Genomic DNA, 114,235 nt, shown 5'->3' on the forward strand with positions numbered 1-114,235 from the left:
ACCACCAAAAGGGGTGAACGGTCGTAACTTTCCCGTGCGGTTGGCGTTCCGTCGCGCTAGGAGATCATTCGCGCACGCATAGTTGCGAACACCAGTTTGGTCACGCCGGGGTCAACTCCTGTCGGGCGACGCGGCGCCGGGCCGCGACCGCCGGGTCGAGAGCGGGTGCGGCGGCCAGCAACTGCCGGGTGTACGGGTCGCGCGGATTGTCGTACACCTCGTCGGCGGGGCCCGACTCGACGATGCGCCCCCGCCGCATCACCGCGACGCGGTCGCTGACCTGGCGTACGACGGCGAGATCGTGAGCGACGAACACCAGCGCGAGGCCGAGTTCGCGCTGCAACTCGCCGAGCAGGGCGACCACCTGTGCCTGGGTCGTGACGTCGAGCGCCGAGCCGGGCTCGTCGCAGACGATGACGCGCGGCTCGGCGGCCAGCGCCCGTGCGATGCCCACACGTTGGCGTTGGCCGCCGCTGAACTCGTGCGGATAGCGGTCGAAGTGTGCCGGGTCGAGCCCCACGCGCTCCAGCAGCTCCCCCACGCGCCCGCGGACGCGCCCCTCGTCACTCTCGCCGCGCGCCCGCAGCGGGTCGGCGATCGACTCGCCCACACTGCGGCGGGGATTGAGGGAGGAAACCGGGTCCTGGAAGACCATCTGCACGGCCGGGCCGGCCCCGGACCGCGCACGCCCCTCGTAGCGCACCTCGCCGGCCGTCGGCTCCAGCAGCCCGACCAGCATCCGCCCGAGCGTCGTCTTGCCGCTGCCGCTCTCGCCGACGATCCCGAGGGTTTCGCCCCTGCGCACGGTCAGCGACACGTCGTCCACGGCCGCGAACGCCCGCTTCCCGCGCCCGAACTCGCGCCGCAGGCCGACGGCCTCCAGCACGACCTTCGCGGAGCCGGCGGCGTCCCCGGGGACCCGCCTGGCGTCCACGCGCGCTACCGCGGCGAGCAGGGCGCGGGTGTACGCCCGGGCGGGTGCCCCCAGGACGGCGACGACCGGGCCGCGCTCGACGGCCCGCCCGTGCCGCATCACCAGCACGTCGTCGACGCTCTCCGCCGCGACACCCACGTCGTGCGTGACGAGCAGCAGGCCCATGCCGGTATCCCCGCGCAGGGTGTGCAGCAGGTCGAGGATCTGGGCCTGGACGGTCACGTCGAGCGCGGTCGTCGGCTCGTCGGCGATCAGCAGGTCGGGCTCACAGGCGAGCGCCATGGCGATCAGAGCGCGCTGGCGCATCCCTCCGCTGAACTCGTGCGGCCGGAACCGGGACCGCCGTACCGCGTCCGGAATTCCGACGCGGTCCAGTACGTCGACGGCACGCGCGCGTGCGGCTCGCCGGGACGCCCTGGTGTGCACCCGGTACACCTCGGCGATCTGGTCGCCGACCGCGTAGTACGGGTCCAGGGAGGACAGCGGGTCCTGGAAGACCATCGCCGCCTTCGCCCCGCGCAGCCGCCGCAGCCCTGACTCGGACGCCTGCTGTACGTCGGTTCCGGCGACCCTGATCGTGTCGCCGACCTCCGCTCCCGTACCGCGGTGCAGCCCCAGCAGGGCGGACGCGACCGTGGACTTGCCCGAGCCGGACTCGCCGACCAGGCCCAGCGCGGCGCCCTTCGCGAGCCGGAACGACAGCCCGTCCACGGCCCGCAGCGAGCCGAAGGCGACCGTCAGGCCGTCGACCTCCACCAGCGCCCTGCTCTCCACGCTCTCCACGCTCTCCACGCTCTCCACAGGAACCTCGTTTGAGGCCTTGTCCAAGCTCATATGAGCACCACCCGTCGATCGGCCACCGCGTACAGCACGTCCGCGACGGCGTTGGCGATGACCACGAAGAAACCGGTGACCAGGACCATGCCGACGACCACCGCCAGGTCGACCGCCTTGACCGCCTCGACGAGTTCCTGTCCGAGACCTGGCAGTCCGAAGAGCGTCTCGGTGAGCACCGCGCCGCCGAACATCGACCCGAAGTCCGTGGCGGTCAGGGCGATCAGGGGCGCCACCGCACCCCGCAGCGCGTGTCGCCCGATGATGGACCGCTCCCCGACGCCGTACGCGCGGAAGGTGCGTACGTGCTCCTCGGCGAGCGTCTCCAGCATCGACGCCCTGGTCAGGCGGGCGTACTTGGCGGATTCGACGAGGGCCAGCGACAGCCAGGGCAGCAGCAGGTTCCAGGCCCACTGCTCGGGATCGTCGGCGAAGGGCACGTAGTGCGGGAACGGCAGCAGCTCCAGCTGGCCGCAGACGACGATCATCAGGATCAGGCCGATGACGAAGACGGGCGTGGCCGTGCTGGCCAGTGTGAGGCCGGTCAGGAGGCGTTCGGTGGGCCGGCCGCGCCGCCAGGCGGAGAGCACTCCGGTGCCGACGCCGATGAGCAGCCACAGCGCCATCGCGCCGAGCGCGAGCGAGCCGGTGACCGGCAGTTTGGCCAGGATCAGCTCGGTGACCTGCCAGGCGCCCCGGCCGCCCCGCCCGTCAACTTCCCGGGTACGGCCAGGGGTTGGCCCGGCAGTGGATTCCTTCGTGGTCGAGGAACTTGGTCTGCTGCTGCATGACGGGGGCGAGGTCGTCGTCCTTGTCGCAGGTCACGTGCCCGTAGCCGAGGCGATGGCCGACCTCGTGGTTGATGAGCATCTGCCGGTACGCGTAGATCTTGTCGCCGTAGGTCACGGACCCCTGCGCCCATCGATAGGCGTTGATCATCACGCGGTCGGTGGCCGCCGAGTCGCAGGACACGTTGTCCTCGGTGGTGTCGAGACCGGACTTGGCGCACCAGAAGGCGGTGGTGCCGGGGCTGGCCAGCGTGATCACGAAGTCGGGCTTGCCGGAGGAGATCCGCTCGAACGTACGGCCGCCGTTGTGGGCCCAGCTCCGCTTGTCGTTGAGCGTCTTCTGCACGGCCTGCGCGAACAACCCCCCGTCGAGTCCGAGGCCCTGCTCGACGTCCACCCGGTACGTGTACTTCTGCCCCGGCCCCGGCGCCTTGGCGAACCCGCGGATCGCGTCGAACTTCCCCGAGCCCTTGAGGGCCGCCCCTAGCGCGTACGTCCTGGCCATCTTCTGGTCGTACGTCGGTGTCGTCACCGCGGCCGGCGCGTCGGACGCGGAGGGGAGGCTGTCACTGCGCGCCGCGGAGTCCCCCGAGCCCTGGACGTCCTGACCCGAGCCGATCGCGGTCTGCGTCCGCACACCGCCGCCGCCGTCCTCGCCGCTGGTGACCTGCCCGGCCACGACGACCGCCAGCACGGTGGTGACGGCGGCCGCCGCGATCCCGGTGAACGCACGCCCCTTGCCGCCCTTGCCCGTGACCGCCACCTCGGCGGGCGGGGCGTACGGGTCGGCGGGGCGCGGTGTCCGGACGCGGTGCGGGAAGCGGTCGACGTCCTCGACGGCGGTGCCGGGCAGGCCGACTCCGTCGAAGGCGTCGACGTACGACTGCCGGGGGCCGGCAGCGTTCGCCGGAGGCGCGGGACGCTGACGCGGTATGGCGGGACCGACTCCGGCCCGCCCGCCGAAGTCGCCCCAGCCGCCGCCGGATTCACGCTGCTCGGGATGCCCCGCTCCCCGGACACGCGGAAAGCCGTGCGCGGGCGTGCCCTCAGGGAGACGTGGGAACCCATGAGCGGGCGTGCCGTCGGGAACGGTGAAACGGGGCCCGCCTTGCCCCTGTTGCCCCTGGCTCCAGCCCTGTTGAGGTTGCTTCCCCTGTGGAACCACAGGGATGTTCGCCTTGTCGCCCGTACTGGCGCTGCCGCCGGATCGCCCGCGGCGGCTGTGACGTCCCACCTCGCGTCTCAGCTCCCCGCGTTCGCGGCGTCGGCCCGGCTGCCGACCGTCCTCGCTGCCACAGTACCGGCATCCGTCTGCAACTCACCTGCGTCCTCGAGCAGTTCACGGAACGCCGCCGCGACCGTCTCCGGGTACTCCATCATCGCCACGTGCCCGGCATCGGGCAGCGAGAGCAGCCGCGAGTCGCGGAAGGTGCGTGCCGCGCGCTGGGCCATGCGGTAGGAGACGAGCTGGTCCCGGCCGCCGTAGACGAGGAGCGTCGGCGCGAGCACGCGCTCGGCCTGGCGCCACAGCCCGTGCTGACCGCCGAGCGTGTACGCGTTCACGATCCCGCGCGCGGAACGCGCCATCGCATCCCAGAAGTACGGCAGTTGCAGCCGCCTCTCCATCTCTTCGACCGCGTTGCGGAATCCCTCGGGCGTCACCTGCCCAGGATCCCCGTAACAGAGTGCCGTGACCCCGCGGACGCGCTGTTCGGCACTCCACTCCGCGGTCAACCGGGTGAACAGGCGGGCCACGCCGGGCAGGGCGAGCAGCCCGGTCGGCACCGCGTTGCGCTGCACGCGGATCTCCGGCAGCGCGGGCGAGACGAGCGTGAGCGTCCTGACGAGGTCGGGCCGCACCGCCGCGACCCGGGTCGAGACCGCGCCGCCCAGCGAGTTGCCGAACAGGTGCACGGGACCGCGCCCGGAGGCGTCGAGGTACCGGATGACGGCACGCGCGTGCCCGGTGACCGAGTAGTCGCCGTCGTCCGGCGGCGGGGAGTCGCCGAAGCCCGGCAGGTCGAGCGCCTCACTGTCGACGAGCTCGTCGTTCAGCGGCATGAGCGCGGACCAGTTCTGCGAGGAACCGCCCAGGCCATGGACGTACAGCGCGGGCGGCAGTCCCTCGCGCGCGGGGGGCCGCGACCGCACGGTCAGGGTGATCCCCGGCAGACCGACCGAGCGCAGCCGCTCGCCCTCAGCGACCCTGACGGGCGCCACCTTCGGAAGCACATTGGTGGCCGGCACGTAGGGCGGCTCGGTCGAAGACATGCGGCAATGTTACGAGACGATCACGCAAGGGTCCGTGTGTTCGGCATCACAGGGCCGGTGTCCTGCTGCCCGGCGCTCCGATCACCTGGCATCCCGATCCCGTGTCTCCTACGCTCGTAACAGGGCACCCGCAGGAGAACCACACCCCCGGGAAGGGAGCCCAGCATGGCCGTCGAACCCACCGACCCCGAGATCTTCGAGGACATCAAGAACCCCGAGGACTACGAGGGCGAGGACAGCGCCACCGAGTTCGACGTCGAAACCCCCGAGGCCGACGCCGCCGATCAGCGCAGGGACGTCACCCCGCGGCACGACGCCCCGGTGACCGGCGAGAACACCGACCGCGCGAACGAGGCCGACCTCGCGGAACAGGCCCGCGTCGTGACACTGGACGAGGACGACTACCGATAGCCGCCACCGTGCCGCGCACCAAGCACGGGATTTGTTGCCATTTGGACAGATAGCCCGGAACATACAGTCGCTCGGTCGAGGAATTTCTGCGCTCGCACCGCGCACACCACGGTTACCGAAAAGTACGATGGCGGCGCGGCGCACACCGCATGTGACGAAATTGGGAGGCGGCGTGACAGCCATCGAGCAAACTGAGGCGGCACGCCCACGGGGCACGCGGTTGCCGCGTCGCGCCCGACGGAACCAGCTGCTGGGCGCCGCCCAGGAAGTGTTCGTGGCGCAGGGCTACCACTCCGCCGCGATGGACGACATCGCCGAACGGGCCGGCGTCAGCAAGCCGGTGCTCTACCAGCACTTTCCCGGCAAGCTCGACCTCTACCTCGCCCTGCTGGACCAGCACTGCGAGGCACTGATCGAGTCGGTCCGCGCGGCCCTGGCCTCGACCTCGGACAACAAGCAGCGCGTCCGGGCGACGATGGACGCGTACTTCGCGTACGTGGAGGACGACGGCGGCGCCTTCCGCCTGGTCTTCGAGTCGGACCTGACGAACGAGCCCGCAGTGCGCGAGCGCGTCGACAAGGTGACCAACGAGTGCGCGGAGGCGATCTGCGAGGTCATCGCCGAGGACACCGGCCTCTCGCGCCCGGAGTCGATGCTGCTGGCCTCCGGGCTGGGTGGCCTCTCCCAGGTGGTGGCGCGGTCCTGGCTGCACAGCGACCGCAGTGTCCCGCGCGATCAGGCGGTCCAGTTGCTGGCGTCGCTGGCCTGGCGCGGCATCGCCGGTTTCCCGCTGCACGGCACCGAGCACCACTGACCGCCCGTTTGTTCCCGCCGGCTGTTCGCTCCTGGCGTTCCCGGGCGGAACATGTACGTCCCCTCACCGGGCTAATGTGTGCTGGGTACGGCGCGGACGCCCGCGCACTTCACTGACCGTCGGAGGGACATAGCCGTGGAGGTCAAGATCGGCGTGCAGCACGCGCCCCGCGAGATCGTTCTGGAGAGCGGTCAGAGCGCCGAGGAGGTCGAGCGGGCCGTGTCCGAGGCGCTGGCCGGCAAGTCGGCGCTGCTGAGCCTCGTGGACGACCACGGCCGCAAGGTCCTGGTACCGGCCGACCGTCTCGCGTACGTCGAGCTCGGCGAGCCGACGGCCCGCAAGGTGGGCTTCAGCGCGCTGTAGGGCACGTAGGGACACGTAGGTGGGTGGGGCCCGGCGGTTTCGAACCGCCGGGCCCCAGTCATGTCCAAGGACACAGGCCCATTCACAGGTTGACCACACGTCACCCTTACAAGTGGGTTGCCCTGCGCAGGTCACGGGTATGACGGGCTGAGAACGTCACGCGCAGACAGGCTGTGGGAGGGACCTCGACATGTTCTTGGAAGCACTCGGCTCCGCGATCCTCGGCCTCGCCCTGGCATGGGCGGCGGCCCGCCGGCTGCCCGACCGCCTCCCCGCACGCCCGCTGGTCCTGTCGACCGGTGCGGCCGGAGCGCTTTTCGGCGCCCTGATCACGCACAGCGCGCTCAGTTCCGGCCACTTCGTGCTGATCCTGCTGGGCGCGGCGGCGGTCTCCGCCGCCTCCGTCTCCCTGCTGCTGCGCCCTAAGGGAAGCCTGCGCCGCACATCGGCAACGGCGTAGCCGAGCCGATAGGGGCGCGGGGAACTGCGCGACAAGCCCCCCACCGGCGCGCAGATGACGGCGAACCCCAGCAGTGTGCCTATGCGGCGAGCCCCAGCGCAGCCATCCGCTTGGTGTGCGCCTCAGTGATCCGGGAAAACATCCGCCCGACCTCGGCGAGGTCGAACCCGTCCGCGACGCCACCGACGAGCATCATCGACAGCGCGTCCCGGTCCGCCACGACCCGCTGCGACTGTGACAGCGCCTCGCCCATCAGCCGCCGCGCCCACAGCGCGAGCCGCCCGCCCACGCGCGGCTCCGCGTCGATCGCCGCGCGCACCTTCTCGATGGCGAAGCTCGCGTGCCCGGTGTCGTCGAGGACCGCCAGCACCAGCTGGCGGGTGTCCGCGTCGAGGCGGGCGGCGACCTCGCGGTAGAAGTCGCTGGCGATCGAGTCACCGACGTACGCCTTGACGAGTCCCTCCAGCCAGTCGGAGGGTGCCGTCTGCTTGTGGAAACCGTCGAGCGCGGCGACGAACGGCTCCATCGCCTGGGCCGCGTCGGCGCCGATCTCCGTGAGCCGGTCCCTGATCTGCTCGAAGTGGTGGAACTCCGCAGACGCCATCTTCGCCAGTTCCGACTTGTCGAGGAGCGTCGGCGCCAGCTTGGCGTCCTCGGCGAGCCGCTCGAACGCGGCCAGTTCGCCGTACGCGAGCGCGCCGAGGAGGTCCACGACCGCGGCACGGTACTGCGGGTCGGTGGCAGCCTGCGCCCAGTCCTGGGCGGCGATTCCGGTGGGTGCGGGAGCGGCGTCGGCCGCGGTCTCAGCGGGGGTTTCGGGGGTACCGGAGGCGTTGTCAGGCGTCGTCATGAAGCGCACAATAGCCCGCTGGCCGCAAGGCGGGAGTCCCTGCTCAATCAGTGTGACGACCACTACGTGACCGAATCGGCCATCGCATGCGCGCGATTCCAGGGTATGGTGGTAATGCGCCCGCTGAGTTGAAAGACGTATCTCGACGGGCCACACGAATGAGGATGCCCGGTCGGTGGCCCGATCGGCTCCGACCCGACAGCTCTCCTCATCCGTACGGCACGATGCGTACGGAGTTCGGAGGGACCCTCAGCGGTACGAGCGCTCGAGCGTCGGCAGTGGTCCCGTGCCACTCGGCCCGCCCATGAGGCGGCCGATGTTTCCGGCCCGGTCCCGACACGACCCCCCGCGCTCGCCTCGCACCGCGTACACAGAAGAGGCACTGCCCTGACTACGACTTTCCGGGATCTCGGAATTCTGCCCGAGACCGCCGAGGCGCTCGAAGCCGTCGGCATCATCACCCCCTTTCCCATCCAGGAGATGACCCTTCCGGTCGCCCTCAGCGGCTCGGACGTCATCGGCCAGGCCAAGACCGGCACCGGCAAGACGCTCGGCTTCGGTCTCCCGCTCCTTGAGCGCGTGACCGTCCCCGCCGACGTCGAGGCCGGCCGCGCCAAGCCCGAGCAGCTCACCGAGGCCCCGCAGGCCCTCGTCGTCGTCCCGACGCGCGAGCTGTGCCAGCAGGTGACGAACGACCTGCTGACGGCCGGCAAGGTCCGTAACGTGCGCGTTCTCGCCATCTACGGCGGCCGGGCGTACGAGCCGCAGGTCGAGGCCCTCAAGAAGGGCGTCGACGTCGTCGTCGGCACCCCGGGGCGCCTTCTCGACCTCGCCGGCCAGAAGAAGCTGAACCTGAAGCACGTCCGCGCGCTCGTCCTCGACGAGGCCGACGAGATGCTCGACCTGGGCTTCCTGCCCGACGTCGAGAAGATCATGAACATGCTGCCGCCCCGCCGTCAGACGATGCTGTTCTCGGCGACCATGCCGGGCGCGGTCATCGGCCTGGCGCGCCGCTACATGTCGCAGCCCACGCACATCAGCGCCGCCGAGCCGGACGACGCGGGCAAGACGGTCGCGAACACCGCGCAGTACGTCTACCGCGCGCACAACATGGACAAGCCCGAACTGGTGGCGCGGATACTGCAGGCCGACGGCCGGGGACTGGCCATGGTCTTCTGCCGTACGAAGCGCACGGCGGCGGATCTCGCCGACCAGCTCGCGCAGCGCGGTTTCGCCTCCGGCGCCGTCCACGGCGACCTCGGCCAGGGCGCCCGCGAGCAGGCGCTGCGCGCCTTCCGCAACGGCAAGGTCGACGTACTCGTGTGCACGGACGTGGCCGCGCGCGGTATCGACGTCGAGGGCGTCACGCACGTCATCAACTACCAGTCTCCCGAAGAGGAGAAGACGTACCTGCACCGCATCGGCCGTACGGGCCGCGCGGGCGCCAAGGGCATCGCGATCACGCTGGTCGACTGGGACGACATCCCGCGCTGGCAGCTGATCAACAAGGCGCTGGAGCTCAACTTCAACGACCCGCCGGAGACGTACTCCACGTCCCCGCACCTGTTCGAGGAGTTGAGCATCCCGGTCGGCACCAAGGGTGTCCTGCCGCGCGCGGAGCGCACGCGCGCCGGCCTGGGCGCCGAGGAGGTCGAGGATCTCGGCGAGACGGGCGGACGCGGTGGCCCGCGCGGTCGCGGCGGCCGTTCCGGTCCCTCCTCCGGCCCGTCGGCTGCTGCCGCGCCGGCGGCGGAGCGCGAGCGCCCGGCACGTACGCCGCGCAGTCGCCGCCGTACCCGTGGCGGTGCCGGCGCGGACGCGCCGACGACTCCGGTCGCGTCGACCACCCCGGTCACCGAGGCACCCGCCTCGTCCGAGCAGCCCACCGAGCGCCGTACACCGCGCCGCCGTCGCCGTACGCGCGGCGCTGCCGCGGAGCCGGCGGCGGCCCCCACGACGACGTTCGTCGAGCCGTCGGCCGAGGCCGCCGTCGCGCCGGCGCAGGACCCGGCCCCCGAGTCCACGGAGAGGTCGCGCCGCCGCCGTACCCGCAGGACGGGGGAGCCCACGCAGGCCACCCCGGTCGAGGTGGTCCCGGTCGAGACGCCGGCGGCCCCCGAGGCCGAGACGCCGGAGGAGCAGCCGCGCCGTCGCCGTACGCGCAGGACGGCGGAACCGGTCATCGACACCGTCGAGACGCCGGTCGTGGCGGAGACCAAGCCGCGCCGCGCCCCCCGCACGACCACGGCGACGGCGACGGTGACCGCCGAAGCCGCCGTGGACACGGCGGAAGGCGTCGAGGCCAAGCCGACTCGCCGGACGGCCGCCCGCAGGGTGACCGCCGACGCTCCGGCCGCGGAAGCCGCCGTCGACACCGCCGAGGCGACCGAGGCCAAGCCCCGCCGCCGCACCCGCAAGGCCGCCGAGCCCGTAGCGGCCGTGGTCGAGGCCGCTCCGGAGACTCCGGAGCCCGAGGTCACGAAGCCCCGCCGGACGCGCAAGGCAGCGGTGGCCGCCGTGGACACGGCCGAGGCGACCGAGATCAAGCCGCGGCGCGCTACCCGCAAGGCCACGGCAGCGACCGCACCGGCCGCCGAGGCAGTCCTCGACACCGCCGAGGCGGTCGAGGCGAAGCCGCGTCGCCGTGCGACCCGTAAGGCCGCCGAACCGGCGGTCGTGGCGGAGACGGCGAGCATCCCGGCCCAGCCGACCTCGGCCGAGACCCCGGAGCCGAAGCGCCGTACGACGCGCAAGGCGACGGCACCTGCCGCGGAGGCCGCCGCGGACACCGCGGAGGGCGTCGAGGCCAAGCCGACGCGTCGCCGTGCGACCCGCAAGGCCGTCGAGGCCCCGGTCGTCACGGAGCCGGAGGCCACGGAGCCGAAGCCGCGTCGTACGGCCCGTAAGGCGACGACGACGGCCGCGGAGGCGGCTGTCGACACCGTCGAGGCCAAGCCGCGCCGGACCACCGCCCGCAAGGCGACCGCCGCCGCTCCGGCCGCGGAAGCCGCCGTCGACACCGCCGAGGCGACCGAGGCCAAGCCCCGCCGCCGCACAGCACGCAAGGCGGTCGAGGTCGTCGCGGACATCCCCGCCCAGGCGGCGGACGAGGCGGAGGCCAAGCCGACGCGTCGCCGTGCGACCCGCAAGGCCGCCGCACCGGCGGTCGTCGTGGAGGCGGCACCGGAGGCCGCCGAGGCGAAGCCCAGGCGCCGGGCCACCCGTAAGGCCACGGTCAGCGCGCCGACCACGGACTCCGTGGAGGCCTGACCACCCCGGGGCCCCGGCCCTCAGCACCACCGGCCACACCCCGACGGCCCGGCCACCTCATCAAGGTGGCCCGGGCCGTCGGCGTTCTGCTGACAGCCTGCTCCGTCGGAGACCAGGGCCCATGCGCACGCCTGTCGCCCGCTGCGGCAACAACTGCTGTCGCCGTCTCTCTCCGGCGTGCGGCGGTACGCACCGCACCGCACACCCAGCTCCAGGCAGCCGACCGCCGACGTTCTCCCGAGGCCTCCGCCACCATCGCCGCCGCGCTCAACCTGCCCGACCGATTGCTCGGCCAGCCCCTGCACACGCAGGCGAATCGTCCCCGGCCCTCGCCGACCGGCGACACCCCCGCACGCCGTTCCTGCGCCAGCGCCGGGCGCCGGCATCTCCCCCGGCCCGCGACCGCACCCCACCGCACCCCACCGCACCTCACACCCCTCGTCCGTACGCGATGAGACGTTGCCGCTTCCTCCGGCCGAATCCGCCGGACAAGCCCAGCCGCGCCCCCGCACCCCCGCACCCCGTACCCTCGTTCACCCGAGCCGCCGCCCGGTCCTTCAGGTGCGCCGGATAACCTCGGCATATGAGCAGGCCTGCGACCTTCGCCCCGCCCCCCGGTGCCCGTGCGTACGCCCTGCGTACCGCGCGTGGTGAGTTCGCCGTCGTCGATTCCTCCGTGGCGGCCGGCGTCGAGCCGAAGGGGACCGTTCTGCTGCTGCCCGGGTTCACCGGCAGCAAGGAGGACTTCATCTCGACGCACGAGCCGCTGGCCGCGCGCGGGTACCGTACCGTCGCAGTGGACGGGCGCGGGCAGTTCGAGTCACCCGGCCCCCGGGACGACGAATCGGCTTACTCACAGGCCGAGTTGGCACAGGACGTGCTCGCGCAGGCGGCTGCCGTCGGCGCCCCCGTACACCTGGTCGGGCACTCGCTCGGCGGGCAGATCGCCCGGGCCGCGGTCCTCCTGGACCCCTCCCCGTTCCTCTCCCTGACCCTCATCTCCTCGGGCCCCGCCGAGATCTCCGAGGCGCAGCAGCAGCGCGCGAAACTGCTGCGGGACGCGCTCGCCGTGATGAGCATGGCCGCCCTCTGGAAGGCCATCCAGGCCATGGACGATCCACAGGCCGGCGGCGACCTCGACTCGGTGGACGCCGTGGACGCCGGACTTGACGACCGCGAGGACCTGCGCCGCCGCTGGATGGGCAACAGCCCGGCCCAACTCGTCGCCACCGGACGCCAGTTGTGCTCCGAGCCGGACCGGGTGGCAGAACTCGCCGCGGTGCCGCTGCCCTTCCACGTCCTGTCCGGCACCGAGGACGGCACCTGGGCCGTCCCGCTCCTCGACGACATGGCCGTACGACTGCGCGCGCACCGGACCGTCATCGCGGGCGCCGAACACTCCCCCAACACGGACCGCCCCCTGGAGACGGCCCGCGCCCTTGCCGACTTCTGGGACACCCTCGCGTAGTGATGTTGTTCAGTACTGCGTCTGCAGGTGCTCCCAGAAGCCGTCCCGCAGCGCCCGCCGCAGCTCGGCCTGCCCGCGCAGCGAGTACTGGAGCAGCCCCTCCGCCTCCACCAGCAGGTCCTGATCGACGGACCCCGGCAGATACGGATGCCCGGGCAGCAGCTCGACCAGCGCCTCGCGCCCCCGCGCGGCCAGCCACTTCGCCGCGACCTGGGCGCCCACGAACCGCACGTCCTCTCGCGTGGGCCGCGTCCCCGTCGACGACTCGTAGGACGCGACCGTGCGCCGGACCACGTACGGCTTGAAGAAGTCGAGGTCGAACGTGCGCTGGCTGTCGACCTCCCACAGGAGCGGCTCGGCCTGGTTGCGGCCCTCGGGCGCCTCGATGCCCCACAGGTGGACGCGGGCCCCGTACCCCTGCGCGGCCTCGACCGCCGACACCAGGTCCTCGTCGCCGCCGATGAGCGCGGCGTCACTGATCGCGCGATGCCGGGCCAACGACTCCAGGTCGGTGCGGATCAGGGAGTCGACGCCCTTCTGCTGGTTGTTGGCGTTGAGGTTGCCCAGGCGGACCTTCACATCGGGGAGTTCCGCGATGGACTGCTGCTCGATCGTGTGGATGCGGCGCCGGGCACCGTCGTACCAGTAGACCCGCAGCAGCCTGCTGTCCGCGAAGATGGTGCGAGCCTTGTCGATGAGCGCTTCGATGAGACCTTCCGCGTCCAGCTCGACGGAGCGGCGGTCCTCGGTTCCGGCGACGAGCCGTCCCGCCGCCGCGTACAGATATCCCGCGTCGACGAAGATCGCGTGCGTCGAGGGTGTCTTCGCCACCTCGGCGAGCATGCGGTGGAGCAGTTCGTTCGTGCGGTCGATGCGGGCGCTCAGCTCCGCGTGGTCGTCGTTGTTCATATACCTCCATTGTCTCGGCGGTCACGCTTCGAACACAACTGGTCCCGGTCAGTCTCCTGCGGCGTCTTCCGCTCGCCCGCGTTAACGGGGTGGTAGTTAGACGTGCGAAAAATTTCCTTAGCGTAGGGAATGTTTGTAACATGCGGGTAGTTGACTAGATACGTAACCAAGTAGTTCTCCTCAGGAGGATGACCAGACGAAGGGAGAAGCCCATGCGCTTCGAAATCATGCGTCTTGACGACGTCGACGGAACCCCCGTGGACAGTACGGTCGTGGACGCCGCCTCCGTCAACCGGATCGTGCAGCAAGCAGCCTCGATAGGGCAGCGTCTCTGGATCCGCCCGGCCGACACCTCGGCCTCATAACGCGCGGACGACGCTCGCCCACGACGAGCAGACTTCGGAACCCCCGTACGGCATGGATGCCGTACGGGGGTTCTGCTCATGGGCCCCGGCATTAGCTCTGGCAGGAGCTCCGGTGCGAGCCCTGGGTGTGCGCCCTGGGGGGGGCTCCACAGCCGTCAGCTCTGCTGGATCACCTGGGTGATGCCGTTGATGATCTGCTGCACGGCGATAGCGGACAGCATCATCCCCGCGAGCCGGGTCACCAGGACCACCCCACCGTCCTTGATGACACGGATGATCAGCAGCGAGTACCGCATGACCACCCACAGCACGACATGGACGGCCAGGATCGCCGCCCACACCGACACCTGCATGGCCACGCCGTCAGCCTTCTGCACGGCCAGGATGACCGACACGATCGCACCGGGCCCGGCGAGCAGGGGCATGCCGAGCGGCACGAGGGCGACGTTCACGTCCTTGGTCTGCTTGGGCTCGTCCGTCTTGCCGGTGAGCAGGTCGAGGGCGATCAGCAGGAGCAGCAGCCCGCCGGCGATCATCAGCGCGGGCACGGAGACGTGCAGATAGCCCAGGATCTGGTGCCCGAGCAGCCCGAACACGGTGATCACAGCACCGGCCACACAGACAGCCTGGAACGCCATCCGCTTCTGTACGCGGGCGGGCCGGCCTGCGGTGAGCGCGAGGAAGATCGGGGTGATCCCGGGAGGATCCATGATCACGAAGAGGGTGAGAAAGAGCGAGCCGAAGACGGCGACGTCGAACATGGGTGAGCGAGCCTTGCGTAGATGTAGACACGGGGAAGAGGGAGGGTGAGCGGAGAGGGATCCGGGCCGAGGGGGCCGGGCCGAGGCTCAGGCTCCGCCGGTCCCCGGCACCGGGAACGCCCCCGTGGCCCGCCGCGTGATCTCGCCGTACACCTCGGGGTCCGTCGTGTACTCCCCGAGCACGCAGGTCTTGCGGCTGCCGTGGTAGTCGGAGGATCCGGTGCCCAGCAGCCCCAGCTCCGCAGCGAGGCCGCGCAGTCGCGCCCGGGTCGCCGGTTCGTGGTCCATGTGGTCGACCTCGATGCCGTCGAGCCCGGCGGCGGCCAGCTCCGCGATCGCGGACTCCGGAACCGTCCGCCCTCGCTTGCTCGCGGCCGGGTGCGCGAACACGGCCACCCCGCCGGCCCCCTTGATCAGCCGCAGCGCCTCGAAGGGGTCGGTCTCGTGCTTCGGCACGTAGGCCCGGGCCCCGTCAGCCAGCCAGTCACCGGTGAAGGCGTCGTTCACGGTCGGTACGACGCCCAGCTCGACCAGCGCGGTGGCGACATGCGGTCGGCCCACGGATCCGTCACCGGCGATCCGCGCGACCTGCTCCCAGGTGATGGGCACGCCCAGTTCCTGGAGCTTGGCCACCATCCCCTGGGCGCGCGGCACCCGGTCGTCCCGCACCAGCTCGCGCTCGGCGAACAGCGCGGGTTCCTCGGGATCGAACAGGTAGGCCAACATGTGCATGCTGACCCCGTCGAGCCGGCAGGACAGCTCGGCCCCGGTGACCAGTGTGAGCCCGGCGGGCAACGCGGCGATCGCCTCGGCGTACCCACGGGTCGTGTCGTGATCGGTCAGCGCGACGACGTCGAGCCCGGCCGCAGCGGCGTTGCGCACCAGCTCGGCGGGCGTGTCCGTACCGTCGGAGGCGGTGGAGTGGCAGTGCAGATCTATACGCACGGTGCGGACTCCAGGCGACGACGGGGACGGACGAGACGCGCCAAGCATAACGGGCCCGGAGGGCAACCTGTCACACCTGAACCTTGCAATCGCCCCTTACGGGATCGCCCTTGCAGGGACGCGGGGAACTGCACGACAAGCCCCCACCGGCCCGCACACGACAACGAACCCGCGCGCCCCAGAAAATCCGGTGGAGCGCGCTACGGCTGAAGCAACCGGGGCGAGAGCGCCCCACAGGGCACCAGCTCCAGCTCCGCCCCCGCGTCCCGCAGATCCGTGAGCACCAGCTCGTCATACATCAGCAACCCGGACTGCTCGGGCCACACCACCGCCCACAACCACAACCCGAGCGCCTCACCCGCGAACACCGCACGGTCATCGGGTCCGCCCGCGACATGCCACAACGGAGTGGGCCGCCCCGCCGCCAGCACCTTCGCCTCGGCGGGCTTCTCGACGTTCATGTACGGCCCCGGGTCGGGCCCGTCGATGCCCGCGTACCGCGCACCGAGGCCGACACCGAGCTCCTCGGCGACCAGGATCAGCTCACCCATGCCCCCGAGCGGACCGGGACCCGTGCAGGCCACCGCCGTCGCACGGCCGCCGCTGCGATCGTCACCCGCACAGCCCACGCCCGTGAACAGCCAGCCGACCGGCAGCGGCCACGGCATCCACACCGGCACCTGGGTGCGGTGCACCACGACACCGAGGGCCTCGACGCTGGGCGGGATCACGGGCTGCAGCGGATGCACCGTCCCGTGCACATCGCACTGCCAGGAGTCGGCAAAGAGGCCGGGAGCCCTGACCCGGCCACCACACTTCGGGCAACTGGGTTCGCCCCTCATAGAGCCCCACGGTCCTCCCCGTCCTCCCTCACGTCAAGGACGATCACCCGTCCGGAGTGACACGTTTCCGTCCTTTCCCTCAGGTGGGATTAGATGTAGATTGCATTAATTAGCTGCGCTAACTTACTATGTGCCTACACCAACGACCTCTCCGCGGGTGGGGCCCGCGAGTCGTGAAGGAGCAGGCATGCACAGCAGTCGGGGCGGCGGCCGGCGGCAGCGCGGCGGCGATCCTGCTGTACGAATCCGCACTGGGCCTCGGCATGGCGTGCGGCCCCCTGCTGGGCGCCCTGCTGGGCAACGCCAGCTGGCGCTACCCCTTCTTCGGCACCGCGTTCCTGATGGCCGTCGGCTTCCTCTGCATCGCCGTGTTCCTGAAGGAACTGCCGAAGCCGGTCCAGAAGACCTCACTGCTCGACCCGATCAAGGCGCTCGGCCATGGCGGCCTGGCCTCCGCCGCGGTCTCGTCCTTCTTCTACAACTACACGTTCTTCACCGTGCTGGCCTTCACCCCGTTCGTGCTCGACATGACGCCCTACAGGTCCGGCGGCGTGTTCTTCGCGTGGGGTCTGCTGCTGGCCGTCTCGTCGGTGCTCGTGGCCCCGCGTCTCCAGCGGCGGTTCGGCTCGCTGACGGTGCTCGGCGGCTCGCTGGTGCTGCTCGCCGTCGACGTCCTGGTCCTCGGCTACGGCAGCCACACCACCGCCGTCGTCTGCACGATCCTGTCCGGCGCGTTCATCGGCGTGAACAACACGGTCTACACGGAGCTGGCGCTGGGCGTCTCGGACGCGCCGCGCCCGGTGGCGAGCGCCGGCTACAACTTCGTGCGCTGGTTCGCCGCGGCTGCGGCCCCGTTCTTCGCGCCGAGGATCGAGGAGTGGAGCGACATCCACATGCCGTTCGTGGTCGCGGCGGTGAGCGCCGTGCTCGGCGCGGCTGTGGTCGTCGTACGCCGGAAGTCGCTCACCCACGAGGTGGAGGAGCTGGAGGTTCGGCACGCTTCCGAGGACAGTGTGGGCGTCTTCTCGAACTGAACGCTCCGCGGAGGGCGTGGTGATGTGCTCGCCGGCCGGTGAGGACTGGTCGCGCCCCGCGGCGGAGCCGCAGATCCGGCACAGCCCCGCGCCCCTTGCGGGGAGCTGCCCAACTGGCTTCTCCCAGGCGGCCGTTGGTGACTTCGGTCACTCCGGAGTCGGACGCGAGGGTCAGTCCAGCGGGACGGATCTGCGGGCCGGGTCCCGTAGGTCCGTCCCGTTGGTGAGCCAGCGTTCCTGGAGGGCCTGGGCGCCGTGGACGCGCTTCCAGGCGGCCTCGTTCGCGGTCATCGGGAGCAGGGGCAGGAAGCGCACCGGGTCCAGGGGCGCGTCGAGCTCCAGGTCCTCGACCAGGCCACCCGGCTCCGCGACCAGGACCGAGGTGAAGGGCGCCCCGGGCCAGAGCGGCTCCCCGACGTCGAGCGAGGCACCGGGGGCCACGATCACACCCTCGACCTGCGGGGACGCGGCGAGAACCGCGAGCGGGCGCAGCACCTTGTCGGTGTCGGCGAGGCCGGCCCGGACGGAGATGACCAGTTCGGCGCGCGGGCCCTTCACCGGGTCGGCGAGCACCGCCGTGGGGTCCGCCATCGGCAGCGCGGACATGCCGAGGGTGGCGTAGCGGACGATCTCCCCGTCCTGGTCCCGGTCCGGGAATCGCAGCACCTCGACGCGGTCCGTGCCGAGGAAGGTGACCGCGGCACGCGCGTCAGGTTCGCCCAGTGCCGTACGCAGCCGGGCCTCGACCAGAGGAAGAACATCAGACATGCGCCGAGCATAGGACTCGTCGGTAAAGGGCAAACGCGCACCTTGACAGTTCGGTCGGCTGTTACCCTTGGCCGGGTTCGGGCAGCGCGCAGATGGGGTACCACCCAGGCCTTCAGGGCCCTGGGGGAGTCGCGATCGAGTCCCGACACCGCTGAAGTTCCCCCTAGGGGGCTCCCCTTGAAGGGGAATGGATCGTCCCTCACGAGGGACCGGCCGGAGGAGGTGGGGCTGCAATGGATCGAAGTCATCCGTGCAGTAGCACCCGCTCTTCCGCCCGCTGATGTAGTTGCTCCGGCTTCTCCCGGCTGGCTGTCACCTCTCGCACTCGCGTCATCGCGGAAGAGCACTTGGTTTCGTTTTGCCTGATCCATGTGATCTGCGTCAGTTCTGAATCAGTAGCGAAGCTCACCACCGCGACGGTGCGGTGCTCCCCGCTTTGTGGACGTGCCAAACATCCTCAGCCAGGACGTCCCCATTCCGGGCAGTTCCAACCGTTGTCGGCGGTCTTTCGTTGCCTGTAGCGAAGGAACCTGCCAATGTCGATGATCAACAACCTGCGTGCCGCCGTCCGCCCCTCCCGTCCCTCCCTGCGCAAGGACGGCAGCGGCTACGACACCACCCGCGACCCCTCGACGCCCTCCGCCGTCGTCGACTGCGCCGTCTACCGCGACGGCGCCCGGATCGAGACCCCGAAGGCGCTGACTCCGCACGAGGCGATGCGCAAGGTGCGCCGCGACGGCGGCTTCGTGTGGATCGGGCTGCACGAGCCGACGGAGGGCGAGTTCTCCGGTATCGCCAGCGAGTTCGGGCTCCACCCGCTCGCCGTCGAGGACGCGATCCAGGCCCACCAGCGGCCCAAGCTGGAGCGGTACGACGACACGCTCTTCACCGTCTTCAAGACCATCCACTACGTCGACCACACCGAACTCACCGCGAACAGCGAGGTCGTGGAGACCGGCGAGGTGATGTGCTTCACCGGGCGGGACTTCCTCATCACCGTCCGGCACGGCGGCCAGGGCTCCCTGCGGGCACTGCGCCACCGCCTCCAGGACGATCCCGAGCTGCTCGCCAGGGGCCCCTCCGCCGTGCTGCACGCCGTCGCCGACCACGTAGTCGACGGCTATGTGGCGGTCGCGGACGCCATGCAGGACGACATCGACGAGGTCGAGACGGAGGTGTTCTCACCGGGCCGCAAGGGCACCCCGCGCGGTACGGACGCCGGCCGGATCTACCAGCTCAAGCGTGAGGTCCTGGAGTTCAAGCGGGCCGTCTCGCCGCTCCTGCGGCCCATGCAGCTGCTGAGCGAGCGCCCGATGCGGCTGATCGACCCCGACATCCAGAAGTACTTCCGCGACGTCGCCGACCACCTGGCCCGGGTCCAGGAGCAGGTGATCGGCTTCGACGAGCTGCTCAACTCGATCCTCCAGGCCAACCTCGCGCAGGCGTCCGTCGCGCAGAACGAGGACATGCGGAAGATCACGTCCTGGGCGGCGATCATCGCCGTACCGACGATGGTGTGCGGCGTCTACGGCATGAACTTCGACTACATGCCCGAGCTGCACTGGAAGTTCGGCTACCCCGTGGTCATGACGGCCATGGTGGGCCTGTGTGTGGGCATCCACCGCACGCTGAAGCGCAACGGCTGGCTGTGACGGCCGCCGGGGCGGCGGACGCCTCGCTACCCTTCTGCCCATGACTGACACGCTGCTCGACCGGGCCCTCGTCGAGGAGGCCACCAAGAAGTCCGGGCTCATCTGGGTCAAGGGCAACGGTGTGGCCGCGCCGCACGTCGCGGGCCATGGCGTCCCGGCCCGTGCGATGTGGCACGTCTGGCACGAGGGCGCGGCCGTGCTGGTCGGCGACGGGCCCGGTGAGCAGCCGTTGCCCGGCCTGGTCGAGGGGGCCGACGCGGAGGTCACCGTCCGCAGCAAGGACAAGGGCGGCCGGCTCGTCACCTGGCAGGCGACGGTCGTGGAACTGGCCCCGCACTCCCCGGAGTGGGAGGCCGCGGTCGCCGAGCTGAAGGGGAAGCGGCTGAACGCGCCGGACGGGGAGGCGATGACGGATCGGTGGGCGCGAGAATGCCGGGTGGTGCGGTTGGTGCCGCGCGCCGGGGTTGTGCGCCCTCTGCCGGACGGGACGCTGGCGGCGCCGCCGCTGCCGAGCCCGGCGACGACGCGGGAGCCGATCCCTGCGGGGTTGCCGCGGCTGCTGTTCAAGAAGCGGAAGCGCTCCGCGGGGTAGGTGGTTTGTTTGCTGCGGGTCGGTGGGGGCTGGTCGCGCAGTTCCCCGCGCCCCTTAAGGGGCGCTGTGCCGCGCCGGAGTTCACCGGTCCGCTTTCGGGGGCGCTGCCCCCTCAGGACGCCGGCAGCTGTTGCCCGTAGTCGACCGTCTCGTCCTTCGCCGGTTCCTCCAGGGGGAAGTCCTTGCCCCAGTCGCTCAGCAGCAGCGTGCCCGCGCCGCCCGCGCGGACCAGGCGCAGGGGGTACGGGGTTCCCTCCAGCGAGACGTCCAGGGTGCCGCCGGCGCCCTTGTCGCCGGTGATGCGGATCGTGCGGACGCCCGACTGCTTGTGGCGGCCGTCCTTGGCGAGGCTGCCGTGCAGGGTGAGCAGACCGTCCAGGAGAACGTCCTTGTCGGTGAAGCCGCTGAACTTCTTGTACGAGGGGTCGCCCGTCGGGACCTTCACGAAGAGGCCCCCGAGCTTCGCGGCGGCTGCCGCGTCCGACTCTCCGTCGTCGCCCTTGGCGCCGTCCTCGTGGCTCCAGAACGCCGCGTCGGCCTTCAGGAACAGGTGCTCCCCTACCCGCAGCAGCCGGAACGCCGACCCCTTCGCGGTGACCGAGCCGGTGCCGCCGTCGTCCTTGAGGCTCATGTCGAGGGTGTACGTGGTCCCGCTGGTCACCACGGTCCCGGAGAGGCGGACGGCGTCGGCGGACCGGGCTGCCGTACGGGTCTTCGTCTGGATGGTGTCGGCGGACAGCTTGCCGACCCCGTTGGTGCCCTCGTCCGGGTCGGCGGCGCATCCTGTCAGCCCTGTCCCCGTCACGAGCAGTGCGCATATCGCGCTCACCAGTCCGGCGCTGCGGGTACGGCCGCGGGGAATCACAGACACGGGTGAGGCTGCCTCTCGTACGGGTGTCCTGAGGGGTGTGGACGGCAGCGTACCGGTGCCGTCGGCCCCCGGCGGAGCCAGTCCGTCCGGACCCCCCACCAAGGCGCGGCCGAACCGGACGGGCTAGCCTGAAGCGCATCCGAGCAGGCAATTCGGAACCCCCTTACGCAATCCGACGCGCTCCCCGCAGCGCACACCGAAGCAGGAGGCGTGGCATGGCGGCAGCCTCACCCCGTGTCTTCGTCTCGCACCTCGCCGGGATGGCCGTCTTCGATCCGAACGGCGACCAGGTGGGCCGTGTGCGCGACCTGATCGCGATGCTGCGCGTCGGCAACCGTCCGCCCCGGCTGCTCGGCCTCGTCGTCGAACTCACCACCCGGCGCCGCGTCTTCATGCCCATGACCCGCGTCACCGGCATCGAGTCCGGCCAGGTCATCACGACGGGCGTCCTGAACGTCCGGCGCTTCGAGCAGCGCCCCACCGAGCGGCTCGTCCTCGGCGAACTCCTCGACCGGCGCGTCACCCTCGGCGAGACCGGCGAGGAGGTCACCGTCCTGGATGTGGCGGTACGACAGCTGCCGGCCCGCCGCGACTGGGAGATCGAGCGGGTCTTCGTACGGAAGAAGGGCCGCGGCGGTGCCTTCCGGCGCAACACCGGCGAGACGCTGACCGTCGACTGGTCCGCCGTCACCGGCTTCTCCCTGGAGGAGGACGGACAGGGTGCCGAGAGCCTCCTCGCCACCTTCGAACAGCTGCGCCCCGCCGACCTCGCCAACGTCCTGCACCACCTGTCGCCGAAACGGCGCGCCGAAGTGGCCGCCGCCCTCGACGACGACCGGCTGGCCGACGTACTCGAAGAGCTGCCCGAGGACGACCAGATCGAGATCCTCGGCAAGCTCAAGGAGGAGCGCGCCGCCGACGTCCTGGAGGCGATGGACCCGGACGACGCCGCCGACCTGCTCGGTGAGCTGCCCGAGGACGACAAGGAGCGGCTGCTGAGCCTGATGCAGCCCTCCGACGCCGCCGACATGCGCCGGCTGATGGCGTACCGGGAGGACACGGCGGGCGGTCTGATGACGACCGAGCCGATCGTGCTGCGCCCCGACGCGACCGTCGCCGACGCGCTGGCCCGCGTCCGCAACCCCGACCTCTCCCCGGCGCTCGCCGCCCAGGTGTACGTGTGCCGCCCGCCGGACGAGACACCGACCGGCAAGTATCTGGGCGCCGTCCACTTCCAGCGGCTGCTGCGCGACCCCCCGTACACCCTGGTCGGCTCGCTCGTCGACGACGACCTGCAACCCCTCTCCCCGGACGCCGAACTGCCGGTCGTCGCCGGGTTCTTCGCGACGTACGACATGGTGGCGGCACCGGTGGTCGACGAGAGCGGGTCGCTGCTGGGCGCGGTGACCGTGGACGACGTCCTCGACCACATGCTCCCCGAGGACTGGCGGGAGACGGAGTTCCACCTCGCCGAGACCGACGCCGACACCGATGACGATGACGATGACGAGAGCGAGTCCGAGAGAGCGGGTGGCCATGACTCCTGAGCGCGAGACCGGGACCCGTGAGCGCGCGGCGAGCGGCGCCACGGCGGCCTCCCGCCCCCGGGTGCGCCTCGACCAGCCGCGCGCGCCCAGGCGTCGGCTGCTGCCCGAGTACGACCCGGAGGCGTTCGGACGGATGTCCGAACGCATCGCGCGTTTCCTCGGGACCGGGCGGTTCATCGTCTGGATGACGGTCGTCATCATCGTGTGGGTGGTGTGGAACGTTTCCGCGCCGGCCGACCTGCGCTTCGACCACTACCCGTTCATCTTCCTGACCTTCGCGCTGTCGCTCCAGGCCTCCTACGCGGCCCCGCTGATCCTGCTCGCGCAGAACCGGCAGGACGACCGGGACCGCGTCAATCTCGAACAGGACCGCAAACAGAACGAGCGGTCGATCGCCGACACCGAGTATCTGACCCGCGAGATCGCCTCCCTGCGCGCCGGGCTGGGCGAGGTGGCGACCCGGGACTGGATCCGCTCCGAGCTCCAGGACCTGGTCAAGGAGCTGGAGGAGCGGTACGCGGAACGGCACGAGGACGGGCACCACTCCGGCAGAACCGCCACATTCCCGGCAGAACGGCCGCGAGGGCGTGACATAGAAGACCGGTGACGGGCTTTCCGGAGGCCGTGTGCGGCCCCGTACCATCGGGGTCATGGCTACGGAAGACGCGGTGCGTGAAGCACTGGCGACGGTGAACGACCCCGAGATCCAGCGACCCATCACCGAACTGGGGATGGTGAAGTCGGTGGAGATCGGTGCGGACGGAGCGGTCGCGGTCGCCGTGTACCTGACGGTCTCCGGCTGCCCGATGCGCGACACGATCACGAAGAACGTGACGGAGGCGGTCTCGCGGGTCGAGGGCGTCACCCGCGTCGACGTCGAACTGGACGTCATGAGCGACAACCAGCGCAAGGAGCTGGCGTCCGCCCTGCGCGGCGGCCAGGCCGAGCGCGAGGTCCCCTTCGCCAAGCCTGGCTCCCTCACTCGCGTGTACGCGGTCGCGTCCGGCAAGGGCGGCGTCGGCAAGTCGTCGGTGACCGTCAACCTGGCGGCGGCGATGGCGGCCGACGGCCTCAAGGTGGGCGTGGTCGACGCCGACATCTACGGCCACAGCGTGCCGCGCATGCTGGGCGTCGAGGGGCGTCCGACCCAGGTCGAGAACATGATCATGCCGCCGTCCGCGCACGGCGTGAAGGTCATCTCCATCGGCATGTTCACCCCGGGCAACGCCCCGGTCGTCTGGCGCGGCCCGATGCTCCACAGGGCCCTCCAGCAGTTCCTGGCGGACGTGTTCTGGGGCGACCTGGACGTGCTCCTGCTGGACCTCCCGCCGGGCACGGGCGACATCGCGATCTCGGTTGCCCAACTGGTCCCGAACGCCGAGATCCTGGTCGTGACGACGCCTCAGCAGGCCGCGGCCGAGGTGGCCGAGCGCGCGGGCGCCATCGCCGTCCAGACCCACCAGAAGATCGTCGGCGTGGTCGAGAACATGGCCGGCCTGCCCTGCCCGCACTGCGACGAGATGGTCGACGTCTTCGGCACGGGCGGCGGCCAGAGCGTCGCGGACGGCCTCACCAGGACGACGGGCGCGACAGTACCGGTCCTCGGCTCCATCCCGATCGACGTCCGCCTGCGCGAGGGCGGCGACGACGGTACACCGGTCGTCCTGTCCGACCCGGACTCCCCGGCGGGCGCGGCACTGCGCGGGATCGCGGGAAAGCTGGGGGGCCGGCAGCGGGGCCTGTCGGGCATGTCCTTGGGGATCACCCCGAGGAACAAGTTCTGACGGACGTCAGCGAGGGTTTGGGCTTTCAGGGGCGCGGGGAACTGCGCGACAAGCCACAACGGCGCGGCACCCGCCGCACCACCCCACGCCCCCACAGCGGAGGGGGCGCCGCATACCAACGGCGCCCCTTTCTCACGCGTACACGCCAATATCCTTGATCACGGCGAAGCCGAGCCCGTACGCGCTCATCCCCCGCCCGTACGCACCCACGTGCACGCCCTCCTGGGTCGACCCGGCGAGGACCCAGCCGAACTCGGACTCCCGGTAGTGGAAGGGCGTAGGCACCCCGTCGACCGGGAGGGAGAGGGTGGACCAGTCATCGCCGCCGAGATCGTCCGCGAGGACCCACGCCGTTTCCGTCTGCTGGTCCAGCCAGTCGTCGCGCAGGGTGTGGTCCATCTGGCCGGGCCAGGTGAAGGACAGCAGCCCCACACCGGCCAGCCAGGCCGCCGACGAGACCGAGGTGGCCTCCAGCAGCCCCGTGCCGTCCGCACTGCGCCGTACGGGGTTCGCGGCCACGGTGACCACCACCGCGAACCGCTCCTTGTCCTCCCCCATGGCCTCGTGCCTTATGGAGGGTTCGTCGCCGTGCCCGATCGAACCGTGCTCGACGGCGCCGTCCGCCGCCGTACCCACCTGCATCAGCCAGCGCGGTCCCGTGAAGGCCTCGTCGAGGCCGTACCAAGGGAAGGGCGCCAGCAGATAGCCGTCGACCGTGCGCCGGGCGGAGGGGACCTGTTGTCCGCCCTCCGCGGCCGGCGCCTGCACGCCCACCCGACTTGTCGTCTCCATGTACCCGGACGCCTCCTCGTTCTCGTCGGCCCGGAGCGGCCCGCCCCCCTTCGGGCGGCGTCGTTCGCCCCTGTACAGGCCCACATCAACTCGGCAGCATAGCCACACCGCTCCGAGCAGCAGGGAAAGCGCCCGGCGCGTGGGCCGCGCAGACGTCCGGATCGGGCCGTCAGAGGCCCGGTCGGAGTATGAGACGCGTCACGTGCGGGCCTACGACGGTCAGGTGGCGTCCGCGTCGAAGGGCGGGCGCTCGTCCGGCTCGGGCTTCTTCGTCATGTCGACGGTGCCGGTGGAGGAACCCGACGAACCGGAGGAGGCCGAGCCCGAGGACGAGGAGGCCGACGTGTCCGACTCACGGCCGTGGACCGCGTCCGTGACCTCGGCCATCTCCTTCTTCAGGTCGAAGCCGTTACGGATCTCCTTGAGCCCCAGCTCGTCGTTGTCCAGGTGCTTGCGGATGAACGTCTTGGGGTTCAGGTCCTCGAACTCGAAGTCCTTGAACTCGGGGCCCAGCTCCGAGCGGATGTCCTCCTTCGCGCCCTCCGAGAACTCCCGGATCTTGCGGATGGTGCGCGTGACGTCCTGGATCATCTTCGGAAGCTTCTCCGGACCGAAGACGAGCACGGCGAGGAGCACGAGCGTCACCAGCTCGAGCGGTCCTATGTCATTGAACACCTGAAGCTCCTTGCGATGTCCTCGGCCCTCGGCCCTCGGTGGTCCGTGCGGTCTTCGCGGTCTTCCGTGGTCCGGGCCGGTTCCACGGTACCCGGCCATCCTGTCCCACCGGTACCGTCCTGGGGCCCAAGAGTGGGTGTACGCGACCGGTTTTCCGGGATGTTTGCCCAGTGGGAGCCTACGACGGCCCGCCCCCTGTGAGGTTTCCGTCAGTCGCCGCCGGAGGAGCCCAGGACGAGGGAGATCGTCCGTTGCCCGCCGCCGCGCAGCAGGGACAGCTCCAGCCGGTCGCCGGGGCGGTGGGCACGGATCCTGACGATCAGTTCCTCGCCGGAGTGGACGCGCCGCCCGTCGACCCCGGTGATGATGTCGCCGGCCTGGAGGCCCGCCCGGTCGCCGGGGCCGCCCTTGGTCACCGGTGACCCGCCGTCGTTGCCCTGCGTACCCACGCGGGCGCCGTCGCCGGTGTAGTCCATGTCGAGGGTGACACCGATGACGGGGTGGGTCGCCCGGCCGGTGTTGATCAGCTCCTCGGCGACGCGCTTGCCCTGGTTGATGGGGATGGCGAACCCGAGCCCGATCGAACCGGCCTGGGTGCCGTCCAGCCCCGAGCCGCTGTCGGCGGACCGGATCGCGGAGTTGATCCCGACGACCCTGGCCGCGGCGTCGAGCAGTGGTCCGCCGGAGTTGCCCGGGTTGATGGACGCGTCGGTCTGGAGCGCGTCGACGTACGACACGTCGCTCCCGTCCCCGCTCTCGCCCCCGGCGGTGATGGGCCGTTCCTTGGCGCTGATGATGCCGGAGGTGACGGTGTTGGCGAGGTCGAAGGGGGCCCCGATGGCGACGACGGGATCGCCGACCGCCACGTTGTCGGAGTTCCCGAGGACCACGGGCCGGAGCCCGTCGACGCCGCTCACCCTGACGACGGCGAGGTCGTATCCGCCGTCCCGTCCGACGACCTCGGCCTGGGCGGTCTCGCCGCCGCTGAACGTCACCGTCACCTTGCCGTCGGCACCGGCGGGCTCGACGACGTGGTTGTTGGTGAGGATGTGTCCCCGGCCGTCGAGCACGAACCCGGTACCGGTGCCCTCCGCGCCGCCGCCGCGCACATGCAGCGTCACCACGCTGGGCAGCGCCCGCGCGGCGATCCCGGCCACGCTGTCCGGAGCCCGCCCGACGGACTCGTCCTTCGCGGCCTGCGACAGCTGGACGCGGTCGCCGTCCCCGTCATGGCGCTCCAGATACGACCCGACGGCTCCACCTATGCCCCCGGAGAGCAGCGCGAGCACCAGGGCCCCGACGACCAGCCGACGCCTGCGCGCGCCCGGCCTGCCGTCGGCGGGGACGGCTCCGGTCTGCTGGAGGGGGGAGGAAGCGACGGGCGCCCAGGGGTCGTAGCGGCGCCAGGGGTCGTCGGCGGGCGTCAGGGGCTCCGGTACGGCCGTCCCGTGCGCCGGGGTCACCGCGGGGTGCTGGACCGGCGGAGCGGACGCCCAGGGGCCGGGATGGCCGTACGGCGGGGTGCTGTGGGGATCGGGATCCTGAAGGGGCGGGGGGCCGGCCTCGGCGGAAGCCACGGGGTCGGGCACCGCCAGGGGCAGCGGCAGCTCGAAGTCCCCCTCGTCATGGGCATCCCCGTCGGCGCTGCCCTCGGCACCCCTGGGCGCCGCCCGGGGCCGCTCCAACTCGAAGTCGCCCCCGGTGCCGGTTACGGCGCCGGCTCCGGGCGAACTCACCGCGGGCACTCCCTCACCAGGAGCCGGAGCGGAGGCCGAAGCCTCCTGGCCGGGCGCCGATTCACCGCTGGGCCGACTCCACCAGTTGGCCTTCGCGGGCTTCCCCTCGTCCATGCTCTCCCCACACCTGGTCCGCCTGACGGCTCGTCGGCGCTGACCGAGAGCCACCGACTGCGCGAACCACCGCTCCGCCGACCGCTGTTGCGCGGACCGCCGGTGCGGGGTCCGCACCTCGGATTCAACCAGGTTCGTGGGGTCAGCGGACGGTGTCCGACGTGGACGCGGACGGCGACGGTGAGGGGGACGAGTCGCGCGCCGGTGCCACGAGCAGTCCCTGGACCGCCGCCTCGGGCGATGTCGACCAGGAGGTCAGGGCGACCTGCGGAACCGTGAGCGGGCGTATGAGCGGAGACAGCACCGCGGCGGCGGCCACGACCGGCGCCGTCAGCTGATGCATGGCCTCCCGCTCCCGGCCGCCGGAGGGCGGTGCGGGGATGCCCGGCAGCAGCGGCGCCGACGCCACCGGCGACGCCACCGGCGTCTGTCCGAACGTCCCCTGCCCCAGTCCCTGCGAGAACAGCGGGCCGACCGACCGGCGCCGCTGGCTGTCGGGAGCCACGGAAGTCCCACCGCCCTGCGGACGCATCGGGGTCACATTGCTGCCCCCGGAGGCGCCCCGGGCGTCCGTCGTGTCACCGGGAACGCCCGTCGACACCCCGCCCAGCGCGATCGCGGCCAGGGACACGGCTCCGGCGGCGGCGAACGCGAACCGCAGGCTGCGTGAGGACGACCGGTCGGCATAGTGACGGCCGACTTCGTGAATGCGGAAGCCCCGGCCCGGAGCGGCCGGGAGCACGGAGGTGTGCGGCCGGGCGGGAACGTACCCGAACCCCTCCCCCTTCACCCCGAAGACTCCTGAGCCGACTCCTGGGCCCGTGGGAAAACCGGAGAACCCGTCGGTGAATCCTCCCCCGCCCAGCGGGGAGCCGCCGGAGCCGGAATCACCTCCGCCAGGGAGGCCCTGGAGGCGGGCCAGGAAGCTTTCGGAGGGCGGTGGCGGGGCCATCTCCGCGAAGACGTTCTTCAGACGGCGCTGTGCGTCGGCCTCGGCCTTGCACTTCGCGCAGGTGGCCAGGTGCGCCAGGACGCGTTCCCGCGTCTCATGACCGAGTTCCCCGTCCACGAGGGCGGAGAGCCGGTCTCCCAGATGCTGCTCGGCGAGACGACGCTCGGCAGAGTACGGCCGTGATGCACTCACGCGGTCGCGCCCCCTCCTCCCAGCGCGGCCACCCGTGGCACCGCGAAGCGGCGCTCGGCACGGGCCTCCGGAGAGCGGTGCGCGAGGGCCTTGCGGAGCTGGGAGCGGCCTCGGTGGATACGGGAGCGGACGGTGCCGAGCTTCACGCCGAGAGTCGCGGCGATCTCCTCGTACGACAGTCCCTCGATGTCGCACAGGACGACGGCGGCGCGGAACTCCGGTGCCAGCGTGTCCAGCGCCTGCTGGACGTCCACGTCGAAGTGCGCGTCGTTGAAGACCTGCTGCGGGGACGGCTCGCGGCTGGGCAGGCGCTCGGCGGCGTCGTCGCCGAGGGCGTCGAAGCGGATGCGCTGCTTGCGGCGGACCATGTCCAGGAAGAGGTTGGTGGTGATGCGGTGCAGCCAGCCCTCGAAGGTGCCGGGCGTGTACGTCGACAGCGAGCGGAAGACGCGGACGAAGACCTCCTGCGTGAGGTCCTCGGCGTCGTGCTGGTTGCCCGTCAGGCGGTATGCCAGGCGGTAGACGCGGCCGCTGTGCGTGCTGACGATCTCCTCCCACGAGGGCGGAGTCCACGCCTGCCCGTCCGCGTCGGTGGAGAAGGTCGCGGTCTGGGCTCGGTCAGCGGCGTGACTGGGGTCAGCAGCAGTGTTGTTCACGGATCTCGGCCTACCCGCTGATCCGAGAAGGCGCCGCAGCGCTCCTCCCCGATCCACAGGCGCAGCCGCACCTCCCCTGTCGGCTCTGGTGGTGTCCAGTGGAGCCCCTACCATAGCCACCTCGCCCGTTAGCTCCGGATAAGCGGTTTTCCTCGAAATTGATGGGCGCCGACCCGGCTCCCGGGGCCGCTCCAGCACCTGCACCTGCACCGGGTTCTCGGTGTTGTTCGTGTGGTCCGTGTGCCGGCCCGTCCGCTGATCCACTGATCCCCCATGTAGTCGCCCCGTCTGCACCACCTCGTCCCGCACCCCTCTAAACGACTGGTCCCATCTGCGGGTTCCCGGGCGCAACGGATACAGTCACGCCCAGGCAACCGCGGGGACAGGAGAGGGTCATTACCGGCAACCGGCAGACGAGCTGGGCGTTCGCCGACGCCTTTGTCGCCGAGGACGAAGCACTGCGCTGGGCCCGTGACCGGGCCCGCGAGGCAGGGCTGCGCTCGGTGGCGCCCAGCACGGGCGCCGCGCTACGGCTGCTTGCCGCCTCGGTGGACGCGAAGGCGGTCGCGGAGATCGGGACCGGGACGGGCGTCTCGGGGATGTACCTCCTGCACGGCATGCGCCCGGACGGGGTCCTGACGACGGTCGACCCCGAGCCGGACCACCAGCAGTTCGCCCGCCAGGCCTTCCGCGCGTGCGGCTTCGCCAGCAACCGCGCCCGCTTCATCCCCGGCCGCGCCCTGGACGTGCTGCCCCGGCTCGCGGACGCGGGCTACGACCTCGTCTTCTGCGACGGCGACCGGCTGGAGAGCCTGGACTATCTAGCTGAATCGTTGCGTCTGCTCCGTACGGGTGGCCTGGTGGTTTTCGAGGGCGTGTTCGCCAACGGCAGGACGGTCGATGCGGGGCCTCAGCCCACCGAGGTCATACGGCTGCGGGAGCTGCTGCGCGCGGTGCGCGAGAGCCAGGAACTGGTGCCGTCCCTGCTGCCCGTGGGCGACGGCCTGCTGTGCGCGGTCAAGCGCTGAGCCCTTGCGACCGCGGGCTACGGCGTGCGGGCCAAGGCCTGCGGCGTACGAACGGCAAAACAGTGCCCCGGCACCGCATGTTCACGGTGCCGGGGCAGCTGAAAGGGTATGGACGCGTCCGCGCGTCAGCCGACGACCTTCTTGAGGGCATCGCCCAGCGCGTCGGCCTCGTCAGGGGTCAGCTCGACGACGAGTCGACCGCCGCCTTCGAGCGGAACTCGCATGACAATGCCCCGCCCCTCCTTTGTCACCTCGAGCGGGCCATCGCCCGTCCGCGGCTTCATGGCCGCCATGCTCGTTCCCCTTCCTGAAACCAGCTCATCGTCGCCGACGGCCCCTTAGGAGGGCACGCGCTTCCCCTCATGAGAGGCACGTCACCGGCATCGAACACATTGCTTCCCAGCCATTATCCCGCATCTCAGGACCCTATGACCAACATCAGTCGGCATCGCTTGGGCAACGCGCGCGATCAAAACCACCCAATTCGGCGATGTGACTGCGATACTTCGCCGCCGCGCGCACTTCCGGCCGACCGCGACCGGACCGGAATTCTTTGACGCAGGTCACATGACCGGCCCTCTCCTCCGCGCGTGATCTCCGCCATGCTGTCATGGGACGACTACGCACTGATCAGTACGCAGGACGACGCAGCCGCGACACCGGAGGGGACCCCCATGGCCGACACCGTGCTCTACGAGGTGCACGACGGGCTGGCGACGATCACGCTGAACCGCCCCGAGGCGATGAACGCGCTGAGCATCGCGGCCAAGGTCGCACTCCGCGAGGCGGTCCAGGAGGCGGCCACGGACGACGCCGTACGGGCGGTTCTGCTGACCGCCGCCGGGGACCGGGCGTTCTGCGTGGGCCAGGACCTCAAGGAGCACATCGGGCTCCTGGTCGCCGACCGCGAGGCCGGCACGGGCCAGACCATGACGACGGTCCGCGAGCACTACAACCCCGTCGTGCGGGCGCTGACGGGCATGCCCAAGCCGGTCGTGGCGGGCGTGAACGGCGTCGCGGCCGGGGCCGGCTTCGGCTTCGCGCTCGCCGCCGACTACCGGGTCGTCGCGGACACGGCCACCTTCAACACGTCGTTCGCGGGCGTGGCCCTGACCGCCGACTCGGGCGTCTCCTGGACGCTCCCGCGCGTGGTGGGCCCCGGCCGCGCGGCCGACCTGCTCCTGTTCCCGCGCAGCGTCAAGGCGCAGGAGGCGTACGAGCTGGGCATCGCGAACCGGGTCGTCCCGGCGGCGGAGCTGCGGGCCGAGGCCGAGAAGACGGCACGCGCCCTGGCCGACGGCCCGACGGTGGCGTACGCGGCCCTCAAGGAGGCCATGGCGTACGGGTTCACGCACTCCCTGGCCGAGACCCTGGAGAAGGAGGACGAACTCCAGGCACGCGCGGGCGCGTCGGAGGACCACGCGATCGCGGTGCAGGCGTTCGTCAACAAGGAGAAGCCGAAGTACCTGGGCCGCTAGGGCCTGTCGTTTGGATCACGCCTGGGCCGCGGGGTGTGTGGGCACTCCCCCGGAGGAGGGCCCCAGCCGCGTTTGTCGTCGGTTGCGACTCCCCCACTCCCGACTCCGCTCGACCGGGGGGACCCCCAACGCGTCGACGCCCTCCTCCGCCTTACAGCTGCACGCACCACACCCCGCCCACCGGCAGACAACGGCACCGCAACCCGAAGTCAGCGTGATCCAACGACAGGCCCTCGTCCGGGGCGGGAGCGCCGGTGGAAGCGTCCCCTACGGGGCGCTTCTCGCGACGCACGTCTCCAGGTGGTCGTCCACCAGTCCACAGGCCTGCATCAGCGCGTACGCGGTCGTGGGGCCCACGAAACGCAGCCCGCGCTTCTTCAGGGCCTTGGACAGGGCGGTCGACTCGTCGGTGACCGGGGGGACGTCGGCCAGGGTCCGCGGGACCGGCCGGGAGGCCGCGTCCGGGGCGTGGGACCAGATCAGCTCGTCCAGCTCCCCCGGGGCCCACGCGGCCAGCACGCGCGCGTTGGCGAGGGTCGCGTCGATCTTCGCGCGGTTGCGGATGATGCCGGCGTCGGCGAGGAGCCGTTCGCGGTCGGCGTCCGTGAAGACCGCGACGGACGAGATCTTGAAGTCGGCGAAGGCGGTACGGAAGCCCGCCCGGCGGCGCAGGATGGTGATCCAGGAGAGGCCGGACTGGAAGGCCTCCAGGGAGAGCCTCTCGAAGAGGGCGTCGTCGCCGTGTACCGGGCGGCCCCACTCCTCGTCGTGGTACGCCACGTAGTCCGGCGTGGACAGCGCCCAGGGGCAGCGCAGGGCACCGTCGGGGCCGGCCAGGGCCACGCCGGTGTCGCTCACTGCTCGGTCCCCTCGGCCGGCTTGTCCATGGTGATCCGCGGCACGGCCCGGGCGCCGGCCAGCGCGGACTCCAGGTCGGCGATACGGGCGTCCCGCTCGGCGAGTTCGGCACCGAGGCGGGTGAGCGCGTCGTCGACGTCCGACATGCGGTAGCCGCGGGCCGCGACAGGGAAGCGGAGGGACTCGACGTCGTCGCGGCCGACCGGGCGGTCGGGCGGCAGCAGGTCCTGGAGCCGCTCGGGCGCGACCTCCGGCAGAACGGCACTCTCGCCGCCGCCCACCACGGCCAGCGTCACCGCGGTGACCACGACGGCGAGCGCGACGACCAGGAACAAGAACATCAACATCGCTGGGTCCCCACGGGATTCGGACGGATCGGGTTGATCGGAAGTGCCTGTGCCGAATGCGGCAGGGTCCGATCGTGCCATGCGAGTCTGGCAGTTATGGTCGCAGGCGGCCGAACACAGGGCTGATTTGCCGGCCGGGCACAGGAACTACTGGGAGACGCACACGGTGAGGTCACAGGGGATGCTCAGGCTGGGCAGGCGTGAGTTCGGCACGCACGAGCCGGTGATCATGGCGATCGTGAACCGGACCCCGGACTCGTTCTACGACCAGGGAGCCACCTTCCGCGACGAGCCGGCGCTCGCGCGCGTGGAGCAGGCGGTGTCGGAGGGTGCCGCCATCATCGACATCGGCGGGGTGAAGGCGGGGCCGGGCGAGGAGGTGACGGCGGCGGAGGAGGCGCGGCGGACGGTCGGCTTCGTGGCGGAGGTCCGGCGCCGTTTTCCCGATGTGATCATCAGCGTGGACACCTGGCGTGCCGATGTGGGCGAGGCCGTGTGCGAGGCCGGCGCGGATCTGCTGAACGACGCGTGGGGCGGGGTGGATCCACGGCTCGCGGAGGTCGCGGGGCGGTACGGGGTGGGGCTGGTGTGCACGCACGCGGGCGGTGCGGAGCCGCGGACACGTCCGCATCGGGTGGCGTACGAGGATGTCATGGCCGACATCCTCCGCGTGACCGTCGGGCTGGCCGAACGGGCGGTCGCGCTGGGCGTGGCACGGGAGTCGGTGCTGATCGATCCCGGGCACGACTTCGGGAAGAACACGCGGCACGGTCTGGAGGCGACGCGGCGGCTGGGGGAGATGGTGGAGACGGGGTGGCCGGTGCTGGTGTCGCTGTCCAACAAGGACTTCGTGGGCGAGACGCTGGACAGGCCGGTGAAGGAACGGCTGGTGGGGACGCTGGCGACGACGGCGGTGTCGATGTGGCTGGGGGCGCGGGTGTACCGCGTCCACGAGGTCGCGGAGACGCGGCAGGTACTGGACATGGTGACGTCGATCGCGGGTCACCGTCCCCCGGCGGTGGCGCGACGGGGGCTGGCGTAGGAGTTCTTCGCCCCCGCCGCCCCTACCCGTCCCACACCTGGGGGCTGCGCCCCCAGACCCCCCTTTCGGCCCTGAACGGGCCTCGTCCTCAAACGCCGGACAGGCTGGTTGTTTCAGCCCCTCCGGCGTTTGAGGAGCGGGGGTTCGGGGGCAGCGCCCCCGAGACACCACCCGCTCAAGCCCAGCGCTAGCGCCCCGCCTCCTTCGACACCAGTGCCACCGCCTCGTCCACGTCGTCCGTGACGTGGAACAGCATCAGGTCCTTCTCCGACGCCTTGCCCTGGGCGATCAGCGTGTTCTTGAGCCAGTCGACCAGACCGCCCCAGTACTCGCTGCCGAAGAGGACGATCGGGAAGCGCGTGACCTTCTGCGTCTGGACCAGGGTCAGCGCCTCGAAGAGTTCGTCCAGGGTGCCGAGGCCCCCGGGCAGGACCACGAAGCCCTGCGCGTACTTCACGAACATCATCTTGCGGACGAAGAAGTAACGGAAGTTCAGCCCGATGTCGACATAGGGGTTGAGCCCCTGCTCGAAGGGGAGCTCGATGCCCAGTCCCACCGAGACGCCCTTCGCCTCGCACGCGCCCTTGTTGGCCGCCTCCATCGCGCCCGGCCCGCCGCCCGTGATCACCGCGAACCCGGCCTCCACCAGGCCGCGGCCGAGGCGGACGCCCGCCTCGTACTCCGGTGAGTCCGCCTTCGTGCGCGCCGAGCCGAACACGCTGATCGCGGGCGGGAGTTCGGCCAGGGTGCCGAAGCCCTCGATGAACTCCGACTGGATGCGCAGCACCCGCCAGGGGTCCGTGTGGACCCAGTCGGAGGGGCCGCCCGCGTCGAGGAGACGCTGGTCGGTGGTGCTCGCCTGGACCTGCCCGCGCCTGCGCAGCACCGGTCCGAGCCGCTGCTCCTCCGGTGGCCGCTGCTTGCCCTCGGGGTTGCCGTTGGCCATGGCCGCTCCCTTCCTCCACCTACTGTCGATCCACCTCAGCGTAGATCTCCGCCGGTTACGGACGGGGGACGTGAGCATGTCCGCCATGCAGCGCCGCCACGTCCCCCTGCCGGTTCATGACGTCAGCCAGGCCCGCAGCCGTTCCTCGCCCGCGAGAATCTTCCCGGTTTCCACCCGTTCGTCCCGCTTGTGCGCCAAGTGCGGGTTCCCCGGGCCGTAGTTGACCGCGGGGATGCCGAGCGCGCTGAAGCGGGACACGTCCGTCCAGCCGTACTTGGGCTGCGGCGTGCCGCCCACCGCCTCGATGAAGGCCGCCGCCGCGGGATGGGAGAGGCCGGGGAGGGCGGCGCCGCTGTGGTCGTCGACGACGAACTCCGCGACTCCGCAGTCCGCGAAGACCTCCTGTACGTGCGCGAGGGCCTCTGCCTCCGAACGGTCGGGCGCGTAGCGGAAGTTGACCGTCACCACGCACTCGTCGGGGATGACGTTGCCCGCCACTCCGCCCCCGATACGGACCGCGTTGAGGCCCTCCCGGTACTCCAGGCCGTCGATCACCGGGTAACGCGGCTCGTACGAGGCCAGCTTGGCCAGGATCGGGGCCGCCGCGTGGATCGCGTTGGAGCCCATCCAGCCGCGCGCCGAGTGGGCCCGCTCGCCCGCAGTCCTCAGCAGCACCCTCAGCGTCCCCTGGCAGCCGCCCTCCACCTGGCCGTCGGACGGCTCCAGCAGGACAGCGAAGTCGCCCTCCAGCCACTCCGGGTGCGCCTCGGCCACGTGCTTGAGACCGTTCAGGTCGGCCGCGACCTCTTCCTGGTCGTAGAAGACGAACGTCAGGTCCCTGTTCGGTTCGGTCACCGTGGCCGCGATCCGGAGTTGCACAGCGACCCCCGACTTCATGTCGCAGGTGCCGCAGCCCCACAGGACGCCGTCGTCGTCCAGCCGCGACGGCACGTTGTCGGCGATCGGGACCGTGTCGATGTGGCCGGCCAGGATCACGCGCTGCGCACGGCCCAGGTTCGTCCGCGCGACGACGTTGTTGCCGTACCGCTCGACCGTGAGGTGGGGCAGGGCGCGCAGGGCCGCCTCGATCGCGTCCGTGAGCGGTTTCTCGCTGCCGCTCTCCGAGGGGAAGTCGACGAGCCACGCGGTCAGGCGAGCGGCGTCCAACGTGAGGTCAAGCGGGGTATCGGCCATGCCGACGACCCTACGCGCCGCCCCACCGAACCACCGCACACCGCCCCACCGCCTCACCGCCTCACCGCCTCACCGCCTCACCGGGCCACCGCACACCGCCCCTTCACCCTCTTCCGACCCCGCTCCTCACCCGACACGCAAGCCGCACTCCCTACTCTCCAGTACCTTGGACGGATGCCGGAGTCGTCCCCCACCCAGACGCGTCGTGGCCGCCTCCTCCGTCGCGGGGCGTCCTTCCTCGTGCTGCTCGCCGTCGCGGGTTATCTCGCGGTGCAGTACGTCACCGGCGGCACCGGAGATCCGGCCTGCGAGGTCGTCTCGGCGGGCGGCGACGGAGCCACCTACGAGTTCACCCCCGAGCAGGCGGTCAACGCGGCGACGATCACCGCGGTCGGTACCGCGCGCGGACTGCCCGAACGGGCCGTGGCCATCGCGCTGGCGACCGCCCTCCAGGAGTCGGGGCTGCGCAACATCGGCCATGGCGACCGGGATTCACTGGGCCTGTTCCAGCAACGGCCCTCGCAGGGCTGGGGAACGGCGAAGGAGATCCTGGACCCGACCTATTCGGCGGGCGAGTTCTACGACCATCTCGTCAAGGTCTCCGGCTATACGCGCCTCCCCCTGACCGTGGCCGCGCAGCGCGTGCAGCGCAGCGGCTATCCGCAGGCGTACGCCAAGCACGAGCCGGACGCCACGCTGCTGGCGGCGGCCCTGACCGGCCGCGCGGCGGCCACCCTGACCTGTGAAGGCCGCCCGGGCGCCACGCCGACCGGCGGCCCGGACGCCGTACGGGCAGCACTCGTACGGGACTTCGGCCGCGAGGTGCTCGACGTGGCCGGCGCGGAGGTGGGCGGGAAGGCCGCCGCCACGCCCACCCCCTCCCCCACCGCGACGACGGCGGCCGAGCGCCGGACCGTGACGCTTCCGGTGCCCTCGGACACCGACACGGCCGCCGGGACGACGGTCCGTCAGCGCGGCTGGCAGCTGGCGCACTGGGCGGTGGCCAACGCCTCCGCGCTGCACATCGAGAGCGTCTCGTACGCGGGGCGCCGCTGGACGGCCGGCAACACCGACAGCGAGTGGCGCCCGGTCGAGGCGGCGAAGGGCACGGACAAGGGCATGGACGCGGTCCGGATCGTCACCGCCCGGTAGTACGGGCAGGAGTGCGGGACGTCACCCGGGAGGGTTGCTCCGGCCGGGTCCCGGCGGGAGTCTGCTCGGGTTTTAGTCGAGTCGCCCCCACATCCGCGCACTGTCCGTCAGAACCCTTGCGAACAAAGGGCTGCAACCCGTCACAAGGATTCACCCGACTGTCGGACCGGGTGGCTTTTGCCCGTTTTTATCCGCAGCCGATAATGCGACGCATTGCCAACTCTTTACGTTGGGGCGCCGCAACTTCACGGGCCTTCGAGCGGTAGTCACTGCGTCCGAGTCCGGACGATCAACAGTCAACCGACACTCAGGAGCATCATGTCCCTCCCCCTGACCCGCCGGATCGCCCGTGCAGCGCTGCTCGTCGCAGCGGGAGCGGCAGCCGGGGTCGGTGCGGCCGGCTCCGCCAGCGCGGCGCCCGCCGGGCTGCCCGCCACGCCGAACCTCGGCGGCCTGACCGCCCTGGACGGGGCGAACGTCGGCAACACCGTCGACGGCGCGGCTCAGAACGTCTCCGGTCTCGCGGGCCAGACCGGTGGAGACGCGGTCAAGAAGTCCACGCCCGCCGCACAGAAGGCGACCGGCGGCGCGACGGGCGACGCCGGTGCCGTCCTCGGCGACACCGCGGAGGCGGCCACGAAGGGCGGCCTGCCGACGGAGGCGCTCCCCACGAAGGGCGGCCTGCCCACGGACGCGCTCCCCACGAAGGGCCTGCCGGGCGCCGGCCAGCTGCCCCTGCAGGGCCTGCCGCTGGGCTGACCCGAGCAGCGGTGACCAGGTGATGGCGGAGGGGCCCGGGGATCTTCCCCGGGCCCCTCCGTCGTACGGCTGTCGGTGTGCGGGCCGGTTACAGGCGGGCGACCGCCGCCGCCACCCGCTCGTCGGTCGCCGTCAGGGCCACGCGGACGAAGGTCTCGCCGGCCGTGCCGTAGAAGTCGCCGGGCGCGACCAGAATGCCCAGGTCCGCGAGGTGGGCGACGGTGTCCCAGCAGGACTCGTCCCGGGTGGCCCACAGGTAGAGGCTGGCCTCGCTGTGCTCGATACGGAAGCCGTGCCGCACCAGGGCCTCGCGCAGGGCCGTACGACGGGCCACGTACCGTTCGCGCTGCTCGCGCACATGCGTGTCGTCACCGAGCGCTGCCACGACCGCCGCCTGCGTGGGCGCCGAGGTCATCATGCCGCCGTGCTTGCGGATCTGCAGGAGCGGGCCGAGGACCTCCGGGTCCCCGGCGAGGAAGGCGGCGCGGTAGCCCGCGAGATTGGAGCGCTTGGACAGGGAGTGGACGGACACGATCCCCTCGTACGAGCCGCCGCACACGTCCGGATGGAGCACGGAGACCGGGTCGGCCTCCCAGCCCAGCTCGATGTAGCACTCGTCGGAGAAGATCAGCACGTCGTGTTCACGGGCCCAGGCGACCGTCCGCGTCAGCTCCTCCTTGCTCAGCACCCGGCCCGTGGGGTTCGAGGGCGAGTTGAGCCAGAGGAGCTTCAGGCCCGTGGGGTCCAGCTCCGTGGGGTCGTCGTAGACCTCGTACTCGGCGCGGGCCAGGCGGGCGCCCACCTCGTACGTCGGGTAGGCCAGACGCGGGTAGGCGACCCGGTCGCCGGGGCCCAGGCCCAGCTGCGTGGGGAGCCAGGCGACCAGTTCCTTGGAGCCGACGACCGGCAGGACGTGCCGGTGGGTGATGTCCCGGGCGCCGAGCCGTCGCTCGACCCAGGCGGTGAGCGCGTCGCGCAGTTCCGGCGTGCCCCAGACCGTCGGATAGCCCGGCGAGTCGGCCGCGGCGACCAGCGCCTTCTGGATCAGCTCGGGGACCGGGTCGACCGGCGTGCCGACCGACAGGTCGACGATGCCGTCCGGGTGCGTGGCGGCCGTCTTCTTGTACGGCTCCAGCTTGTCCCAGGGGAAGGTGGGGAGGCGGTCGGAGACTGCGGACACGGGATCTGGCTCACTTTCGAGTACGAAGTGCGTGCGTACGGACACGCGTACGGCAAACGCCTCGGTCCCGTACGGCGATCAAGACGATCAGGCCGTACGGGACCGAGGCGGCGCAGGCTCTGCGGGCCGCTCTCAGCCGGTCTGGTTCTGCGGCGGCAGCGCGGCGATGAAGGGGTGATCGCGCTCGATCAGTCCCAGCTTGCTGGCGCCACCGGGCGAGCCGAGTTCGTCGAAGAAATCGACGTTCGCCTTGTAGTAGTCCTTCCACTCCTCCGGAGTGTCGTCCTCGTAGAAGATCGCCTCGACCGGACAGACCGGCTCACAGGCTCCGCAGTCGACGCATTCGTCCGGGTGGATGTACAAGGACCGGGAGCCCTCGTAGATGCAGTCGACCGGGCACTCCTCGATGCACGCCTTGTCCTTGACGTCGACACAAGGCTGCGCGATGACGTAGGTCACGCTGTCGTTCCTCCTCGATAGGGCGCTGGCGAGCCGTCTTCAGGCTCCGCCACCTGGCGCGCGGGAGCGCGGCGTCGTCGATGCCCGCACCTAGTATCTCCGTTCCTGGGCATGATCCATACAGGAGGGGTGAACTGACCTGTGGAAATCTCCGCGGCCGGCCGTCTTGAGGTCCGCATCACCGCTGCTGACGTGGGCAAACGTGTCTCTGTTCGACGGCTGAACGAAGAAGCCCCGGGTGGTGAGAGGTTCACCGACACGGTCGGTGTTCTCACATCATGGGACAAGGACGCCGGTGTGCTTCTGATCACACGGCGGAACGGCGAGCGTGTCCGGGTCGCGGAAGCGTCCCTGGTGGCGGGCAAGGTCGTCCCGGCGGCACCCGCCCGCCGCCGCGGTCCCGCCGCCTCGTACGAGGAGCTGGCGCGGGTCTCCGCGCGGTCCTGGCAGCCGGTGGAGAGCGAGCGGCTGGGCGCGTGGGAGCTGCGGGCGGCCTCCGGGTTCACCCGGCGGGCCAACTCGGTGCTGCCGGCCGGCGACCCCGGCCTCCCGCTCGACGAGGCGCTGACCGTCGTACGGCGCTGGTACGGCGAGCGCGGCCTGCCCGCCTACGTCCAGACCGCCACCGGCGCCGAGGGCACGCAGGAACTGCTGTGCGCGGAGCTGGAGGAGCGCGGGTGGACGCGCGAGGTGACGGCCGAGCTGTGGGTCGGTGGGCTGGCGCCCGTCGCCGATCAGGGGGACGCGGGTGCGGTGGTGCTGTCGCGGGAGGCCGACGAGGCGTGGCTCGCGCGGTATCAGCGCAAGGGTGTGAGCGACGTGGCGCTGGCGGTGCTGGGGAGCGGACCCTCGGTGTGGTTCGCGACCGTGCCCGGCGTCGAGGGCGAGCCGCCGGCGGCCATCGGGCGGTGTGTCGTGGACGGGCGCTGGGCCGGGTTCGGCGCCGTCGAGGTGGATCCCGCCCAGCGGCGGCGAGGGCTGGCGACGGCTGTCATGGCAGCCTTGGCCGGGCGGGCGCTGGAGGAGGGGGCGTCGGCCGCGTGGCTCCAGGTGGAGGCCGACAACTCGGGGGCGCGGGCGCTGTACGCCGGGACGGGGTTCGCGGCGCATCACTCCTACCACCACTATCGATCGGTGTGAGAGGGCACGGGCCTGCTATGCGTTTCCCTCATCCCCTGCCACATCCTCCGGAGCCCGGACGGTCCGCCGAGTTGCGACGGCGGTTCGCCGAAGAGGCCCGGTCCGGGCGGCCCGATCTGACGACGCTGTGTCTGCTGATGGGCGCGGTCGCTGACCGGGCGCTCGACGAGGCCGGAATCGACGGTGTGCAGATGGAACTCGACCGGCTGGCCGGGCAGTTGCCGTTCCGGCCGGGCGGGCCGCACGCGTGGGCGACGGCCATGCGCGACCTCCTGGGCGAGCGCCACGGGTTCCGTGGCAGCCCCGCCGACTATCAGCGGCTGGAGTCCTCCCTGCTGCACGAAGTGCTGGTGCGGCGGCGGGGGTTGCCGATTCTCCTGTCCGTGGTGTGGATGGAGGTCGCGCGGCGGGCGGGGGCGCCGGTGTACGGGGTGGCGCTGCCGGGGCACTTCGTCGTGGGGTTCGGCCCGGTCGACGAGCAGGTGCTTGCCGATCCCTTCGACGGGGGACGGGTGTTGAGCGGGGGCGACGCGGAGTTGCTGGTGGCCGGGGCCACCGGGGAGGCGCTGGATCCGTCGATGCTGGCGCCCGCGGATCCGCTGGATGTGGTGCTGCGGGTGCTGAACAACGTCCGGGCGTGGGGGGCGGCGCGGCCGGAGCGGTCGGAAGTGTCCCTGTGGGCGGTGGAGTTGGCGTTGCTGCTGCCTTCGCATCCGGCTCGACTGCGGTACGAGCGGGCTCAGTTGCTGGTGCGGAGGGGGGAGTTTCTGGCTGGTGCGGCTGAGCTTGAGGGGTATGCGGAGGTTGTTTCCACGTTTGATCAGCCGGCGGCCGAGCGGATGCGGGGGCAGGCCCGGGCGGCCCGGGCCAGGTTGAACTGAGATGGTGTTTCCGGGTGCGGGTGAGCTGTGGCTGGTCGCACGGCTCCCCGCAGGTCGGCGTACGAGGGTGACGTGCCCGTACGTCAGGAGGGGCGCCCGATGTCTCCGGGCGCCCCTCCTGACGTACGTACTGGTTGCCCGAGCGGCTACGACGGGTTGGTCTCGATGACACCGACCCGGTCGGTCGTGCTGACCAGGGCCGGGCGCAACGCGCCGATCACGTCCTCGACGGTGACCGGGGTCTTGTTGCCGTTGCCGCGCGGGATCAGGACCTGGCTGAAGGTGCTGCCGTACAGCTCCTTGAGCGCTTCCTTGTCGTACGCCTCGACGAGTGTGCCGTTGACCGGCTTCACCTGGAGGAACTTCCACAGGGAGTTCCTCGGGCTGAACTCCAGCTCCGGCGCGCCGGTGTCCACGCGGACGGTGACGTTGGCGGACATCGCCGGGGTGGCGAACTTCTTCATCATCCGGTCGACCTCCGCGTTCGAGATCGTCGGCTCCTGCTCCTTGGTGGGGACCTTGATCGGCGTGCTCGTGCCGCTCTCCACCTGGCTGCGGTAGGCGTTCTCGACCGACTCCGCGGCTGCGGCGGCGTCGATGGCCTTGCCGGCCCTGCCATAGACGGCGACTGCCTTGCCGGACACGAATCTGATCGTGCCGTCGCTCGCCGAGGTGGCACCGCCGGCCACCCGCTGGAGCGCGGCGGCCAGCTTCTCCTCGTCGACCGGCATGACGGGTTCGACGACCCGCTGCTGCCCGAAGAGCGAGCCGATCACCGACACCGGGTTGTAGTCGCTGACGGCAGCCGCCCGGACCGTGGCCTGGGTGTCGAACTGGAGGCCCGCCTGGTCGGGCTTGAGCTCGACCGTTCTGCCGTCGACGGACAGCTTCAGCGGCTGTGTCATCCGGTCGTCGAAGGCATCGTCGAGCTGCTTGACGGCGTCGTCGCGGGTGCCGCCGCCGATGTCCACGCCGAACACGGTGGTGCCCTTGGGCACGTCGGAGCGGTTCATCAGCAGCCCCGCGCCGTACGCGCCACCGGCGATGAGGAAGGCGGCGACGAACAGCAGCGTCAGCTTGCTGCGGCCCTTCTTCTTCGCCTTCTTGCCCTGGGGCGCGGCAGCCGCGGGCACGCTCGGCGACACCGGCTCGGGCAGCTTCGGCGGGGTGTGCGGAAGCGGCCCGTCGGAGTGCGTGCCCGGCGCGAACGGGGAGTTCCGGTCGGCCGGGACGACGGGCATGGCGCTGGTGAGGGTGGAACTGGAGACGTTGTCCACGGAGCCGCCGTAACCGCCGTAGCCGTCGGCGCCCGGGTCCGGGACATGCTTCTGCGGGGTCAGGATCGCGGTGTCGTCGCTGAGCCCGCCCGTCCCGCCACCGGCGGCCATGAGGCCGTCGCCGACGAAGGGCGGGACGACCGGGCCGTCTCCGGTGACGGGACCGCCGGTCGGGCCCGCGGGGCCGCGTCCACCCGGGCCACCGGGCCCGCCGAAGCCGTTCTGGCCGTTCGGACCACCGAAGTCGCCGAAGTCGTTGGGCGCCGTGAAGTCGTTCTGGGCGGAGAAGTCGTGCTGCGGGCCGAAACCGTTGCCCGAACCGCCGAAGCCGTTCTGACCACCTGGGCCGCCTTGGCCGTTCTGGCCGAGCTGACCGGCCTGGCCAAGCTGACCGGCCTGGCCGGCCTGGCCGTTGTCCGAGAAGTACGGCAGGTCGTCGCGGCGCGGCTCGCCACGGCCGTCGGGAACTCCGGCCGCAGCGCCAGGACCACCCTGGTTACGGGGGTTGCCGGCCGGCGGGTAGGCAGACGTGCCCGGCGACGGAGCCGCCCCGGCTGCCAGCGCGGACACGTCGAAGGAACCGGTGCCGCCGCCGTGCCCAGGCGCCACGGGACCGGCGCCGGTGGCACCGCCGAGCGCAGAACCCTTCGTGCCGCCACCGGCGGCGCGTGGGCCGCCCGCGTTGCCCGCGGCGCCCATGACTCCCAGACCGGGGCGCGAGCCCGAGGAACCAACGCCGTTGGGAACGCGGGGGGGTGAAGTGCCCGCCGAACCTGTGCCGTTGGGGCCGCCTGGACGGGCACCTGCGGGCGCGGGGCCCGAAGCACCCGGCAGACCTGCCCCGTTGCTCTCGCCACTGCCCGGACCGCCCTTGGGCGCACCGGACTTGCGCGGCGCGAACCAGTCGCTGGTCTTCTCCCCGGGCTGGCCCGGGGATTCGGCGGCCGGCTCGGCGGCACCGTTGGACTGGTGCGCGCCCGGCGTTCTGCCGTCGCTTCCCGGCCCGGGCCGCGCATGCGTCCCGGTCTCCTCGGCGGACCCGGTGTCCGCGACGGGCGTCCGGACGACGACCGGCGGAATCGGCCGGGATCCCGGGATGTTGATCCGGATCCGGGTCGTCAGCGTGGTCTCGGTCTTGGGCCCGTCCGGCTCCGCGGCCGAACGGCCCGCGTCCGCACCGCCGTCGGACGCCATGGGCGTGCCGTACGGCGGTGTCCCCGAGGGGTAGGCGGCACCTCCGCGCCCGTTGGGCCCGGAGGACGGACTGTCAGTTTCACGACTCAAGGCAGGTTCTCCCGGTTGGCTCCGCCGCCCGACGCGACCTCACGCGGGCAGCTCGGCGGCGCGCACCACCATACTGGCCGTGTCCGGCACGTATCCCACGACCGCCGGAGAAACCGTCACCGGACCCCCACGCGGTTGCGGCGGCGAAGTAGTACGTCACTTGCCAAGTCGGACGTCGGGAGCGTCCGGTTGCCCCGTGCGGGCGAGCGTGGCACACATCACAGCGACGGCCATCCCGCCGAGGAGGAAGAGGTACGAGCCGACTCCCGCGGCGAACAGGAAGTCTCCCTCCGGGCGGCTGGCGGTGAGCAGGATGACGGCGACCATCCAGCCGGCCGCGGGCGCGACCGCCCCGGCGCGAGTCCCGACGGCACGCGCCCCCCCGAGGAACAGCCCGGCCGCCCCACCCAGCGCGAGCAGCAGCCCGCCCGGGAACCACGCGGCCTGGAGGAGCCCGCCGGCGGCCCCCACGACGACCCCGAGGGCGAAGAGCCCCAGGTAGCCCGCAGCACGCCCCGGAGCGGGCCCGACGAGCGGCTGAGCCATCAGACTGCCCCCGGCCGCAGCCTTCCCGCGGGCTTCACCGGCGGGGGCCTTCCCGTTCGCACTCATCACGCACCACCCTCCGCAGTCACTGCGATCCCGTCGAACAGATCGGTCTCACGCACAGGAATACGCTCAACACCCTCATCGCGCTCACCACGTACCAACTCGTAGTACTCGTCGGTGAAGAGCGGCTGGGCCTGCTGGTTGGAGAGGGCGAACCAAGGCTCGGCCACCTCGATCTGCGTGGCGTGGGCGCGCATCGCGGCGGCCTTGGCGGCGGCGTACGCGGTGCCGTCCACGGCCGTGGTGACGCGGTCCTCGTCCACGACACCCGGTACGTCGTCGATCGCCCCGGCCTTGGCGAAGGGCAGGCCGGGCAGCGCCTCCTGAAGCCGGGCGAAGCCCTCCTCCGCGACCGGACGGGGCACGCGGTTCCAGTAGACCTTGGCGACGCTCCAGCCGGCCTCGGCGGCCAGCTCCACGGCGCGCATGGCGACGCGGTGGGCCTGGATGTGGTCGGGGTGGCCGTAGCCGCCGTCCGGGTCGTACGTCACGACGACCTGGGGGCGTACTTCGAGGATCACCTCGACGAGGTACCCGGCCGCCTCGTCGACGTCCGCCTGCCAGAAGCAGCCGGGGTCGTCGTTGTCGGCGAGCCCCATCATCCCGGAGTCGCCGTACCGGCCGGGTCCGCCGAGCAGCCGGTGGTCGGCGACACCGAGGGCACGCATCGCCGCGTCCAGCTCACTCTGCCGGTACGCGCCGAGGGCGGCACCGCTGAGATGCGCGAGCTCCGGCGGAATGACCTCGCCCCGCTCCCCGAGGGTGCAGGTGACCAGGGTCACCCGGGCGCCTTCGGCCGCGTACCTGGCCATGGTCGCGCCGTTGTTGATCGACTCGTCGTCCGGATGCGCGTGCACCAGAAGGAGACGCCGGTCGGGTGGTTCCGTCATGGGGTCAGCCTACGAGGCGGCGGGGGTTGGGCCGATGCCGCCTGCCCGCCCTCACTCCTATCGGTCACCGTCGGCATCGTCGTCGAGGGCCTCTACAGGTCGAGGACGGAACGAACGGCACGCTCGATGCGCTCCATCGTCTCGGGCGTCACCGCGCCCAGTTGCTTGGCGTTCTCGAAGCGCCGGGCAGCGTACTGGGTGATGTTCACGGGAACTACGACTGCTTGCACCGGATCGGTGATTGGCACGGAGACCAGTGTGTCTGGGTAGGCGCCTGCTGGATGCAGGAGCAGACACACGGCTGCCTGGAACTTCGTATTCACCTCGTCGATGGAGAGCACTACGACCGTACGAGTAGCCTCGCCGACCGGAACCTCCCAGACCGAGCCTCGCTTCAACGGATGTCCCCCGCCGGATCGTCGTCACCGGTGTCGACCAGCAGAACACCTTCACTGTCCACAGCGGCCAGCGCCTCCCGGAGTGTCTGCTCGCGCAGGGTGCGGACCATGTAGGCGTTCAGCGAAAGCCCCGCGTCAGCCGCAGCCTTGCGCACTTCGGCGTCGAGATCATCTGGTATGCGAACTGTGAATACACTCATGCCACCACTTTAGTCGTCGCGCCGTGCACCGTGAAGGTTCTCCCGGTGGGATCGGTTCGGCAGTCGCGGCAGCGACCGGGTTCGGGCGAACGGAACGCGCGGTCGCAGCCGTCGCAGGTCTGGAGCGGGTACCGGACCGCGGTGGGCGCGGCCGGTGCGCGGTACGGCGCCGGGGGCGGTAGCTGGGCGGCGAGTCGGTGGGCCAGGAAGGCGGCCGGGCGGCGCATGCCTTCGGGTGGGAGGTCGCTGATCAGCGCGTGCTGTACGGCGGTGGGGCTGACGTCGCGCTCCAGCCAGGCGGCGACGTTGGGGGCGAGGTGGGCCGTGTCGCAGGCGGACAGGAGCAGGTCGGGGTCGAGACGGCGGAGGCCGGCGAGGAGGTCGGTGGCGGCCTGGAGGAGGCCCGGTCCCTTGTACGCGGGCTGCGGTACGGCGGGGAGGGGCTTGCGCGGGGTGCGCTGCTTGGGCGGGCCGGGGGTGACGGGGTGCGGAGGCCGAGCAGGTCGGGGAGCCGACTCGGCGGCCTCCGGTCCCGGTTCGGGCTCCGTACGGCGATCCGGGTGCCTCCCGGTGCGGTGTCCGGGCTGGTTGCAGGAGACCGTGCGGGTGACGATGTTGCCGCCGGTGGTGCGTTCGCGGGTTCGGCGCAGGTAGCCGTGGGTTTCGAGTTCGCGCAGGGCTGCGGCGATACGGTCCGGGCCCTCGGGGAACTTCCTGGCGAGGCTCTTGACGTCGACGGGGGAACCAGCTCGCAGCGACTGGATGTGGGCGCCCAGCCCGATCGCGAGCAGCGACAGCTCGGGGTGCTGGGCGAGGTGGTTGCCGATCACCGTGAAGCGGGTGGTTGGCGGGCGTTGTCGTGGACGACACCCGAGACGCCTGAGTTCGGGCGCCGGTGGGGGTGGTTCTTGCCCGGGATCCGGGCTTGGGCGTGCGAGGGCACGCTAAGGTTTTTCGTGTCCATCGGGAAGGTTCCGTCTTCCTTGGTGGTCAGGCCCTCGCATTGGGAGTGCAATCCCGGCGAGGGCCGTCTCATGTCTTCGGTTGTCGTGAAGTCCGTGCTGGTGGTGGTGCTGCGCTGAGCGTAGGGCAGGCAACCGGTGGCAGATCCAGCCGAGTTGGCGATGTTCACTCGGGCGAGTGAGTTTGCGCGGTGGCGGCGGTGAGGCGCGCGGTGGCCGTCCCGGCAGGCGGGCGGGAGGGGTGGGGTTTGGTTGGTTTCTTTCTCCCTACGTTTCTTTGGAAAGACCGCTGGTCGGACCGGAACACGGGGAGCTGGGTTCCGGTGCGACAGCGATTTCCGCCCACACCGTTTTGCGCGGGCGCAGCCCCGGACCCCACCCCCACCGGTCGGCAAGCGCCTCGACCAGAGCGAGTCCCCGCCCGGACTCCGCGTCGTCGGACGGAGGTTGAGGACACGGCGGTCGGTCACCACAGGTGTCGGTCACCTCGATGCGCAGGGTGGCGCCGATGACGTACACAGTGAGCCGGAAGTCGCGGCCCGGGACGCGTCCGTGGGTGGCCGCGTTCGCTGCCAGTTCGGCAACGATCTGGCGGGCCGGGTCCAGGGGAAGTCCCCAGGAGCGCAGTTGCTCGGCGGTGAGCAGCCGGGCCAGGCGGGCGCCGCGGGGCGTGGGTGACAGCCGCACGCTGAAGTTGCGGAAGGCGTGCTCGGGTTGGGCCTCGGGGGCGGCCATTTGTTGGTTCACGTCACTCAGAGTGGCTGCACACGCCTACCGTGGGCAGTGACTCCGCCGTTGCGTACGGTGACTGTCCGGAGCTTGTCCGGTCGTGTCCGGGCTGTCGGGACGGGTCGCGCGGGTAAGGCGGGGGCAACGTACAGCGCGGTACGACGGAGGGGCGCGGCATGAGCGTGGACAGCGACGCGGGACAGCTCAAGGGCGAGGCGGACGAGACGGGTTGGGAGGTCGACCCGGACGACGAATGGGGTGTGGCGGTCGTGGCGACCGTCGGACGTCAACTCAAGCTGCGCCGGGAGGCGGCGGGGATGCGGGCCGCCGACTTCGGCAGGGCGCTCGGGTACGGCGAGGACATCGTCTACAAGATCGAGGGCGGGAAGCGGATCGCCCGGCCCGAGTACATGGTGAAGGCAGACGAGGTGCTGGGCGCGGGCGGGCTGCTCTCCGCGATGAACGAGGACTTGGAGAAGGTCCGGTACCCGAAGAAGGTACGGGCCATCGCCGAGCTGGAGTCCAAGGCGGTCGAGCTCCAGCTCTACGATCCGCTGAACATCCACGGGTTGCTGCAGACACCGGAGTACGCACGGGCCCTGCTCATGATGCGTCGCCCCGCCTATACCGCGAGCGAGGTGGAGCGATTCTTCGCGGCGCGGGTGGCCCGCAAGTCCGTCTTCGAACGGGATCCGGCGCCTGAACTCGGCTTCGTTGTGGAGGAGTGGACGCTTCGGCGCCCCCTTGGAGGACGGGCGGTGTTGCGCCAGCAGCTCGAACATCTTGTCAAGGCAGGGCAGTTGCGAGGCGTCGAGCTCCAGGTGATGCCGATGGATCGCGAGGAACACGCCGGATTGGCCGGAGGCATCGAGGTGTTGAAGTTCGCGGACGGTACGGCAGTGGGTCGTTCGCCAGTGGTGGCCAACGGCCGACCGGTCTCCGATGCGAAGCAGCTCCGTATCCTTGAACTGCGATATGGCATCATCCGAGGCCAGGCTCTCACCCCGCGTGAATCAGCGGCCTTCATCGAACAACTGCTGGGGGACACATGAACCGCAACACCTCGACCGAGGGCGCCTCCGGTCTGGCGTGGTTCAAGAGCAGCTACAGCAGCAGTAGTGAAGGCGACTCCTGCGTCGAAGTCGCCACTGTCCCCGGCACGATCCACGTCCGCGACTCCAAGAACACAGAGCGCGGCCCTCGTCTGGCCTTCGCGCCCACCGCCTGGTCAGCCTTCGTGTCGTACCCGACCGAACGCTGATCGCCGAGAGCGGCTGACAGCCGTAGAGGCGCCCGAAGCCGGGCTCCGGTCACGCACCCACCGGAGCCCACCTCAACCCACCGGCAGCCCGCCCAGGCGCTGCCCAGCAAGCCCGGGTTCAGAACTTGAGGTCGCCGATCATGCCCGCGATGCTTGTCGTCAGGTCGCTGATCGTCGGGGCGAAGGTCGATGAGGCCATGTAGAACCCCAGCAGCATGCAGACGACGGCATGCCCTCCCTTGAGTCCCGACTTCTTGATCAGCAAGAAGACGATGATCGCCAGCAGCACTACCGCCGAAATCGAGAGCGCCACGGCGGCTCACCTCCAAAGGGCCCAGGGACCGGGGGTCGGACTATGGGGGCAGTACATCCATACAGTGGCCAGCAGGTTCATACCCACTCGCCGCCAGTGATCATAACTATTCGCCCGCGCGCATCGGTCGGCGCACGGCCGCACAAGGGGGCGCATGGCCAATATGGTCGGGGCATGACGACCGAGCCTGTCTCCTTCCCCCGTCGGCACGCCCGCACCCAGCGATTCACGCTCGGCGCGCCCCGGGCCTTCGCCGTGGCGCCCGACGGTTCGCGGGTCGCCTACCTGCGGTCCTCCGCCGGTACCGACCGGGCGAACAAGCTGTGGGTGCTTGATCTCCCCGGGGGTGGTGAGCGCGTCGCCGCCGACCCGTTCGTGCTCCTCGGCGGGGCCGACGAGAAGCTGTCCGCCGAGGAACGGGCGCGTCGGGAGCGCAGCCGGGAGGGCAGCGCCGGGATCGTGGGATACGCCACCGACTCGGCCGTCGAACTGGCCGCCTTCGCCTTGTCCGGGCGGCTTTTCGTGGCCGAACTGCAGGCCGGGACGGTGCGTGAGATCCCCGCCCGGGGACAGGTGATCGACCCGCGTCCCTCCCCCGACGGTCGCCTCGTCGCGTACGTCGCGGACGGCGCCCTGTGCCTCACCGACCTGGCCGGCGAGCGGGACCACGCGCTCGCGGAACCGGAGTCGGAGACGGTGACGTACGGGCTGGCCGAGTTCATCGCGGCCGAGGAGATGGCCCGTTCGCGCGGCTTCTGGTGGTCCCCCGAGTCCGACCGGCTGCTGGTCGCACGGGCCGACGACGCGCCCGTGGACCGCTGGTGGATCTCCGATCCGGCGCATCCGGAACGGGAACCGCAACGGGTCGCGTATCCGGCGGCGGGCACCCTGAACGCGGAGGTACGGCTCTTCGTACTCACCCTCGAAGGGGTGCGCACCGAGGTCGTCTGGGACCGGAAGAAGTACCCCTATCTGGCGCGTGTGCACTGGTCAGGGGCGGGTGCGCCGCTGATTCTGGTCCAGTCGCGGGACCAGCGCGGGCAGCTCTTCCTGGCCGTGGACCCGGAATCGGGGACAACCCGGATGGTCCACGCGGAGGAAGATCCACATTGGCTTGATCTTTTCCCTGGCGTGCCCTGCTGGAGCCCCTCCGGACAGCTTGTGCGCATCTCCGACGAGGGTGGCGCCAGGGTGCTGGCGGTCGGTGAACGGCCCCTGACAGGAGCCCAGTTGCACGTCCGGGCGGTGCTGGACGTGTCGGCCGACGACGTACTCGTGGCCGCGTCGGCAGGCGAGGCGGCGGTCGGCACCGAGATCGGCGAAGTGCACGTCTATCGAGTGAATGAGCTCGGGCATGAGCGCGTCTCGCAAGAGCCAGGCGCGCACTCGGCGGTTCGCGCCGGGGGCGTGACCGTGCTGGTGTCGGCGGTGCCGGACCGGCCGGGGGCCCAGGTGCAGGTGCTCCGGGACGGGAAGCATGCGGCGACCGTCACCTCGTACGCCGAAGACCCCGGTTTGTCCCCGCGCATGACCCTCACCGAGGGGGGCGCACGCCGAATTCCATGCGCCCTGCTTATGCCGAGCGACTACGACGGCGTCACTCCCCTCCCTGTCCTCATGGACCCCTACGGTGGTCCGCACGGCCCCCGGGTGGTCGCCGCACACAACGCGCACCTCACCTCGCAGTGGTTCGCCGACCAGGGTTTCGCGGTGGTCGTGGCCGACGGGCGGGGTACGCCGGGGCGGTCGCCGGCCTGGGAGAAAGCCGTCCACGGTGACTTCACGCTGTCGCTGGACGACCAGGTCGACGCCTTGCGGGACCTCGCCGAGCGCCACCCGCTCGATCTCTCCCGGGTGGCGATCCGGGGCTGGTCGTACGGCGGCTGGCTCGCGGGACTGGCGGTGCTGCGGCGCCCGGACGTCTTCCACGCGGGCATCGCGGGCGCCCCGGTGACGGACTGGCGGCTGTACGACACGCACTACACGGAGCGGTATCTCGGCGACCCGGGCGCGGCACCGGAGGCGTACGCGAACAGTTCGCTCGTCACCGACGGGGGTCTCTCGTCCCCCGCCGAGCCGCACCGGCCGCTGATGGTCGTCCACGGCACCGCCGACGACAACGTGGTCTTCGCACACGCCCTGCGTCTGTCCTCGGCCCTGCTGGCCGCGGGCCGCCCGCACGAGGTGCTCCCCCTGTCGGGCGTCACCCACATGACCCCGCAGGAACAGGTCGCGGAGAACCTGCTGCTGCTTCAGGTGGACTTCCTGAAGAGGGCGTTGGGGCTGATCTAGGGCTCGTGCAGGTACGGCAACGGGCCGGGGCTACATGGCGAGCCCCGGCCCGTTTACGGCACCCGCACGGCCGTACGTTTCTCAGAGTGGACCGTCCGTATATCGAGATCGGGTCGGCCAAGTTGCCTCCGTGTTAACGCGGTTCGTGCATACTTATGCGCTTATTTCGCCCCGTCAGCAAGATCGTCCGCAGCGTCCGCAGGAGGCTCCCCGATCGGCACCACCCGCTTCTCCTCCGCGAAATGGCAGGCAGAGTCATGTGCCGCCGGTCCCGTCGTCCGCCGGAACTCGGCGGGGACCGTCAGCAGCGGAACCTCCAGGGCGCACCGTTCCCGCGCCTTCCAGCAGCGGGTGCGGAAGCGGCAGCCGGAGGGCGGGTTGGCCGGCGAGGGCACGTCACCGGTGAGGATGATCCGCTCCCGGCGTTCACGGGCCTCGGGGTCGGGGACGGGCACGGCGGAGAGGAGTGCCTGGGTGTAGGGGTGCGTCGGGTGGTCGTAGATCTCGGCGTCACGGCCCGTCTCCACGATCCGGCCGAGGTACATCACCCCGACCCGGTCCGAGATGTGCCGGACGATCGACAGGTCGTGGGCGATGAAGACGTACGAGAGGGCGAACTCGCTCTGGAGCCGGTCCATCAGGTTGATCACCTGCGCCTGCACCGAGACGTCGAGCGCCGACACCGGTTCGTCGGCGACGATGATCTCGGGGCGCAGTGCCAACCCCCGCGCGATACCGATGCGTTGGCGCTGGCCACCGGAGAACTGGTGGGGATAGCGGTTGATGTACTCGGGGTTGAGGCCGACCACGTCCAGCAGGTCCTGGACCTTCCGGCGCCGGTCGCCCTTGGGCGCGACCTCGGGGTGGATCTCGTAGGGCTCCCCGATGATGTCTCCCACCGTCATACGGGGGTTGAGGGAGGTGTACGGGTCCTGGAAGACCATCTGGATGTTGCGGCGTACGGCCTTCAGGGCTCGGCCGGACAGCTTGGTGATGTCATCGCCCTTGTACAGGATCGTCCCGGCCGTCGGCTTCTCCAGGTTGACCAGCATCCTGGCCACGGTCGACTTGCCGCAGCCGGACTCGCCGACGATGCCCAGGGTTTCGCCGGCGCCGAGTGTGAAGTCGACTCCGTCGACGGCCCGGACGGCGCCGACCTGCTTCTTGAGGAGGATGCCCTGGGTGAGCGGGTAGTGCTTGACGAGTCCGCTCACTTCGAGGATCGCCTCGGACGTCTCAGGCATCGAGCGTCTCCCTCCAGAAGTGGCAGGCGCTCGTGCGCACCCCGTCTTCCGAGTCCACCTCGTACAGCGGGGGTACGTCCGTGCGGCAGATGTCCCGGGCCATCGGGCACCGCGGGTTGAAGGCGCAGCCCGGCGGGATGTTCATCAGGTTCGGCGGGAGGCCCTTGATGGCGTACAGCTCGCGGCCCTTCTGGTCGAGGCGCGGAATCGACTCCAGCAGGCCCTTGGTGTACGGGTGGGCGGGCGCCTTGTAGATGTCGTGGACCGGCGCCGACTCGACGATCCGGCCCGCGTACATGACGGCGATCCGGTCGGCGACGTCCGCGACGACTCCCAGGTCGTGGGTGATGAGGATCAAGCCCATGTCCAGCTCGCGCCGCAACTCCGCCAGGAGGTCCATCACCTGGGCCTGGACCGTCACGTCGAGGGCCGTCGTCGGTTCGTCGGCGATGATCAGGGCCGGTTCCAGGGCCAGCGCCATGGCGATCATGATGCGCTGGCGCATGCCTCCGGAGAACTGGTGCGGGTAGTCGCGTACGCGCTGGGCAGCCGCTGGAATGCGGACGCGGTCCATCAGCTCGATCGCCTTGGCCCTGGCGTCCTTTCGGGACAGTCCGCGGTGCACGGTGAACATCTCGCCGAGCTGGTCGCCGACGGAGAGGACCGGGTTGAGGGAGGACAGGGCGTCCTGGAAGATCATCGCCATCCGGGCGCCCCGGACCTTGCGGCGCTCCTCCTCCTTGAAGGTGAGCAGGTCCTTGCCCTGGAAGAGGATCTCGCCGCCGGTGATCTTCCCGGGCGGGGTGTCCAGGATGCCCATGACCGCCTGGGCCGTCACCGACTTGCCGGAGCCGGACTCGCCGAGCACGGCGAGGGTCTCGCCCGCGTCCACGCTGTAGGTGACGCCGTTGACGGCCTTGGCGACCCCGTCCCGGGTTCTGAACTCCACGTGGAGGTCGCGTACTTCGAGGAGCATGGCGCCGGTCACCTCAGCTTCGGGTCGAGGGCGTCGCGCACCGCGTCGCCGAGCATGATGAACGCGAGCACGGTGACCGCGAGCGCTCCGGACGGCCACAGGAGGGCGTGCGGGGCGTTGCGGATGTACGGGGAGGCCGCGCTGATGTCGATGCCCCAGGAGACGGTGGGCGGCTTCAGACCGACGCCCAGGTACGACAGGGTGGCCTCCAGCGCGATGTACGTACCGAGCGCGATGGTCGCCACGACGATCACGGGCGCCACGGCGTTGGGCGTGATGTGGCGCAGCAGCATGCGGGAGTTGGACGCGCCGAGGGCGCGCGCCGCCTGGACGTAGTCGTTCTGTTTGGCGGTGATGACCGAGCCGCGGGCGATCCGGGAGATCTGCGGCCAGCCGAGCAGCACCATGAACCCGATGACCGGCCAGACCGTCGAGCTGGTCACCACGGAGAGCAGGACCAGGCCGCCGAGGACGACCGGGATCGCGAAGAAGACGTCGGTGATCCGGGACAGCACCGAGTCCCAGGTCCCGCCGAAGAACCCGGCGAGCCCGCCGAGGACGGACCCGAGGACCGCGACCCCGAGCGTGGCGCAGACGCCGACCGTGACGGACGTACGGGCACCGTAGACCGTGCGCGTGTAGACGTCGCAGCCCTGGCCGTCGTAGCCGAAGGGATGGCCGGGGCCGGAACTCTTCTGGGCGTTGGCGAGGTCGCACTTCAACGGGTTGCCGGAGGCGATCAGCGAGGGCCAGATCGAGATGATCACCAGGAAGAGGATGATCAGCCCGGAGACGATGAAGACGGGGTTGCGGCGCAGGTCGAGCCAGGCGTCGGACCAGAGGGAGCGAGGTTTGTCGGCCGGGTCCCCTCCTGGCCCGGCGCCCGGCCCCTTCTCCAAGGTCTCCGCCTCGCTGGTGGCGAGGTCCATGGCGCCGCCCATGCCGGTCGCGGCCATGGCGCCCTCGGGTGCGCCTCTGTCGCCCGTGGACTGGGGTTCAGGCATAGCGGATCCTCGGGTCGAGTACGGCGTACAGGAGGTCGACGAGCAGGTTGGCGACCAGGAAGACGAGGACGAGGACGGTCACGAAGCCGACGACCGTCTGGGTGTTCTGGCGGAGGATGCCCTGGTAGAGCTGGTAGCCGACGCCGTGGATGTTGAAGATCCGCTCGGTGACGATCGCCCCGCCCATCAGCGCGCCGATGTCCGTGCCGATGAAGGTGACCACGGGGATGAGCGAGTTGCGCAGGAGGTGGCGGGTGATCACCCGGCGCCGGGGCAGACCCTTGGCGACCGCTGTACGGACGTAGTCGGAGCGTCTGTTCTCGGCGATGGACGTGCGGGTCAGGCGGGTCACGTAGGCCAGCGAGACGGAGGCCAGGACCAGGCCCGGCACGATCAGTTCGTCGAAGGTGGCGTCCGTCGACACGGAGGGCTTGATCCAGCCCCACTCGACGCCCAGCAGCAGCTGGAGCAGGAGACCGGTGACGAAGGTCGGCACCGAGATGACGACCAGGGTGACCAGGAGGACGCCGGTGTCGACGGGCCTGCCTCGGCGCAGGCCCGTGATCACGCCCAGGGTGATGCCGATGACGATCTCGAAGAACACGGCGACGACGGTGAGACGGATGGTGACGGGGAAAGCCGTCGACATCAGCTCGGTGACCTTCTGGCCGTTGAAGGCGGTGCCGAAGTCGCCGGTGAAGACGTTGCCCATGTAGGTCAGGTATTGCTGCCACACGGGCTTGTCGAGGCCGAACTCCTTGCGGAGCTGGGCGGCCGTGGCCGGGTCGCACTGCCGGTCGCCGCAGAGGCCGGCGATGGGGTCGCCCATCACGTTCACCATCAGGAAGATCAACAGTGTGGCGCCGATGAAGACCGGGATCATCTGCAGCAGACGCCGGATCACATACCGTCCCATGAGGGCTCCGGAGATAGTGGGGGCGGGCGCTCCGGGAAACCCGCCCCCGGCGGCTCAGCTGACCTTGATCTCGCTGTACACGGGCAGGCTGAACGGGCTCAGGGCCACGTTCGAGAGGCGCTCCGAGTAGCCGGCACTGCCGTTCTGGTACCAGAGCGGGATGGCGCCCATGTCGTCCCGCAGCACCTCCTCGGCCTGCTGGAACAGGTCGACGGCCTTGGCCTGGTCGGTCTCCGCGTTGGCCTCGTCGACGAGCTTGTCGAACTCCTTGTTGGTCCACTTGCCGTCGTTGGAGGAGGCGTTGGTGTAGTAGAGCGGCTGGAGGAAGTTCTGGATGAGCGGGTAGTCCATCTGCCAGCCGGCCCGGAACGGGCCCGACATCTTGGACTGCGTGATCTGGTTGCGGAAGTCGGCGAAGGTGCCGACCGGGTTGGCGACGCAGGCCTTGTCGTTGTCGAGCACGTTGTTGACGCTGTTGCAGACCGCGTCGACCCACTGCTTGTGCGAGCCGGAGTCCGCGTTGTACGAGATCTTGACCTGGCCGCCGGGGAACCCGCCGCCCTCCTCGATGAGCTTCTTGGCCTCCTCGGGGTCGTACTCGCAGGCGTCGCCGCACAGGTCCGCCTTGAAGCCGCCCTCCTCGCCGAGGACGGGTGAGGTCCAGTCGCCGGCGGGGGTGCGGGTCTTCTGGAAGATGGTGTCGGTGATCTGCTCGCGGTTGATCGCGCGGGAGAGTCCGGTGCGGACCTTCTCCATGCCGGGCTTGGCCCAGTCCTTGTCGTAGAACGGGAAGGCGAGGGTCTGGATGATGCCGGCGGGGGTGTTGATGTACCGGTCACCGAGGTCGCTCTTGACGTTCCCCAGCTGGGCGGCGGGCACGTCGTCGACGAGGTCGAGGTTGCCGGCCATCAGGTCGGTGTAGGCGGTGTTGTTGTCGGTGTAGACCTTGAGGTCGACGCCGCCGTTCCGGGCCTTGTCCGTTCCGGAGTAGGCGTCCCACTTCCGCAGGGACATCTGCGAGCCCTTGGTGTACGAGTCGATCGCGTACGGGCCGTTGCCGACGGGCTTGCTCACCCAGGCCGCGTGGTCCTTGAAGAAGGCCTGGGGCAGCGGCGAGAAGGCCGCGTAGCCGAGGGTGTCGGGGAAGGTCGAGAACTTCTGGTTGAGCTTGACGGTGAAGGTGTTGGTGCCGGTCACCACGAGCCCGGAGAGGGTGTCGGCGGTCTGCTTGCTGCCGTCCTCGGGGTGCGCCTTGTCGTAGCCGTCGATGTAGCCGAAGAAGTAGGCGTTCTTCTGGTTGTTCTTCAGGCTGGCGCCGTAGTTCCAGGCGTCGACGAACGACTTGGCGGTGACGGCCTCGCCGTTGCTGAACTTCCAGCCGTCCTTGATGGTGACGGTGAAGTTCTGCGAGTCGGTCGTCTCGATCTTCTCGGCCATCATGTCGTTGGCCTTGCCGGTCCTGGCGTCGTACCGCTTCAGTCCGCGGAAGATCATGTCGAGGACCTTGCCGCCCTGCACCTCGTTCGTGTTGGCGGGCTCCAGCGGGTTCTGCGGGTCGCCCCAGGACGAGCTGAGGATGCCGGAGCCGTCACCGGTGCCGCTGCCGCCACCGCTGTCGTCGTCACCGCCCCCGCAGGCGGTCGCCGTGAGGGCTACCGCCACCGCGCATGCGGCCCATCGGGCGTGCGTGGCTCCACGCATGGAGTGCCTCCAGTTCAGTGCGCCGTACCGTTACCGGCCAATATCGGTTGATAGCACCCATAGCGCACGTCTACTCGGCCCGTCCGTGTTTTCCTCCCGCTTTGGTCATGGCCGTCCAAAGCTGACCCACGTGGCGCACCAGCCCTGGGTCAAAGGACAAAAGTCCAGATCAAAGGCGTCATGGAAACATTGACGCCGACTGAACCAGCGCTGAAAAGTCGCGTTCAGCCCGCTGTTCTGCTGTACGCGGGGCCCCTCACCACTCCGGGCCTGGAGCACCATGACCTCGCCTCTGTCTTCCGCCACCGCACCCCGGGTGACGGCCGATCCCGGCGCCGTACCGCCGACGCCGTCCGCGCCGGTCCGCGGCGGCACCGGCCGCTCGCCGGGGCGGATCGCCTGGCTGCGCTTCCGACGCGACCGCACCGGCGTCGTCTCGGCCGTCGTGGTCGTGCTGTTCTTCGTGGCGGGCATCGCGGCCCCGCTGATCGCCACGGTCTACGGCAAGGACCCGTACACGACCTACGGCCAGAACGGCACCGGTCTGCTGAACGAGTTCGGGTTCCCGATCCGGCCCAACGGCGGGATCAGCGGCGACTTCTGGTTCGGGGTCGAGCCGCAGCTCGGCCGGGACGTCTTCACCCTGCTGCTCTACGGCATCCGCAACTCGCTGCTCATCGCCACGGTGACGACCGTGCTGGTCACCCTGTTCGGCATCGCCGTGGGTCTCACGGCCGGTTATCTGGGCGGGCGGATCGACGGCTTCGTCGGCCGGGTCATCGACATCCTGCTGGCGTTCCCCTCCACCCTGTTCTTCATCGCCTTCTGGCCGGTGATGATCTCCGTCTTCGTGTCGCCGGAGGAGAACACCCCGACCTGGCTGACCGTCGTCAGCCTCATCTCCGTGATGACCGCGTTCGGCTGGGCGCCCATCGCCCGGCTGCTGCGCGGTGAGGTACTCGCCCTGCGCGAGCGGGAGTTCGTGGAGTCCGCCAAGGTCACCGGCGCCTCCCCGGCCCGGATCATCTTCCGGGAGCTGCTGCCCAACCTGTGGACCCCGATCCTCATCCAGGCCACCCTCGCGCTGCCCATGTACGTCACCACCGAGGCGGCGCTCGCCTTCCTCGGGGTCGGGCTCAGCGACCCCACGCCCGACTGGGGCGTGATGATCCAGCGCGGGGCGCAGGTCTACCAGAACGACATCACCTACATGCTCTTCCCCGGCCTGTCGATGGTGATCTTCGTGATCGCCTTCAACCTCCTCGGCGACTCCGTGCGCGACGCACTGGACCCGAAGACCAGGCGCTGAACAGCAGCGCCCCCATCACCGCCCCGCACCGGCCTCGCACCGCCCCGCAGGAAATCCGGAACCACCGGGAAACACCCCTTCTCCCTGATTCAGGCAGGACACCCCATGTCTCTCTCCCGCAGAAACTTCGTCATAGCCACCTCGGTAGCCGCCGGCGGCTCCATGGTCCTGTCCGCGTGCAGCAGCGGTGGCGGGGGCGGCGGTACGTCGGGGGGCGGCGACGCGGCCGGAACCGGCAAGTACTCGTCGGTCACCATCGGCACCAAGGAGGACTCCACCGGGCCCGCGCCGGAGATCCCGGGGGCGAGGAAGGGCGGCACGATCCGGCCGATCGGCCCGCAGGACTTCTCGCACCTCGACCCGCAGCGCATCTACTACTCGTGGAACTCCGAGGTCGGCAACCTCTACATCCGCTGCCTGACCGGCTACCGCGTCGACGGCGGCGCGATGAAGCTCGTCGGCGACCTCGCCACCGACACCGGCACCATGGCGGACGGCGGCAAGACCTGGACCTTCACCCTGAAGGACGGGCTGAAGTGGGAGGACGGCAGCGAGCTGACCGTCGACGACGTACGGCACGGCATCGAGCGCGGTTTCGCGAGCTTCACCACCGAGGGTGCCACCTACCTCCAGGCCGCGCTGACCGGCACCAACGACTTCCGCTCGGTCTACAAGGGCCCGTACAGCGGCAAGCACCTCGACTCGGTCGTCACGGACACCGCGAAGAAGACGATCACCTTCCACCTCAAGACGGCCCGCCCGGACCTCAACTGGACGCTGGCCATGCAGTCGTACGGAGCGGTGTCCGCCAAGCACGACACCAAGGAGAAGTACGACAAGGACCCGTTCTCCTGCGGGCCCTACCGGCTCTCCCAGCACTCCGTCGACAAGTCGCTGACGATGGTCCGCAACACCCACTGGGACCCGGCGACCGACCCGATCCGCAACGCCTACCCGGACTCGTTCGCCTTCGAGTTCGGTCCGGAGTCCCTCCAGAGCACCGACCGGCTGATCGCGGACTCCGGGACCGACCAGTACGCGGTGATGGCGTACAGCGGAGTACCCGCCGAGCGCATCCAGAAGGTACTGACGACGCCCGCGCTGAAGAGCCGTACCGTCGACGGACTGCTGACGGGCCTGTACTACTACGCCATCAACTGCAGGCGGATCACCGACCTGAAGGTCCGGCAGGCGCTCAACTACGCCTGGCCGTTGCAGCAGATCCGGACCATCTACGGGGGTCCCTCCGCCGGCGACTACGCGACGACGATCCTCGGCCCGGACATGGCGGGCCGGGTGAAGTTCGACGTCTACGGCAAGCTGACGAAGCCACAGGGCGACACCGCGAAGGCCAAGGCGCTGCTGAAGGAGGCCGGCAAGCTCGGCCAGAAGATCGTCTACACCTACCCGCAGGGCGGCAACGACGCCTACGAGAAGACGAAGGTCGTCATCGCCAACGCCCTGAAGGAGGCGGGCTTCGACCCGGTGATCAAGCCGGTGGAGTCGACCAGCTACTACGACCAGATCCAGCAGGTCGACAACTCCTTCGACGTGATGTGGTTCGGCTGGTCCCCCGACTGGCCCACCGGCTACACCATGCTCCAGCCCCTCTTCGACGGACGGACGATCGCCAACGGCGCGAACAACGTCTCGCAGCTGAAGGTGAACTGGGTCGACGCGGCGATCGACAAGGCCGCCTCCCTCACCGACCCGACGAAGGCCAACGCGGCGTGGGCGGCGCTGGACAAGGAGCTCATGGAGAAGGAGGCACCGATCATCCCCGAGACGTATCAGCGCCGCTTCTATCTGTACGGCAGCAAGGTCGGCGGTGCCGAGTACGACCCGTTGAACTCGTCGTTCGTGCTCTACAAGTTGTACGCGAAGTCGTAGGCGGTTCTTTTGCTGGGGGCCAGTGGGGGCTGGTCGCGCCCCGCGGCGGAGCCGCACATCGATACAGCCCCGCGCCCCTTCGGGGGCGCCCCCCTACGGGCCGCCCCATCCCGCCCACCCGACCACTCCGGCATCGGTCACCGCCCATCAGGGACCGGTGCCGGGGGTTCCGCCAGGGAATCCGATCGCCATGTTCCGCTTCATCCTCCGCCGGACGCTCAGCGCGCTGATGATCCTCCTCGTCATCAGCGCGATCACCTTCGTCCTCTTCTACGTCGCCCCGCGCGACCCGGCCCGCAGCGCCTGCGGCAAGCTCTGCACGCCGGAGACGCTCGCGCTCGTCCGTCGCAACCTGGGCATCGACGAACCGCTGCCGGTGCAGTACTGGCACTGGCTGGCGGGTGTGTTCGTGGGCCGCGACTACACCGGCCTCGGGCACTGCGCGGCGCCCTGCCTCGGCTACTCGTTCACCAACCACGAACCGGTCCTCGGCCTGATCACCAACCGCTTCCCCACCACGCTCTCCCTCGCGCTGGGCAGCACGGTGGTGTTCGTGGTCCTCGGCGTCGGTACGGGCATGCTCGCGGCGGTGAAGCAGGGCCGGGCCCTGGACAAGATCGCGTCGTCGGTCTCGCTGATCGGCTCGTCCCTGCAGATCTACATCGTCGGCGTGGTGGCCATGTACTACCTCTCCGACCAGTGGGGCATCCTCCCCCGCCCCCAGGACAGCGTCGGCTTCACCCAGGATCCGGCGGCCTGGTTCAAGGGCCTGCTGCTGCCCTGGTTCGTCCTCGCGATCATCTTCACCGCCAACTACACCCGGATGACCCGCTCCCAGCTCGTGGAGACCCTCGCCGAGGACTACGTCCGTACGGCCCGCGCCAAGGGTCTGTCCCGCCGCACGGTGTTCTTCCGGTTCGCCTGGCGGGGCGCGATGGGCCCGATCGTCACGATCCTGGGCCTGGACATCGGCTATCTGCTCGGCGGCGCGATCATCACGGAGGAGACCTTCGGTCTGCACGGCATCGGCGCCCTGTCCATCAAGGCGGTACGGGACAACGACCTGCCGCTGCTGCTGGGGGTGGTCCTGGTGGCCGCGGCGGCGATCGTCGTGGCGAACATCGTGGTGGACGCGGTGTACGCGCTGATCGACCCGCGGATCAGGCTGGCGTAGGGGGACTTCGGTGACCTTAGTGCCTGATCCCCCGCGCGAACCCTTCCTGTCCGTACGGGACCTGAAGGTGCACTTCACCACCGACGACGCTGTGGTGAGAGCCGTGGACGGCCTGTCCTTCGACGTCGAGCGCGGCCGGACCCTGGGCATCGTCGGCGAGTCCGGCTCGGGCAAGTCGGTGACGAACCTGGCGATCCTGGGCCTGCACGACCGCACACGCACGACGCTGTCCGGCGAGATCGTCCTGGACGGCACGGAGTTGCTGACCTCGCGGGAACGAGAACTGGAGAAACTCCGCGGCAGCAGGATGGCGATGATCTTCCAGGACGCGCTGGCGTCCCTGTCGCCGTTCCACACGGTGGGCCGGCAGATCGCGGAGACGTACGCCAAGCACACGGGCGCGTCCAGGAGGGAGTCCAGGGCACGCGCGGTGGAGATGCTGAGGCGGGTCGGCATCCCACAGCCGACACTCCGCGCCGACGACTACCCCCACCAGTTCTCCGGCGGTATGCGCCAACGGGCCATGATCGCCATGGCGTTGGTGTGCGACCCCGAACTCCTGATCGCCGACGAGCCGACGACTTCCCTGGACGTCACGGTGCAGGCCCAGATCATGGACCTGCTGGGGGACCTCCAGCAGGAGTTCGGCACCTCGATCGTCTTCATCACGCACGACCTGGGCGTCATCTCCCGTGTGGCGGACGACATCCTGGTGATGTACGCGGGCCGGGCGGTGGAGCGAGGCACCCGGGCCGAGGTCCTGAGGGCACCCCAACACCCGTACACCTGGGGCCTGTTGGACTCGATGCCGACACTGCGCGCCCCGGTGGACGTCCCCCTGTCCCCGATCCCGGGCACTCCCCCGTCGCTCCTCGACCCGCTCCCGGGCTGCCGCTTCCGCCCGCGCTGCGCGTTCACCGAGCAGGTCCCGACGGACCGCTGCGCGACCGAGCGCCCGCTCCTGCCCCGTACGCCCGCCCATGGCGCGGCCTGCCATCTGACGCGGGTGCAGCGCACGGAGTTCCACGCGGACTACGTCACCGCGCAGGTCTGCTGATCAGCCCGACTCCCCGCGCTCCACGCAGAACTCGTTGCCCTCGGGGTCTCCCAACACTCCGTTCTAGCAGTTCTGGAGTGTCGCCATGGTGGCATCGTCCCTGGTCAAGCCCCGTAGCGGGGAACCGTCCGTCCCTACCGAGGGGATGACGACCACTCGCAACCCCCTAGCCGGGACGGTCCACATCGAGACGCTACGGGGCGTGCGGTGCGTCCGGCTCTCTGTACTCACTGACGAGACCACCAGCCCCGAGCGGCAGCGCGAAGCCGACGACATAGCGGCGGGCGCGCTCAATATCGTGTTCGGCGAGGGTGACGGGCTCCGCGAAGCCGTGGACCTTGACGTGTCCGCGAGCAAGGTTTCCCCGTTCGACCGTCCCGCGCTCGGGCAGTGGCTCGCCCGTCCCGACGAGTTCGACGCGCTTGTCTGGTGGCGCTTCGACCGTGCCATCCGGTCCATGAGCGACATGCACGACCTAGCGAAGTGGGCGAAGCAACACCGCAAGATGTTGGTCTTTGCCGAGGGCATCGGCGGGGGTCGGCTGGTGTTCGACTTCCGCAACCCCATGGACCCCATGTCCGAACTCATGATGATGATGCTTGCCTTTGCCGCCCAAGTGGAGTCGCAGAGCATCAGCGACCGAGTAACCGGAGCCATGGCAGCCATGCGCCGGATGCCGCTTCGGTGGCGGGGTGGCGGCAAGCCCCCGTACGGCTGCATGCCCGCCCCCATGCCCGAGGAACACGGCGGGGTCGGCTGGACGCTCGTACCCGACCCGGACGCCGTACTGATCATTGAGCGAATCGTTCGAGAGCTGTTGGAAGGCAAGACCGCTTCCGCCGTGGCCATCGGGCTCAATGAGGACCAGGTTCCGAGCCCGCGTGATCACTGGGCAGTGAAGCAGAACCGTGCCAAGGGTGGACGGCCCGGCGGAGCCAAGGGGCTCATCCGAGACGCGTTCAACTGGAACCCCACCGTGCTAACCCGGATGCTCAAGAACCCGACGTTGCTCGGGTGGAAGATGCACCAGGGCAAGCCCGTCCGGGACGACCAGGGCAACCCGATCATGAGCACCGAGACACCGATCATGACGCGGGAAGAGTTCGACCGTATCGGCGCACTGCTCGGCTCGCGCAGCATCGAGAACGGGGACCGCACGGACACCGACGCGCTTCTGTTGCGCGTGATCCACTGCGACTCGTGCGGGGGCCGCATGTACCTGAACAAGCAGAAGAGCAAGAAGAACCAAGCCCCTGTCTACAAGTGCAACTTTCACGCGCGGGGCGGCAACTGCGACGCTCCCGCGCACATCCGGGGTGACTGGGTGGACGAGCACGTAACCGCCGAGTTCCTGCGACTGGTCGGACCGATCCAGACGAAACACGTAGTCGAGATTCCGGGCTATGACCCCGAGCCCGAGCTACGCGCCACCCTCGCCGAGTTCGAGGAACACCAGAAGCAAGAGGGACGCCAGAAGTCCCGGCACGCGCGGCAGGCATGGCAGGAACGTGCGGACGCGTTGGACAACCGCATAGCCGAGCTGGAGACCCGCGAAAAGGTCCAACCGCAACGCGTCGTGACCCCCACGGGCCGCACGTTCGCGGACGAGTGGACAGCCGCAGACACAGCGGGCCGACGAGCCATGCTCATTGAAGCGGGGGTGCGGCTGGACGTACGGCGCGGCACCCGTGGCGGATGGCGGAAGCTGGACACGTCCCGCGTGGACTTCACCATGACGGGTGAGCTGGACCCCGCCGCGGAAGGTGTGGCCGTAGCCGCTGCGGACGTGACAGCCGAAGCCAACCGCACGGACATGCCCGCAATACCCGGTGTCGTGGCACGGCTCGCGCAGACCACGGCCGAACCGGTGCACACCCTCGCCGAGCCTGTTGCCGACCCTGCCCGAGAGCATCCCGAGCCCGTTGCCGAGCTGGTGCCCGAGCGGGTTCCGGTCCTCGCCTAGCCCCCTGTACGGCCCCGAGACAGCCCCGGTAGTCCCTGTGACCGCCGGGGCTGCCTTGTGCCCGCACGTGGACCCTCGGGGCTCCGGGCAGGCAGCGCGACCAGCGGACAGCCCATGACGGTATGACGGATAGACCTACTTTTTTGAATGCACATAGAAAAATAGAGAGAAAACCAAAACGGCATCCGAACCGTCATCCCGTCATAGCCCCGAACGGCGGGGAGACCTTCCGTCCCTACTACTCCCGGAAGCAAGTGGACGAGCGGGACCGACGCCCCGAGGGCGGGAGACCTTCCGTCCCTACTACTTCCGAGAGAGGGACCAGGGACTACCGCGCACCCCGCTAGCCCGGAAACGGCGGACCGAGTGCCCACCCTCACCAACAGCTCTGCCCGTGCACCACGCACCCGTTCGGGGTGGCCGCAGGGGTCGTGAGGCAGAGCGCGGGGAGATCACACCGCCCATGAGTAACCGGCTCGTCCGCGAGTCGCTGAAACGGGTTGTAAGCCCGTGTGGTCTCCCCACCATGTCCGGACCGGCCGAGCCGGCGAGGACGAACGCCAAGCCCACTGACCCAACGGAAGAGGTGCGCGGTACCGGCCCCGACTCGGGGATGTCGGCCGCAGAGTTCCCCGGTTCAAGTCCGGGGGTGGGCACGCAACAACGAGCACCAGGACGACGACCAGGGGGTGAGCATGCGGTGTGTTGACTGCACCGAGCCCGCCACTCACCGGGGCCGCTGCGAGGGTCACCACCAGCTCTACGAACGGCGTGCTTCGGTCCGTGCTCGGCGAGTCCGCCGTGCGGTGCTGGTCCGGGTGTTCTCGGGGGCCGCTCGGCTCCGCGCTTTGGTCGGTGCCCGTGGTGGTGCTCGCTGTGCGCGGTGCGGGTCGCTCGTCCTCGCGGACGTGGTGGATGTGGACCACGTGCAGCCGCTCGCCCTCGGTGGCGAGGACACGGACACGAACGTTCAACCCCTTTGCCACGGCTGCCATATAGACAAGACGGGCGAGGACTTTAGCGGCTAGTGAGCCACGCTGTGACCCCGCTACCGAGCACGGTTACGCAGAGCGTGGCGAGTCGCACCGGGGCACGCTGAATCGTCAAGTGGAGTGCACCGCAGCGTAGTTCGAAGTAGGGGGCTACGGGCTTTGGCTTTGCTCGCTGGCTGGTCACGTGTGCTCCCTGTCGACGGTTCGGGCTCTGCGTCTAATCGAACCCTGTGCCCACTTGGGGGGCGGCACTTCGCCACCGTTCGCCACCCTATTAATCGCTATCCCCCCTCGTGGCTAGGAGGTGATCCCCCATGCCGCGTAGGCCCCGCCCCCCTTGCTCGGTACCCGGCTGCCCGGAACTGACCACGGGCGGACGCTGCCCCCAGCACGCCAAGGAAGCGGAGCAGCAGCGAGGGACGACCACGGCCAAGGGATACGGGGTCCGATGGGAGCGCATCCGGCGCCGTTACCTCTACGCGCATCCGTGGTGCGTGCTGTGCAGCAAGACAGCGACCGTTGCCGACCACTTCCCCGAGTCACGGCGTGCGCTGGTCGCTCGGGGTGTCGCCAATCCGGATGCGTTCTCTTGTCTCCGTCCGCTGTGCACGACGTGCCATAACCGCGAGACCGCGAAGCACCAGCCCGGCGGTTGGGCTTCCGAACGGGTCAAGCCGCGCTTGCCCGAGCCCCCGACCAGGGCGTGACCCCCCTCCCTCGCCCCAAAAGAACGGCAGGGAGGCAAAAAACTTGCGCCGCAGCTACCGCCCTTTGCGCGGGGCTCTGCGCTGCCCACATGACCAGCTCACGACCCATGGGAGGGGTGAGGGAATGGCAGACCCAACGCGTAAGACACCGCCGTTGCAGGTGATCCGCGAGGGGAACCCCGGCAAGCGCCCCGTTTCCGAGGGGGTGCGGGTTCCGCCCGCCGAGCTGTCCGAGCCCGATTGGCTGGACACGTTCGGGGACGCTGGTGGAGACCAGGGCGCGGTGAACGCCCGGTGCCGGGAAGTCGCTTCCCGCGAGTGGCAACGAGTCGTCCCCGTGCTGGAGTTCACGGCCGGTATCGGCACCGTGGACACCGCCACGCTCACGGACTACTGCATTTGCGTCGCCCGTATCGACCAGTGCGAGCGCGAGATTTCCGCGAACGGGATTCTCATGCAGGGCGAGCGCGGGATGCAGAAGAACGGCGCTACCACGATCGTCGGGCAGTACCGCACTCAGCTTGCCCGGTACATCGGAGAACTCGGCTTGTCCCCGTCTGCCCGTGGCCGGCTGACACCGCCGGATGACCGCGGGGGCGAGGATGACGGGATCTTCGACTGACGCTCTGCCCGTCCCGCTGGACGCGCTGTACGAACTCGGCTTGTCCGAGGACGAGATAGCCGAAGCGCGGGAGTCCCGCCCGCTGGTCGTTGCTCAACAGGCAGCGGACGCACCGGGCGCATATTTCGACGTGGCAGCCGCTCGGCGAGCCATCGACGCTATCCAGTCGTTCAAGCACACCAAAGGCCGTTGGGGTAACGCGAAGCTGCGGCTGGCACCCTGGCAAGTGGTGTGGGTTATCGCCCCGATCTTCGGTTGGCTCGCCTATGACCCTGAGTTGGGGCGCGCGGTGCGGGTCATCCGCTCGGCGTGGATCGAGGTTCCGCGGAAGAACGGCAAGTCCACCTTGTCCAGCGGCATCGGTCTGGTGCTGTTGCTCGCGGATCGGGAGATCGGGGCGGAGGTATACGCGGCTGCCGGATCGCTTCCACAAGCCGAACGCGTCTTTGACGACGCTAAGCGTATGGCTCTGACTTCCCGAGCCGTACGGGGCCGCGTAGAGGTTCTGCGAGGGCTCATCCGTGTTCCGCGGACGGGCGGCATCTTCCGTGCACTGTCCAAGATTGCCGAGACCGCCCACGGGCTGAACGTGTCCGGGGCGATCGTCGATGAGGTCCACGTGCACAAGCGGCGGGACCTTATCGACGCCATCGAGACCGGTACCGGCGCGCGTGATCAGCCGCTCGTCATCTACATCACGACCGCTGATGAGGGCACCGAAGGCAGCATCTACGACGAGAAACACACGTACACCCGCCGCTGTGCGGACGGCATCGTGTCCGACCCCGGTCACTACGGAGTCATCTGGGCAGCGGAAGAGACAGACGACCCGTTCGCCGAGAGCACGTGGCGTAAGGCCAACCCCGGGTTGGGTGCATCCCCCTCACTCGCGTACATGCGCCGTGAGGCCAACAAGGCGCGGAGCACGCCGAGTTACTTCCCGACGTTCTGCCGCTTGTCCCTCAATCGCCGGATGCGGGCTGCCTCACGGTGGCTGCCGCTGTCTCTGTGGGACGCGAACAACGGACCGGTCAACGACGCGTCGTTCCGGTACCGGCGGGCATGGGGCGGGGTCGACCTCTCCGCGGTGTCCGATCTCTCGGCGTGGGTGCTCGCGGTCGAATCCCGCGTGCCCGGTGTCGAGTTGGAACTGATCGCACGGTTCTGGCTGCCCGAGGAACGCGCGGACGAGTTGGAGCAACAGCTACAGGTACCCATCCGGCAGTGGGCTGCCGATGGTCTGCTCACCCTCACTGAGGGCGACGCCATCGACTATGACGCCATCGAGAAACAGATCATCGAGGACTGTCGCCGGCTGGACGTCCAGCGGATCAGCTATGACCGGATGTTTGCCGGGCAGCTCGTCCAGCGCATCGAGGCCAAGACGCGCGGAGTCGACGTCGTACCGATCGCACAGACCTACTTGGGCATGTCGCCCGGCTGCAAGGAACTTGAACGTCTCTTGCGCGAGGGGCAGATACGTCACGGGGGTAACCCGGTGCTCCGCTGGAACGCGTCCGTGGTGGAGGTCTACCGGGACGGCAACGACAACATGCGACCGGTCAAGCCGGACCGCGGGAAGTCATCCGCCCGTATCGACGGCATCGCCGCTGCGGTCATGGCACTGGACGGCTACGTGCGAAGACCGCTGAAACGTCCTCGCGCTGCGAGTGCCTAACACCCCGTTCGGGTTCCTGCCGACGGGGCTTTTTCATGCCCAAGGGGGGATGCATGGCGGAGACTCCGCTACAGATGACTGTCCGGCTCCGCGCGAAGATTGAGCGCCGGAAGAACGAAGCCCGCAAGTGGTCGGACGCGTACGAGGGTAAACGGCCGCTGCTGTTCGCGAGCCCCGAGTTCAACGCCCAAGCCGGGGAGCTGTTCAAGGACTTTTCCGATAACTGGTGCGCGACCGTTCCGGACGCCACCGTTGAGCGGCTGATGCCGATCGGCTTCCGGCTGGAAGACGGGTCCATTGATCACGCTGCGGGGAAGGCATGGCGACGCTCGGAATGTGATGTTGAGATCGGTCTAGCGCTGTTGGAAGCGCTGATTACCGGTCGGTCCTATGCCCTGGTGTGGAAGCCGGACGGGATCACGACAGAGATCACGTTCGAGCACGCCGCGAACGCGATTGTCGATTATGTGCCTGGTCGTCGTCGGCTCCGCTCGGCGGGGCTCAAGACGTGGCGTGACGGGCAATGGGAGTTCGCAACGCTGTTCACCCCGGACATGGTGTACCGGTGGCAGCGGCGAGGGCGTAGTCAGGAGTGGACGGGCCGCACCGTGGGACTGTCCCGCGGCGAGCCCTCACACGTTCCCAACCGGCTCGGTGTGGTGCCCCTGGTCGAACTCCCCAACCGGGCACGGCTGCACGGAAAACCGCGCTCCGAGCTTGTGACGGTGCTGCCGCTACAGGATGCGGTCAACACCTTGTGGGCCCACCTGATGACCGCGAGCGACTATCTAGCGCTTCCGGCTCGGGCGGTGCTCGGCATGGACCGGCCCGTACGGGAGATCGTTGACCCGGAGTCCGGGGAAGTCGTCGGCGAGGAGGACGAGCCGCTAGACCGGTTCCGTTCGGACCGTCTGCTGTGGCTGGAGAAGGACACCGCGCGTATCGCGGAGTTCTCTGCCGCTGATCTCGGCAACTATCTCAAGGTCATTGACGCTGCGGTTGAACACATCGCTTCACAGACTCGCACCCCCGCCACGTACCTGACGGGGCAGCTCGTCAACGTCTCGGCGGACGCTCTCGCGGCTTCCGAAGCCGGGCTAGTCGCAAAGGTCATGGAGCGCCAACGGCACTTCGGTGCGGGGCTCCGCGAGATCATGCGGCTTGAAGCGCTGGCAGCCGGCGAGGACAAGCGCGCGGCTTCCCTCGCGCTCGGTTCCGTGGTGTGGCGTGACCCTCAGTTCCGTTCGGACTCGCAGTACTCGGATGCCCTGGTCAAGTTGAAGTCCATCGGGGTCCCGGACGAAGCGCTGTGGGAGCGGATTCCCGGTGTCACCCCGGACGAAATCGACCGGTGGAAGCGGATGCGCAACGACCAGGCCGCGGCAATTCTCGGCGGAAGCATCGCCGATCTGTACGGCCCGAAGCCCGACCAGGACGAGCCCGCGGACGAGCTGCCGGACGCCGCGTAATGAGCCGTGCGACAGAGCTAGCGGCAGCCCGGTACTTGGAGACGCAGAGCATCGCGCGGGGCGTTGTGGCAGCCGTCCAAGCCCTTTGGCGGGACGTGACTCCGGACCGCATCTTGTCCGCCATGCAGGGCGAGACCGGACGGCAGATCCTCGCCGCTGTGATGGCGGGGCAGCTCTCCGCAGCACAAGGGGCGCAAGCCTTTGTCACGGCGTCCATGCTCGCCCAAGGTGCGGCAGCCGGCCCGGTCGCCTTGCTCAATCCGGGGGCTCTGGTCGGCATTGCGTCGGACGCTCGTCCGCTCGCAACTCTGCTGTACCTACCGGCGATTCGCACCGCGCAAGCCCTCGCGGCGGGACAGTCCGCGGAAGTCGCTTCCCTTGCCGGGCTGAATCAGATCGCAACCATGGTGGGCACGCAGATAGCGGACACCGCGAGGGCGGCAACGTTCGTTTCCATGGCTGCCGAGCCCCGCTGTATCTCGTATGTGCGGGTGGTCAAGCTGCCCGCGTGTGTCCGCTGCATTCTGCTGTCCGGTCGCCAGTACAGCTACTCAACAGGCTTCAAGAGGCACCCCCGCTGTGACTGCGGTATGGAGCCCATGACGGATGCCGAGTGGAAACAGACGAGCACCCCGGAAGCCCTGGTGCGGCAGATGAGCCCCGAGGAACAGCGGAAGCGGCTCGGACCCGCAGGGGTCAAAGCCCTTGAATCCGGGGCGGACTTGGGGCAGATCGTCAATGCCCGCCGAGGAATGGCAACGGCTGTCGCCGGACGGGGACCGCTAAAGGTCACCACGGAAGGCACCACGAAACGCGGGATCGGCGGTAAAGCGCTGAACTCGGGTTTCGAGAAACAGCCCGGCAAGCGATACGAGCGCGCCAAGGAAGCCCGGCTGATGCCGGAAACCATCTTCAAACTCGCTGGTGACAACCGCGAGCACCAAATAGCCATGTTGAAGAAACACGGATACATCACATAGGGGGCCCACATGCCAGAGAACCCGAACCCGAACGGTCCGGAGCCGAAGCCCGGCGAGGGTGACCAGGGCGAGCCGAACCAGGGCGACCAGGGCAACAAGCCCGGCGACCAGGGCGAGCCGAAGCCGAGCGACCAGGGCGGGGACGAGCTGTCCGCCGAGCGCACTGCCCGAGCTGCCGCGGAGAAGCGCGCCGAGACCGCCGAAGCCGAAGCAACTCGGCTCCGCCGGTCGAACGCTGCACAGAAGCCGGGCGACCTTGACGCACTCCGCGAGGAGATCCGGACCGAGTTCACGGGGCAGCTCGTCCGCGCGGAGATCCGAGCGGCTGCCGCTGGTCGGCTCCGTGATCCGGCGGACGCTCTCGCCCTGGTGGACGTGGCCGGACTGGTCGGCGAGGGCGGGGACGTGGACACCACCGCGGTAACTGCCGCGCTGGACCAGCTCGTCAAGGACAAGCCGTATCTTGCGCTCGCTGCGGACACCGCTTCGACGAGCCCGGCCCCGTGGGGTGACGTGGGCTCGGGGCAGCGCGAGAGCACCGAAGTGAAGGACGAGCCCGCCACCCCGTTTGACCGGCTCCGGGACGCGTACGGCGCGGCCGGCTAACCCCGCACCACACCTATTCCAAGGGTCACACGCAACGTGTGCCCCTTTTTTCATGCCCAAATGGAGGGGTAATCCATGGCGCTTTCGCTCGCCGAGTCCGCCAAGCTCAGCACCACAGATCTTCAGCGCGGTGTCATCGAGACGTTCGTGCAGGAGTCCAGCATTCTGGACCGTATCCCGCTGATGCCGATCGAGGGCAACAGCTACAGCTACAACGAAGAGGCCACGTTGCCGGGCGTGGCTTTCCGAAGCGTCAATGAGGCGTACACCGAGAGCACCGGCACGGTAAACCAGAAGTCGGAAAGCCTGGTCATTCTCGGCGGGGACGCCGACGTTGACCGTTTCATCGTCCAGACCCGCGGCAACCTGAACGACCAGCGAGCCGTACAGACCCGCATGAAGGTCAAGGCAGCCGCGTACAAGTTCCAGGACACGTTTTTCAACGGTGACGTGGCGACGGACGCCAAGTCCTTTGACGGTCTGCGCAAGCGGCTGACCGGTGCTCAGGTTGTCTCCGCGGGCACGAACGGCGCTCCGATCATCGGTGCGGGGGCCGATGACTCGCACAAGTTCTTCGACCTGATGGACGGTCTCGTTGCCGCTGTGCCTGGTCTGAACAGCTCCAACGGTGCCATCTACGCCAACCGGCTGGTGATCGCCAAGGTACGTTCCGCGGCGCGTCGCATCGGCGGCTTCGAGATGGTCAAGGAAGCGCTGACCGGAAAGCTGGTCGCCACGTACAACGGCATTGCGCTGCTCGACCCCGGCCAGAACGCGGCGGGCGCGGACATCCTGCCGCAGACCGAGACGCAGGGCTCGGCAACGGACGCGTCCAGCATCTACGCCGTGCGCTTCGGCCAGACCGAGGACGACCAGGCCGTGACCGGTCTCACCAACGGCGGGGTCATGGTCGATGACCTCGGACAGCTTGAGACCAAGCCCGCGTACCGCACCCGCATCGAGTTCTATTGCGGGCTCGCCGTGTTCGGCGGCAAGGGTGCCGCACGCCTTAACGGCGTTCTCGCCAAGTAGCCGGAAGGGGTTCGGAATTGCCGCCGCGCAAGCGTGCCGCAGCGTCCGCCCCGAAGATCCCGCACACGGATTCGTGCACCGCCCCGACCCGGATCGAGAGCTTCCCGGTTCTCGACTCGGACGGGGTGGCACGAACCGTCACGCGGTGTCTGGCGTGCGCCGCTCAGACAGTCAAGTAAGAGGGGGCCGGTATGGAACTGCCCGCCCTCGCCACGTCGGACCAGTTGGCCGCGTGGATGCAACGCGAGCCGGACGAGCTGCCCGAGTCGGTTCCGCTGGTGCTGGACGTGGCGTCAGCCATCGTGCGCCGCGAAGCCCGGCAGTCATTCACCAGGGGCACCAGCTCGGCGCTGCTGTACCCGCGCGAGGGGTGGGCCGTGCTTCCGCAACGTCCCGTGGTCTCCGTACAGGGGGTGACGGTGGCCGGTAAGCCGCTCGCCCCGGACCGGTGGCAGCTCGTCCGGGACCGGGTGCGCGTGCCCGACGACCAGCCCGTGACCGTCTCCTACACGCACGGGTATGCAGCCGTGCCCGGTGATGTGCTCGCGGTCGTGCTCACCCTCGCCGGCCGAGTGCTCACGAACCCCGCCGATCTCCGTCAAGAGTCGGTCGGCTCCGCGAGCGTCACCTACTCCGCCGAGACCATCGGGGCATCCCTCGCCTCCGCGGACCGGGACCTACTCGCCCGGTACCGCAAGCGCGTAGCGGTGGTGGGGCTCCGGTGAGCGTCCACTACGCCCAAACCGTCGTGCTCCTACGCGCGCCGTTCCTGGTGGACCGGTACGGCAACACCACGTCCGTACGCGATTGGGCGAACGCCACCAGGACGACCGTCCGGCGGGTTGCCGTCCAGCCCGACGCGTCCACCGAGGACGAGGGAGACCGCCCCGTTGTGGTCTCCGGGTGGCGACTGATCACCCGCCGCGGAGTCGACGTCGACCTAGCACCAGGGGACCGGGTGGTTGCACTCGGGCGGTTGCTGGACGTGGACGGCGACGTTGCCCGCTGGACGCTCTCGGGCCGACACCACCACACCGAAGTCCGCCTAAAGGAGGTGTCCGGGTGAGCCAACGCTTTCGCCCGAACCGGTCCGGGATCAACAGCCTTATGCGCACGCCCGAAACGGGGGCCGAAGTGCGCCGTATCGCCGAGCGCATCGCGGAGTCTGCGGGCTCGGACGGGGGCGACTTCCGCACCGACTCGGCACTAGGCACCCGCCGTTGGCGTGCTGCCGTGATCGGCAACTACGAGAAACAGCGGGATGCGGAAGGCACGCGCCGGGCACTGCTCCGCGGGCTGGACGGTGCCGATTGAGTCGCCCCGTCATCGTCATGCCGGACGCTGTGGCCGTGGTGACGGGCTATCTCCGCTCTGCCCTCGCGGCAGCCGGCGAGCCCGTCCCCGTGGTGTCCCGCATTCCCTCGCCCCGCCCCTCGCGGTTCGTCCGTGTGGAACGGCTCGGCGGACTGCAACAGACGGTTGTGTCGGACCGGGCCCGGCTGGACTTCCACGCGTGGGCAGCCACCGAAGCCGGCGCGCACGACCTTTGCGCCCTGGTGCGCGGGCTACTCGGGGCGATTCCCGGTGTCCGCGACGCGGTGACGGTCTACACCGTGACAGAAGTCGGGGGCCCGCAGTGGCTACCCGACCCCGAGTCGTCACAGCCTCGCTATGCGTTCGCCGCGGAAGTCCACATGCGCGGACGAGTTGCCTAGCCTATTCGCCTACTTCCGTCATCATCCAAAACCGTCTGCGCAGTGGTGATGAACTCTTGCAATATTTCGTCCAGTTCGTGACCTTCAAAGGTAATAGCTGCAAGCATCACATTACGCTGCATGATTGTGTCCTCGGGCATCGTGCGATGCATCCAGAAGTTGTCTGAATGGATGCGACCCTCCCCCTGGACGCCGAGAACGGTAATTTCGTATTCCGTGGCTTTTCGCCGAACTTTTGATGCAGCCTTCTGTGCACTCTCGGGACCGAGTACGGAGACAGTCAACCACGCCTCTTTGATTCGTGCCTTTATTTCGGCAACCTGTTCATTAACTGGACTGGTCGCAGTCTTGGGAAGGTCAATGAGAGTGGTAACGGCGTCAATGAATTGGCGGTATGCCTCATAACGGGGCTGCCTCCTATCTTTTCGGTGTTCGACACGTGCAGTGATTCTTGCGGCTTCCCGCTGCGCCCACCCAGTAGCAAAAGCGGCGCCGGTAGTTGCTGCCGCGCCTGCCAGTGCGCCGCACACTGCGGCCAATCCTGCGTCCATAGCTGGGGATTCTATCGCCACGCGTCAAGCATCGTGGATCACCCATTGCATATTACTTACTCCGAGGGGACACCCATGCCTCTAAACGCTAACGCCGTGCGCGTTGCGATTACCGGTGCCGCGTACGTGGCTCCGCTCACTTCCACCAAGCCGACCGATGCAACAACCGCATGGCCGAGCACCGCAACCGATATCGGCTGGATCTCGGATGACGGCATTACCGAGTCCAACTCTGCCGACACCACGGAAATCAAGGGATGGCAGGGTGGGCAGACCGTCCGAAAGGTCATCAGCTCGTCCGAGATGACGTTTCAGTTTACCGCCATCGAGACGAGCAAGACCGTTCTTGAGCTGTATCACAAGGGCTCAAAGGTGGTCACCACGTCCGGCAAGTCCGTGCTTGCGGTCAAGGCACCGGGACCGGACCGGCGACAGTTCGGATTCGACGTCATCGACGGCAATTCGCACGTCCGCATTGTCGTCCCGGACGGCGAGGTTACCGAGACCGGCGATATCACGTACAAGGGAGACGAAGCCATTGCGTACGAGCTGACCATTACCGCATATCCGGGTGCGGACGGCGTGGTTGCCATCAAGTACAGCGATGACCCGTCATGGGGTGCGGAACCCGAAGCGTAAGCAACCCGCAAACGTCTAGAAAAATCTCAGGGGACCTTTTGGCCGCCCGAGATTCAATCCGAGGTCGCATCCTCTACAGATGCTCGGATATCTAGAACGGTATCTGCTCCTGTGATTTCCAATACCCGCCGTAGCTGCGGAGGTGGTGAGACCAGTCGAAAGCTCGCCTGTTGACGAATAGTCAGTAGCAGATTCAAGAACGAGGAGTCTCCGAAAGTAACCGCTGACACGTCCAACACAACACACGGCTGCTTCGCGGCAGCGTTATGCAGCGCCTCGGACAACTGGCCCAAAGTGTGGGCGTCGTACTCCCCGTAGGCGACGACCACCCCGATGCCGTTCACGTCGTACTGCATCACCGCCCCAGGCTGCCCCACGGGTGCTCCCACCTGGGAAGATGCCCGTCCGCGCTTGCTTCCCGCGTCAGTCATGGCAGCAATTATGCCCCACCTGCGCGCAGTCGACGAGACCCCTCAGAGGACTCTCATTCTCCCCTTACCAGCCGAGACGGCCCGATAGGGGAAGGGAAGGGCCGATCCAAAACTTTCGGAGAATCATTTCCCGCACCCACGTCTTTCCCCCTTTGTGAACGCGCGGGGCTGGCCGGAACTGGTGGGACCAATTCGGCCGAGCCGAAGCGACGTGACTGAGGTCAATCTAGAAGGGAAACGCAGTGAGCGATACTTTCAACCTTGACGTATGGATCAATGAGGCTCGGCGTGAGCCTTTCCGGTTCGAGGTTTCCGGCCGTACCTTCGCGCTGACCCCGGCGGGTGAGCTGGACAAGAGCATTCTTAAGAGCGTCAACGTCAGTGCGCCGAGCCCCGAGGACATTGAGTCCTTGCTTACCGCGGGTCTCGGTGACCAGTGGGCCCGCTTCGATGAACTGCCCCTGCCCCTCGCCGCGCTCGGTGAGCTGTTCCGGCAGTGGCAGAACCATGAGGGTGCTCCGGTGGGGGAATCGCCGGCCTCTGCCGACTCCTGACAGAGCACGGGGAGGCCATAGAAGCCGACTTCCAACGCTACTACTGCACCGATATTCGGGACCTGTTCCGGCCCGGTTGCGGGCTCACATGGCGGCGGGTGCGCGCCCTGGTGGTGAACCTTCCCGCCGAGTCCGCGCTAGGTCGGGAAATGGCCGGAGAAGATTCCGGCTGGACCCTGGAAACACAGCTACTCGCCGCACTGCATGACCGGCTCGCCGAAGCCAATTGGCAGCGAGGGAATGCCGGGGCCAAGTCCCCGAGCCGGCGCCCCCTGCCGATTCCGCGGCCCGGTATGCGTTCGGATCGCATCGGCCGGACCACGCGAAGCCCCCAGGAAGTTGCCGCATATCTCGTGCAGTTCCAGCCGGGAACGGGGGGCGACTAATGGCCGTGGAAGTCGGAATGGGCTATGTGTCGCTCGTTCCGGAAGTGCAGGGATTCGCCGGGGAACTGCAAAGACAGGTAACCGGCCCGTCCGAAGCGGCAGGACAAGAGGGCGGGCAGACAGCCGGCGAGGGCTTCACCGGGAAAATGGGTGGAGTCCTAAAGGGCGGTCTTGCTGCTGTAGGTATTGCCGCTGCGGCAGTCCTCGCAAAAGGGTTCATGGATGCGCTGGACCAGACAGCCATTAACGGCAAGATCCAGGCATCCCTAGGCAGCACACCAGCCGAAGCGAAACGATACGGCGAAGCCGCGGGACAGCTGTACGCCCATGGCATCACGGATTCCGTGGAGGATGCCGCGGCGGCGGTCTCCGGAATCATGCGTGCGGGCATCCTTCCGCCGGAGGCGACGAACGCCCAAATCGAAGAGATAACCGGCAAGGTGTCCAACCTTGCCGACACTTTCGAACTGGACCTAGGGCAGACAAGTAATGCCGTCGGGCAGATCCTTAAAAACGGTCTGGCGAAGGACGGCACGGAAGCCCTGGATATCCTCACGGCGGGGATGCAAAGGATGGGTCCGCGTGCCGATGATATGGCGGACACGTTCAACGAGTACAGCACGAAATTCCGTGATCTCGGGCTGAGCGCTGCCGACGCAATGGGGCTCATGTCTCAGGGTCTGCTGGCTGGTGCACGAGATACGGATATCGTCGCCGACGCGCTGAAAGAGTTTCAGATCAGGGCGACGGACGGCAGTAAGGCGAGCGCGGAAGCCTATACGGCTATTGGGCTGAATGCCGAGGAGATGACCCGCAAGATTGCTGCGGGTGGTCCTGGTGCCAAACAGGGATTGCAGCAAGTCCTAGACGGCATTAAGGCCATTAAGGACCCTGCCGAACGAAGCGCGGTAAGCGTTGGGCTATTCGGAACGACGAGTGAGGATCTGGGGCAGGCGCTTTATGCTCTGGACCCGTCCACTGCTGTCAAGGCAATGGGTGAAACCGCCGGGGCTGCCGACCGTATGGGCGACGCGCTACACAACAACGCGTCAGCCAAGATCGAACAGTTCAAGCGGACTGCCCAAGTTGCTCTGTCGAATTTCATCGGCAACGAAGTATTGCCGCCGCTCATATCCTTTGCATCGACCGCCAGAGATGTACTAGGACCCGCTCTCAGTACCGCAAAGGATATGGTCGGGGGTTTCCTCGGCTCGTTCGCTTCGGGTGCCGGGGGTGCGTCCATAGCCGGGCTCGGACAGACGGTCATGGGACTCGGTATCTCCATTCGCGATACTCTCGCACCGAGCGTGTCCGCGCTGGTAACGCAATTCCAAACCAGCGTTCTTCCCGCTCTACAGGGCGTTTGGTCCGTGGTTTCCGGGCAGATCATCCCGGCAGTCATGGCGCTTTACGGGGCCATTTACGGGGCGCTCGCACCGGTCTTTACGAACCTCGCCCTGATCTTCACGCAGTACCTTTACCCCGCCGCTATGCGGATCTATACGGCGATCCTGGAGAACCTACAGCCGATCCTTGCGGCACTGGCCAAATTCGTGACCACACGGGTTGTGCCCGCCGTGCAGATGATCGGCCAGAAACTCTCTGATCTCGTACAGAAAGCACAGCCCGTCATTTCCGTGGTGTCCACGATCATTACGTGGGTCGCACAGCTCGCGGCCAAAATCCTCGGTGCCGTGATTCCGGTCGTACTGCGACTCGCCGGCCCGGTGTTCTCTGCGCTGTTCTCGGCGCTGGGTACCGGTATCGACTGGATCGGCAACGTCATCGGGTTCGTGGGAAAGCTCGGCACGGCGTTCGTCGACAGCGTTCGTTTTATTGCCGAGTTCGGACGGCAGTCCCGTAAGAAGATCGCGGAGTTCACGGACTATATGCGCGGTCTGCCGGGACGGATCGGAAAAGCGCTCGGCAGCTTCGGGCGGCTTCTGGTCGACCAGGGCGCGGACCTGGTGCGCGGTCTGTGGGAAGGCGTCCGCAATATGGGCGGATGGCTCCGGGACAAGTTGATCTCTTGGGCCAAATCTTCCATCCCCGGACCGATCGCCGACGCACTTGGGATCAACTCTCCGTCCACGCTCATGCGGGACCAGATCGGCAAGTGGATTCCCGCGGGTGTCATCGACGGAATCGACCAGGGGCAGCGGAAGTTGGACGCTCGGGTTCGCATGATGGTGCAAGCCCCGAGCCACTTCCGTGTGCCGAAGTGGACAGCCCCCGCACCGAAGTACGACCCCACGCAGCATGAAGATTTCTGGGACTTCCTGACGGAGGTCAAGAAGCTGAATATGCGGGACATCGTGTTGCGTGTCGGGGAGCAGGAACTAGCCCGCGTTGCGGCGCTCGGAAAACGTCAACTCGATAGGAGGTGAAGGCAGTTGAGTATGTGGATCGGTCGTCCCGGGAGTCTGCGTGAGATCCGGGACGGTGCGTCCAGGTTCGAGCGTTCGCCCGATCTCGGGGTGTCGGAGTTCCGGGCGCTGGGCGGGGGTGTGACCACGTGGGTTGCGCCCGTCAAGCCCCGGCGGCTGGTGCTGTCCTGGTTGGCCATGGAAGGGGACGACGTGGCACACCTTGACCGGCTCGCCCGGCGGATCGGCGGGAACGGTCCGATAGCCGTGCTGGACCCGCTCGCCGCGAATCTGTTCAAGCCCGCTCAGGCGGACGCCACTACGGACGCGCTGATCACGGCGTGGTTCCTGGCGTCCGCGGCGGGAACGGGCTCGGTCGCATTCGACCCCGGGGCGCTGGTGTTCACGTTCAAGCCCACCACGGCAGACGGGGCAGTCGGATGGGCGGGGACCGTGTTCGGCAACTATCCGGCTGCCCCCGGCATGCGGGTGAGTCTCGCGGCTCCGCCCGCCTTTCCTGCCACGTCCACAGTCAAGATCGATTGGAAGACGACGAGCGGAACCCACGTCGCCACGTCGTCGGCAGTCGGACGGGTGCTGAACGCGGTTGCTCCCGCGGGGGTGGGCTCGTTCACGCCCGTGGTGGTGCCCGGAGCCGTGGGGACGTACTCGCTCGCGGGTGCGTGTGTAGCCGTCGACAGTACGGCCGTGGCGGGCCGACCGGGCGAGGGCTGCCCCGCCTACAGCATTACCGACTACACCCATGCGGCAACGTCGGGGAACGGCGCTTATCGGGACATCGGGCTGACGCTGGTGGAGGTGACCGGTGCGGCCGGCTGACAGTGCACTGATCACCGCGTTGAAGACGGGCGAGCGGCAGCTAGCACAGCAGACGCGATTGGGCGGCAAGGACATGTCCGCGCAAGTCCAGTCGTGGTCTTTGGAACAGAGTTACGGCACCGATCTGCCCGACGCGATGCGCGCATTCAGCGGCTCGTCCAGCGCGTCACTGTCGCTGACGCTCGCCGGGACCGACACCACCAGTGCACCCGCGCTGTACGGGCCGTGGGCTCCGCGCTCGTCGGGGGATGCGGTGCGCCCGGGACAGTCGATCGTCCATCGTTGGGGACTCGGGGGCAGCACGATTCCGGGCTTCCGTGGCAGTCTCCGGGCCCGCTCGGCACAGTCCGGACGGACGCCGTACAGGTGTCTGCGCTGGACGGAGCCGAGCGGCTACGGATGCCCGCACAGCTTCCGCGCCCCTCGGGCGGCATCGACTCAGACACGCCGTTCGGGGCGTCAACCAACTGGGTTGCCAGTCCCGGATGGTGTGTGGACCACCTGCTACGCAACGCGGGAATTCACACGTGTCCGCCCCCGCGTACGGGTGCGCTGCTGTACGCGAGTCTCCACGGGGGTGCAGCGGCCAACGTCGGCTATCTCAAGAGCCTTTCGGGCGACTGGTCGCAGTGGACCAAGACGAACGCGCCGTGGGAGTGCGCCGTACAGGGCTCGTCCGCGGGGACGACCAAGGCGGAGTATGCGCCGCTGGTGCGGGCGGTCAACCGCAACCACACGGACGGCTTCTGGTACGAGGTGTGGATAGACAACACGGGGGTCACGTCCGGGGACCGCAGCATCGACCTTTCTCTGTCGTGGGTGCCCGCCAACCTGACCCCCGTTTACACCACGCTCCGAGCCGACTTCGCCGCTGGAACGGTGACGTTCTTCAACGGCACCAACGCCACCCCGGCAAGCAACTCGTCAACGACCTGGACGGTTGCCGCGCTGACGCAGCAGTCCGGGCGCTGGCACTTCGGAATGTGGCTCACGTTCTCGTCCACGGGCGTTCCCACCGTTGAAGGGACGGTGCAGTACCCGAACGGCAGCGGCCTCATCCTGTTGCCGGGAACCATCGGCAGCGCCGTGCCCGCGGGTGCCATGGGAAACGTGATCCTGCGTATCGGCGGGATGCGGGTGGAAGCCCTACAGGTCTCGCAGTTGGCCGCGAAGCCGGCGACGCGCGACGAGATCATGCAGAACGGGAGGTGGAAGAAAGCAGCGACGCTCGATGCGCCGGACACCCCGTTGCGCGTGGTTCCCGTGATCAGTGGGAGTGCGTGGGAAGCGATCACGTCGATAGCTCGGGCCACGCTGTCCACGGCGGAGTTCGACGGGGACGGCATCTTTCGGTGGCGTAGCCGTAGCCGCTGGTCGACCGCCCCGAGCGCGGAGAACCTTACGGTGACGTCGGAACGCGAGTTGGCATCGCTGACGATCACGGAAGAGATCGACGCGTGCCGTAACCACTGCTCGGTGAAGTGGGCGAACTGGTCCAAGGTCAAGGCCAACAAGTCATGGACCAAGGCAGCCGCGAACGTCTTTCAGATTCCCGCCGGGGGCTCGTTCAGCATCGCGTGGAGCATCGGGGACGACGAGTTGGACACTCCGCCCCCGTTCACCTACACCGACGCGCTGCCCGACTGCATCCGGTTCGTCAACGCCAACACCGACACCGCGGCCATGGTCTACGGAGCGGTGGAAGTCGGGACACGTCGGGAGAACGGCACGCTCGTGCTCTCGATGCGCAACCGCAGTGCTTCCGCGGTGTGGCTGCGTGGGGCGACCAGCGGCGCGGCTTCGGTCGTGTTGCTGACACCGAGCATCGACAGTGGGGCAGCCCCCGCAGACAACTGGTCGGCTGCCTGGAACACGACCAGCCAACAGGCGTACGGGGTGCAGGCATTCGAGCACGACCCCGGCGGCTGGGTGCAGGACTCCGCATCCGCTACGTCCCTCGCGACCGCGCTGCGTACGGCGGGGGCGTATCCGTATCCGTTGCTCGGCAACGTCGAGATCCTGCCGGACCCCCGGCTACAGCTCGGGGACGTGGTGCGCGTGGTCGACACGACCGGGGCCGCGCTGAACACGCTTGCGTGGGTGATCGGGATACGGACAGCCGGCGAGGGGACCGCCGTGCGGCAGACGCTGACGCTCCGGGCTACCGCGTACAACGGGGTTCCCGTGGATGCCGGACTGACCCCGGACCCGCCCGTTGATCCGGCGGTGACTGTGTAAAGGGGGGATGGATGACACAGGAAGAGATAGAGGCACTGGCCCGGCAGATTGCCGCGTTGCTGCCCGGCTATCTGCTCTACCGGGACCCGCCGCAAGTGGCGGTCGGCTCGCCGGAATCGGAAGTCGGGGCAGGCTCCACGGAGATCACGGCCGTGGAGGTGGACCAGGTGGCGCCCAATGAGTGACGACCAGGACGAGCCGCTAGGGGTCCGGATCGGCGCGCGCGAGATCTACGACGAAGTGGTGGGGCTCCGCGAGGACGTGCGCTCTCTCGGGCAGGCAGGGGAGAACGTGACCGAGACGCTAGAGGATCACGAGACGCGGATTCGGGACCTGGAATCCGAGCGGGGGAAGTTCGTTCTTCCCGTCGCCGTGGTGACCGCCGTTGCGACCGTGGTTGCCGCCGGGCTCGCCGTGGCCAAACTCGCGCAGTAGGCAGCCGACCGGCCCAACAAGACCAAGCACACCAGCCCCGTCCGGGCGATATCCGGGCGGGGCTTTTTCATGCCCTGGAGGGGACAGCATGGCCAAGTTTTCGGGTGCCACGTGGCGACCGATTCCCATCAACTACACCGAGGGCGGACAGAGTTCGGTCCGTGGCCTGGTGGTGCACATCATGGCGGGCACGCTCGCCGGAACCGACTCGTGGTTCCGCAATCCCAAGGCGCGCGCGTCCAGCCACTTCGGCACCGGTAAGGCGGGTGCGCTCTATCAGTGGGTGGACACCGCGGACCGCGCATGGGCTCAGGCGGGCGGCAACACGTCGTGGCTGTCCATCGAGGACGAGGGGCAGGGCGGGGACGAGCTGACGTCCGCGCAGATGGACCGGATTGCGGAAGTGTTCGCATGGGTCCACAAGACGTACGGCGTGCCGCTTCAGGTGGCGTCCGGCCCGAACGGCAAGGGGCTCGGCTATCACGCCATGGGCGGCTCCGCATGGGGCAGTCACCCGAGCTGCCCCGGCTCGCGGATCATCGCTCAGCTTCCCGAGATCGTGACGCGCGCCAAGCGCATTGCCGCCCCTGCGGCCCCGACGTTCGCCCCGTTCCCCGGTGCCGCGTTCTTCAAGAACGCTCCCCGCTCGGCGCTGATCACAGCCATGGGCAAGCGGCTCGTTGCCGAGGGCTGCGGCAAGTACTCGACCGGCCCCGGTCCGCAGTGGACCGAAGCCGACCGGAAGTCCTACGCGGCTTGGCAGCGCAAGCGCGGGTTCACCGGATCGGCTGCCGATGGCTGGCCCGGCAAGACCACGTGGGACGCACTGCGGGTTCCGCGCGGCTGACAACTCCCCGTGAGCGGTGCCCCGTCCGGCGGGGACCAGCTCGGGAACGCAAATCCAAAACGTTCACGCACAGCAACAACAGGGGGAACCCATGCCGCAGTTCATCAAGACCCATCCGGCCCGTATCTACGCCGTGTTCGTCGCCGCTCTCGCGCTCGTCGTCCACTACGCGCCGGATCTCCCGTCCGCGCTGATTCTCGGTCTCGCCGCTGCGGTGCTCGGTGCCGGTGAGGCTGTCCAGCGCACCGAGGACGCCAAGACCACCACGGCCGGCGAGCACCAGGACGACGACCAGGCGACCGCCGAGTGAGCTTCCGCCATGTAGCACTCATGGGCCGGGCGGGCTCCGGTAAGGACACCGTGGGGGCTCGGCTCGTCTCGCGGTTCGTGTTCGCTCGCGTCGCGTTCGCGGACCCGCTCCGGGCCATGGCTCTGTCCGCAGACCCGTTCATTGGTTACGAGCCCACGGGTTACGGGCCACTGCCGATCCGGCTGTCTGACGACGTGCGCCGCCACGGGTGGGACCGAGCCAAGCAACGGCCCGAAGTGCGACGCACGTTGCAGCGGCTCGGGCAGTCCGTCCGGGACCAGGACGAGGATTTTTGGCTTCGGCTCGCCCTCGCGAAAGTGGACGTCGCCGAGCGCTGGAACCTGCCCGTGGTCGTGACGGACTGCCGGTACGAGAACGAAGCCGAAGCGCTCACCGCTCGCGGGTTCCTTCTGGTCCGCGTGGACCGTCCGGGCGAGCACGGACCAGCCGGCGAGGACGAGCGGCAGCACACCAGCGAGACCGAGCTAGCCGACTATCCGGCGGACGCCGTGCTCACCAACGGGGGCACCCTCGCCGAGCTGCACGCACTCGCGGACCAACTCGCAGTTCCCCGCTGACACCAGCGCGAGGGATGACGGGATGACGCTCCGACCCCCTCTTTGGTTTTCTCTCTATTTTTTTAGACGCATACCAAAAAGGGTCCTATCCGTCATCCGTCATCCCTCGCCGATCACCCACCAGAACGATTACGAGGGGACAGCCATGCCCGGAGCCATCCGGACTATCAAGCGCGGGGGCTCGCGCTTCTACATAAGCCCCGAGACCGCCGAAAAAGTGCCGGGCGTAACGTCCGTGGTCGGAATGCTTCCCAAGCCGTTCCTGACCTTCTGGGCGGCTCGCATGACCGCAGAAACGGCAGTCGAGAACCTGGACGCCGTACGGGCTATCGCCGAGCGTGACCCCGCCGGGGCTGTTGACTTCCTGCGGAACAGTCACACCCGATACACCAATCTGCGGGCAAAGGTCGGCTCGGATGCGCACGATCTGTTCGAGCGCATGATCCGGCTGGAGGAGATCGGCCGAGTCCATCCGGACATGGAGCCGTACCGGCTCGGTTTCGCCGAGTTCCTGCTAGCTGTACGCCCCGAGCTGATCAGAGCCGAAGACGTGTGCTGGTCGGACGAGCACGGCTACGCGGGCAGCTTTGACGCAATCATTCGGCTACGGCTCGGCGAGGACGGAAAGCCCGACCACGAAAACGGCGAGTGGCACACGCTGTTGGTGGACTGGAAGACGAGCAAGAGCGCGTATCCGGACGTGGCACTACAGCTCTCCGCGTACGCCCATGCCGACCGGGTCATTTCTGCGGACGGAAAGTCCGAGCCCATGCCCAAGGTGGACGGCGCGGCAGTTCTCCACATCACACCGGACGGTTGGGTGTTCAAGCCCGTTCGCATTGACGAGGAAATCTTTAACGTGTTCCTCACGCTGCGCCACGTGTTCCAGTGGGACCGCGAGATCTCCAAGACCGTGTTCGGCAGCCCGATTGCGCAGAGCGTCCGACGACTCATCACCGGGACGCAGCGACGCGGCTAAATCCCGCACCAGCACCAGGACGAGCACACAAACGGCTCGTCCTTTTTTTATGCCCAAAATCAGGGGGAATTCACAGTATGGCTATTCGCATCTTCGAGACCGACCCGGACGCGCTGCCGAAGGGCACGTTTTCGGATGACACCGTGGGCCGATTCCACTCGGGCCGGTCGGTCAACGGTATTCCGGAAGCTCTCGCCGACTGGAAGGTGACGACCGGTGACCCGGACGTTGCCGCGGCTATCGCTCAGCTCATGGGCGGGCAGCCGGAAGAGACGGACAGCACGTCGGAAAACTACATCGAGATTCTGACGGGTACGAACCGCGTAAAGGTGGTTCTGTCCGGGGCTTCGGCGGTCTCGTCCGATATGAAGCTCTGGAACGGCAACGTCCTTATCCACCACTGTGACGGGGTGGAGTTCCTTTCTCCGGAGACCGACATGGGTAAGCCGTGCGGTTGCCCGCCGCTCATGGAGGACCGGAAGGCAGCTCACAAGGCAAAGCGGGGTCCGGGGCCGAGCATTTCGGTTCTGTTCCGGCTCGCCGAGGATTACGACCTTGGCCTTTTCCGATTCCAGACGGGCTCTTGGAAGCTCGCCGAGGTCCTGCACGAAATCGCGAACTCGCTGGACAAGGTGGACGGCGAAGCCCTCGCCGAACTGTCCATTGAGCTGGTGGAGTACACCACCAAGAAGGGGCGGGACGTCTCGTACTTCAAGCCGGTAATCAAGGTTCTGAAGTCCTGGAACGACGCCATTGCCGAGCCCAAGACGCTCTGACCGGGCGGCCGGCTAGGGGGCTCCGAGACGTTCTCGGGGCCCCGTCAATGGGGGAGAAATCACATAGCAATTCTAGAACTGTGCGCCGGTTACGGCGGGATCGGGCGGGCTGTCGAGGCTCTGACCGGCGACAGGATCAAATACGTTGCGGAAATCGACCCGTACGCGTCCCTGATCCTCGCGACCCGCTACCCGCACGCACCGAACATCGGGGACATTACCGAATTCGACTGGTCCACCCTCGCGGGAAAGGTGGACATCATCACGGCGGGGTTTCCCTGCCAGGACATCAGCAATGCGGGGAAGCGGGCGGGGATTCATGGCGAGAGGTCGGGTATTTGGGAAAGCGTCCTCGGGGCCGTTCGCGTTCTTCGACCACGGTTCCTTTTCTTGGAGAACGTATCCGCCATCCGAAACCGGGGCTTGGCGCACGTACTCGCGGGATTGGCCGCGAGCGGGTACGACGCGCGATGGTGTTGCTTCCGCGCGTCCGCAACTGGAGCCGCCCACCATAGAGATCGATGGTTCTGCATCGCTACCCCTTCTACCGACTCCGTTGGCATCCGACGCGTCTAAGGGTCCGGATTTCGCGCGAGACGAGAGACAGGGAAGCGGCGGGCAGGATCTCGTTACCGCGGTGGCGAGGCTTTTCGACAAGGACCGTGCAACACGGCTTTTCAAGACTCCCACGGCCAATTTGGGAACCAATGGTGCCCCGCAGCATCCGGACAAGCGCCGCGAGGGCGGGCATGGGCCGACACTCGATGACGAGGTTTCGTTCCTTCTCCCCGTTGACCCGGAAGTTGCCGAGGAAACCCCCGGGGCTTTCCATTCCCCGCCGGAATGGTGGGCCGAGTTTGGGCCCGCAGTACACCGCTGGGAAACCCTCATGGGCTCGCCGGCTCCGATTCCGGTGGAGTTCGGCCCCCGTGGCGGTCGTCGGCTCTCGTCCGTTTTTGCGGAATGGCTCATGGGGTTGCCGCGGGGCTGGATCACTCACATTCCAGGACTCAACCGTGCCAGGCAGCTAAAGGCAGCCGGTAACGGTGTCGTGTCGCAACAGGCGTTCACGGCGTATCTGCATTTGCTGAATCACAAGGAGGGAAAGACGGATGGGTAAGCGGGGGGTCGTTACCGATTACGCGGGCGAGGAGGTTTACCGGGGTGACCTGGTGGCCTACGCGGCACGGCAGGGAAACCGCGTGCGGCTTACGGATGCCGTGGTTGACAAGGTGACTACGCGGCTTGTGGACGGACGCTTGCGCGCCATGCTGCGAGTCCAGCCGACCGGGGTGGAGTCGGGTTTCACAAAGCGTCGATCTCTCCGTAAGGAGTGGATTTCCGCCGAACACGTCCGGCTCATCATGCCGAGCGTGACGGACGAGCGCGTTTAAGCAACAGACCAGGCGAGGGCCGGGCGACCGATATGGGTTGTCCGGCCCTTTGCTGTGTGGGGGGACCAATGGAACTTGAGATAACTGCCGATCGTGCCCCGGCACTTGGGGACGTGCGGCAGCTCGGGCGGGGCGACACGCTGCGACTCCGGGCCGGATGGATGACTCGGGCGGACTGGCTGCGCTATCTCGCGGCAGCCGCTCACGCCGTGGCACGTGGTGCACGCGTCCACCAGGGGGCCGACCGTGGCTAACCCGAACAAGGCGCGCGGGACCATGTGGGAATCCGCCGTGCGGAACTTCCTTAACGCTTTCCTTGACCTGGTCGACGGCAACGGGGTGTTCCGCGACCCGTTCGACGGCATGAACGTCCGCAGACCCGCGCAGGAGGGCGCACGCGATATCGGGGACGTGCACGCTGCCCCGTTCATTCTCGAATGTAAGGACGTGCGGAGTCCCGCCGTACCGACGTGGCTTCGGCAAGCCCGAGTGGAAGCCGTGCATGCGGGCTTCCCGTATGGCGTGGTCGTGCACAAGGTGCGCGGGCTCGGTGTTCGCTCGGGACGTGTGCATTTTGACGTACGTACGTGGACCCGGACACGTACAGCGCTCGGGCTGTCCTCGCGGGACATGTGCGACCGGTACGGGTTCACCGCTTCGCTGCGGGGTCTGGACTCGGGCCGCTGGTATCTGACGACCGATGTTGAGCGGTTCGCGCGGCTACTCGCCGACATACGGGCGGGGGTGGCTGGTCGTGCTGTTCGCTGATCTACTCTCGCGCTTCGGCTCCGCCGACGAGCACCAGGACGGCGGATACTCCGCGCTCTGCCCCGGACACCAGGACTCGCGCCCGAGCTTGCGCATATGGCGCGGCGAGGACAACAAGGTTCGGATCACGTGCCGGGCCGGCTGCCGCACCGAGGACGTCATCACAGCGGTACGGCTGTCCTGGTCCGATCTGTTCGACGTGACGGGCCCCGGTGCCACGGTGTCCGCCGAGCGTCCCGAGCTGGTCCCCGCGCGACTGGTCGCCGGGCTCGCCGCGTACACCGACCGAACGTCGGCAGCTCTCGGGGACTACTCCGCCGAGTGGGCCGGGAAGGCTCGGGCCTACCTCGCCGACCGGTTCGGCCTCGACCTGGAGACCGCCGCAGAACTTCGGATCGGCGTGGACCCCGGCGACCAGGGCGACGGCTTCCCCTACCTCTCTCGCCAGTACCGGACGCACCCTCGCGTGACCGTGCCCCTGTACGGGTTCGACGGGATAGCGCGAGGGCTACAGGGGAGGGACCTTTCCGGGCAGTGCCCGGCACGGTGGCTGTCTCTGATCAATCCACGCGGTCACCGCTGGTCCCCGTTCGGGGTGTTCCGCGGTGCTGGTGGATACGGGACGGTCCTGGTCTGCGAGGGACCGGGGGACGCGCTCACTGCTGTTGCGTGCGGCTATGACGCCGTGGCGATTCGGGGGGCTGCACTCGCCGGCTCGCCCGAGCTGGTTGCCGAGCTTGCCGAGGGTCTGCGGGGCTCGCTCGTCATCCTCGCCGGGGACGCCGATACGGCGGGCAACGGCTTCTCTGCTCGGCTCGCTGCGGGTCTGGCCGGACACGGCGTGAACGCGCTACGGCTCGAACTGCCCCGCGAGGGCGACGACTTGACCGCATGGCGCGAGCGGGACCCCGAGCGGTTCGCGCCCGAGCTGCACCGTGCAGTCAAGGCAGCGAAGCCCGTTCGCGACACCGCCGATGCGGAAGCCGAAGCACGGTCCGCCGAGCTTGCCGAGCGCACCGGGGCCGACACCGTGACGCGCGACCAGGGGGCCGAAGCCGCGGAGATCCTTGCCCGCCTGGTGGGACAGCTCGGCGAGTCCGACGCGATGAACGCGCATGCGCTCGTCGCCTGGTGCGGGGGCCGCATCCGCTACGCCCCGGGGCTCGGCTTCTACTCGTGGGACGGCTCGGTGTGGGTGCGCTCAGACACCCGCGTACGGCAGGAGATCCACCGTATGGGGGCCGCGCTCGTCCTCGCCGGGCAGACCCAAGCCGCCCGCGGGTTCACCATGACGAGCCGAATCGACGCGCTCATGACGGAACTCCGGTCGGTGCCCACGGTCCGCGTGGAAGCCGTCGATTTCGACAATCGGCCCGATCTGCTCGCCTTCCGCAACGGCGTGGTTGATCTCCGCACGGGGCATGCCCGTCCGCACGACATGCGGGACATGCTCACGTACGGACTAGATATCGACTACCAGCCCGAAGCCGAGTGCCCGCGGTGGGAATCCTTCCTCGTTGAAATCTTCCCCGGGATGCCGGACATGCCCGCCTACATTCAGCGGCTCATCGGCTACGGGATCACGGGGCACGTCACGGAACAGGCTTTTGCGGTCATGTGGGGGAAGGGGGCGAACGGTAAAAGCGTGCTAGTGGACACGCTCACGGCCGTGTTCCGGGCTATCAGCAAGACCACGCCCTTTGCCACCTTCGAAGCCAAGGCAAGCGGCGGTATCCCGAACGACATTGCGTCGCTCCGCGGTGCCCGGCTCGTCATGGCGTCCGAGGGTGAGAGCGGGGCACCCATGTCCGAAGCGATCCTGAAGCGGGTCACCGGTAAGGACATGATCAGTGCCCGCTATCTCCGCCGTGAGTTCTTCGAGTTCAAGCCGAGCTTTCTCCTGTTGCTCGCCACGAACCACAAGCCCAAGTTCAAGTCACAGGACGAGGGGCTTTGGCGACGCGTCAAGTTGCTGCCTTTCCTGCGGTACTTCGCACCCCATGAGCGGGACCACTCGCTAGACGTGCGCCTGTTGGCGGAAGCCGAGGGCATCGCAGCGTGGGCCGTACGCGGCTCCGTCCAGTGGTACGCGGGCGGGCTTCAAGACCCGCAGGTCATCACGGGTGCAAGCCGCGAGTACCGCGAGACGTCGGACCAACTCGCCGGCTTCTTTCCGGGGGTCTTGGAGCGCACCGACGACGACCAGGTGATGAACGGGACCGAAGCGTTCAACACCTATTTGGAGTGGTGCGAAGCCGAGAACCTTCCGGCTCGCGAGCGCTGGACTCGGCGCACCTTTTACGACGCCATGGAAGAGCGTGGGGTGTCCCGCAGAAAGACCATGCGGGGAATCTCTCTGGTCGGGCTCCGCGCTGCCGACGAAAGCCCTGACGTCGCCGGTCCGGGAATCTTCGGAAGCTGATCACTGACCATTCACACGGGTCGTCCACCTATTCCGGTGGGCGGCCCGTTTTGCTTTAGGGGGAGGAATGCGCGAGTTTCGCCATGACATAGCCGGCGAGCGGGTCACGGTCCACGTTCCCGAGGACACCGCGGACCTGAAAAAGTTTTGGGAATGGCTGTACCAGGCGCGAGAACGGGGACCGATCGCGCTGGACACCGAGACAACCGGGCTGGATATCTACTCGCCCGGCTACCGACTCCGGACCGTCCAGTTCGGGGACGCACATGATGCGTGGGTTCTGCTGTACGAGCGCGGGAGCTACTTCGCATCCTATGCGCGGGAAGCAATCCAGCGTTGCCGCCAAGTGCTCATCCATAACGCTGCGTTCGACTGGTTGGTTTTGGATCGGCACGCGGGAATTCCGCTGGAAGATCTCGCACCGTGGACGGTCGACACCCGCATCTTGGCAAGCCTGGTCGACCCACGGCAGCCCCAAGAGGGCGGCATAGGAACGGGGTTGAAGCCGCTTTCCGCTCACTGGGTTGACCCCGCGGCCCCGGACACACAGAGCGGGCTCACAGCAGTGTTCCGCTCCCTCGGTCTCACCAAAGAGACAGGGTGGGCGGGCATCCCGCTCACAGAGCCGACGTACCTCCTGTACGCGGGGCTGGACGTGATCCTGACGGCTCGTCTCGAACCGGTCCTACGGCGAGAGCTTGCCCGGCTGGAAGTGCGGGACCAGCTCGTCACGTACGAGCACGAGATAGCTCGGCTCTGCGCCGTGATGATGCGCACGGGCCTGGTGCTCGATACGGAGTACACCGCGGACCTTGACCGCCGACTCGGCGAGGACGCGAGCACGTACGCGGAGGCAGCTCGGCGGTACGGAGTCGAGAACGTCAACAGCACGGCCCAACTCGCCGAAGCGTTCGCGGGCATGGGGGAAGTGCTCACCGAGCACACCGCGAGCGGAGCCGTCAAGGTTGACAAGAACGTCTTGCTCGCCCTCGCGGACATGTCGTTGCAGTGGCAGCCGCTCGACACCCGCACACCCAACCCGCTCGCCCTCGCCGTGCTCCGCAGCAAGCGGGCCGGGAAGTGGCGTAAGGCGTACACGCGGACGTTTCTGGAGACCGTGGACGGCTCGGGCCGGGTTCACCCGTTCATCAACTCGCTACAGGCGAGGACGGGCCGTATGTCGATCACCCGCCCCGCACTCCAGACCCTTCCGAGTTCCGATTTCATGATCCGTCGGTGTCTGCTCGCCGACCCCGGTCACGTGATCGTTTCAACGGACTTCAAGGCTGTTGAAATGCGGGTTCTCGCCGCCCTCGCCAACGTCCGACGCATGAAAGAGGCAATCGCCAAGGGCGAGGACTTGCACGACTTCACCGCGCGGCTCGTTTTCGGCGAGAGCTTCACCAAGGCTCACCGAAAGCTCTGCAAGGGCGTCGGTCTGTCGAAAATCTACGGTGGCGGAGCCGAGACGACTGCCCGGCAGACGGGTGCACCGATCGAGGACGTGCGAAGCGCATTCCGGGCTTACGACCGGGTGTATCCGGAGATCCGCCGAGCGGCTTCCCGGTGGCAGCGCGAAGCCTTCCAGACGGGAATGGTGCTGGTGTCTGTCACCGGTCGCCGGCTGCCGCTGGACCGGGACCGCACATACGCCGTGACGAACTATCTGTGCCAGAGCACCGCGCGGGACGTCCTCGGGCAATCCATGCTGAACATGGAATCGGCCGGGCTGCTCGAATACTGCCGCTTGCCTATTCACGACGAAGTGTTGGCATCGGTGCCCGAACGCGAAGCCAAAGAGTTTGCCCGCGAGTTCGAGCAAGCTATGACGTTCCCGATCTTCGGAGTCCCCATCGATGCGGAAGCCGAGATAGGCGGTCGGTCGTGGGGCTCGCTGTACGGGGCCGACCACTAGTAACACCCCGTGATTTTCCCACGCAGAGTAATCGAGAAAAACCGACGAGCGACGCGCCCGTTTCCATTTAGTTGCACGCGCATGAATCACGGGATGGTCACGGTATCCGCGATCCCTTCACAATGGCGCACTCAGTGCAACCGATTTGAGTAACGGATTGGCCGAGCGTTACGAAACGTTGCGGCTGGTGCGCCAATATCCCAAGTAAGTGCCGATACGAGTAGATCCTCCCGCCTTATGTGCATTGTTGTGCCGCTGGCATATCCATAAGTTCGTTGCCATGCAGTGATTTGGCAATGCGCAAGCCCCGTCCTGCTAATCCGGGACGGGGCATTTTCATGCCCTTTTGCAAGGCGCATTGCATTCGAGCCGTAGGGCCCTTTGGCGACCCCTCGCGCTCCGTTCCGGGAGACCCTCCGTCCCTACGGAGGGGCAACCAAATCTTCCACCCGGAACGGTGCCCCTTGACGCAGCTCACCCATGACCAGATTTCCGCCGCGAAGGAAAACGACCTTGACGCGGTGACCGCAGTAATACGCGAGACCGAAGCGCTTGTTTCTGCCCGAGGGCGGAAGGTAGCCGGAATCAACGGCGACAGCGATTTGATTGATGATCTGACCCAAACCGGGCGTATCACGGTGTGGCAGGCAATCGGCACCTTTACCGGAACCGAACCTGCACAGTTCATGGCGCACATTGACCGTGCCGTAACTCGGTCCATGGAAGACGCCCGACGTGAAGCCATCCGCCCCGGTGTTGCCACTCGCGTTGCCAAGGCTTTCGAGGACGCCATTACAAAAGCCGGTGGTGACCCGTACGAAGCCGAGCGAATAGCGACCACGGACGCCATGGGAAGCGACAAGATGAGCCCCGAGCTTGCGCGAGCGGCACGGCTTTCCTGGCTCGGTCTCGATTCGTTGGACCGGCCGTTCAGCGGCCCCCTGTTGGGTCCGGGCGTGACTCTCGGGGACGTGGTGGCGGGCGAGATGGAATCCCCCGCCGAGTTGGTGAGCGCGTCCGATGTGGCAGCGCACCGCCGGGAGGTGATCCGGGACCAGGTGCACCGCTCGTTGGGTCTGCTGTCCGAACGGCAGCGCCACGTACTCAAGGCGGACCACGGCATAACTCCCGTCCCCCACTTCGGGGACGGTCCGGATGCGCTACTTGCCGACGACATGGGTGTGACCGTTGACCAGGTCAAGAAAACCCGATTCAAGGGCAAGACCCGGTTTGCCGAGCTGTACCGAGCTGGTGCACGCACATGGTGACCATGACAACCGGCGACGGAGGCACCGTGACCGTGACCCGCTGCGGTGAGCTGGTGGACATCCACGTTCGGGACAGCTCAGGGCGGACCGTCGCGACCGTGACCCGCCGAGCCGGCGAGGCTGCACTACTGCTCTCAGGCTCTCGCAGAAAACCCCAGAACCGGCCGATCCTGTGAACGTGTACATGCCCACGGACGGTTACGACTCGGCGCTTCGGAGAGGGCTCCGTTGCACCCCCCAAAGTGGTTGAGCGACGCAAGTAATGGTTCGCATCGCGGGGCAACCACAACCAAATCAGTGGTCAACGCGTCGCAGTAGGGGCAGAGTTGACCAAGTGGCGCATGTGAACCGACCGGTAGTTTGCCCTTCCTATACTCGAACGTCTGTACTAATGTGACTACATGGTTACGCACAGCAAGGAGTTCTACGTACGAACGACTGTGATCGTTCCCATGATTGAGGGGAACAACGGCGGGTGGATGGCTTGTCCTGAGCTACCCGACGTGTTGGGGGAAGACACCGTGCGGTCGTGTGGCGACCTGCGGTTGATCGTGGAAACACAAGGGGGCGTCGTGGCGCATCTGCTACGCGCAATAGCGCAGTACACCGGGTTTCGGCTGTTGGTCCGAGACCGCCGCACGGGGGCACTCGCCGGCTCCGTCGAATGGGTACGCAACGACGCTGGGGTGTGGGTCCAGTGGGACGAGCCCGTGACCGCGTGTGCCTACGGACAGCACCGCCCCACGGTGCTGCTCGCCGCATGAGTACGAGTGCCCGCAGGTTCGTGGACAGCCGCAAGGAACGCACAGCCGCTGACGCGCTTGCCGCCCGCATGGCTGCCGTACTGGTCCGGGCCCAAGTCACCGAGCGGTTCGGCGTGTTCGTGCAGCGCATCCCCGTATCGCGCGATGAAGCGGGGTGGGGGGTCTACCTCGCAGACCGCATGCCCGACCAGGAACCACCCGCGGGGCTGACGTTTGGTGCCCCTACGCGCGTAGCGTCCGCCCGAGCTGCCTAGCCGCGACAGTTGCCCCGCCATACCTTCCGATCCGGGGGTGTGGCGGGGCTTCCGTCGTCGAGTGTGGGCACAGCGAAGCCCCACCATGCCGAGCGCGATGGGGCTGCCGTGATGAGCGGGTAGGGCAACTTGTCAGAAGGTCCCGAACTCTCCAACCTTGAGGCTCGCCACGAACGACGTGAATGAACCAACGGGGAAGTTGAGCACTGGGCCAGCCTGGTTCTTGGAGTCACGGACGGGGACCACGCCACGCGAGACGGCGAGGTTTGCGGCGACCTCGATGCAGTCGCCACCGTTGCTGCTATAGGAGGACGTGAACCACTGCGGGTCTTCGGTCGTCACGGTGTGCCCTTTCGAAGCTGTTCGATCATGGCCACGGAAGCCGCCTGGGGCATCGCTTCGGCCTGTAGCTGATGGTAGGCGGTCAGCATGGGCAAGACGAGCCCGGTATTCCGGTCTAGGTAGCCCTGCATCGCGGACTCTGCGTACGCGATCATCGAACGGTCGGCAAGAGTGACCAACCTGACGGGTAGGTCAAAGGGCCGCCGCTCGCCGAGTTCATACGGTGCGACTTGGAGAACGGTGTTAGGCAGCTCGGCGAACGCAACCAGTTTGGCCAACTGGACAGCCATGACCTCCGGCCCGCCGACGGGTCGCCGGATACAGCTTTCGTCCAACACCGCGTAGACGAACGGTGGTGGAGTTCGTACTAGCGACGCTTGCCGCTCGGCTAGAAGAGTTAGCCGCTCGTCTGCCTGTTGCTCCGTGATCGCGCCCCGCCGCACGGCACCCGTGGCGATAGCTGCCGCGTACTCCGGAGTCTGGAGCAAGCCCGGAACGATCCCGAGTTCAAAGAGTCTGATCTCCGCGGCTCGTACCTCCTGCCTCACGTACTCCGGGAACCCCTCCAGTAGTGCGGTGTTCTGTAGTGCACTCACCATGCGTTGGAACTTGTCACCGGTTCCAAACGCCCTGTCAGCACCTGCCGCGAAACGATTAGTTGGAGGGCGGCGACCAGTTTCGACAGCGGAAATATGCGTTCCGGTGCACCCCATGCGTGCGCCTAGCTCATCTTGCGTCCACCCGCGCTCGTCCCGAAGTTGCCTCAGACGCTGGCCAAACGCTGCCCCCGGCGACATTTCAGGGTCCAGCACCTTCCGGTTCACCATGCAGAGTTCCTAACTCTCCGAGCAGATGCCGCAAGTTGAAGACGCTGCGACCGTAAGCCACGCTAGCGGCCCTTGGTAGTGGAGGCACTACGGAGAGGAGCGGTCGTGTCCGGAGAGAACGTAACCCTGGGATCGCAGACCCCTCTACTCGTTCCGGCCGTTGGCGCGCTTGTTGCGGACGCACGGGACCGGGTCGGAGAGTTCCGCGGCGAGTGGTGCGGTGAGTGGTGCTTGCGCCCTGTCACTGGTGGTACCGAATGGACGGTGGCACCCGAGGACGTGCAGCCGGCGAGCCCCGAGCAACGCTTGCGCGCCGAAACCGCCCGAGCGAACGCACGAAGCCGGGGCGAGGTGCTGTGACCACCACGACTCGCCGCACGTTCCGTTTCGTCAATTGGACGCTTCGGCCCGACCAGGACGACGACGCCCCGCCGCTCATGTACGGGTTCCGGTGTCTCGCGCTTACGGACGACGACACCGGGTGCGCCGCAAAGTCCTCCTTAAGTAAGGACCCGACCGAACCGCAGACATGGGCGTTTGCCCACAGGCGTGAGCACCCCGAGCACACCAGTTATGCCGAAGTGATCGAACGCCCGTGGGTGATGTGGCGGGAGGGTTCGACGTGAACGATCGCTCGGGGATGGCGGGCTATTGGTGCGAAGTGCTCGCGGAAGGCGAGGTGTACGGCACGCGCGAAATCGTGGCGTACTGGCTCGGTACCTTCCAAACGATCTCGCCGAAACTCGCGTTGCGGTGGCTTGGCACCCAAGCGCTTCGGATCGCGGACGGGCTCGACCCCGACCCCGCGTCGTCGCCGTGGTTCTCGGGACGCACGTGTGAGGCCACGCCGACCCGAGACGCACCCGCCGAACTGCGTATGTGGCGTGCAGACGTTGAGCACCAGCGCGCCGCCCGCGAATGCATCAAGGGCGGAGACCCGCTGTTCGTAGTCGTACGCGACATGGACTGTCGGTACACGCTGTCTGTGTGGCCCGTCCGGGTGCCCGTACCGGACATTGCCCCTCACCAGCCCTCGCCCTGGTCGTACGAGCCATCCGCGGACCGCGCACACGGTCTGGCTCCCTCCCCTTCTACGACCAGGGCGGGCTACTCCTGCGGCGCTGGTGCTCCGTCGCTCTGAGACTCCGCCCCCGTCACATGGACTCGCTCTGTGGCAGGGGCGGGCACTACCCCGGTCGGCTGACTGCGTGACGGTGGCAGCCGACCGGGCTGCACCGACTGACAACAGCAGACGGAGAACAGAGCAATGGGCAAGGGCAAGAACACCGTTGCCGCTGCGGCGGCAGCCATCAAGCGAGACACGGCCAGGAATCCGGCCCCCAGCCCCGACCAGACGCAGGGGGCGTTAGCGGATCGCCACGTCCGCCAGAACACCCCGGACAGCCTGTATGGCGACGACTCGGCGACCGACAACCAGGAAGGAACCGACGCGTGACAACGCTCATCGAACTGCCCGCGGTATCCCCGCTCGCCGGAATCCAGTCCCTCGAACTGGAGATCACCGGAAAGTGCCAACTCACGTGCACGCACTGTCTGTCCGAGTCCAGCCCGCAAGCCACGCATGGGGTGATGACTCCCGCAGACTGGCGAGCGGTCATCCTCGATGCTGCCGCACTCGGCATCCGAACCATCCAGCTCATCGGCGGAGAGCCGACCGTCCACCCGCAGTGGCGCACGTTCGCTGACCTGGCGCTCACCCTCGGGCTCCGTGTGGAGATCTACAGCAATCTTTTCTACGTGCGTGAGGAATGGTGGGACCTGTTCACTCGCGAGGGGGTCACGCTCGCGACGAGTTACTACAGTGACGACCCCGAGGAACACGACCGGATCACGGGCCGAACGGGCAGCTACGTTCGGACCCGGTGCAACATCCGGGAAGCGATCAACCGTGGCGTCACGTTGCGGGCCGGAATCGTGGACATCCTGCCGGGACAGCGGGTAACCGAAGCCCGCGCCGAGCTGGAATCCATGGGGGTCCAGCGCATCAACACGGACCGGGTGCGGGCGGTCGGGCGTGCTGCACTGCCCGGTTGGAAACCGACCCTTGACGAGATGTGCGGGCGGTGCACGCGCGGACGGGCGGCAGTCCTGCCTAACGGAGACCTCGCCGGCTGCGTGCTTTCGCGCGACTTCCCGGCGGGCAACGTACGGGAAACTCGGCTCACCGAGTTGTTCGGTGGGAAGGCTTGGGCGCAACTCACCGCAAGTATCCCGATGCCCGTCCGCAACGCGTGCACGCCCGACGACTCCAACGACTGTGACCCGGCGAGCACTCCGTCATGTGATCCGCAGTGATCACGCGTACCAACAAAAGGACCCCGATGGACACATGGCAGCACCACGCGGAGCGGCTCGCCTCTCACGTGACCGACCCCGACTCCCGATGGTTGGACCCCATAGCGAGGGTGGCCCGTCACGAGCTGGTGCCGCGCTGGTGGGAGCGGGACAAGACGGGAGGATGGCAGCTTCGCGACGGAGCGACCGACCATGAGGCATGGATGCGAGCCGCGTACGCGGACCGCTCGTTGATCATCCGAGTTGGCTCGCTCCACGCTGACGACGCGAAGCCAGGCGACCAGCCCCACGGGATGCCCACCTCGTCCGCCACCCTGCCGAGCCTGCTGGTCCGGATGCTGCGGCATGGGCGACTCGGGCCGGGACTGTCGTTCCTGGACTTGGGCACCGGAGCCGGCGGGCTCACCGCGTACGCCTGTCATCGGCTCGGGGACCAGCACGTGACAAGCGTGGACGTTGACCCTTACCTGACCAACGCGGCGGGGGCACGACTCGCCACCATGGGGTTGCACCCCGAGTTCGTCACCGCGGATGTGACCGACCACCTACCGGGGACGTACGAGCGGATCGTTTCCACGGTCGGGCTGCCCACTGGTCGGGGGCTCGCTCCCGTTGTCGGTGCTCTGATGCCGGGCGGACGCATCGCCACCACCCTCGGGCGAACCTGCCTGATCATCACCGGGTGGAAGCACGGCGACGGGGACGTGATCGGACAGGTGGAACGAGACATGGCCGGGTTCATGCTCACCCGGTCCGGGGACGACTTCCCGCCCGCGCTCGCCGAGTTGTCCGCACTCGCGCGTGACGCTGGTGGAGAGGAGACGACCACGGGCGGTTATCCCGTGGTGGACTTGGATAACGCCTGGGAACTGCGATCCATGCTGGAAGTCACGACACCGGGTGTGGAACTCGCCTACGAACAGCGCGACCGGACCCGTACCGCCTACATGGTCCATCCGGACGGTTCATGGGCCCGAGCATCCGCCGATGGAACCAACCCGCCAGAAGTCCACCAGGGCGGCCCGCAACGTCTGTGGACTGCGCTAGAGCGCATCCGCCACCGACTCAACGCGGAAGGTTCGTTGCCGTTGCTCGGCGCGCGGGTTCGCATCACGCCCGATGGTGTGTGTCATCTGTCCCGTGGGAACTGGCACGCGACCATGGGCGTGCGATAGCCAACGTGCGCTGAACGTTCCCGTCCGTCCGTTCGGCGCACTTTCCCGGCGACGTCCACGAGCGTCGCCGCCCGCCCCGCCCGTGCGCTGCCCCCCTGTGGCGCATGGGCGGGGCTCTCTCTTTCTCCCCCTGCCAAGGAAGACCCCGAATGTTGCAGTGCACGGCCGTTGCCGTCATACCGCCCACACACGCCGTGGTCGGAGACCCCCCGAAACCCTCCTACGTTGCGTGTGTGCTTGCGGAAAACCACGGGGAGATGCACGCCAGCTTCTTAGAAGCCATCGACGGATCTGCGGTGTGGTTCGTGTGGTGCGGCCTCCGTGGGCGGTTTCTACTCATGCCCTGGTGCGAGGCACCAGCCGAGAACGGCGACGCGTGCACGTTTCACCGAGACCACCCCGCCGGGCACTCATGGGAAGTGACCGACCCGACGATTGATGCGCTGTGCGCTGAGTTGGCACGCCGACACCCGCACTTGTACCCCGACCGAGAGTCGAACGAGGACTAGCCGTCCTGGCTGTTGCCCTCGCCGGATTCCGAGCGTTCCACCACGAACGAACCCTTCCCCCACACGGTTTCGACGAGCCCCCGTTCCCGGAGCACCCGCACAGCTCGGCGGGCAGTCTCGCGGGCTACGCCGAACCGCCTGCACAGCTCGGCGTCGGACGGGATCGGTTCGCCCGGCCCGTATTCCCCCGCCCTGATTTCTGCGGTGAGCGCGTCCAGAACCCGCATGTAGGGGGCGTGCGGAGTGTGCGGGTCAGTCGGTCGCTCAGGCATGAGGCAGAGCGTAGACAAGCGGCCAAACTTGGGCGACTTAGACGTGCAGACCAGTTAGACATGTAGACGAGTTAGACGTGTTGGCTTAGCGTCGTCCCTGAAACAAGAAACGCCCCGACAAACCGCGTAGGACCGGTTCGCCGGGGCTCCGACCGAACAGCTATCTAGGAGCTGAACGACGTATGCGCGACTCTATCGCCCGGGCCCTGGTGTGGGCCCTGCGGCTGCTACTGCCCGCCCGCGGACGCCACAGGACCGCACAGCCCGCCCCTGCGCCCGTCACTACGGAAAGCCCGTGGGCGAAGCCGTGGACCGGACCGAGTTCCGCCGAAGTCCGTGAGATCTTCCGCGCGGAAGAGACTTTGCGGCTCACCCCCGTGCAGCGCGAACGGTCCTGGGCTGCCGAGTTCGCAGCGCGCGGAGTTGACTACGACTACCGGTATCCCGGCGATCACTTCGCACAGTTCGGGGTGTCGGTATGACCGCCGAGGAACTGTTCCCGGAAGTCCCGCCCGTCCTGGTCGTCGTCTGCTGCGACTGCACGACGCTGACGAGCGCTCCGATTGCCGTCCGGTGGATACCGAGGACCAGCGGCCCCGGAGTGACCCTCTACGCCTGCCCCTCCTGTGCCCCGAAGCTGGGTGCCGCAGCGACCCCCGGTGACGTGATCCGCACGCAACCTTCGTGGCGTTCTGCTGCGACGTGATAGGCAAGTAGTGATCTTGTGAGAATTCTGGGAGGGGACACAGTGAAGCGCAAAGTGTGGGTCATCACGGGGGTTGCAGTGCTCGCGTTCGGCGGGGTGCTCTCGCTGTTCGAGGATGAGCCCGACAAGGCTTCGGCCGAGAGCGCGAAGCCGACCACAACAGCAGCGCAGGACGCGAAGCCGTCGACCAGCGCGCCCGAGCCGAGCTCGGCGATTCCGTCGCCGGATGCAGCACAGACCGCAGCGCTCATCCGCGCGTTGAACGCGATAGATCCGGGGTTGGCTGCGAAGGAAGACAGAGCCGTTGATCGGTCCCGCAACGTGTGCTTGGACGTCAAGGGCGGCAAGGATGCCGGAACCGTCCAGAGCAACGCCAAAGCCCGTTTCGAGGGTGGCACGGTCCCGAGCCTCACCGACGACCAGGCGGCGGACATCGTGACCGCCGTTAAGTCGTCGTTCTGCAACTGACCAGACAGCAAAACGCCCCGTGCGGCCCAAGTGCCGTGCGGGGCTTCTGTGTTCTCTGACGTGCGCGTATGCTCAGAACTGGTAGTTAGCAGTGTTGGGGTCCGCCATCAGGACCCAGCCGCTGCCGTCGGGCCTGCGGTGGTCCGCGACGACCCGGGCCCCGAGGGAGACGACCCGCTCGACCTCCTCGTCCCGGGTGCGCCCGTGCGGTCGCAGGTCGAGATGCAGGCGGTTCTTCACCGCCTTGCCCTCCGGCACCTGGATGAACAGCAGCGTGGGCCCGCCGTCCGGGTCCTGGAGCACCGCCGCCGGGTCGCCGGGCTTGTCGTCGTCGGCCAGCGGGCGGCCGAACACCGCGCTCCAGAACAGGCCGACATCGTAGGGGTCGCCGGTGGTGTCGAAGGTGATGTTGTGGATCGTCGGGAAAGACAACGAGGCCTCCAGGCCATATGAGGGACACACCGCCTGTGAGCGTCCTGCACCCGGCGCCGGAAGTCGAACGAATAAGGCGGCCGGTAGACGGCCTCTGCCGCGTCTGAAAGATCCCAGACCGCTGAAGGGCGTACAAACAACCAGCGGCAGGGTCGACAAGTGGTGCGCAACCCCCGCCGATCGGCGCCCATGCGTGATCCATGCGGTTTCCGAACACCTCGACTGCACCTTGGAAGGACCACAAGCAAGGGATCAGCGGGGAAATGGCATGAACATTCAGTTGCTGGGCTACGTCGAGGTGCGCACACCTTCCGGGAGCAGGGTTCCCATGTCCAACGGGGTCGGGCTGTTGCTGGCCGCGACGGCGTGGACACCCAACGCCTTCGTCGCCGACGAGGAAGTGATCGAACGCCTCTGGGAGACGCAGCTGCCGGAGCATCCGCGCAACGCTCTCTACACGCTGGCCACCCGGCTCAGAAAGGCACTGCGATGCGTCACGGACGGCGGGGGTCCGAGATTCGAACTGATCAGGCGTTACGGAGGGTACGTCCTGGCTTTCGACGAGGAAGTGGTCGACACCTCACGGTTCCGGCGCCTGGTCGCGCAGGCCAAGGACGCCCGGCGTCGAGGTGAGGCGGAGCGGGCCCTGGCGCTCTACGGCGAAGCACTGGCTCTGTGGCGCGGTGAGCCACTGTCCAACATGAGGACCGCATGGGCGGACGCGGCCCGCCTCACGCTCCACCACGAGCATCGGAACGCGGTGATCGGCGGAGCCGAACTGAGCCTGCGGCTGGGGCGCAGCGACGAGTGCGTCGCGCCGCTCCACGAACTGGCCGCACGTCACCCTTTGGACGAGCATGTCGCCGGTCTGCTCATGCTTGCCCTGCATCGCGGCGGACGGCAGGAGGAGGCGCTGAGGTGCTACCAGGCGACCCGGGCGCTGATGATCGATCTGCTGGGTGACGAGCCGGGTCCTGAACTCCGGAGCGTGCACGAGCGCATCCTGTGCCGGAGCGAGAGCCTGCGACCCGATCGCGGGGTGCTGGACCTCATGACGTCATGAGGTCATGAGGTCATGAGGTCATGAGCCGTCCTGGTTGCCCACCTCGGCGCCGTCGAAGTGGGCGGCCATGTACAGGTCACAGCGAGCCCCCGCGTCGGACGGCAGCTCCTGATGCCGCCGCCGTCGCCGCGCCTGCCGTTCGGGCTCCCACGGAACGGCCGTCCGGTAATGGCCGTCCGGGACGCGGATCTCCTCGAACAAGGTATGGGCCCGATCCCGGTCGGCCAGGGCGGAGCGGGCGTCGCCGGCGCCGTCCCAGGCTGCCGCCCGGGCCGTCAAAGCCCGTGCCAGAGACAGCCGTTGACCCGACTCACCTGCCCGGTCCACCGCCTCGTGCGCCTCCCGCAGGGCGTCGGCCACCGCACGGGTCTCCAGGAGGACCAAGGCGGTGAGCGTACGAATACGCGGCAGGGCAAGGGGGTTGCCTTCGATCGCCAGTTGCGCGGCACGCTCCAGATGCCGGATCGCGTCCTCGTACTCGCCCCGCGCGCAGCACACCGTGGCCTGCGCGAGGAGCATCTCGACGAGTCCCGTCCGATGGCCCGTCCGTTCCGCGATGTCACGAGCGTCATCGAGGTGCCGAGCGGCATCGTCCGGCCGGCTGATACGAACCTTCGCCACAGCCAGGCCGACCAGCGAGTCCACCTCGCAGTTGCGGTTTCCCACCTGCCGGGACAGTTCGAGGGCATCCTCGTACGCGAGGATCGCGCGGTCGCTGTGCCCGGCGTCGTCGAACACCCTGCCAAGGGTCTCCAGCGCCACCGCTTCCCCGTAGACCGATCCGGAGTCACGCGAGACGAGGAAGCATTTCCGTAGCGCCTCCATCGCCTCGGCGAAGCGGGCCTGTTCCTGCAGAATCAGCGCGAGGTTCACCAGGGCCATCGAGTGCGTGTGGCGCCCGCTCTCACCGATCAGCGACGACAGCGCCTTGGTGACCGCTTCCTCCGCCTCGGCGAGATGCCCCAGGGAGTGGTAGAGGGAGGCCATGTTGATGAGCATGATCTCCGCGCTCTTGGTCACGCCGAGCTGCCGGTAGATGTCAAGGCACCGGCGGTAGAGCGGTGGCACCTCCTGGGGCTTACCGAGGAGCTTGAGGGTGACCCCCTTGCCCTGGAGTCCGGCGGCCTCGCCGAACAGCCATCCGGCACGGCGTGCCAGGGTCTCCGCCTCCTCGTACTCCCCCAGGGCCCCCTTCAGGTCCCCGTTCCGCCACCTCGCGTTCCCGGTGGAGAGGTTCATGGCGGCCTGGCCCTGGAGGTCGCCGCTCCGCTCGGCGGCCTCACGCGCGACAGCGGCCAGCCGTATCCAGTCCGACATCGGGCGCCGGTGGTGGAACAGGTCCAGCAGGGCGTCCACGAGCTGCCACGCGAAACGCGCGGGACCGTGTTCCGCCGCATGCGCGATCGCGGCGGCGATGTCCTCCCATTCGGATTCGAACCAGGCGTAGGCCTCGTCCTGCGTGCCGAATCCCCTCGGCCTCGACCACTCGGCGGGAGGAGGGCACGCCCACGGCACGTAGAGGCCGCACACCCGCGCCACATTGACGACACTCTGCAGGTAGTGGTCCAGGACGCGTTCGACCGCGGCCCCCCGTTCGGACTCGTCGTCCTCCGCGACCGCGCGGTCCCTGGCGTACTCGTGCACCAGGTCGTGCCAGGCCGAGCGCCCGCTCCCGGCGTCCCGCAGCAGGTGCACTCGTTGCGCCAGGCGCAACAGGTCGGACATGTGCGGTTCGTCGATCCCGGCAGCGGCGGCGGCAGCGGCGGACGAGCGCCCTGTTCCCGCCACCAGGCCGAGGAGACGGAACGCCCGCCTCGCTTCGGCCGACAGTCCGCCGTACGAGAGGTCAAGCGCGGCCCGGACCGCCACGCTCTCCTCGCCCTCCACGTGCAGTCGCGCGAGGCGTCCCCTTTCGGCGAGGTCACGTACGTAGTCCCTGATGCTGCCCGGCCGGTCACCGATCCAGGAGCTGGCGACGCAGAGCGCGAGCGGCAGACGGTCGCAGAGTTCCACCAGCCGGGTCGCGGATTCCGGGTCGGCGGCGACAGCGTCGGGACCGACCGCGGAGCTGATCAGCTCCAGGGCCTCCCCGCTGTCGAGCACATCGCAGGACACCCGGAACGCCCCGTCCAGAGTGACGAGTCCATTGAGTCTGTGCCGACTGGTCACCAGCGTCAGCGAACCGTTGGAGGAGGGGAGCAGGTCCCGGACGTACGACGCGTCCGCCACGTCGTCGAGGACGACCAGGATCCGGCGCTCCGCCAGCACCGTGCGGTACAGCGCCGCCTGGGCCTCCCACCTGAGCGGAATGTCCCGGGACGCGCAGCCCAGTCCCTGCAACAGGAGGGGGAGCGCCTCCTGGGGAGTCATCGGCTCGGCATCGTCGAACCCCCGCATGTCCAGAAAGAGCTGGCCGTCGGGGAAATCGCCCGCGATCCGATGAGCCCAGTGCAGTGCCAGCGCGGTCTTCCCCACCCCGGCCGGCCCCACGACGAGGACGAGCGCCTCGGCCTGGCGTCGAGCGGCGTCGAGCAGGCGCAGTTGCGCGTTGCGGCCGACGAGGCGCCGCGGCTCTCGGGGGAGCTGCCGGGGAACCTGCCGGTGCTCTGGGGCCTGGCCTCGTCCGGATACTGGTTGCGCACGGTGAACAACGTCACCGCGCAACAGGCGCTGCTGCAGGGAGCCGATCTCTTCCGAGGGCTCGACTCCGAGTTCATCGACCATGCGTCGCCGCAGGTCGGCATAGACAGCCAACGCGTCCGCAGTCCGTCCGTCCCGTTGCAGAGCGCGCATCAGCAACGCGTGGGGGCGCTCCCGCAGTGGATGCTCCGAGGTGAGGCGGATCAGGTCGGCGGCGGCCGTCCGGTGCCGGCCGAGTTCCATGTCGGCCTCGGCCCTGCCTTCGCGAGCCGCGATGTACAACTCGGTCAGGCGTCGGCGCTCCGCCTCCATCACCGGCAGGTCCGGAAGAGGATCGCCGCACCAGAGCATGAGTGCCTCGTCATAACAGCGATGGGACTCCGCCCAGTCCCCGTGGGCGGCTGACCGGGCGGCGTCCCTGAGTCTCTGCTCGAAGACGTGGACATCGACTTCGGCCGGGGCCACACGCAGCGAGTACCCCGGCCGGCGCGTGACCAGCAGTCCGCTTCCCGTGGGGCCAAGGGCGCGGCGCACTTCGGCCACCACTGCCCGGACCCGCGCCTCGGACGCGCTGGGCCCGTGCTCACCCCACATGCTCCGGGTCAGGCGCTCGACGGACACGACGTGCTCCGCGTTGAGCAACAGCACGGCGCAGAGGGCGCGCTGGCGTCCGGTGAGAACGACCTTGCGCCCGTCGACCTCGATCTCAAGCGCTCCGAGCAGGCGGAACCGAGGCTGAGGGTTGAGCATTGAAGGAATCTAGACCAACGCCGATGGACTGGCAACGAGCGTGTCCCGGCAGCGGAACAAGGCTGCCTCAGAGGCCGTTGGCGGACGCGCTCTCCGGTCTGCACTGGCCGCCGGACGACCGTCACCAGCAACGGTTCGCGCGGGACACAGCCGAGCCTGGCACTGATCCGCTGCGGCGAGCTTCACCAAGCCTTCTGGGGCTGGTCAGCTGACGACCGGGGGACCTGATCAACGCCAGCGGCGCCGACTTCCAGCGCTCGTGGGCGGCCAGATCGGCTCCCAACGGCCGGCCCTTCGTGCTCGTCTACGCCTACCTGCTCGGCGAGTTCACCGCCTTCGACCGACTCGGTCGCTTCATGCGGCCGACCCTGGCTCGCCGGGTCTTCGGGGCGTGCGGCGGGAAGGCGCCGCCATCGTGTCCCAATCTCCTGCCGCCTGGCTGTCAGTTGTCCGGTCAGGAACCGCAGGGTGCGGCTGGACAGATCAAACGAGGACGGGTGGACGAGCACGCGAAGCCCCTGGCGGACACAGGTGATCTTGGTCAAGAACCCATCTACCAGGAGCTTCGTCGTTGCGCAGGACTGTCCAACTCGCGTTCAGCGCAGCCAACCTGGAAATCGCTCACTACCTGCGACGTTGTCGCACGACGAGGGGCGGTCCCCGTAAGACCGCCCCCACACCACCGAAGCCGCGCTACACTCCCGACGCCCGGCGAGACACCAGGTCAGACAGCAAAACCTGCTGGAGTACTAAGCGAATGGGTGAATACGCGCCCAGGCGGATCGCAGTGGCGAAAACGCCGTTAACTCCACCCTTCGCCCCCGTCACACCTGATTTTCCTCGTGCCGTCCATCGTGCAGACGTCGAGCCAGACCCGGGTTTGCTCCGGAAGGTCACCGGTTTTCCAGTCCGTACAATAGTTCGCAGTGTGACCGGCGGTGCTGACGGTGCGAATGAGGTTGCCGGTGTCTCGATTGTACAGCCACGCCTTTATGGAATACCCGTCGGCTCTCAGGTCGCAGGCTTTCAGCGCGTCGCCGGGCGTACTCCCGATCGGATCCGCTTTAAACCACCCGTACCCATCAGTGGTGCAGACAGGGCATGGCGAACTATGGACGGTAACATCTGTACTTGCTTGCGCCGGAGTCGCGGCCAACACCACCATCCCCCCAGTCACTATCGCCGCCGTTAGCGCATTCTTCATGAAACGAGAAATCGGCATGAGTTTCCCTCTCCGTTGATGGGTTGGCTGAGCTGACCGCATCGCTCTTGATACCAGATGCCTGTCCTGTGGCAACCCCCAGAAATCCCTGCGGCGATCACAAAGATGTGCGACGACCCTTCCCCCGTCAATCGCTCTCCTCGTTCGGCATTCCTGTCGGATGCCCCAGGCGGTTCCGACCTTGATCCCAAGCCTCCCCCAAGGACCTTTCTCGCGGCTTTCAACGCTCTTTCACGCCGATTCGCCGGCGACATCGGTCGCCTACCGGCCTAAAAATCCCCCGAAATACCTGAACCACTCGGATTTTTGATATTTCCGCTTAAATTCAGCCAGAACCGGGCTTGAGGCCATGAAGCAGTACGCCGACGGGGCGGGAGCCACTGGCTCCCGCCCCGAGATCGTCACGGTCACTGTGCGCGCCGCGAAGTCAGTTCTCCTCCTCCAGCGCCACCAGCGCCGGGTCGAGCACGACGTCCTCGCCGCGCGCCTCCGTCGTCGGTTCCTCCGGGAAGTGGCAGGCCGTCAGGTGGCCTTCGCGGTTGCCGGAGATCTGGAGCAGCGGGGGCTCCTCGCTCGCGCACGTGTCCTGGGCCTTCCAGCAGCGCGTGCGGAAACGGCAGCCGGACGGCGGGTGGATCGGCGAGGGGACGTCACCGGCGAGGCGGATGCGCTCGCGGGTCTCCGTCTCGTCGTCCATCGCCACCTCGGGGACGGCGGACAGCAGCGCGTGCGTGTACGGGTGACGCGGGCGGTGGTAGATCGACTCGCGGTCGCCCACCTCGACGATCTTGCCGAGGTACATCACCGCGACCCGCTGCGAGAAGTGCCGCACGATGGCCAGGTCGTGGGCGATGAACAGGAACGCGATACCCATCTCCTCCTGGACCTTCTTGAGGAGGTTCACCACCTGGGCCTGGATGGAGACGTCCAGCGCGGAGACCGGCTCGTCCGCCACGATCAGCTTCGGCCGCAGGGCGAGCGCGCGGGCCACCCCGATGCGCTGACGCTGGCCGCCGGAGAACTCGTGCGGGAAGCGGTTGTAGTGCTCGGGGTTGAGCCCGACCAGCTCCAGCAGCTCCCGGACCCTCTTCTCCCGGCCACCCGCCGGTTCGATCCCGTTGACCTCCATCGGCGACTTGATGATCGAACCGACGGTCTGTCGCGGGTTCAGGGAGCTGTACGGGTCCTGGAAGATCATCTGGATCTCGGAGCGGACCGGCGCCAGCTGCCTGCGCGAGGCGTGCGTGATGTCCTGACCGGAGTACGTGATCCTGCCGCCGGTGGGCTCCAGGAGGCGGGTGATGAGCCGGCCCGCGGTCGACTTGCCGCAGCCGGACTCACCCACCATGCCGACGCTCTCACCGACACCGATGGTCAGATCGATGCCGTCGACCGCCTGTACGGCGCCGACCTTCCGCTTGATCGGGAAGCCGCCGTGGATCGGGAAGTGCTTCGTGAGGCCCTCGACCTTGAGCAGTTCCTCGGTCGACGTACCGGGGGAACCCTGCTGGGCGGGGAGGGTGAGGTTGTCACTCATGTCTCGGTGCTCCCTAGCGCAGCCGGGGCTGGATCTTGTCGATGAAGATGGTCTGCTTCTGCTCCGCCGACAGATGACACGCGGAGGCGCGCCCGTCCGCCAGCGGCGGCCGTACGTCGGTGCAGCGGCTGCCCGGCACCTCGCCGGTGAAGGCGCAGCGCGGGTGGAAGGGGCAGCCCGAGGGCGGGTTGAGCAGCGAGGGCGGCGAGCCGGGGATCGGCGTCAGCTCCTCGTTGATGTCGCCGTCCAGACGTGGCATGGAGCTGAGCAGACCCCAGGTGTACGGGTGCTTCGGCGTGCGGAGCACTTCCTTCACGCTGCCGCGCTCCACGGCCCGGCCCGCGTACATCACCAGCAGGTCGTCGGCCATGGTCGAGATGACGCCGAGGTCGTGCGTGATGAAGATGATCGCGGAGCCGAACTCCTGCTGGAGGTCCTTGAGCAGGTCCAGGATCTGGGCCTGCACCGTCACATCCAGCGCGGTGGTGGGCTCGTCGGCGATCAGCAGGTCGGGGTCGCACATCAGCGCCATGGCGATCATCGCGCGCTGGCGCATACCGCCGGAGAACTGGTGGGGGTAGTCGTCGAAGCGGGTCCTGGGCTGCGGTATGCCGACCTTCTCCAGCATGTGCACGGCACGGTCCCTGGCCTCCTTCTTGGAGGCGCCGGTGTGCTTCATGAACGGCTCGGACAGCTGGCGGCCCACCGTGTAGTACGGGGAGAGCGCGGTCAGCGGGTCCTGGAAGATCATCGCCATCTTGTTGCCGCGGAGCCGCTCCAGCTCCTTCTCCGTGGCGGTGACGAGTTCCTTGCCGTCGAGGACGATCTCGCCGTCGACGGTCGAGGTCCTCGGGTTGTGCAGGCCGAGGATGGTCAGGTTGGTGACGGACTTGCCGGATCCCGACTCGCCCACGATGCCCAGGGTCCTGCCGCGCTCGACGTCGAAGGAGAGGCCGTCGACCGCCTTGACGATGCCGTCCTCGGTGGAGAACCGCACCTTGAGATCGCGGACCGAGAGGAAGCTGTCCGGACCGGTCGGGGCCGGTGCGCCCTCGGGCTTAGTCAGTGTGGTCACGGTGGTTCGTTCTTCCTGGGAGTGCCGGACCTACGGGGTAGGTGCAGGGATACACGACGTGGGTAAGAACGCTCCGGGCCGGACCGCGACGTCAGTAAGGCCGGGCCGTCGGGCTCCCACCAGGGACGCTTCACCGGTTTGGACCAATGCCTGTCCCACTATCAGATCAACCTGGCATTTCCGCAGGCCACACACGGTGAACGCACCGTTGACGGGCACAGAGCACCACTGATAGATACCTGATCAACCCGCTTGGCCCACCCGGTCGAGCCGGGCCCGGCAGCCCCACCCTGCCGTCCCTGCGCGAGTGATGACACGAGGCCAGGTTCTATGAATGCTCACGACCGGCGCAGCAGAGAGAACCGAAGCCCGAGGAGCGGTACGGTCCGGCTTCTCGCCACCGTCCTCACGCTCGCGGCCGTTGTCCCGGCGCCGTCAGCCCTCGCGCCCCAGCGGGCGTCGGCGGCGGACGGCGACAAGGTCCTCACCGTCGCCGTCGCCCAGAGCGTCGACTCCCTGAGCCCCTTCCTGGCGTCCAGGCTGGTCAGCACCAGCATCCACCGGCTGATGTACGAGTACCTGACCAACTACGACCCCAAGGACGCCCACCCGGTTCCGGCGCTCGCCACCAAGTGGACGCCGTCCGCCGACAAGCTCACCTGGACGTACACGATCCGCTCCGACTCCACGTGGTCGGACGGGCGGCGGACCACCGCCGAGGACGCGGCGTGGACGTTCAACAAGATGATGACCGACGAGGGGGCCGCCACCGCGAACGGCAGCTACGTCGGCAACTTCGAGAAGGTGACGGCTCCGAGCCCGACCCGGCTCGTCATCGAACTGAAGAAGCCGCAGGCCACGATGGCCGCCCTCGACGTGCCGATCGTGCCCAAGCACATCTGGGAGAAGGTCGGGGACTTCTCCGATTTCAACAACGACAAGAGCTTCCCCGTCGTCGGCAACGGGCCGTTCGTCCTCACCGACTACAAGGCCGACAGCTACGTCCGCCTCAAGGCCAACAAGAACTTCTGGCGCGGCGCCCCGAAGTTCGACGAACTGGTCTTCCGGTACTACAAGGACCAGGACGCCGCCGTCGCCGCCCTGCGCAAGGGCGAGGTCTCCTTCGTCGCCGGGGCCCCCGCCCTGACGCCCGCTCAGGCCCAGTCCCTCAAGGGCGTGAAGAACATCCGCGTCAACGAAGCGCCCGGCCGCCGCTTCTACGCCCTCGCCGTCAACCCTGGCGCGAAGGCCGCGAACGGCGAGAAGTTCGGTGACGGACATCCCTCGCTCCTCGACGAGCGGGTGCGGCACGCGCTGTTCACGGCCGTGGACCGTACGACCCTCATCGACAGAGTCTTCCAGGGCCACGCGGTCGAGGGCGAGGGCTACATCCCGCCGCGCTTCTCGACGTACTTCTGGAAACCGTCGGCGAGCCAGAAACTCGCCTACGACCCCGCGAAGGCCGCCCAACTCCTCGACCAGGCCGGCTACCGGAAGAACGGCGACGGCAAACGGGTCGGCAAGGACGGCAAGCCGATCACCTATCGCATCCTGTGCCACGCCACCGACCCCAACGACAAGGCCGTCGGGCAGTACCTCCAGGAGTGGTGGAGCGACCTCGGCATCGGTGTGCAGCTCGACTGTCTGGACAACGTGAGCGATCCCTGGCTGGCGGGCACCTACGACCTCGCCTTCGACGGCTGGTCCGTCAACCCCGACCCCGACTTCGTCCTGTCGATCCACACCTGTGGGGCCCTGCCCGCCACGCCCAAGGACGTGGGCGCGACCGACAACTTCATCTGCGACAAGAAGTACGACGACCTGTACGCGCGCCAGCTCGCCGAGTACGACCCGGCCGAACGGGCGAACATCGTCAAGCAGATGGAGTCACGGCTGTACGACCTCGGGTACATGAACGTCATGGCGTACCCGAACGCGGTCGAGGCCTACCGCACGGACCAGATCAAGTCGATCACCACCATGCCGGAGAAGGCGGGCAACATCTACGGCCAGGACGGCTACTGGAGTTGGTGGTCGGCGGTTCCCGCCTCCGCCGACAGCTCGTCCGACGACTCCGGCTCGACGGGGGTCATCGCGGGCACCGTCGGAGGTCTCGCGGTCGTCCTCGGCGCGGTGGTGTTCTTCGTGATGCGCCGCCGGGCCGGTGCAGAGGATCGCGAGTAGCCGATGAACGACCGTGCCCCGAAGGGCTGTTGATGACCGCTGACGCAGTGTCGGCGTCGGTCGTGGAGTCCGGCGGTGCGGCCCTCGCCGCCCCGCCGGACCGCGGTCCGCGCCGCAACCGGGCCGCCTATCTGCGGTACGGGGCGGGCAAGCTGGGCGGCGCCGTCGTCTCCCTGCTCGCCGTCCTCGTCACCAGCTTCTTCCTCTTCCGGCTGATCCCCGGCGACCCGGTCAAGACCATGACGGGCGGACGCCAGGTGTCGGCCGCCCAACTGGCTTCCTACCGAAGGGAGTTCGGCCTCGATCTGCCGCTGTGGCAGCAGTTCACGGACTACTGCGGCAAGGCTCTCACCGGCGACCTCGGCACGTCGTACCAGTTCCGGGCCCCGGTCATCGACAAGATCACCGAGGCGCTGCCGAACACCCTGCTCCTGACCGTCACCTCGTTCGTCCTGTACACCGCGCTCGGTATCTTCCTCGGCACCCGTGCCGCATGGCGCAACGGCGGACCGGGCGACCGGCTCAACACCGGTCTGGCGCTCGCTCTCTACTCGATTCCGTCGTTCTGGCTCGGGCTGCTGCTCATCATCGTCTTCTCGGTCGGCGTGGGCCCGGTCCCCGGACTCTTCCCGACCGGC

Annotated in this window: 110 protein-coding genes and 3 pseudogenes (1 of these 113 running past the window's edge); 67 read left to right on the forward strand and 46 right to left on the reverse strand. The window is 68.5% G+C overall.

The genetic code is table 11. From position 1 onward, the window contains the following. Window positions 1-100: 100 nt before the first annotated feature. The 4 genes and pseudogenes from IEY89_RS10435 to IEY89_RS10450 form a co-directional block, all read right to left on the reverse strand. Window positions 101-1,690, reverse strand: a complete 1,590-nt coding sequence (locus IEY89_RS10435; protein WP_189147222.1) for a dipeptide ABC transporter ATP-binding protein — start codon at window positions 1,688-1,690, stop codon at window positions 101-103. Between the two features lie 74 nt (window positions 1,691-1,764). Then, window positions 1,765-2,457, reverse strand: a pseudogene (locus tag IEY89_RS10440) (ABC transporter permease); the annotation flags it as partial. 22 nt (window positions 2,458-2,479) lie between these two features. After that, window positions 2,480-3,790 carry a DUF3152 domain-containing protein gene (locus IEY89_RS10445; protein ID WP_189147042.1) on the reverse strand — a complete coding sequence of 437 codons (1,311 nt, stop codon included), beginning with the start codon at window positions 3,788-3,790 and terminating at the stop codon, window positions 2,480-2,482. A gap of 8 nt (window positions 3,791-3,798) precedes the next feature. Next, window positions 3,799-4,827, reverse strand: a complete 1,029-nt coding sequence (locus IEY89_RS10450; protein ID WP_189147043.1) for an alpha/beta fold hydrolase — start codon at window positions 4,825-4,827, stop codon at window positions 3,799-3,801. Between the two features lie 165 nt (window positions 4,828-4,992). Between IEY89_RS10450 and IEY89_RS10455 the strand changes: the two genes are divergently transcribed. The 4 genes from IEY89_RS10455 to IEY89_RS10470 all read left to right on the forward strand — a co-directional run bounded on the left by IEY89_RS10455 (window position 4,993) and on the right by IEY89_RS10470 (window position 6,875). After that, window positions 4,993-5,238, forward strand: coding sequence for an Rv3202a family protein (locus tag IEY89_RS10455; RefSeq protein ID WP_189147044.1), 246 nt, complete (start codon window positions 4,993-4,995; stop codon window positions 5,236-5,238). Window positions 5,239-5,410: 172 nt separating this feature from the next. After that, entirely contained in the window at window positions 5,411-6,052 is a 642-nt protein-coding gene (locus IEY89_RS10460) for a TetR/AcrR family transcriptional regulator (protein ID WP_189147045.1), read from the forward strand. A 135-nt stretch (window positions 6,053-6,187) separates the two neighbouring features. Continuing rightward, window positions 6,188-6,415, forward strand: a complete 228-nt coding sequence (locus tag IEY89_RS10465; RefSeq protein ID WP_006379546.1) for a DUF3107 domain-containing protein — start codon at window positions 6,188-6,190, stop codon at window positions 6,413-6,415. 190 nt (window positions 6,416-6,605) lie between these two features. After that, a complete protein-coding gene (locus tag IEY89_RS10470; RefSeq protein ID WP_189147046.1) occupies window positions 6,606-6,875 on the forward strand; it encodes a hypothetical protein in 270 nt (89 codons plus the stop codon). 79 nt (window positions 6,876-6,954) lie between these two features. Here IEY89_RS10470 and IEY89_RS10475 read toward each other — a convergent pair whose 3' ends face one another. Further along, window positions 6,955-7,734: a ferritin-like fold-containing protein gene (locus IEY89_RS10475; protein ID WP_373287223.1), complete on the reverse strand. Its 780-nt coding sequence runs from the start codon at window positions 7,732-7,734 to the stop codon at window positions 6,955-6,957. A 471-nt stretch (window positions 7,735-8,205) separates the two neighbouring features. On the opposite strand from IEY89_RS10475, the gene IEY89_RS10480 reads away from it, so the two are divergent. Together IEY89_RS10480 and IEY89_RS10485 are read left to right on the forward strand one after the other, a co-directional pair. After that, a complete protein-coding gene (locus IEY89_RS10480) occupies window positions 8,206-10,995 on the forward strand; it encodes a DEAD/DEAH box helicase (protein ID WP_189147048.1) in 2,790 nt (929 codons plus the stop codon). Window positions 10,996-11,578: 583 nt separating this feature from the next. Further along, complete coding sequence (locus IEY89_RS10485; protein ID WP_189147049.1) at window positions 11,579-12,463, forward strand: alpha/beta fold hydrolase; 885 nt, start codon at window positions 11,579-11,581, stop codon at window positions 12,461-12,463. A 9-nt stretch (window positions 12,464-12,472) separates the two neighbouring features. On the opposite strand, the gene IEY89_RS10490 is transcribed toward IEY89_RS10485, so the two are convergent. Beyond that, window positions 12,473-13,372, reverse strand: coding sequence for an NYN domain-containing protein (locus IEY89_RS10490; protein ID WP_189147050.1), 900 nt, complete (start codon window positions 13,370-13,372; stop codon window positions 12,473-12,475). A 212-nt stretch (window positions 13,373-13,584) separates the two neighbouring features. On the opposite strand from IEY89_RS10490, the gene IEY89_RS10495 reads away from it, so the two are divergent. After that, the gene (locus IEY89_RS10495) at window positions 13,585-13,737 is read left to right on the forward strand and encodes a DUF8834 family protein (RefSeq protein WP_006374340.1); all 153 of its coding nucleotides are present in this window, start codon (window positions 13,585-13,587) and stop codon (window positions 13,735-13,737) included. Between the two features lie 155 nt (window positions 13,738-13,892). On the opposite strand, the gene IEY89_RS10500 is transcribed toward IEY89_RS10495, so the two are convergent. The 3 genes from IEY89_RS10500 to IEY89_RS10510 all read right to left on the reverse strand — a co-directional run bounded on the left by IEY89_RS10500 (window position 13,893) and on the right by IEY89_RS10510 (window position 16,285). After that, window positions 13,893-14,498, reverse strand: a complete 606-nt coding sequence (locus tag IEY89_RS10500) for a MarC family protein (protein WP_189147051.1) — start codon at window positions 14,496-14,498, stop codon at window positions 13,893-13,895. An 87-nt stretch (window positions 14,499-14,585) separates the two neighbouring features. Then, window positions 14,586-15,443: a PHP domain-containing protein gene (locus tag IEY89_RS10505; RefSeq protein ID WP_189147052.1), complete on the reverse strand. Its 858-nt coding sequence runs from the start codon at window positions 15,441-15,443 to the stop codon at window positions 14,586-14,588. A gap of 200 nt (window positions 15,444-15,643) precedes the next feature. After that, on the reverse strand, window positions 15,644-16,285 hold the full coding sequence (locus tag IEY89_RS10510; protein ID WP_189147053.1) for a DUF6758 family protein: 642 nt from the start codon (window positions 16,283-16,285) through the stop codon (window positions 15,644-15,646). A gap of 194 nt (window positions 16,286-16,479) precedes the next feature. Here IEY89_RS10510 and IEY89_RS10515 point away from each other — a divergent pair. Beyond that, window positions 16,480-17,319 (forward strand): annotated as a pseudogene (locus IEY89_RS10515) (MFS transporter); the annotation flags it as partial. Between the two features lie 171 nt (window positions 17,320-17,490). On the opposite strand, the gene IEY89_RS10520 reads toward IEY89_RS10515, so the two are convergent. Beyond that, complete coding sequence (locus IEY89_RS10520; protein WP_189147054.1) at window positions 17,491-18,087, reverse strand: suppressor of fused domain protein; 597 nt, start codon at window positions 18,085-18,087, stop codon at window positions 17,491-17,493. Window positions 18,088-18,623: 536 nt separating this feature from the next. Between IEY89_RS10520 and IEY89_RS10525 the strand changes: the two genes are divergently transcribed. Together IEY89_RS10525 and IEY89_RS10530 are read left to right on the forward strand one after the other, a co-directional pair. Next, window positions 18,624-19,739 carry a magnesium and cobalt transport protein CorA gene (locus IEY89_RS10525; protein WP_189147055.1) on the forward strand — a complete coding sequence of 372 codons (1,116 nt, stop codon included), beginning with the start codon at window positions 18,624-18,626 and terminating at the stop codon, window positions 19,737-19,739. 40 nt (window positions 19,740-19,779) lie between these two features. Beyond that, entirely contained in the window at window positions 19,780-20,331 is a 552-nt protein-coding gene (locus IEY89_RS10530) for a hypothetical protein (RefSeq protein WP_189147056.1), read from the forward strand. Between the two features lie 112 nt (window positions 20,332-20,443). Here the strand turns inward: IEY89_RS10530 and IEY89_RS10535 are convergent, their stop codons facing one another. After that, window positions 20,444-21,202, reverse strand: a complete 759-nt coding sequence (locus IEY89_RS10535) for a hypothetical protein (protein WP_189147057.1) — start codon at window positions 21,200-21,202, stop codon at window positions 20,444-20,446. Between the two features lie 215 nt (window positions 21,203-21,417). Between IEY89_RS10535 and IEY89_RS10540 the strand changes: the two genes are divergently transcribed. The 3 genes from IEY89_RS10540 to IEY89_RS10550 are packed head-to-tail and all read left to right on the forward strand — an operon-like array spanning window position 21,418 to window position 24,533. Continuing rightward, complete coding sequence (locus tag IEY89_RS10540) at window positions 21,418-22,749, forward strand: magnesium transporter MgtE N-terminal domain-containing protein (RefSeq protein ID WP_189147058.1); 1,332 nt, start codon at window positions 21,418-21,420, stop codon at window positions 22,747-22,749. Beyond that, window positions 22,739-23,356: a DUF1003 domain-containing protein gene (locus IEY89_RS10545; RefSeq protein ID WP_189147059.1), complete on the forward strand. Its 618-nt coding sequence runs from the start codon at window positions 22,739-22,741 to the stop codon at window positions 23,354-23,356. The genes IEY89_RS10540 and IEY89_RS10545 overlap by 11 nt, the downstream gene beginning before the upstream one ends. Window positions 23,357-23,399: 43 nt before the next feature. Further along, window positions 23,400-24,533, forward strand: a complete 1,134-nt coding sequence (locus IEY89_RS10550) for an Mrp/NBP35 family ATP-binding protein (RefSeq protein WP_189147060.1) — start codon at window positions 23,400-23,402, stop codon at window positions 24,531-24,533. A 132-nt stretch (window positions 24,534-24,665) separates the two neighbouring features. Here the strand turns inward: IEY89_RS10550 and IEY89_RS10555 are convergent, their stop codons facing one another. From IEY89_RS10555 to sigE, 5 genes are all read right to left on the reverse strand, one after another. After that, the gene (locus tag IEY89_RS10555; RefSeq protein WP_189147061.1) at window positions 24,666-25,325 is read right to left on the reverse strand and encodes a hypothetical protein; all 660 of its coding nucleotides are present in this window, start codon (window positions 25,323-25,325) and stop codon (window positions 24,666-24,668) included. Between the two features lie 219 nt (window positions 25,326-25,544). Beyond that, a complete protein-coding gene (locus tag IEY89_RS10560; protein WP_189147062.1) occupies window positions 25,545-26,000 on the reverse strand; it encodes a sec-independent translocase in 456 nt (151 codons plus the stop codon). A 209-nt stretch (window positions 26,001-26,209) separates the two neighbouring features. Beyond that, window positions 26,210-27,850, reverse strand: coding sequence for a S1C family serine protease (locus IEY89_RS10565; RefSeq protein WP_189147063.1), 1,641 nt, complete (start codon window positions 27,848-27,850; stop codon window positions 26,210-26,212). A gap of 142 nt (window positions 27,851-27,992) precedes the next feature. After that, window positions 27,993-28,994: an anti-sigma factor family protein gene (locus IEY89_RS10570; RefSeq protein WP_189147064.1), complete on the reverse strand. Its 1,002-nt coding sequence runs from the start codon at window positions 28,992-28,994 to the stop codon at window positions 27,993-27,995. Further along, a complete protein-coding gene (sigE, locus tag IEY89_RS10575) occupies window positions 28,991-29,764 on the reverse strand; it encodes an RNA polymerase sigma factor SigE (RefSeq protein WP_189147065.1) in 774 nt (257 codons plus the stop codon). The genes IEY89_RS10570 and sigE overlap by 4 nt, the downstream gene beginning before the upstream one ends. A 215-nt stretch (window positions 29,765-29,979) precedes the next feature. Between sigE and IEY89_RS10580 the strand changes: the two genes are divergently transcribed. Then, a complete protein-coding gene (locus IEY89_RS10580; protein ID WP_308437428.1) occupies window positions 29,980-30,678 on the forward strand; it encodes an O-methyltransferase in 699 nt (232 codons plus the stop codon). Between the two features lie 125 nt (window positions 30,679-30,803). Here the strand turns inward: IEY89_RS10580 and IEY89_RS10585 are convergent, their stop codons facing one another. Continuing rightward, window positions 30,804-30,971 (reverse strand): DUF3117 domain-containing protein, encoded by a 168-nt coding sequence (locus tag IEY89_RS10585; RefSeq protein ID WP_003966491.1) that lies wholly within the window; start codon window positions 30,969-30,971, stop codon window positions 30,804-30,806. A gap of 381 nt (window positions 30,972-31,352) precedes the next feature. Between IEY89_RS10585 and chcB the strand changes: the two genes are divergently transcribed. Beyond that, window positions 31,353-32,156 carry a 2-cyclohexenylcarbonyl CoA isomerase gene (chcB, locus tag IEY89_RS10590; RefSeq protein ID WP_189147224.1) on the forward strand — a complete coding sequence of 268 codons (804 nt, stop codon included), beginning with the start codon at window positions 31,353-31,355 and terminating at the stop codon, window positions 32,154-32,156. 267 nt (window positions 32,157-32,423) lie between these two features. Here the strand turns inward: chcB and IEY89_RS10595 are convergent, their stop codons facing one another. Next, the gene (locus tag IEY89_RS10595; RefSeq protein WP_189147066.1) at window positions 32,424-33,014 is read right to left on the reverse strand and encodes a DNA-3-methyladenine glycosylase I; all 591 of its coding nucleotides are present in this window, start codon (window positions 33,012-33,014) and stop codon (window positions 32,424-32,426) included. After that, window positions 33,011-33,361: a DivIVA domain-containing protein gene (locus IEY89_RS10600; protein ID WP_189147067.1), complete on the reverse strand. Its 351-nt coding sequence runs from the start codon at window positions 33,359-33,361 to the stop codon at window positions 33,011-33,013. The genes IEY89_RS10595 and IEY89_RS10600 overlap by 4 nt, the downstream gene beginning before the upstream one ends. Before the next feature lie 181 nt (window positions 33,362-33,542). Here IEY89_RS10600 and folP point away from each other — a divergent pair, with 181 nt between their 5' ends. Continuing rightward, a complete protein-coding gene (folP, locus tag IEY89_RS10605) occupies window positions 33,543-34,403 on the forward strand; it encodes a dihydropteroate synthase (RefSeq protein ID WP_189147225.1) in 861 nt (286 codons plus the stop codon). A gap of 187 nt (window positions 34,404-34,590) precedes the next feature. On the opposite strand, the gene IEY89_RS10610 is transcribed toward folP, so the two are convergent. Together IEY89_RS10610 and dapE are read right to left on the reverse strand one after the other, a co-directional pair. Then, complete coding sequence (locus tag IEY89_RS10610) at window positions 34,591-35,349, reverse strand: LOG family protein (protein ID WP_189147068.1); 759 nt, start codon at window positions 35,347-35,349, stop codon at window positions 34,591-34,593. Between the two features lie 114 nt (window positions 35,350-35,463). Further along, window positions 35,464-36,543 carry a succinyl-diaminopimelate desuccinylase gene (gene dapE, locus IEY89_RS10615; RefSeq protein WP_189147069.1) on the reverse strand — a complete coding sequence of 360 codons (1,080 nt, stop codon included), beginning with the start codon at window positions 36,541-36,543 and terminating at the stop codon, window positions 35,464-35,466. 174 nt (window positions 36,544-36,717) lie between these two features. Here dapE and IEY89_RS10620 point away from each other — a divergent pair, with 174 nt between their 5' ends. Together IEY89_RS10620 and IEY89_RS10625 are read left to right on the forward strand one after the other, a co-directional pair. Continuing rightward, window positions 36,718-37,695, forward strand: a complete 978-nt coding sequence (locus IEY89_RS10620; RefSeq protein WP_189147070.1) for a VldE C-terminal domain-containing protein — start codon at window positions 36,718-36,720, stop codon at window positions 37,693-37,695. A gap of 318 nt (window positions 37,696-38,013) precedes the next feature. Beyond that, the gene (locus tag IEY89_RS10625; protein ID WP_189147071.1) at window positions 38,014-38,454 is read left to right on the forward strand and encodes an ATP-binding protein; all 441 of its coding nucleotides are present in this window, start codon (window positions 38,014-38,016) and stop codon (window positions 38,452-38,454) included. A gap of 88 nt (window positions 38,455-38,542) precedes the next feature. Here IEY89_RS10625 and IEY89_RS10630 read toward each other — a convergent pair whose 3' ends face one another. Then, window positions 38,543-39,634, reverse strand: a complete 1,092-nt coding sequence (locus tag IEY89_RS10630) for a bifunctional succinyldiaminopimelate transaminase/glutamate-prephenate aminotransferase (protein ID WP_189147072.1) — start codon at window positions 39,632-39,634, stop codon at window positions 38,543-38,545. Between the two features lie 132 nt (window positions 39,635-39,766). Then, a complete protein-coding gene (gene fdxA / locus IEY89_RS10635; RefSeq protein ID WP_189147073.1) occupies window positions 39,767-40,093 on the reverse strand; it encodes a ferredoxin in 327 nt (108 codons plus the stop codon). 141 nt (window positions 40,094-40,234) lie between these two features. On the opposite strand from fdxA, the gene IEY89_RS10640 reads away from it, so the two are divergent. Together IEY89_RS10640 and IEY89_RS10645 are read left to right on the forward strand one after the other, a co-directional pair. Further along, entirely contained in the window at window positions 40,235-41,233 is a 999-nt protein-coding gene (locus tag IEY89_RS10640; protein WP_189147074.1) for a GNAT family N-acetyltransferase, read from the forward strand. A 17-nt stretch (window positions 41,234-41,250) separates the two neighbouring features. Next, on the forward strand, window positions 41,251-42,114 hold the full coding sequence (locus IEY89_RS10645) for a transglutaminase-like and tetratricopeptide repeat-containing protein (RefSeq protein ID WP_189147075.1): 864 nt from the start codon (window positions 41,251-41,253) through the stop codon (window positions 42,112-42,114). A gap of 146 nt (window positions 42,115-42,260) precedes the next feature. On the opposite strand, the gene IEY89_RS10650 is transcribed toward IEY89_RS10645, so the two are convergent. From IEY89_RS10650 to IEY89_RS10680, 7 genes are all read right to left on the reverse strand, one after another. Next, window positions 42,261-44,675 (reverse strand): hypothetical protein, encoded by a 2,415-nt coding sequence (locus IEY89_RS10650; RefSeq protein WP_189147076.1) that lies wholly within the window; start codon window positions 44,673-44,675, stop codon window positions 42,261-42,263. A 156-nt stretch (window positions 44,676-44,831) separates the two neighbouring features. Next, window positions 44,832-45,287 carry a DUF6113 family protein gene (locus IEY89_RS10655; protein WP_373287224.1) on the reverse strand — a complete coding sequence of 152 codons (456 nt, stop codon included), beginning with the start codon at window positions 45,285-45,287 and terminating at the stop codon, window positions 44,832-44,834. Next, a complete protein-coding gene (gene mshB, locus IEY89_RS10660; protein ID WP_189147077.1) occupies window positions 45,287-46,174 on the reverse strand; it encodes an N-acetyl-1-D-myo-inositol-2-amino-2-deoxy-alpha-D-glucopyranoside deacetylase in 888 nt (295 codons plus the stop codon). The genes IEY89_RS10655 and mshB overlap by 1 nt, the downstream gene beginning before the upstream one ends. A 92-nt stretch (window positions 46,175-46,266) precedes the next feature. After that, entirely contained in the window at window positions 46,267-46,572 is a 306-nt protein-coding gene (locus IEY89_RS10665; protein ID WP_189147078.1) for a type II toxin-antitoxin system PemK/MazF family toxin, read from the reverse strand. Beyond that, complete coding sequence (locus IEY89_RS10670; protein WP_189147079.1) at window positions 46,569-46,772, reverse strand: toxin-antitoxin system HicB family antitoxin; 204 nt, start codon at window positions 46,770-46,772, stop codon at window positions 46,569-46,571. Before IEY89_RS10670 ends, IEY89_RS10665 begins: the two co-directional genes overlap by 4 nt. After that, on the reverse strand, window positions 46,769-47,602 hold the full coding sequence (locus tag IEY89_RS10675) for a helix-turn-helix domain-containing protein (protein ID WP_373287225.1): 834 nt from the start codon (window positions 47,600-47,602) through the stop codon (window positions 46,769-46,771). Before IEY89_RS10675 ends, IEY89_RS10670 begins: the two co-directional genes overlap by 4 nt. 399 nt (window positions 47,603-48,001) lie before the next feature. Then, window positions 48,002-48,481, reverse strand: coding sequence for an ATP-binding protein (locus IEY89_RS10680; protein WP_189147080.1), 480 nt, complete (start codon window positions 48,479-48,481; stop codon window positions 48,002-48,004). A gap of 158 nt (window positions 48,482-48,639) precedes the next feature. On the opposite strand from IEY89_RS10680, the gene IEY89_RS10685 reads away from it, so the two are divergent. Both IEY89_RS10685 and IEY89_RS10690 read left to right on the forward strand, forming a co-directional pair. Beyond that, window positions 48,640-49,515 (forward strand): helix-turn-helix domain-containing protein, encoded by an 876-nt coding sequence (locus IEY89_RS10685; protein ID WP_189147081.1) that lies wholly within the window; start codon window positions 48,640-48,642, stop codon window positions 49,513-49,515. Next, window positions 49,512-49,724: a DUF397 domain-containing protein gene (locus tag IEY89_RS10690; RefSeq protein WP_189147082.1), complete on the forward strand. Its 213-nt coding sequence runs from the start codon at window positions 49,512-49,514 to the stop codon at window positions 49,722-49,724. The genes IEY89_RS10685 and IEY89_RS10690 overlap by 4 nt, the downstream gene beginning before the upstream one ends. Before the next feature lie 118 nt (window positions 49,725-49,842). Here IEY89_RS10690 and IEY89_RS10695 read toward each other — a convergent pair whose 3' ends face one another. Continuing rightward, the gene (locus IEY89_RS10695) at window positions 49,843-50,037 is read right to left on the reverse strand and encodes a hypothetical protein (protein WP_006375723.1); all 195 of its coding nucleotides are present in this window, start codon (window positions 50,035-50,037) and stop codon (window positions 49,843-49,845) included. 174 nt (window positions 50,038-50,211) lie between these two features. Here IEY89_RS10695 and IEY89_RS10700 point away from each other — a divergent pair, with 174 nt between their 5' ends. After that, window positions 50,212-52,329, forward strand: a complete 2,118-nt coding sequence (locus IEY89_RS10700) for a S9 family peptidase (RefSeq protein WP_189147083.1) — start codon at window positions 50,212-50,214, stop codon at window positions 52,327-52,329. Window positions 52,330-52,490: 161 nt separating this feature from the next. On the opposite strand, the gene IEY89_RS10705 is transcribed toward IEY89_RS10700, so the two are convergent. The 5 genes from IEY89_RS10705 to IEY89_RS10725 are packed head-to-tail and all read right to left on the reverse strand — an operon-like array spanning window position 52,491 to window position 58,170. After that, on the reverse strand, window positions 52,491-53,573 hold the full coding sequence (locus IEY89_RS10705; protein ID WP_189147084.1) for an ABC transporter ATP-binding protein: 1,083 nt from the start codon (window positions 53,571-53,573) through the stop codon (window positions 52,491-52,493). Further along, a complete protein-coding gene (locus tag IEY89_RS10710; RefSeq protein WP_189147085.1) occupies window positions 53,566-54,549 on the reverse strand; it encodes an ABC transporter ATP-binding protein in 984 nt (327 codons plus the stop codon). The genes IEY89_RS10705 and IEY89_RS10710 overlap by 8 nt, the downstream gene beginning before the upstream one ends. Window positions 54,550-54,557: 8 nt before the next feature. Beyond that, on the reverse strand, window positions 54,558-55,553 hold the full coding sequence (locus IEY89_RS10715; protein ID WP_189147086.1) for an ABC transporter permease: 996 nt from the start codon (window positions 55,551-55,553) through the stop codon (window positions 54,558-54,560). Next, window positions 55,546-56,469: an ABC transporter permease gene (locus IEY89_RS10720; RefSeq protein WP_189147087.1), complete on the reverse strand. Its 924-nt coding sequence runs from the start codon at window positions 56,467-56,469 to the stop codon at window positions 55,546-55,548. The genes IEY89_RS10715 and IEY89_RS10720 overlap by 8 nt, the downstream gene beginning before the upstream one ends. A 54-nt stretch (window positions 56,470-56,523) precedes the next feature. After that, window positions 56,524-58,170 carry a peptide ABC transporter substrate-binding protein gene (locus IEY89_RS10725; RefSeq protein ID WP_189147088.1) on the reverse strand — a complete coding sequence of 549 codons (1,647 nt, stop codon included), beginning with the start codon at window positions 58,168-58,170 and terminating at the stop codon, window positions 56,524-56,526. A gap of 280 nt (window positions 58,171-58,450) precedes the next feature. Between IEY89_RS10725 and IEY89_RS10730 the strand changes: the two genes are divergently transcribed. The 16 genes from IEY89_RS10730 (at window position 58,451) to IEY89_RS10805 (ending at window position 75,364) form a co-directional block, all read left to right on the forward strand. Then, on the forward strand, window positions 58,451-59,479 hold the full coding sequence (locus tag IEY89_RS10730) for an ABC transporter permease (RefSeq protein WP_229695142.1): 1,029 nt from the start codon (window positions 58,451-58,453) through the stop codon (window positions 59,477-59,479). Between the two features lie 105 nt (window positions 59,480-59,584). Next, a complete protein-coding gene (locus tag IEY89_RS10735) occupies window positions 59,585-61,369 on the forward strand; it encodes an ABC transporter substrate-binding protein (protein ID WP_189147089.1) in 1,785 nt (594 codons plus the stop codon). 190 nt (window positions 61,370-61,559) lie between these two features. Then, on the forward strand, window positions 61,560-62,543 hold the full coding sequence (locus IEY89_RS10740; RefSeq protein WP_189147090.1) for an ABC transporter permease: 984 nt from the start codon (window positions 61,560-61,562) through the stop codon (window positions 62,541-62,543). A gap of 19 nt (window positions 62,544-62,562) precedes the next feature. Continuing rightward, complete coding sequence (locus IEY89_RS10745) at window positions 62,563-63,600, forward strand: ABC transporter ATP-binding protein (RefSeq protein WP_189147091.1); 1,038 nt, start codon at window positions 62,563-62,565, stop codon at window positions 63,598-63,600. 145 nt (window positions 63,601-63,745) lie between these two features. Beyond that, on the forward strand, window positions 63,746-65,563 hold the full coding sequence (locus IEY89_RS10750) for a recombinase family protein (RefSeq protein ID WP_189147092.1): 1,818 nt from the start codon (window positions 63,746-63,748) through the stop codon (window positions 65,561-65,563). A 695-nt stretch (window positions 65,564-66,258) separates the two neighbouring features. Next, entirely contained in the window at window positions 66,259-66,591 is a 333-nt protein-coding gene (locus tag IEY89_RS10755) for an HNH endonuclease (RefSeq protein ID WP_189147093.1), read from the forward strand. Window positions 66,592-67,422: 831 nt separating this feature from the next. Beyond that, the gene (locus IEY89_RS10760) at window positions 67,423-67,884 is read left to right on the forward strand and encodes a phage terminase small subunit P27 family (RefSeq protein WP_229695165.1); all 462 of its coding nucleotides are present in this window, start codon (window positions 67,423-67,425) and stop codon (window positions 67,882-67,884) included. A gap of 40 nt (window positions 67,885-67,924) precedes the next feature. Beyond that, entirely contained in the window at window positions 67,925-69,562 is a 1,638-nt protein-coding gene (locus tag IEY89_RS10765; RefSeq protein WP_229695143.1) for a terminase large subunit, read from the forward strand. A 53-nt stretch (window positions 69,563-69,615) separates the two neighbouring features. After that, complete coding sequence (locus IEY89_RS10770) at window positions 69,616-71,031, forward strand: phage portal protein (protein WP_189147096.1); 1,416 nt, start codon at window positions 69,616-69,618, stop codon at window positions 71,029-71,031. A 122-nt stretch (window positions 71,032-71,153) separates the two neighbouring features. Further along, window positions 71,154-72,011 (forward strand): VG15 protein, encoded by an 858-nt coding sequence (locus IEY89_RS10775; protein WP_229695144.1) that lies wholly within the window; start codon window positions 71,154-71,156, stop codon window positions 72,009-72,011. A 9-nt stretch (window positions 72,012-72,020) separates the two neighbouring features. Then, entirely contained in the window at window positions 72,021-72,617 is a 597-nt protein-coding gene (locus IEY89_RS10780) for a hypothetical protein (RefSeq protein WP_189147098.1), read from the forward strand. A 75-nt stretch (window positions 72,618-72,692) separates the two neighbouring features. Beyond that, window positions 72,693-73,649, forward strand: a complete 957-nt coding sequence (locus IEY89_RS10785) for a major capsid protein (RefSeq protein ID WP_189147099.1) — start codon at window positions 72,693-72,695, stop codon at window positions 73,647-73,649. A gap of 191 nt (window positions 73,650-73,840) precedes the next feature. Then, complete coding sequence (locus IEY89_RS10790) at window positions 73,841-74,374, forward strand: hypothetical protein (RefSeq protein ID WP_189147100.1); 534 nt, start codon at window positions 73,841-73,843, stop codon at window positions 74,372-74,374. Continuing rightward, a complete protein-coding gene (locus IEY89_RS10795) occupies window positions 74,371-74,715 on the forward strand; it encodes a hypothetical protein (RefSeq protein WP_189147101.1) in 345 nt (114 codons plus the stop codon). Before IEY89_RS10790 ends, IEY89_RS10795 begins: the two co-directional genes overlap by 4 nt. A 41-nt stretch (window positions 74,716-74,756) precedes the next feature. After that, window positions 74,757-74,963: a hypothetical protein gene (locus IEY89_RS10800; protein WP_189147102.1), complete on the forward strand. Its 207-nt coding sequence runs from the start codon at window positions 74,757-74,759 to the stop codon at window positions 74,961-74,963. Between the two features lie 17 nt (window positions 74,964-74,980). Next, complete coding sequence (locus IEY89_RS10805) at window positions 74,981-75,364, forward strand: hypothetical protein (RefSeq protein WP_189147103.1); 384 nt, start codon at window positions 74,981-74,983, stop codon at window positions 75,362-75,364. Here the strand turns inward: IEY89_RS10805 and IEY89_RS10810 are convergent. Next, window positions 75,361-75,915, reverse strand: coding sequence for a hypothetical protein (locus tag IEY89_RS10810; RefSeq protein WP_189147104.1), 555 nt, complete (start codon window positions 75,913-75,915; stop codon window positions 75,361-75,363). The two genes, IEY89_RS10805 and IEY89_RS10810, sit on opposite strands and share 4 nt — an antisense overlap. Before the next feature lie 75 nt (window positions 75,916-75,990). Here IEY89_RS10810 and IEY89_RS10815 point away from each other — a divergent pair, with 75 nt between their 5' ends. Further along, window positions 75,991-76,554 (forward strand): phage tail tube protein, encoded by a 564-nt coding sequence (locus tag IEY89_RS10815; protein WP_444545540.1) that lies wholly within the window; start codon window positions 75,991-75,993, stop codon window positions 76,552-76,554. Window positions 76,555-76,607: 53 nt separating this feature from the next. On the opposite strand, the gene IEY89_RS10820 is transcribed toward IEY89_RS10815, so the two are convergent. After that, window positions 76,608-76,985 (reverse strand): STAS domain-containing protein, encoded by a 378-nt coding sequence (locus tag IEY89_RS10820; protein WP_189147106.1) that lies wholly within the window; start codon window positions 76,983-76,985, stop codon window positions 76,608-76,610. A gap of 242 nt (window positions 76,986-77,227) precedes the next feature. Here IEY89_RS10820 and IEY89_RS10825 point away from each other — a divergent pair, with 242 nt between their 5' ends. The 18 genes from IEY89_RS10825 (at window position 77,228) to IEY89_RS40520 (ending at window position 95,825) form a co-directional block, all read left to right on the forward strand. Beyond that, the gene (locus tag IEY89_RS10825) at window positions 77,228-77,539 is read left to right on the forward strand and encodes a hypothetical protein (RefSeq protein WP_189147107.1); all 312 of its coding nucleotides are present in this window, start codon (window positions 77,228-77,230) and stop codon (window positions 77,537-77,539) included. 385 nt (window positions 77,540-77,924) lie between these two features. Beyond that, on the forward strand, window positions 77,925-80,312 hold the full coding sequence (locus IEY89_RS10830; RefSeq protein ID WP_189147108.1) for a phage tail tape measure protein: 2,388 nt from the start codon (window positions 77,925-77,927) through the stop codon (window positions 80,310-80,312). A 6-nt stretch (window positions 80,313-80,318) separates the two neighbouring features. After that, on the forward strand, window positions 80,319-81,131 hold the full coding sequence (locus tag IEY89_RS10835; RefSeq protein ID WP_189147109.1) for a hypothetical protein: 813 nt from the start codon (window positions 80,319-80,321) through the stop codon (window positions 81,129-81,131). Window positions 81,132-81,623: 492 nt separating this feature from the next. After that, window positions 81,624-83,369, forward strand: a complete 1,746-nt coding sequence (locus tag IEY89_RS10840) for a hypothetical protein (RefSeq protein ID WP_189147110.1) — start codon at window positions 81,624-81,626, stop codon at window positions 83,367-83,369. An 11-nt stretch (window positions 83,370-83,380) separates the two neighbouring features. Continuing rightward, window positions 83,381-83,554 (forward strand): hypothetical protein, encoded by a 174-nt coding sequence (locus IEY89_RS10845; RefSeq protein ID WP_189147111.1) that lies wholly within the window; start codon window positions 83,381-83,383, stop codon window positions 83,552-83,554. Next, entirely contained in the window at window positions 83,547-83,804 is a 258-nt protein-coding gene (locus IEY89_RS10850) for a hypothetical protein (protein WP_164409521.1), read from the forward strand. The genes IEY89_RS10845 and IEY89_RS10850 overlap by 8 nt, the downstream gene beginning before the upstream one ends. Window positions 83,805-83,892: 88 nt before the next feature. Next, a complete protein-coding gene (locus IEY89_RS10855; protein WP_189147112.1) occupies window positions 83,893-84,651 on the forward strand; it encodes a peptidoglycan-binding protein in 759 nt (252 codons plus the stop codon). 91 nt (window positions 84,652-84,742) lie between these two features. Next, the gene (locus IEY89_RS10860) at window positions 84,743-84,961 is read left to right on the forward strand and encodes a hypothetical protein (protein ID WP_189147113.1); all 219 of its coding nucleotides are present in this window, start codon (window positions 84,743-84,745) and stop codon (window positions 84,959-84,961) included. Window positions 84,962-85,077: 116 nt separating this feature from the next. After that, entirely contained in the window at window positions 85,078-85,539 is a 462-nt protein-coding gene (locus tag IEY89_RS10865) for a deoxynucleotide monophosphate kinase family protein (protein WP_229695145.1), read from the forward strand. Window positions 85,540-85,684: 145 nt separating this feature from the next. Then, complete coding sequence (locus IEY89_RS10870; protein WP_189147114.1) at window positions 85,685-86,518, forward strand: hypothetical protein; 834 nt, start codon at window positions 85,685-85,687, stop codon at window positions 86,516-86,518. Between the two features lie 77 nt (window positions 86,519-86,595). After that, a complete protein-coding gene (locus IEY89_RS10875) occupies window positions 86,596-87,294 on the forward strand; it encodes a recombination directionality factor (protein ID WP_189147115.1) in 699 nt (232 codons plus the stop codon). 78 nt (window positions 87,295-87,372) lie between these two features. Continuing rightward, window positions 87,373-87,870 (forward strand): DNA cytosine methyltransferase, encoded by a 498-nt coding sequence (locus IEY89_RS10880; RefSeq protein ID WP_268240728.1) that lies wholly within the window; start codon window positions 87,373-87,375, stop codon window positions 87,868-87,870. Between the two features lie 61 nt (window positions 87,871-87,931). Next, window positions 87,932-88,414 (forward strand): DNA (cytosine-5-)-methyltransferase, encoded by a 483-nt coding sequence (locus tag IEY89_RS10885; protein WP_189147116.1) that lies wholly within the window; start codon window positions 87,932-87,934, stop codon window positions 88,412-88,414. A gap of 520 nt (window positions 88,415-88,934) precedes the next feature. After that, on the forward strand, window positions 88,935-89,456 hold the full coding sequence (locus tag IEY89_RS10890) for a hypothetical protein (RefSeq protein WP_164409514.1): 522 nt from the start codon (window positions 88,935-88,937) through the stop codon (window positions 89,454-89,456). After that, window positions 89,389-91,878 carry a phage/plasmid primase, P4 family gene (locus IEY89_RS10895; protein WP_189147117.1) on the forward strand — a complete coding sequence of 830 codons (2,490 nt, stop codon included), beginning with the start codon at window positions 89,389-89,391 and terminating at the stop codon, window positions 91,876-91,878. The genes IEY89_RS10890 and IEY89_RS10895 overlap by 68 nt, the downstream gene beginning before the upstream one ends. A 67-nt stretch (window positions 91,879-91,945) precedes the next feature. Beyond that, window positions 91,946-93,793, forward strand: coding sequence for a DNA polymerase (locus IEY89_RS10900; RefSeq protein WP_189147118.1), 1,848 nt, complete (start codon window positions 91,946-91,948; stop codon window positions 93,791-93,793). 464 nt (window positions 93,794-94,257) lie between these two features. Beyond that, the gene (locus IEY89_RS10905; RefSeq protein WP_189147119.1) at window positions 94,258-95,061 is read left to right on the forward strand and encodes a hypothetical protein; all 804 of its coding nucleotides are present in this window, start codon (window positions 94,258-94,260) and stop codon (window positions 95,059-95,061) included. Between the two features lie 572 nt (window positions 95,062-95,633). Then, window positions 95,634-95,825: a hypothetical protein gene (locus tag IEY89_RS40520; protein ID WP_229695146.1), complete on the forward strand. Its 192-nt coding sequence runs from the start codon at window positions 95,634-95,636 to the stop codon at window positions 95,823-95,825. A gap of 386 nt (window positions 95,826-96,211) precedes the next feature. On the opposite strand, the gene IEY89_RS10910 is transcribed toward IEY89_RS40520, so the two are convergent. Both IEY89_RS10910 and IEY89_RS10915 read right to left on the reverse strand, forming a co-directional pair. Beyond that, a complete protein-coding gene (locus IEY89_RS10910; protein ID WP_189147120.1) occupies window positions 96,212-96,421 on the reverse strand; it encodes a DUF397 domain-containing protein in 210 nt (69 codons plus the stop codon). Further along, window positions 96,418-97,248: a helix-turn-helix domain-containing protein gene (locus tag IEY89_RS10915; protein ID WP_189147121.1), complete on the reverse strand. Its 831-nt coding sequence runs from the start codon at window positions 97,246-97,248 to the stop codon at window positions 96,418-96,420. Before IEY89_RS10915 ends, IEY89_RS10910 begins: the two co-directional genes overlap by 4 nt. 257 nt (window positions 97,249-97,505) lie before the next feature. On the opposite strand from IEY89_RS10915, the gene IEY89_RS42200 reads away from it, so the two are divergent. The 4 genes from IEY89_RS42200 (at window position 97,506) to IEY89_RS10930 (ending at window position 100,739) form a co-directional block, all read left to right on the forward strand. Further along, window positions 97,506-97,874, forward strand: a complete 369-nt coding sequence (locus IEY89_RS42200) for a DUF7848 domain-containing protein (protein WP_444545541.1) — start codon at window positions 97,506-97,508, stop codon at window positions 97,872-97,874. A gap of 641 nt (window positions 97,875-98,515) precedes the next feature. After that, window positions 98,516-98,704 carry a hypothetical protein gene (locus tag IEY89_RS10920; protein WP_189147122.1) on the forward strand — a complete coding sequence of 63 codons (189 nt, stop codon included), beginning with the start codon at window positions 98,516-98,518 and terminating at the stop codon, window positions 98,702-98,704. After that, window positions 98,701-99,564, forward strand: a complete 864-nt coding sequence (locus IEY89_RS10925; RefSeq protein ID WP_189147123.1) for a radical SAM/SPASM domain-containing protein — start codon at window positions 98,701-98,703, stop codon at window positions 99,562-99,564. The genes IEY89_RS10920 and IEY89_RS10925 overlap by 4 nt, the downstream gene beginning before the upstream one ends. Window positions 99,565-99,590: 26 nt before the next feature. Next, complete coding sequence (locus IEY89_RS10930; protein WP_189147124.1) at window positions 99,591-100,739, forward strand: methyltransferase domain-containing protein; 1,149 nt, start codon at window positions 99,591-99,593, stop codon at window positions 100,737-100,739. 505 nt (window positions 100,740-101,244) lie between these two features. Here IEY89_RS10930 and IEY89_RS10935 read toward each other — a convergent pair. Further along, window positions 101,245-101,520: a GntR family transcriptional regulator gene (locus IEY89_RS10935; protein ID WP_229695148.1), complete on the reverse strand. Its 276-nt coding sequence runs from the start codon at window positions 101,518-101,520 to the stop codon at window positions 101,245-101,247. 182 nt (window positions 101,521-101,702) lie between these two features. Here IEY89_RS10935 and IEY89_RS10940 point away from each other — a divergent pair, with 182 nt between their 5' ends. Continuing rightward, window positions 101,703-102,002 (forward strand): hypothetical protein, encoded by a 300-nt coding sequence (locus IEY89_RS10940; protein ID WP_189147125.1) that lies wholly within the window; start codon window positions 101,703-101,705, stop codon window positions 102,000-102,002. Between the two features lie 266 nt (window positions 102,003-102,268). After that, window positions 102,269-102,694 carry a hypothetical protein gene (locus tag IEY89_RS10945; protein ID WP_189147126.1) on the forward strand — a complete coding sequence of 142 codons (426 nt, stop codon included), beginning with the start codon at window positions 102,269-102,271 and terminating at the stop codon, window positions 102,692-102,694. Between the two features lie 72 nt (window positions 102,695-102,766). Here the strand turns inward: IEY89_RS10945 and IEY89_RS10950 are convergent, their stop codons facing one another. Continuing rightward, window positions 102,767-103,126 carry a VOC family protein gene (locus IEY89_RS10950; RefSeq protein WP_189147127.1) on the reverse strand — a complete coding sequence of 120 codons (360 nt, stop codon included), beginning with the start codon at window positions 103,124-103,126 and terminating at the stop codon, window positions 102,767-102,769. Window positions 103,127-103,394: 268 nt separating this feature from the next. On the opposite strand from IEY89_RS10950, the gene IEY89_RS10955 reads away from it, so the two are divergent. After that, entirely contained in the window at window positions 103,395-104,189 is a 795-nt protein-coding gene (locus tag IEY89_RS10955; RefSeq protein WP_189147128.1) for an AfsR/SARP family transcriptional regulator, read from the forward strand. Window positions 104,190-104,207: 18 nt separating this feature from the next. Here IEY89_RS10955 and IEY89_RS10960 read toward each other — a convergent pair whose 3' ends face one another. From IEY89_RS10960 to IEY89_RS10970, 4 genes and pseudogenes are all read right to left on the reverse strand, one after another. Further along, complete coding sequence (locus IEY89_RS10960) at window positions 104,208-107,579, reverse strand: AfsR/SARP family transcriptional regulator (protein ID WP_189147129.1); 3,372 nt, start codon at window positions 107,577-107,579, stop codon at window positions 104,208-104,210. Between the two features lie 389 nt (window positions 107,580-107,968). Beyond that, window positions 107,969-108,088, reverse strand: a pseudogene (locus IEY89_RS40530) (IS5/IS1182 family transposase); the annotation flags it as partial. 1,140 nt (window positions 108,089-109,228) lie between these two features. Continuing rightward, the gene (locus IEY89_RS10965; RefSeq protein WP_189147130.1) at window positions 109,229-110,338 is read right to left on the reverse strand and encodes an ABC transporter ATP-binding protein; all 1,110 of its coding nucleotides are present in this window, start codon (window positions 110,336-110,338) and stop codon (window positions 109,229-109,231) included. 13 nt (window positions 110,339-110,351) lie between these two features. Further along, a complete protein-coding gene (locus IEY89_RS10970) occupies window positions 110,352-111,413 on the reverse strand; it encodes an ABC transporter ATP-binding protein (RefSeq protein ID WP_189147131.1) in 1,062 nt (353 codons plus the stop codon). Between the two features lie 330 nt (window positions 111,414-111,743). Here IEY89_RS10970 and IEY89_RS10975 point away from each other — a divergent pair, with 330 nt between their 5' ends. After that, a complete protein-coding gene (locus IEY89_RS10975; protein ID WP_189147132.1) occupies window positions 111,744-113,597 on the forward strand; it encodes an ABC transporter substrate-binding protein in 1,854 nt (617 codons plus the stop codon). Between the two features lie 32 nt (window positions 113,598-113,629). After that, window positions 113,630-114,235: the 5' portion of an ABC transporter permease gene (locus IEY89_RS10980; RefSeq protein ID WP_189147133.1), read on the forward strand. The gene runs 459 nt beyond the window's last position; the window shows 606 of its 1,065 coding nt (coding positions 1-606); the start codon lies at window positions 113,630-113,632; its stop codon lies beyond the right edge, outside the window.

Origin of the sequence: Streptomyces lacrimifluminis (assembly GCF_014646095.1) — a bacterium.
Classification (GTDB): domain Bacteria; phylum Actinomycetota; class Actinomycetes; order Streptomycetales; family Streptomycetaceae; genus Streptomyces; species Streptomyces lacrimifluminis.

Coding starts and splice junctions, on each gene's coding strand:
- IEY89_RS10555 (WP_189147061.1), bottom strand. CDS start 25,325: ATGGAGACGACAAGTCGGGTGGGCGTGCAGGCGCCGGCCGCGGAGGGC.
- IEY89_RS10900 (WP_189147118.1), top strand. CDS start 91,946: ATGCGCGAGTTTCGCCATGACATAGCCGGCGAGCGGGTCACGGTCCAC.
- IEY89_RS10705 (WP_189147084.1), bottom strand. CDS start 53,573: ATGCCTGAGACGTCCGAGGCGATCCTCGAAGTGAGCGGACTCGTCAAG.
- IEY89_RS10700 (WP_189147083.1), top strand. CDS start 50,212: ATGACGACCGAGCCTGTCTCCTTCCCCCGTCGGCACGCCCGCACCCAG.
- IEY89_RS10935 (WP_229695148.1), bottom strand. CDS start 101,520: ATGCCTGAGCGACCGACTGACCCGCACACTCCGCACGCCCCCTACATG.
- IEY89_RS10960 (WP_189147129.1), bottom strand. CDS start 107,579: ATGCTCAACCCTCAGCCTCGGTTCCGCCTGCTCGGAGCGCTTGAGATC.
- dapE (WP_189147069.1), bottom strand. CDS start 36,543: ATGGCCGATACCCCGCTTGACCTCACGTTGGACGCCGCTCGCCTGACC.
- IEY89_RS10810 (WP_189147104.1), bottom strand. CDS start 75,915: ATGGACGCAGGATTGGCCGCAGTGTGCGGCGCACTGGCAGGCGCGGCA.
- IEY89_RS10625 (WP_189147071.1), top strand. CDS start 38,014: ATGTCCCTCCCCCTGACCCGCCGGATCGCCCGTGCAGCGCTGCTCGTC.
- IEY89_RS10855 (WP_189147112.1), top strand. CDS start 83,893: ATGGCCAAGTTTTCGGGTGCCACGTGGCGACCGATTCCCATCAACTAC.
- IEY89_RS10845 (WP_189147111.1), top strand. CDS start 83,381: ATGACACAGGAAGAGATAGAGGCACTGGCCCGGCAGATTGCCGCGTTG.
- IEY89_RS10865 (WP_229695145.1), top strand. CDS start 85,078: ATGGCTCTGTCCGCAGACCCGTTCATTGGTTACGAGCCCACGGGTTAC.
- IEY89_RS10965 (WP_189147130.1), bottom strand. CDS start 110,338: ATGAGTGACAACCTCACCCTCCCCGCCCAGCAGGGTTCCCCCGGTACG.
- IEY89_RS10620 (WP_189147070.1), top strand. CDS start 36,718: ATGCCGGAGTCGTCCCCCACCCAGACGCGTCGTGGCCGCCTCCTCCGT.
- IEY89_RS10955 (WP_189147128.1), top strand. CDS start 103,395: ATGAACATTCAGTTGCTGGGCTACGTCGAGGTGCGCACACCTTCCGGG.
- IEY89_RS10655 (WP_373287224.1), bottom strand. CDS start 45,287: ATGAGTGCGAACGGGAAGGCCCCCGCCGGTGAAGCCCGCGGGAAGGCT.
- IEY89_RS10670 (WP_189147079.1), bottom strand. CDS start 46,772: ATGAGTGTATTCACAGTTCGCATACCAGATGATCTCGACGCCGAAGTG.
- IEY89_RS10480 (WP_189147048.1), top strand. CDS start 8,206: ATGACCCTTCCGGTCGCCCTCAGCGGCTCGGACGTCATCGGCCAGGCC.
- IEY89_RS10850 (WP_164409521.1), top strand. CDS start 83,547: ATGAGTGACGACCAGGACGAGCCGCTAGGGGTCCGGATCGGCGCGCGC.
- IEY89_RS10710 (WP_189147085.1), bottom strand. CDS start 54,549: ATGCTCCTCGAAGTACGCGACCTCCACGTGGAGTTCAGAACCCGGGAC.
- IEY89_RS10510 (WP_189147053.1), bottom strand. CDS start 16,285: ATGAGGGGCGAACCCAGTTGCCCGAAGTGTGGTGGCCGGGTCAGGGCT.
- chcB (WP_189147224.1), top strand. CDS start 31,353: ATGGCCGACACCGTGCTCTACGAGGTGCACGACGGGCTGGCGACGATC.
- IEY89_RS10645 (WP_189147075.1), top strand. CDS start 41,251: ATGCGTTTCCCTCATCCCCTGCCACATCCTCCGGAGCCCGGACGGTCC.
- IEY89_RS10775 (WP_229695144.1), top strand. CDS start 71,154: ATGCAGGGCGAGACCGGACGGCAGATCCTCGCCGCTGTGATGGCGGGG.
- IEY89_RS10820 (WP_189147106.1), bottom strand. CDS start 76,985: ATGACTGACGCGGGAAGCAAGCGCGGACGGGCATCTTCCCAGGTGGGA.
- IEY89_RS10750 (WP_189147092.1), top strand. CDS start 63,746: ATGACGACCACTCGCAACCCCCTAGCCGGGACGGTCCACATCGAGACG.
- IEY89_RS42200 (WP_444545541.1), top strand. CDS start 97,506: ATGGACGGTGGCACCCGAGGACGTGCAGCCGGCGAGCCCCGAGCAACG.
- IEY89_RS10565 (WP_189147063.1), bottom strand. CDS start 27,850: ATGGACGAGGGGAAGCCCGCGAAGGCCAACTGGTGGAGTCGGCCCAGC.
- IEY89_RS10610 (WP_189147068.1), bottom strand. CDS start 35,349: ATGGCCAACGGCAACCCCGAGGGCAAGCAGCGGCCACCGGAGGAGCAG.
- IEY89_RS10500 (WP_189147051.1), bottom strand. CDS start 14,498: ATGTTCGACGTCGCCGTCTTCGGCTCGCTCTTTCTCACCCTCTTCGTG.
- folP (WP_189147225.1), top strand. CDS start 33,543: ATGCTCAGGCTGGGCAGGCGTGAGTTCGGCACGCACGAGCCGGTGATC.
- IEY89_RS10805 (WP_189147103.1), top strand. CDS start 74,981: ATGCCGGACGCTGTGGCCGTGGTGACGGGCTATCTCCGCTCTGCCCTC.
- IEY89_RS10790 (WP_189147100.1), top strand. CDS start 73,841: ATGGAACTGCCCGCCCTCGCCACGTCGGACCAGTTGGCCGCGTGGATG.
- IEY89_RS10870 (WP_189147114.1), top strand. CDS start 85,685: ATGCCCGGAGCCATCCGGACTATCAAGCGCGGGGGCTCGCGCTTCTAC.
- IEY89_RS10690 (WP_189147082.1), top strand. CDS start 49,512: ATGAACCGCAACACCTCGACCGAGGGCGCCTCCGGTCTGGCGTGGTTC.
- IEY89_RS10875 (WP_189147115.1), top strand. CDS start 86,596: ATGGCTATTCGCATCTTCGAGACCGACCCGGACGCGCTGCCGAAGGGC.
- IEY89_RS10860 (WP_189147113.1), top strand. CDS start 84,743: ATGCCGCAGTTCATCAAGACCCATCCGGCCCGTATCTACGCCGTGTTC.
- IEY89_RS10785 (WP_189147099.1), top strand. CDS start 72,693: ATGGCGCTTTCGCTCGCCGAGTCCGCCAAGCTCAGCACCACAGATCTT.
- IEY89_RS10930 (WP_189147124.1), top strand. CDS start 99,591: ATGGACACATGGCAGCACCACGCGGAGCGGCTCGCCTCTCACGTGACC.
- IEY89_RS10540 (WP_189147058.1), top strand. CDS start 21,418: ATGGCGGCAGCCTCACCCCGTGTCTTCGTCTCGCACCTCGCCGGGATG.
- IEY89_RS10550 (WP_189147060.1), top strand. CDS start 23,400: ATGGCTACGGAAGACGCGGTGCGTGAAGCACTGGCGACGGTGAACGAC.
- IEY89_RS10450 (WP_189147043.1), bottom strand. CDS start 4,827: ATGTCTTCGACCGAGCCGCCCTACGTGCCGGCCACCAATGTGCTTCCG.
- IEY89_RS10485 (WP_189147049.1), top strand. CDS start 11,579: ATGAGCAGGCCTGCGACCTTCGCCCCGCCCCCCGGTGCCCGTGCGTAC.
- IEY89_RS10720 (WP_189147087.1), bottom strand. CDS start 56,469: ATGGGACGGTATGTGATCCGGCGTCTGCTGCAGATGATCCCGGTCTTC.
- IEY89_RS10585 (WP_003966491.1), bottom strand. CDS start 30,971: ATGGCGGCCATGAAGCCGCGGACGGGCGATGGCCCGCTCGAGGTGACA.
- IEY89_RS10715 (WP_189147086.1), bottom strand. CDS start 55,553: ATGCCTGAACCCCAGTCCACGGGCGACAGAGGCGCACCCGAGGGCGCC.
- IEY89_RS10780 (WP_189147098.1), top strand. CDS start 72,021: ATGCCAGAGAACCCGAACCCGAACGGTCCGGAGCCGAAGCCCGGCGAG.
- IEY89_RS10520 (WP_189147054.1), bottom strand. CDS start 18,087: ATGTCTGATGTTCTTCCTCTGGTCGAGGCCCGGCTGCGTACGGCACTG.
- IEY89_RS10735 (WP_189147089.1), top strand. CDS start 59,585: ATGTCTCTCTCCCGCAGAAACTTCGTCATAGCCACCTCGGTAGCCGCC.
- IEY89_RS10830 (WP_189147108.1), top strand. CDS start 77,925: ATGGCCGTGGAAGTCGGAATGGGCTATGTGTCGCTCGTTCCGGAAGTG.
- IEY89_RS10755 (WP_189147093.1), top strand. CDS start 66,259: ATGCGGTGTGTTGACTGCACCGAGCCCGCCACTCACCGGGGCCGCTGC.
- IEY89_RS10920 (WP_189147122.1), top strand. CDS start 98,516: ATGGGCAAGGGCAAGAACACCGTTGCCGCTGCGGCGGCAGCCATCAAG.
- IEY89_RS10730 (WP_229695142.1), top strand. CDS start 58,451: ATGACCTCGCCTCTGTCTTCCGCCACCGCACCCCGGGTGACGGCCGAT.
- IEY89_RS10600 (WP_189147067.1), bottom strand. CDS start 33,361: ATGTTGATGTTCTTGTTCCTGGTCGTCGCGCTCGCCGTCGTGGTCACC.
- IEY89_RS10940 (WP_189147125.1), top strand. CDS start 101,703: ATGCGCGACTCTATCGCCCGGGCCCTGGTGTGGGCCCTGCGGCTGCTA.
- IEY89_RS10525 (WP_189147055.1), top strand. CDS start 18,624: ATGTCGATGATCAACAACCTGCGTGCCGCCGTCCGCCCCTCCCGTCCC.
- IEY89_RS10685 (WP_189147081.1), top strand. CDS start 48,640: ATGAGCGTGGACAGCGACGCGGGACAGCTCAAGGGCGAGGCGGACGAG.
- IEY89_RS10770 (WP_189147096.1), top strand. CDS start 69,616: ATGGCGGAGACTCCGCTACAGATGACTGTCCGGCTCCGCGCGAAGATT.
- sigE (WP_189147065.1), bottom strand. CDS start 29,764: ATGGTAGGGGCTCCACTGGACACCACCAGAGCCGACAGGGGAGGTGCG.
- IEY89_RS10895 (WP_189147117.1), top strand. CDS start 89,389: ATGTTGAGCGGTTCGCGCGGCTACTCGCCGACATACGGGCGGGGGTGG.
- IEY89_RS10490 (WP_189147050.1), bottom strand. CDS start 13,372: ATGAACAACGACGACCACGCGGAGCTGAGCGCCCGCATCGACCGCACG.
- IEY89_RS10975 (WP_189147132.1), top strand. CDS start 111,744: ATGAATGCTCACGACCGGCGCAGCAGAGAGAACCGAAGCCCGAGGAGC.
- IEY89_RS10545 (WP_189147059.1), top strand. CDS start 22,739: ATGACTCCTGAGCGCGAGACCGGGACCCGTGAGCGCGCGGCGAGCGGC.
- IEY89_RS10725 (WP_189147088.1), bottom strand. CDS start 58,170: ATGCGTGGAGCCACGCACGCCCGATGGGCCGCATGCGCGGTGGCGGTA.
- IEY89_RS10455 (WP_189147044.1), top strand. CDS start 4,993: ATGGCCGTCGAACCCACCGACCCCGAGATCTTCGAGGACATCAAGAAC.
- IEY89_RS10495 (WP_006374340.1), top strand. CDS start 13,585: ATGCGCTTCGAAATCATGCGTCTTGACGACGTCGACGGAACCCCCGTG.
- IEY89_RS10470 (WP_189147046.1), top strand. CDS start 6,606: ATGTTCTTGGAAGCACTCGGCTCCGCGATCCTCGGCCTCGCCCTGGCA.
- IEY89_RS10740 (WP_189147090.1), top strand. CDS start 61,560: ATGTTCCGCTTCATCCTCCGCCGGACGCTCAGCGCGCTGATGATCCTC.
- IEY89_RS10530 (WP_189147056.1), top strand. CDS start 19,780: ATGACTGACACGCTGCTCGACCGGGCCCTCGTCGAGGAGGCCACCAAG.
- IEY89_RS10800 (WP_189147102.1), top strand. CDS start 74,757: ATGCGCACGCCCGAAACGGGGGCCGAAGTGCGCCGTATCGCCGAGCGC.
- IEY89_RS10915 (WP_189147121.1), bottom strand. CDS start 97,248: ATGGTGAACCGGAAGGTGCTGGACCCTGAAATGTCGCCGGGGGCAGCG.
- mshB (WP_189147077.1), bottom strand. CDS start 46,174: ATGACGGAACCACCCGACCGGCGTCTCCTTCTGGTGCACGCGCATCCG.
- IEY89_RS10815 (WP_444545540.1), top strand. CDS start 75,991: ATGCCTCTAAACGCTAACGCCGTGCGCGTTGCGATTACCGGTGCCGCG.